This window comes from Lysobacter antibioticus (assembly GCF_001442535.1).
In the GTDB taxonomy this organism is placed as follows: Bacteria; Pseudomonadota; Gammaproteobacteria; order Xanthomonadales; family Xanthomonadaceae; genus Lysobacter; species Lysobacter antibioticus.
In genome coordinates this window covers 2467199-2563491 of the sequence record NZ_CP013141.1, presented here as the reverse complement: position 1 = coordinate 2563491, position 96293 = coordinate 2467199, and the positions used below count along the sequence as shown (strand labels likewise).

The following is a 96293-nucleotide window of genomic DNA, read 5'->3' as shown; positions in this document are numbered from 1 at the left end:
GTCGACTCCTGCGACGCCGCCGCCCTCGCCGCTGGCCGCGGCGCGCAGCCTGGCGGTCGCCAAGAGCGTCGATCCGCCGACGCCGGCCCCGCCGCCGACCGACGCGCTCAATCAGCAGATCGTCCAGGCAGTGCAGTTCACCAACGCCGAGACTGCGTCGTATGCGCCGTCGCAGATCGCGACCGGGCCGGACATGATGATCAGCCAGGCCGCCGGCCTGGTGGCGCAATCGGCCGCGGCCTACTTCGACGGTGCCAGCAAGATCGCGCTGGCCAGCCAGGGCATCCTGATGCGGCAGATGACCCAGGACCTGGTCGACAACCACCCCGAGAAGGCCGCCGCCGATGCGCTGGGTATTCTCGCCACCGACATCCTCATGGGCGCGGCCGCCGCCGTTGCCGCCGCCGCCGGCGCGATGGAAGCCGAGTCGGCGAGCTTCGCCATCGACCGCATCGACTCGAGCATCGCCAAGTACTCCTCGCTGCTGCAGAACCGCAAAGGCAGTTGATCGCCGCGTCGTCCTGCGCGGGCGTGAACGCACGCCCGCGCCGGTCCGCCGTCGCCGCACCGCACCCACAGGACCCGGGTCATGGCTTATTTCGCCTTGCCGTCGCTGACATTGCCGAGCTATCGCTTCGACTACCACAGCCGTTTCGCCGGCATCCTGCCGGTCGAAGATGCGGCGTCGGTGGCCGGCGACGCGCTGCAATTGCCGGTCGCGTACAAGGTGCAGGGCCGCGACGGCACGGTCGAGGTGCAGACCACGGTCGCCATCGCCAAGGGCCAGCAACTGTCGTTGGCCGCGGTGTTCGGCGGTGGCGAAGCCGACGACGCCCAGGCCGGTCGCGGCGCGGTGTCCTTGTTTCTCAAGGCGTTGTTGTGGATGGAGGAGGGCAATCCGCTCGCCAGTCTGGCCGCCAGCGGCCATCGCGCGCGCTACGAGCGCGGCGAATGCATCGCCGAGAACCTCTACATCGCTTGCCTCTGCCTGACCCGTTGGTTGGGCCTGAACCTGCGCCGCGGCGTCGCCGCCACCGATCCGGTGCTGTACAAGACCGTGCGCGGCGCGCTCGAAGCCCTGGTCAAGGGCGCGAAGCCGAACACCTCGACGACGCTCGACCAGCTGATGCCGGCCTTGCGTTACTTCAACCGCAAGATCTACAGCGCCGGCAGATACACGCCGTTCGACGATGCCTGCCGCGCACGCTCGTTCGCGATCAAACAGCTGCGCGCCGAACCCGATGGCGAAACACGCTATCTGCAGTGGATGGCGATGAGCCTGCGCTATCTCGAACAGCAGGGCGTCGCCCATGTGCAGACGGCCATCGGCGAGGACGAGATCCATGCGGCCAATGCGGTCGTGGCGAGCTACAACCAGGCCCGCCAGACCCAGTACAAGCTGCTGGCGCGGACCGCGGCGGTCTACGCCGGCGCGCAGGCGCTCGAACGCGATCTGAGCGCCAGGATCCTGCCCTTGTTCGAAGACCCGAGCCTCGGCGAGGTGATCGGCATCGACCTACCCGGCAGCGAGAACCGGGGCGGCCACTACGCCGAGTTGTTCGCGTTTCTGACCGCGCAGCTACAGATTCAGCCGAGCCCGGAACTGACCCGTTTCTTCGGTGCCGGCGCGGGTGCGCGGGCCTTGCAACTGACCAACCACATCCAGTGCGGCGAAGTCGCGGGCGTGTCTTCGGACAATCGCTCGGCGATCGGCTATGCCATGGCCTACTCGTTGCGGTTGCCGGCGACGGCTTTCTATCGCGCGTATTCGGATTATGTCTTCGCCTGCCTGGCAGCGGCCAAAGGGCGTCAGGCCGAGGATGCGCGCGACAGCGCAGGTACGCCGCCGCATCGGGCCCACGACGTCTCGGGATTGTTCGACGAGATGTTCCGCAACGACAGCCTGACCTGCGACGGCCTGATCTTGCGCCGCTACGACGTCGCCAGCGCGCGCACGCGCGAGCGGGTCGACTTCGTCGGCAAACGCAACATGATGGCCTTGTGTGAATCGCTGGATCTGCCCTCGTCGGAGCAGGGCCCGAGCTATTACGAGCTGCTGACCGCGAACGCCGGCCTGTTGGGTTTCCGCCTCGGCCATGCCTGCCACTACCGCAGCTTCGTCGCCGCCAAGTACCCGTTCATCGCCTTCGACACTCACCTGGGCGGCCATGCGATCGCCGGCGCGCCGGGATGGTTCGCTTCGACCGGGGGCGGCCTCGACGGCTATGTCGACACCGACCTGCTGCGTGTCGCGAGCGACAGGCTGATGTTCACCGGCCTGCAGGCCCTGAGCGCCGCGCAGATCGCCCAACTCATGAGCCTGGTGCGAGATGCCGCGACGCTGGCCGATCTGTTCGTCGCCGGCAAGCCGGTGATCCAGGAGCAATTGGCCGCGGCGATAGCGCTGATCGCCAGCGTCGCCAATCTCGACCGCGCCTATGCCGCATTCCAGGCCTTGGTCGAGGCCCTGGCCGGCGACAGCAGCGTGCGCAGCGTCTGGTTCGCGGCGTTGAGCCGGGTCCTGAACCTGTTCATCAACTGGCGCTCCTACCTGCTCGGCTCGGATACGCAAGGCCTCGAACACAGCGATATCCAGGACGAATTCCTGCGCACGATCGTGCTGCTGGCCTACGACCTGATGCCTTTCGAGGCCTCCGCGTCGAGCCAGGGCAACGTCGGCGCGCAGTTGCAACAACTGGTCGCCAGCGTGTCGGCCGCCTACTGGCAGGTCACGGTCGGCCCGCTCGCGGGCTTTGCCGGCACGCGTCAGATCACCGCGTCGATCGCCGGATACAAGGCGCCGGCGTCCGTCGTCACCGTCACGCGCAAGCCCAGCCCGGCCTGATCGGCGACCGCATTGCGTATCGCATCCCTTGTAAGACCGGAGTTCGCAATGGACGAGAATCTGCATTACCTGCTTCACGAGGAACTGGAAGGTCTGTTCGATCTGCCGGCGGTCAAGGCCGCGCAAGCGGCATCGCAACAGGCGGTGGAAGTGGCCGTATCGGCGGCGCACGCCGCATCGAGCGAGGCGATGGCGCACGCGCTCGCACCGGCATCGGCGCCGCCGGTGGCGCCGGCGACCGCGCCGGTAGCGGATCCGGAGCCGCCGGCCGGGCCGGCCGCGGACGGCGACGAGCTGATCGAGCGCTTCCTGCGCCCCGACGTGCTCGAAGCGCTGACGAAACTGGCCGGGGTGTCGCCCGAGCAGGTTCTGACGGCCTTGGCCAAGCTGGTCGGCGTGCAGCCCCAGCAGGTGCTGAGCGCGCTGGTGAAGCAGTTGGGAGCGCAGCGATGACCGCCGTTTCCCCCGATGCGACCTTCGCCAGCGCAGCGGCCGTCAACGGCGCCGCGCTCAATGGCGCGGCGATGAGCCGAACCGCCGCCGATCCGATCCGCACCGAACTGGATCATCACGTCGGTCTGCTGGCCTTCCACGTGCTCGGCCGCGAACTCAGCGAAGGCGAACGCGTGCAGGTGAGCGCGGCGCTGGATGCGATCGACGCCGATTCCAAGGCGCGCGCAGCGGCGCCGGCCGGCGCGCCGACGGTCGGGCAGCTCGGCCGTTCGCAGGCCGGCAACCTGATTGAATCCGGCCGCCAGCGCATCGAGGACGTGATCGAACAAAGCCTGCGCCGCACCCAGGCGACAGTGCGCAAGGATGCGCGCGCCGAGCGCGAAGCCGAAGCGGCGGTGCTCGGCGCGGTCGAACGCGCCACTTCGCTCGACGATCTGCGGCCGCCCAAACCGCCGCCGGGCAGCGCAGGCGGCGCCGCCGGCGAGCGGCCGATGATCGCGCAGATCGCCGATCAACTCGCGCACCTGGTCCAGATCGAAGTCGAGGCCTGCTTCGACAAACAGTTCGGACCGCTCGCCAAACAATTGCAAAGCGTGATCGACGCCGCGAAGGACAACGGCCTGATCCCGAAGAGCCAGGATTCCGCGCCATCGGACGAGTCGCGTGCCGATGCGGAAAACAGCGGGAATCCCGCTGCAAAACCCGATCGGGACAACAACTAAAACACGCCGCCAAGGCGCCAGCATCGGCTTCACAACGCGATAGATGACTCGTTCTTCCAACACGTACGGCATCGGCCGTACTTCATCCCTCCAAGGAGTTCAACATGGCTTTCCCTACCGCCGTCAACGATCAAATCACCGATGCCGTCACCCAGTCCAACGTCAAGGTCATCGGCGAGGCGCCTGCCTTCGCGATGGGCTCGATCTACCAGTCGATGGCCCACTCGACCGGCATCCTGTTCGAGAACGCCGTGTCCGCGCAGCAGCAGCAGAACACGCTGGCGCAGGCGGCGGCCAATCAGGGCGTGATGCAGATCTACAGCCTCGACACCACCGCCGCCGCCGGCGCGACCGAAAAGATCGCCCAGACCGGCGTGTCGGACAACCTGACCAGCCTGCTGACCGTGCTGCGCGCGTTCAAGCCGTAATCGGTTCGATTCGCATACCACGCAGCCGTTCGGGCCTGACCGCGACGGTCAGGCCGCAGATGCCGGTCCGCGCTCGCGCTGAGCCGGGCCGGCATCCGGGCTCATTCGCTTTCCAGTAATCGCCAACCGAGGATTTCTTCATGGCCTTTCCCACCGCAGTCAACAACCAGATCACCGACGCCGTCACCCAGTCCAACGTCAAGGTCATCGGCGAAGCGCCGGCCTTCGCCATGGGCTCGATCTTCCAGGCCGCTGCGCACTCCACCGGCATCCTGTTCGAGAACGCGGTTTCCTCGCAGCAGCAGCAGAATTCGCTGTCGCTGGCCGCCGCCAACCAGGGCGTGATGCAGATCTACAGCGTCGACACCACCGCCGCCGCAGGCGCCACCGAGAAAGTCGCCCAGACCGGCGTGGCGGATAACCTGACCAGCCTGTTGACCGTGCTCACCTCGTTCAAGCCGTCGCCGTACGCGTAATCCGCAAGGGACACGATGCCGGGCCGCTGCTGGCGCCGGCATCGTACCGGCTCCTGCGTGCCGGGTTCGCGCTGGCGGCGCCGCAACGGCGCCGCACCTCGACACAGCTCGATCGACGGATCTCGCCGCTCGCCGCAGGCTCCGAACGCAGACGATCCACAGGGGGCGTTATGCAACGTGCCATCGGCCGCATGCGCGGCCATCATGATCGCGGCCTCGTCGCCGCCCGGACTTACGCAACCGCCAGCTCGGGCACGCGGCCGCCCGTATGTGCGTGACACTCGAAGACAACATCGCCGTGCGCCGGCGCCGCTGGGGCCTGGATCGCTGCAATCTCCTGCGCGGTTTGCCGGCGACGCTGCTGGAACACATCGCCCGTCATTCCACCGAACTCAATCTCGAAGAAGGCGATGCGCTGTTCTTCAAGAACGACTCCAGCGACTTCCTCGCCTTCGTCATCCACGGACGGATCTACAAGCTGCTGTACGGTCCCGATGGCCAGGAGCTCATCGTCGACACCATCGAAAGCGGCGAAACGGTGGACGAAACGCCGTTGCTCGACAACCACTCGCATACCTTCACTGCGGTGGCCTACAGCCCGACCCGCGTGCTGTTGCTGTCGCGCCGCCACTTCCCGAGCCTGACCGCTGACCCGGCAGTCATCGAACGTGCCCATGCCTCGTTGTGCATGCGCTTGCGGCAAGCGGTGGAAAGCCTGGAGACGATGTGCCTGCATCGCCTCGAGTCGCGTCTGGCGAGGTACCTGCTGTCGCTGATGCGATCGCAGACGCGTCCGCGCGAGGACAGTTTCGAGGTCGCCCTGCCGCCGACCCAGAGCATCCTGGCGGCGATGGTCAATGCCAGCCGGCCGAAGTTGAACGCGCAGTTGCAGACCTGGCACCGCAGCGGCCTGGTCAGCCGCAAGCGCAACATTCTGCGCATCAACGATATCGACCAGTTCCGCTGCAAGGCCTATCTCGGACGCGATGCCGAGAAGCCGCACGCACGGGCCCGTTCGACCGCGGCCCGCCACAGCGCCTGAGGCGGACGCCTTCGCGCCCGCTTTAATCCGCAGCTACTTCAACATCGGCCCGAGCCGAGCCCACACGTGATCGCGCAGCTTCGGCTGCGCGCTCGCGATCGGGTGCAGGTTGTCGGCCTGGAACGCGGCGCGGTCGAGGGCGATCGGTTCGAGCAGGAACGGCAGCAGGACGGTGCCGTGCTGGTTCGCCAGTTCGCGGAAGTTGCGCTCGAAGCCCAGTGTGTACTCCTTGCCGAGGTTCGGCGGCATGCGCATGCCGATCAGCAGCACCTGCGCCTTGGCCGCCTTGGCCGCGGCGATCATGCGTTCGAGGTTGGCCCGGCTCTGCGCCAGTTGCAGTCCGCGCAGGCCGTCGTTGGCGCCGAGTTCGATCACCACGACGGCCGGACGGTTGCGCTGCAGTTCGCCGGCGATGCGCGAGGCGCCGCCGGCGGTGGTTTCGCCGCTGATGCTGGCGTTGACCACCTTCCAGCCGGGCTTGGTCTTGGCGATGCGCTCGGCGGTGAGCGCGACCCAGCCTTGCGAGGCGGCCAAGCCGTAGCCGGCCGAGAGCGAGTCGCCCATGAACAGTACGGTGCGCGCGGTTTTGGCGGTCGGTGCGGCGGCTGCGGGTTTGGCCGCGGCCCGCGGGGCGGTCGCCGGTTGCGCCTGCAGCGGCGCCCATGCGGTCGCCAGCACGGCCACGGCCAGCAGCGCGGCGCGGGCGCCACGACCAACGGCCCATTGAACGCGGCCCGACGATGCCGCATATCGTTCCTTCCGGGCTGCGAAATCGCCGGCGGGGCCGCGGGCGCGGCCCGGGGCGGTGCGCGCGACGGTGGCGCTCGCGTCGTCGCGGCCCCGGAAATCGAGGCTCTCGCGGTTGCAGTTCTTAAAACTCATTTAATAACGTCTCCCGAAGATACGGCGAGGCAAGCAGACAGGACGATCATGGCAGCTTCCAACCTGGCCGATTCGATCATGGCCGATTCCATCGTGACGGGTCGCGACGAGACGCACGCTGAAGCGGTGGCGCGCGCGCCGGTGCCGACCCTCGAGGTCGACCGGCTGAGCAAGCGGGTGGCGCTGCCGTCGGGCGAACTCACGATCCTCGATGGGGTCGGATTCTCGATCGCCAAGGGCGACACCGTGGCGATCGTCGGTGCCTCCGGTTCGGGCAAGAGCACCCTGCTGTCGTTGATGGCGGGCCTGGACTCGCCGAGCAGCGGCACGGTCACGCTCGACGGCGAGCCGATTTCCTCGCTCGACGAGGACGGCCGCGCGCGCGTGCGCAGCGAGAAAGTCGGCTTCGTGTTCCAGAGCTTCCAGCTGTTGCCATCGCTGACCGCGCTGGAAAACGTGATGCTGCCGCTGGAACTGCGCGGCGACCGCGATGCCTTCGCGCCGGCGCAGGCGATCCTGGCCAAGGTCGGCCTGGGCCAGCGTCTGGATCACTACCCGCGCCAGTTGTCCGGCGGCGAGCAGCAGCGCGTCGCGCTCGCGCGTGCCTTCGTGACCCGGCCGTCGTTGTTGTTCGCCGATGAACCCACCGGCAATCTCGACACCCACACCGGCCAGGCGATCATCGAGTTGCTGTTCGAACTCAACGCCGATGCCGGCACCACCCTGGTGCTGGTGACCCACGACGAACACCTGGCCGAGCGCTGCCATCGCCGCATCCGCCTCGACAGCGGCCGCCTGGTGCAGGAGTGAGCGGCATGCCCCGCACCGTGTCCCTGGCGTGGCGGCAGCTGCGCCGCGACCTCAAGGCCGGCGACGTGCGCATCCTGCTCGCGGCGCTGGTATTGGCCGTGCTGGCGGTGACCGCGGTCGGCTTCGTCACCGATCGCGCCGAACGCGCACTGACCATCGAGGCCAATCGCCTGCTCGGCGGCGATGCGGTGATCCGCGCCGATCATCCGATCGAAGGCGCTTTGCGCCGAGCGGCATCGGTGCCGGCGCTGCGCCGCGCCGAAGCCACCGAACTGCAGACCATGATCCGGGTCGGCGAACGCCTGCAACTCGGCGATCTGCGCGCGCTCGGCGAAGGCTTTCCTTTGCGCGGCAGTTTCCGCATCGTCGATCGCGCCGCCGGCGCCGAACGCGATGCGCAGGGCGTGCCGGCGAAGGGCACGGTGTGGATGAGCCGCGCCGGCGCCGACACGCTCGGCGCGCAGATCGGCCAGAGCATCGCGATCGGCGATTCCAGCCTGCGCCTGGCGGCATTGGTCGTGCAGGAGCCCGATGCCTCGCTCGACTATTTCAATATCGCGCCGAAGGTGTTCCTCAACGCCGGCGATCTGCCCGCGACCGGGCTGGTCCAGCCCGGCAGCCGCATCCGCTACCGCCTCGTCGTCGCCGGCGCGCCCGGCGCGGTCGAGCGTTTCGTCGCCGCGGCCAAGCCCGCGCTGCAACGCGGCCAACGCCTGGAAACCATCTCCGACGCACGTCCGGAAGTGCGTTCCGCCCTCGACCGCGCCGGCCGTTTCCTCGGCTTGGCCGCGCTGGTCTCGGTGGTGCTGGCGGCCGTCGCGGTGGCGATGGCCGCGCGCCGCCACAGTGAGCGCCATCTGTCCGGCACCGCGGTGATGCGTTGCCTTGGCGCCAGCCAACGCACCCTGGTCGGCATCCACGTCGGCGAGATGGTGCTGCTGGGCTTGATCGCGAGCGCGATCGGCGTCGCGCTCGCCTTCGGCCTGCAATGGCTGATCGGCGGCTGGCTGGAACAGGCCTTGAAGATGTCGATTCCGGGCGCGGGCTGGTTGCCTGCAGCGCAGGGTTTCGGCGTCGGCATGGTGGTGTTGCTCGCTTTCGGCGCGCCGCCGGTGCTCGCGCTGCGGCGCGTGCCGGCCCTGCGCGTGCTGCGCCGCGATCTCGACCCGACCGAACCCAGCGCCTGGGTGGTCGCGATCGTCGGCCTGCTCGGCCTGGGCGCCTTGCTGTGGTGGAAGGCCGGTTCGGTCGCGCTCGGCGCGGCCATGCTCGGCGGCATCGCCGCCACCCTGGCGGTGCTCGCGCTGCTCGCATGGGGCCTGATCGTGGTGGTACGCCGCCTGCGTTCGCGCCTGCGCGGCAGCCTGCGCTACGGCCTGGCCAACGTCAGCCGCCGCGCCGGCACCAGCATCGCCCAGGTTTCGGCGCTCGGCCTGGGCCTGATGGCCTTGTTGCTGCTGACCTTCGTGCGCACCGATCTGCTCGATCGCTGGCAGCTGTCGCTGTCGGCCGATGCGCCGAACCGGTTCATCATCAACGTGCAGCAAGACCAGATCGCCGATGTGCGTCGTTTCATCGGCGAGCAAGGCCTGCCCGCGCCGACCCTGTTCCCGATGATCCGTGGGCGCCTGGTCGCGCATAACGGCAAGGCCGTCACCGGCGCCGACTATGCCGAGCGCGGCGAACGCGCCAAGCAATTGGCCGAGCGCGAATTCAATCTGTCGGTTGCCGACAGCCTGCGCTCGGACAACAAGATCGTCGACGGCAAATTCTGGGCCGCGCGCAAGCTCGCCCGGCCCGAGGTTTCGGTCGAGGAGGGCTTCGCCGAGGAACTGGGCTGGAAACTCGGCGACAAGGTCGGTTTCGACATCGCCGGGCAGAACTTCCAGGCCACCGTCACCAGCCTGCGCAAGGTCGACTGGGAGAGCTTCCGCCCGAACTTCTTCGTGATCGCCTCGCCCGGTTCGCTCGACGGCTATGCGGCGAGCTACATCACTGCGATGAACGTGCCGGCCGAGCGCACGCGTTTCACTTCGCAGTTGGTCGAACGCTTCCCGAACCTGTCGGTGATCGATATCGACCAAGTGCTCAAGCAGGTGCGCAGCACCGCCGACCAGGTCTCGACCGTGGTCGAGGTGGTGTTCTACTTCTCCCTGGTCGCCGGCGTGCTGGTGTTGATGGCGGCGGTCAGCGCGAGCCAGGACGAACGCCTGCTCGAAGGCGGGGTGATGCGCGTACTCGGCGGCAGCCGGCGCCAGTTGCGCCTGGCGCAGGCTTCGGAGTTCGCCGCGATCGGTCTGCTTTCCGGTTTGACCGCGGCGATTGCCGCCTCGGTGCTGGCCGGCGTGGTCGCCGTGCAGGTATTCGATCTGCCCTGGGAGTTCGACGCGAAGATGGCCGCGTTCGGCGCCGCCGCCGGCGTGCTGGCGGCCTTGGCGGCCGGCATGTTCGCCACCCGCCGGGTGCTCGATGCGCCGCCCTCGGTGACCTTGCGCGAATTGCAGGGCTGAGCGGCGGCTAGCCGCCGCTCAAAGAAGCTCGTCTTCGGCGAACCCCTCTCCCGCATGCGGGAGAGGGGATGGGGCGAGGGCGCGCGCAGCCGGCCGGGCTCATCGATCTTCGGTCACTCGCTGGTCTGCGGCTCCGCCTGAAACCGGCGCGCATAGCCGCGTTCCTGCGCGACCCGTTCGACCTCGCCGTCGGCAAGGTCCGGCGCCGCATACACCGCATAGACCGTATCGCTTTGCCGCAAGCCGACGTGGTGCAGGCGGTAACGCGAGTGGCCGCTGCCGGTATCGGGCGGGTAATGGCGCGGCGGCGTGCCGTCGTCGAGATCGAGTTCGCTGTTGTCGACGGTGCCGCCGATGAAAAGGGCTCGCATCGTGGGTCGCTCCTGAGGCTGGACGATGTTCCATCCTCGCGGTCGCGGCGTTGCGTGGCGATGAAGCCGCTGTTGCGCGGTCGCAACAACGCCGCAGCGCGAACGCGCCGGCGCGACGATCACTCGCCCGGCGAGAGATGGCCGGAAAACACCCGGTGCCGCGGGTGCAGGCGCAACCACAAGGTCTGCACCAGCAACAATACGGCGATCGCCGCCGCGCCCCAGGCGGCGATTTGCGCGCCCTGCAAGACCGACTCGGATTGTTCGACGTAGACGCCGGCCAGGCCCCATAGCGCGGCGATCGTATAGCCGCTGTTGCCGCGCATGCGCGCGTTCAACAGCAACAGCAGCGCGGCGGCCGCGGCCAGCAGCACCAGGCTCCAGGTCAGCATGTCGTCGGTCGGCAGCAGGCGATAGGCGACGATCACCTGGGCGGTGTTCAGGAACGCAGCCAGGCTCAGCCAGCCGGCATGCAGGGAGATCGGAAACTTGGCCCAGGCGATCTGCCCGGGCAGGGGATGGCTGTCGCGCGACAGCAGCACCGCGCAGCGAGCCAGGCAGGCCAGCGCCAGCCAGATCACCGTCAGGGCCAGCCAGAACCATTGCTGGGAGAAGATCGGCATCCACAGCGCGGTCAGGGTGAAGCCTGCGGCCGCGGCCGGGCGCAGCCGGCGCAGGCTGTCGGCGCCGCGATAGCGCCCGCGCAGCTGCCAGAAGGCGAAGATCAGGTCGCCGAGGAAAATCGGGCCCCAGATGGCGAAGGCGTAGCCGGCCGCGACCAGCAGGGTGGGGTAGCGGTTGGAGATCGTGCCGTTGTCGGGGCCGAATGCGCCCTGCTGGGAGAACCAGGCCACCACGGGCATCAACAGGGCCGCAATCAGGACGGGCAGGCGCATGAGGCATGCATTCGGTTGGATGCGATGCCGACACCCTAGCGCGGTCGCGCGTAAAATCCGTGCGATGACCGCCATTCAGACTTCCCCGTATGCGCGTTGACCGCTCCGACGACGCGCTCGACACCCTCTTCCAGCCGCTCGCCGACGGCGCGCTGCGCTGGCCCGACCAGGGCGGCGCGCTGTTCCTGCATGCGCGCGACGGCGTCGGCCTGCGTCAGCAGCCGCGCCCCGGCCTGGTCTGCGAGCAGGGCTTCAAGCCCGAGGTCGACGCCCTGCACCGCGCCGGCCTGGACACGGTCGAGCTGGACACGCTCGACCCGGCCCGGCGCTTTCCGCTGGTGCTGGTGCTGCCGCCACGCCAGCGCGACGAGGCGCGCGCACTGTTCGCCCAGGCGATCGCGCGCACCGCGCCCGGCGGGCGCGTGCTCGCCTGCATGCGCAACGACGAAGGCGCGCGTTCCGGCGAGACCGACCTGGGGCGCATCGCCGGCCCGGTCGGCAGCCTGTCCAAGCGCAAATGCCGCGCGTTCTGGACCGCGCCGCTCGACGGCGCGGCCGATCCGGCCCAGGCCGCGGCCTGGGCCGCGTTCGATGCGCCGCGCGAAATCCTCGGCGGCCGCTTCGTCAGCCGGCCCGGGGTGTTCGCCTGGGACCGCATCGACGCCGCATCGGCCCTGCTCGCCGCGCATCTGCCGAGCGACCTGCGCGGGCGCGCGGCCGATCTCGGCGCCGGCTACGGCTATCTCTCGGCGGAATTGCTGGCGCGCTGCCCCGGCATCGTCGCCGTCGACCTTTACGAAGCGCAGGCGCGCGCGCTGGAGCTGGCGCGGACCAATCTGTCGCGCGTGGCGACGACGGCCGAGCTCGAGTTCCGCTGGCACGACGTCACCGCCGGTCTGGACCGCGGCTACGACGTCATCGTCAGCAACCCGCCGTTCCACGGCCAGGGCCGCGACGAACGCCCCGACCTGGGCCGGCGCTTCATCGCCGTCGCCGCCGAAGCGCTGAATCCCGGCGGCCGCCTGTGGCTGGTGGCGAACCGCCACCTGCCGTACGAATCGGTGCTCGACGAACGCTTCGGCCAAGTCCGCATCGTCGCCCAGCGCGGCGGCTTCAAGGTCGTCGAAGCGATCAAACACTCGAAGGCTCCGGGCAAGGCGCGCGCATGAAACTGGTCAAGCTGATCGCCAACCTGGGCTACGGCAGCCGCAAGGACGTCACCGCGATGTTCCGCTCCGGCCGCATCACCGATGCGCAGGGCGAGGTGTTGTACGCCGACGACAAGGTCGCGCACGAGGCGATCCGCCTCGACGGCGAACCGCTGGACCCGCCGGCCGGCCTGACTTTGCTGCTGCACAAGCCGGTCGGTTACACCTGCTCGACCAAAGACCCGGGGCGCATCGTCTACGACTTGCTGCCGCCGCGTTTTCGCGCGCGTTCGCCGTTGCTGTCCTCGGTCGGCCGGCTCGACCGCGACACCAGCGGCTTGCTGCTATTCACCGACGACGGCGGCCTGCTGCACCGGATCGTCTCGCCGAAGGCGCAACTGGCCAAGGTCTACGAGGCCGCGCTCGCGTCCGATCTGCGCGGCGACGAGGCCGCGGTGTTCGCCAGCGGCGAGCTGATGCTGGAGTCGGAACAGACAGCGTTGGCCCCGGCCGTGCTCGAGGCGGTGGCGCCGCGCCAGGCCCGGCTGACCCTGACCGAAGGCCGCTATCACCAGGTGCGGCGCATGTTCGCCGCGGTCGGCAATCACGTCGAAGCCCTGCATCGCAGCCGCATCGGCGGCTTGTCGCTCGGCGACCTGCCGAGCGGGCAATGGCGCATGCTCGACGCCGCCGATATCGAGACCTTGTTCCGTGGCTGAGTCCGGCTTGCCGCCGATCGATTTCGTCCCCGACGCGGTGTTGTTCGACATGGACGGCCTGATGCTGGACAGCGAGCGCGCGATGCTCGAGACCTGGCGCGCCGCGGCAGTGGAAGCGTCGATCGAGGCCGACGATGCCCTGTGGCTGAGCATGGTCGGCATGCACGATCGCGCCAGCCATGCGCTGCTGGCCGAGCGCCTCGGCGCCGATGCCGCGCTGCGTCTGCGCGATGCCGGCGACCGTCTCTACGATGCGCGCGTCGTCGCCGGTCTGCCGCTCAAGCACGGTTTGGTCGAATTGCTGGACCTGCTCGATGCGCACGCCATCCCGAAGGCCATCGCCACCTCGACCCGCCGCGAACGCGCGGTGGCGAAGCTGACCTCGAGCGGCTTGATCGGGCGTTTCGCGGTGATCGTGACCGGCAGCGACGTAGCGCATCCGAAGCCGGCACCGGACATCTATCTATTGGCCGCGCAGCGGCTCGGCGTGGATCCGCGCCGTTGCCTGGTGCTGGAAGATTCCGAGCCCGGGGTGCGCGCCGCGCTCGCCGCCGGCGCGACGCCGATCCAGGTGCCCGACCTGGTCCCGCCGCGCGCGGAATTGCGTGGGCTGGGGCACCGCATCGCCGATTCACTGGTGCAGGCGCGCGCCCTGCTGAATACGGCGCTGGACGCGCGGGCGGCGATTGCCGGCTAAGCCTGGGCGGATCGGGCGGGGTAATCACCTCGCCATCCAGCGAGCGTTGGCGAATCAACCCGCCATCAGCTTGCGCCAGCCCTCCAGGCCGAGCTTTTCCAGGGTCGCCAGATTACGCTCGACGATCACGTCCGGATCGGGAAAGGCCGCGACCGCGCGTTCGACGCTGGCTTCGCGCAGCAGGTGCAGGGTCGGGTAGGGCGAGCGGTTGGTGCAGTTGCCGACGTCGTCGTAGGCGGTGTCGGCGAACTGATAGTCCGGATGGAAGCTGGCGACCTGGATCTCGCCTTCCAGGTCGAGCGCCGCGACCGCACCGTCGGCGAGTTCCAGGAAATCGTTGAAGTCCAGGAACTCGTTCAAGACGTGCGGATGGATCAGCACGGTGGTGTCGATCCGCTCCGGGTCGCTCTGCTCCAGCAGCACCAGCTCCGAGGCCAGTTCTTCCAGTAGCGCTTCGGTGGTCGTGGCCTCGCTGAGGACGAAACGCACCTGGCCTTTCGCCAGTACCGCCTTGGCGAAGGGGCACAGGTTCAGGCCGATCACGGCGCGCTCCAGCCAGCGCCGGGTCGCCGCGATCGGGTCGTCGCCGGACGGGGCCATCGCGCTCATCTCAATCGCGGAAGTTGTCGAACTGCAGCGGGCGCTCGAACTCGCCGCCCTTCAGCAAGGCCATCACCGCCTGCAGGTCGTCGCGCTTCTTGCCGGTGACGCGCAGCTTGTCGCCGTTGATCTGGGTCTCGACCTTGAGCTTGGCGTCCTTGATGGTCGCGGCGATCTTCTTCGCCAGCTTCTGCTCGATGCCCTGCTGGACGGTGATCTTCTGGCGCGCACGGGCCAGGTTGGTCTCGACGTCGCCGAATTCCAGGCAACGGGCGTCGATGTTGCGGGCGACCAGGCGCGCACGCAGGATCTGGGTCATCTGCTCGAGCTGGAACTCGCTCGGCGCCGACTGGGTGATGCTCTTGTCGTCGAGGACGAACTCGGCATCGACGCCCTTGAAATCGAAACGGGTGCCGAGTTCGCGGTTGGCCTGGTCGACCGCGTTGGTGAGTTCGTGGGTGTCGACTTCGGAAACGACATCGAAAGAAGGCATGGCACACTCGCTGGGGGGAGAACCGGCAAAGGGTAACGCAAGCGCGGGGGCGATATGCACTGTTGCGGCGAGCCGGCGCCCCGCTCGCCGGGGCGCCGATACACTGCGTCCACACGTCTCCAGGATCCGACCTCATGCACAAAACCGCCGCCTACGCCGCCGTCGACGCGCGCACGCCGCTGGCCCCGTTCTCGATCGAGCGCCGCGAGCCGGGCCCGAACGAGGTCCTGATCGACATCCTGTATTGCGGCGTCTGCCATTCCGACATCCATCAGGCCCGCGACGAGTGGGGCGGATCGGCCTTCCCGATGGTGCCGGGCCACGAGATCGTCGGCCGGGTGGCCCGGCTCGGCGCCAACGTCAAGAGCTTCCAGGTCGGCGACGCGGTCGGCGTCGGCTGTTTCGTCGACTCCTGCCGCGAATGTCCGCAGTGCCGGGCCGGCGAGGAGCAGTACTGCGACCAGGGCATGACCGGCACCTACAACTCGCGCGAGCGCGGCACCGGCGCGCCGACCTACGGCGGCTATTCGACCCGCATCACCGTCGACCAGGATTACGTGCTGCGCATTCCCGCGTCGATTCCGCTCGACCGCGCCGCGCCGCTGCTGTGCGCCGGCATCACCACTTATTCGCCGTTGAAGCATTACGGGGTCAAGGCCGGCGACGAAGTCGCGGTGGTCGGCCTCGGCGGCCTGGGCCACATGGCGGTCAAGATCGCGGTGGCGATGGGCGCGCGGGTGACCGTGCTGAGCACCTCCGAGTCCAAGCGCGAGGCGGCGCTGGCCCTGGGTGCGCACGCCTTCGCCGCCACCCGCGACAAGGGCACCTTCAAGAGCCTGTCGCGTTCGTTCGATTTCATCATCGATTCGGTGTCCGGCGATCACGACTACAACGCCTATCTGGGCCTGTTGAAGTTCGACGGCACCATGGTCCTGCTGGGCATTCCGGAAACCCCCTCGACGGTGGCCGCGGGCGCGCTGATCATGCAGCGGCGCAAGCTCGGCGGCTCGCTGATCGGCGGCATCCGCGAAACCCAGGAAATGCTGGATTTCTGCGCCGAACACGGGGTGGCCTCGGACATCGAGCTGATCGACATCGCCCAGATCAACGAGGCCTACGAGCGGATGATCAAGGGCGATGTGCGCTACCGCTTCGTCATCGACATCGCCAGCCTGGGCAAGGCGGCCTGAGGCGAGTCCGGGGCTTCGGCGCCGAACCGCGGCCGTGGCCCTGCTTCATCGTCCCGGCCGCAGCCGTTGTCCTCGGCTCCGTCAGCCCCGCGAAGGCGGGGGTCCAGGGCTCGTCCGAGCAGAGCGCTGAAGTCTCTGCGGCCCGGCCAGGGCGCAGAGCGCCCCGGCGTTCACGGACGTGCGAGCCGGTGGCTCGCAAGCACGTCCGCTCACCCCCGCCTTCGGGGATGACGAGCAAAGGCAAGGGCCCAAAGCGGCAAGCGCCAAGGCCTTCGCTAAACACGAAACGCAAGGCCCCATGGACCGCCCCGACCGCCGCTGACAGTCCCGTGCGGGCGCCTTCGCGCGACGTCGGCAGGGGCTACCGGTAAGCTGCGGCCATGCCCTTGTTGCTGCTCATTCCGCTGGCCTTGCTCGTCCTTTTGATGCTGTGGGCGGTGCTGTTGCCGCTCGGGTTGATCCAGCGCTATCGCTACGGCAAGGCCCGGCGCCGGGCCCTGCCGTGGGCGGTGCGCCTGGCAGCGGCCCTGTCGCTGCTGTCGCTGCTGATCTTCTTCGTCAGCGCCTGGCTGGTCGGCTACTGGATCGTCGATGCGCCGTTGTATGCCGCGCTCGGTTGGGGCGCCGGGCTGCTGCTCGGCGTCCTCGGCGTCTGCCTGACCCGCTTCGAGTACGAGGCCCAGGGCCTGTACTACACGCCGAACCGCTGGCTGATCCTGGGTCTGACCCTGGTGGTCGCGGCGCGGATCGTGTTCGGCCTGTGGCAGGCCGCGCACGGCTGGAGCGACCACGCCAGTTGGTTGCCGCGGCAAGGCAGCCTGCTCGCGGTCGGCGGCCTGCTGCTCGGCTACTACCAGGCTTATAGCCTGGGGCTCGGGCGCCGGCTGCGCCGACGCGGCTGATCCTGCTTTGTCGACGTTGGCTCTGTCGATGCCGGCTCCGTCGATGCCGGCCCGGTCGGCATCGTCCCGGTCTCCATCGCGTCCGCCTTCGGCCGGATGACGCGCGCAGGCGCGCCGGGCAAGATAGACGGTCCCGCTTCGATCGGCCGACATGTCCTTCTCGTCACGCCACCGCTTCATGCCCTACGCCCGGCGCGCCGCTTGCGTCGGCCCGCACTCGTCATGACCGCGGCGCATCCGCATCGCCGTCGCGCGATGGCGACCATGTTGGTCGCGGTGGTGATGTTCTCGATCATGGACGCGCTGTTGAAGCTGCTGTCGGCGCATTACCCACCCTTCCAGGTCGCCGCGCTGCGCGGTGCCTCCTCGCTGCCGTTCGTGCTGACCTGGGCGCTGGCCAGCGGCGGGCTGAAGCCCTTGCTGCGCGTGCGTTGGTCGCTGCACCTGCTGCGCGGCGTGCTCGGCATCGGCATGATGGCGACCTTCGTCTACGGCGTGCATCGGCTGCCGCTGTCGACGACGTATTCGATCTTCTTCATCGCGCCCTTGCTGATCACCGCGCTGTCCGGGCCGATTCTCGGCGAACGGGTCGGGCCGCGGCGCTGGGTCGCGATCGGCATCGGCCTCATCGGGGTGCTGGTGCTGTTGCGCCCGAGCGGCGAGGGCATGCTGAGCCTGGCCGCGCTGGCGGTGTTGGCCGCGGCGCTCGGTTATGCGGTCAGCGCGATCACCGTGCGCCTGCTGTCGCGCACCGACAGCACCCAGGCGATGATGGTCTGGCTGATGGTGATGTTGACCCTCGGCGCCGGCGCGCTGGCCTTGCCGACATGGGCGCCGATCCGCGGCGAAGACCTGTGGCTGATCGTCGGCCTCGGCGTCGCCGGTTCGATCGGGCAATACGCGGTCACCGAAGCCTTCCGCCTCGGCGAGGCCTCGCTGATCGCGCCGCTGGAGTACACGGCCTTGATCTGGGGCGTATTGCTCGACCTCAGCTTGTGGGGCGTCTTGCCCGATTCGACGACCTGGGTCGGCGCGGCCATCATCGTCGCCAGCGGGCTGTATTTGCTGCGCCGCGAACGCGTCCACGTCGAGGCCGAGCATCCCTGAGCGCGGTGCAGTACTGGTCGAGGCTCACCGAAACTCCTGCTGTCTCACCCAAGGCAGCGCTTTCGCCGCAGCGCGCCATGACGATTTCTTCGCCACGGCGTAGTGTCGAGGGGTAGTCAGGGGGAGAGCCACGATGACCTCGCTCGTCCACGCGCCGGGAGCGCCGTGTTGGTTCGAGTTGGCGACCGACGACCAGGTCGCGGCCGAGGCGTTCTATTGTGCTTTGTTCGGTTGGACCACCGAACGCACCCCGATGCCGGACAGCAGTCCGTACACGATCTTCAAGCTCGAGGGCCACGACGTCGCCGGCGCCTACAGCCTGGTGCCCGGCGCCTGGCCGGGGCCGGACGGCAGCAGCGTGCCGCATTGGGGCGTGTATTTCCGCGCTGCCGACTGCGACGCCGTCGCCAAGCGCGCCGTCGCGCTGGGCGGGCGTTTGATCGCCGCGCCGTTCGAGCTCATGGAGCACGTGCGCATGGCGGTGTGCAGCGATCCCGAAGGCGTCGCCTTCCTGCTGGCCCAGCAGCGCGCCCATCCCGGCGTCGACCGCCTCGGCGTCGACAATGCCGTGTGCTGGGCCGAACTGGCGACGCGCGACCTCGACCGCGCGGAAGCCTATTACCGGCGCTTGTTCGGTTGGCGGATGCAGGCGCAGCCGGCCGCGGCGAGCGGCTACCGGGTGTTCTCCGACGATCGGCGCAGGCTCGGCGGCCTGATGCAGATGGGGCCGGAATGGGGCGACATGGCGCCGCATTGGTCGATCTATCTGCAGGTGCACGATGTCGATGCCTGCGCCGCGCGCGCGGTGGCGCTCGGCGGCCGCGTCCTGCTGGCGCCGTTCGACGCCGGCGCCGACCGCATCGCGCGCCTGAGCGATCCCCGCGGGGCCGCGTTCTATCTGATCCGCGTGGCCGATCCGCGCGCGTTCGCCTGAGCGTTGGCGACGACAAGGCACTGCGCGACGGCGATCGAAACGACAACGGGCTCCCGAAGGAGCCCGTTGGGTGTTGCGTAACGAGGCGATCAGGCGATCAGAAGCGCGCGCCGACGCCGATACCGAGGGTCACCGGGTTCAGCTCGGCTTCGCCGACGTTGAGGCCGTTGAGCTTCACGTCCGACTTGCCCTGCATGTAGCGCACGTCGGCGCGGGCGAACCAGGTCGGGTTGATGTTGAGGTCGACGCCGGCGGTCGCCATCGCGCCCTTGGCGGTCTCCACGCCCAGACGCTGGCCGGCGATCGGGGTCTCGTTGCTGTAGTTGGCCTCGTAGTAGCCCAGGCCCAGGAACGGACGCACGACGCTGTCGGCGGTGCGGAAGTGGTACTGGCCGCTCAGCGCGATCGGCTGCGAATCGACGCTGCCGATCTTGCCGCCGCCGGCGTTGACGCGGTGACCGAACTTGTCGGCTGCGCCCCACGCCTCGATGGCGATGTTGTCGTTGATGTAGTAGCTGGCGCTGAGCGTGGCCGCGCCTTCACCGTCGAGATCGGTGCGTACGCCGCCGATCAGCGGGTTCTTGGTCGGCTGGCTGAGCGCGTAACCGCCGACGACGGCGAAGCGCTTGCCGCTCGCGGTGTCGGTGGTGGTGGAATCCTGAGCGAAGGCGGCCGGGGCAAAGGCCATGGCGCCCATCAGGGCAAGGGTCAAATGACGAAAGCGCATCATGGAGATATCTCCTGTTGTTGTGTTGTGTCGATGCCTTGGGGGAGGCGGGGCACAAGGTAGCCATGCACGCATGAACCGAACTTGCCGCGCGAACGGGAGTGAAGGAACTTTCACGCGCGCATCGTGTTAGAGGCATGTTTTCAAGGGAAAAATGAACAAAATGAACCGAGCGCGACTTGCATGAACCTGTGTTCATCTCATCATGCAGGCGCGCGAAATTCATCGGCTGCGATCGTTGTGCATGCGAAGGAAATTCATCGCCGATCGCACGCACCGCAAGGGTTTCGGGTGCGGGACCTGTTCGATGAACGATGGCGAGCGATGAGGTTTGCGGGTGCTCGCGTCGCGGTCGAACGCTCCGATTACGCAAAGCCGTTGCTTCGCCGGACGGGATCAGTCTTGCTGGATAGGCGATGAGCGAACCGCTGCGTTCCATGATCGCAACGGAATTAACACCGGCGTTCGCGCGATTGCGCGGGCCGGGCGGTACCGGTCGACGACTGCGCTGCTCACGCAAACCGGCCCAGGAGTCCGGCCGCCGATTCGAGTGCCGATGCAACCGCCACAGCCGGCAAGGCCAACGGCCATGACGAAGGTCACGCCGCCCATCGGCACGGGCCGGCGCGGCGGCGCTGCGGCATCCTGAACGCACTTCACCGTCGAGGATCCGACGATGCGCCCGTCCCACACGTTCCGACTGACCGCCCTGGCCGCACTGACGCTGGTCTGCGGCTCGAGCTTCGCCTCCAACATCCATGTCGACGCCAGCTGCGAAATCGACAGCGGTTATTTCCTGAGCCTCAACGAGCGTAGCCTGATCCTGACCCGCGAGAAGGGCGAACCGAAGGCCATCGTGATGCGCCAGGGGCGCTTGTTCGTCGACGACCGCTGGGTCGCGCTCGACGCTGCCGATGCGCGCCGCCTGGCCGAGTTCGAGCGTGGCACCCGCGCGGCCATGCCCGAGGCGCAGCTGATCGGCCGGGAGGCGGCGGGCATCGCCTTCACCGCGCTCGGCGAGGTCGCCGCGGCGCTCGGCAACCATCCCGAGCGCACCCGCGCCCATGTCGAGAAGGCGCGTCAGCAGCTCGACGCCCGCCTGAGCCGAGTGATCACCCCGACCCACTTCAGCGGCAAGGCGCTCGGCGACGGCATCGGCGATGCGCTCGGCGACACCTTGCCGACGGTGATCGGCGAGGTCGTCGGCGGCGCGGTCACCGCCGCCTTCAGCGGCGATGTCGGCCGCCTGCAGAAGCTCGACGACCTGGATGCCAAGATCGAAGCCGCGGTGCAGCCGCGCGCCGATGCGCTCGGACGCCGCGCTGAAGGCCTGTGCCGGCAGATGCGCGCGCTCGACGTACTGGAGAACGCACTGGAGTATCGCTACCAGGGCCAACCGCTTGACCTGCTGCAGGTCGAGTCGACGCCGGGCAAGTCGGGCCAATCCGCCAAGCCGTGACCGGCGCACGGCAGTACTGGGGCGTACGCTGGCGCCGCCGGTGTGCGTTCCGGTGCCGCTTAGGCCTTTAGTGGGTATTGGCCGGCAACGCGGTTGGCGTGACCGCCTGCAACCGCCACAATAGGGTTTTCGCGCATTGCGGAGCCCCACGAAATGGCTGAGCTGAAGGAAGCACGCGTCCCCGACATCGGCGACTACGACGGCGTACCCGTCATCGAACTGCTGGTCGCGGTCGGCGACACGGTCACCCAGGACCAGGGACTGGTGACGCTGGAATCGGACAAGGCCACGATGGAAGTGCCGGCGCCGTTCGCCGGCGTGGTGCGCGAGCTCAAGGTCAAGATCGGCGACCAACTGGCCGAAGGCAGCGTCGTCGCGCTGATAGAGCCAACCGAAGAGGCAGCGAAAACAGCGCCGACGCAGTCCCAAGAACCCGCCAAACCCACCGCGCCCGCAGCTCCCGCCGCGGCCGCAGCTCCGCCCAAGGCCGAAGCCCCCGCAGCCAAGCCCGAAGCCCCGGCCGCACCCACCGCCACCGCCACCGCGATGCCCGGCGCCACCGCCGGCACCGACCCCGAAGCGATGCCGCCGCGCACTCCGCCGGTGGCGTTCACCGCCGACGAACTCATGCCCGACAAGGTGCCGTATGCGAGCCCGGCGGTGCGTCTGTTCGCACGCGAGCTCGGCGTCGACCTGGGCCGGGTCAGCGGCAGCGCACGCGCTGGCCGCATCAGCAAGGAAGACGTGCAGTCCTTCGTCAAGGGCGTCATGCAGGGCGGCGGCGCGGTCGCCGCGACCGGCGGCGCGCCGGCCTCGAACGGCGGCGGCCTCAACCTGCTGCCGTGGCCGAAGGTCGATTTCAGCAAGTTCGGCGAGACCGAGACGGTCGCGCTGTCGCGCATCAAGAAGCTCTCCGGCGCCAACCTTGCGCGCAACTGGGCGATGATCCCGCACGTCACCCAGCACGACGATGCCGACATCACCGAGCTCGAAGCGCTGCGCGTCGCGCTCAACAAGGAAAACGAGAAGTCGGGCATGAAGCTGACCATGCTCGCCTTCCTGATGAAGGCCAGCGTCGCCGCGCTGAAGAAATACCCCGACTTCAACGCCTCGCTCGATGCCTCCGGCGAAAACCTGACCCTCAAGAAGTATTTCCACATCGGTTTCGCCGCCGACACGCCGAACGGCCTGGTGGTTCCGGTGGTGCGCGACTGCGACAAGAAGGGGGTGCTGCAGATCGCCAAGGAAACCGGCGAACTCGCCGCCAAGGCGCGCGACGGCAAGCTCGGCCCGGCCGACATGAGCGGGGGCTGCTTCTCGATCAGCTCGCTCGGCGGCATCGGCGGCACCTCGTTCACCCCGATCGTCAACGCACCGGAAGTCGCCATCCTCGGCGTGTCCAAGTCGGCGACCAAGCCGGTGTGGGACGGCAAGCAGTTCGTGCCGCGCCTGATCCTGCCGCTGTCGCTGTCCTACGACCACCGCGTCATCGACGGCGCCGCCGCGGCGCGCTTCACCGCCTACCTGGCGCAGTTGCTGGCCGATCTGCGCCGCGTGCTGTTGTAAGCGCGGCACGCGTCGGCGATGGCTCCCCGCTTCGGTTCCGTAGTGCGCATCGCGCCGCTGCCGTCATCGGCGGCGACGCGGAGCAGGCTACCGTGGCAGGCCGCCATGCCGATTTCGCCCGATGCCGGCGATGCCGCCGCGATGCGCTCCGGTCCACGACCGGGGCGCCTCGTTGCGAACGCGCCCAGCTCGCAAGCTCCACGCCCCGACGCCCGCTGTTCTCCATAGGATTGCCCGCCGTAATGAGCCGCATACCGAACGTCTCCGCTCCACGCCGTCTTGGCCGCATCGGCCTGATCGCCTTGCTGCTGGCCGCTCCGTTGGCTCACGCCGCCGATGGCTGCCAGGTGTCCCTGGGCCGCGGTTGGCCGCCGGCCACCGAAAACCACGGTTCGGCGGTCGAGCAACTGCTCGCGGCCAAGGCCGAGCCGGGCCTGCGCCTGACCTACCTGCCGGCGCGCGGCGTCGAGAGCGGCCTGATGCTGATTCCGGGCGAGAGCGATTGGACCCTGCGCCACGCCACCGCCAGCGAGCGTGTCGCGGCCTGGAGCTCCTCGCGCCGCAGCTCGGCGCTGGAACTGCGGGTGGACCAGGAAGTCGAGAACGAAGAGGCGCCGATGCCGGCCGTCCTGGCCCAGCGCCTGGTCGCGAGCTGGAAGCGCGCGCTGTCCACGCTGGCGCCGGAAGGCAAGGCCGCCGAGTTCCACGAGCAGGACCAGTTGATCTTCGTCGTCGACGGCCTGCGCATCAGCGGCGTGCGCCCCGATTGCGGGCCGGGCGAATCGATCATGGAACAGGTCGGCCTGATGACCGAAGCGGCGAACGAGAGCGAGTCCAAGCGCGAACGCCGCTGGCGCGCGCTGGAAGAATCGCTGGACGAACTCGACAAGCGGCTGGCCGAAGCCGCATCGACGCCGGCGAGCTGATCCGGCGTACGCGCCGCCCCATGCCAGGCCGTCGCGCTGCGATGGCCGCCCCCACGACGGACGCTTTGAATGCGCCGTCGGCCCGAGATAGAACAAAGGACGCAGCGTCATGGCCAACAACATCGAAGTGAAGGTTCCCGACATCGGCGGCTACGACGACGTGCCGGTGATCGAATTGCTGGTCGCCGTCGGCGATACGGTGAAGAAAGACCAGGGCCTGGTCACGCTGGAATCGGACAAGGCGACGATGGAAGTGCCTTCGTCGGCCGACGGTGTGGTCAAGTCGATCAGCGTCAAGATCGGCGACAAGGTTTCGGAGGGCGCGGTGATCGCGATCCTCGAAGCGGAAGGCGCAGGCGAGGCGCCGAAGCCGGCTGCGGAAAAGAGCGCGCCGGCGCCGGCCGAAGCGTCGAAGCCCACCGCCGCTGCGGTGGCTCCGCCGGCAGCGGCCAGCAGCGCACCCGCACCGAGCGCCGCCGCGGCAAGCGGCCGCAAGGCCGATGTCGAATGCCGCATGCTCGTGCTCGGCTCCGGCCCCGGCGGCTACACCGCCGCGTTCCGCGCCGCCGACCTCGGCCTCGACACCGTGCTGGTCGAGCGTTATGCGAGCCTCGGCGGCGTTTGTCTCAATGTCGGCTGTATTCCGTCCAAGGCGTTGCTGCATGCGGCCGCGGTCATCGACGAGGCCGAGCACGCCAGCGACTACGGCGTCAGCTTCGGCAAGCCGAGCATCGACCTGGATGCGTTGCGCAAATACAAGGAAAAAGTGGTCGGCCAGCTGACCAAGGGCCTGGCCGGCATGGCCAAGCAGCGCAAAGTGCGCGTGGTCTCCGGTACCGGCAGCTTCGTCTCGCCCAACGAACTGGAAGTGGCGGGCGAGGGCGGCACCCAATTGATCCGCTTCGAGCAGTGCATCATCGCCGCCGGTTCGCAGGCGGTGAAGCTCGGCAATTTCCCGTGGGACGACAAGCGCGTGATGGACTCCACCGACGCGCTGGAACTGGCCGAGATTCCGCGGAAACTGCTGGTCGTCGGCGGCGGCATCATCGGCCTGGAAATGGCCACGGTGTACCGCGCCTTGGGCAGCGAAGTCACCGTGGTCGAGTTCATGGACCAGTTGATGCCGGGCGCCGATCCCGATCTGGTCAAGCCGCTCGCCGACCGCCTGAAGAAGCAGGGCGTGGCGGTGTATCTGAAGACCAAGGCCGCGGCCACCGAGGCGTTGAAGGAAGGCATCAAGGTCTCCTTCGAAAGCGCTGAGGCCGGCAAGGCCGCCGCGCTCGAGGCGACCGTCTACGACCGCGTGTTGGTCGCGGTGGGCCGCGCGCCTAACGGCGGCAAGATCGGTGCCGACAAAGCCGGCGTCAGCGTCACCGAACGCGGCTTCATCCCGGCCGACCGGCAGATGCGCACCAACGTGCCGCACATCTTCGCCATCGGCGATCTGGTCGGTAACCCGATGCTCGCCCACAAGGCCACCCACGAAGGCAAGCTCGCCGCCGAAGTGGCCGCCGGCGAGAAGAAAGAGTGGGTGGCGCGGGTGATTCCGTCGGTGGCCTATACCGATCCGGAAATCGCCTGGGTCGGCGTCACCGAGAGCGAAGCCAAGGCCAAGGGTCTCAAGGTCGGCATCGGCAAGTTCCCGTGGGCCGCCAGCGGCCGCGCGATCGGCATCGGCCGCACCGAGGGCTTCACCAAGCTGATCTTCGACGAAGCCACCCACCGCATCGTCGGCGGCGGCATCGTCGGTGTGCACGCCGGCGACCTGATCGCCGAGATCGGCCTGGCGATCGAGATGGGCTGTGAAGTCGCCGACATCGGCCACACCATCCACCCGCACCCGACCCTGAGCGAATCGGTCGGCATGGCCGCCGAGGTGTTTGACGGCACCATCACCGATCTGTATATCCCGAAGAAGAAGGGCTGATCCGCTCTCGACGGCCGGCGTCCGCGGGGCGCTGGCCGGCTTCCGATCTGCGTTGCGGACTGGCGATCGCAGGGTAGGAGCGGCGCAAGCCGCGACCGCGAACCGGCGGCGACCGGCGCAACGATCATGGGGGTGCGTTGTCGCGGCTTGCGCCGCTCCTGCCCATGTCGCATCACAGCGTTCCAGATCGCTGCGTGCGGCGCGAATGCACCGCACGCACCGGGTCTAACGCTTCCTCAGAACGACAGCGTCACGCCCGCCATCGGTCCCTTGAAGCGCTGGTCCAGGCCGAGCACGCCATCGTTGCCTGCGCGTCGGGCGTCGATCTTGAACCAGTCGTAGCCGACAAAGGCACCGATCGCCGGGGTGAATCGGTACTCGACCAGGGCGTTGGCGCGGCTGACGTCGCCTTCGTAATCGCCGAAATCGCCCCAGTCGGCGTCGAGGTACTGGCCTTGGAGGACGAAACGCCACTTATCGTTCGGCGACAGGGTCAGGCGCGTGCCGACCACCGGCGCATAGCCGTCTTCGCTGGAACTGGTGCGGTAGTTGTCGGCGCCGGCCTCGGCGCGCAGCTTGCCTTCGAGCTTGGCGTATTCCACGCCGATCTGCAGGCCCCAGCTCACCGTCTCGGTCTCGACCACGGCGTAGTCGTACATCACGCTGGCCAGTTCGAACTTGGCCTTGGCCTCGGCGAAACTGCCAGCCGGGATGGTCGTGTCGTCGTAGGAAATCGCTTCGCTGAGGGTGGCGCGCTTGCTCTTGTCGTAGCCGAAATAATTGAACAGCAGGCGGTTGCGTTCGCTGAAGCGGAACACGCCCTCGATGCGCGGCACGGTTTCGCGGCTGCCGAAATCGAAGTCCTGGCTGAATCGGTAGGGTTCGCCGCGGTAGGTGGTGCCGGCACTGAGTTCGCCGCTGCCTTCGACCGACATGGCGCCCAAGCGTACGGTGAAGCGATCGTCTTCGGCATGCGCGGATCGCGCGAACAGAGCGCTCGTCGCGGCCAACGCGAGCGTCAGTGGCAAAAGTTTCGGGTTCACAGGATCACTCCGTTGCGGGGGAAGCGCAGTACGGTTTGATGTACTGGCGCGTACATGAATGCCGCGCAATAAGTGGAGTGACGGTGAAAAAAAGCCGGGTCGACCGTTGCGGCAAAGTCGCAATGCCGCAAACGGTGATCGCTGCCGCAAAAAAGGCGAAGCCCCGGCGGGTCATGCCGGGGCTTCGGGGGAGCCCGCCGCTGCTTTGCCATTGACGAGGAGAGAGAGGCGGCGGGCGTTCACAGATACTGACCGGTGCTTGCGCGAAAGGTTCCGAACTTCGTCAAAGATTTCGATCAAGTCGCCAGTGCGCCCGGCGAGGCCGCGGCGCGGCGGCGTTCGATCCGCTTCCAGATCTTCTCGTGAAAGTGGAAGGCCACCGTATTGCAGGCCGGTTCGACCAGGGCCAGCGCGCCGCCGACCCAGACGCTGCCGGTCATCAGGTAGCCGACGAGGAACGCGACCGAGAAATGCACGCAGGCAAAGCTGAGGGTCTTGCTCATGGGGATGGTCTAAATGAGAATTGTTCTCAACAATACGCCTTTGCCTTCGGAAATCAAATCGACCTTTATGCTCGATACGATAGATCCCAGCTATCGATGCGGCCGCCCGCGGCGCGCGCTTTACCTGCCGGGTAATTCAACGGCTGCGCAGTGCGGGCCATAGTCGCGGCCATGAAGCCCCACCTCGCCGCGATAGAGACCGTGTACTGCCGGGCGCCATGCACGGGCATGACCGACGCCGGTTGCCGCAACTGCGCCCGCGTTCTATACTTTTGCGGCTCTACCGGGCGCTTTGCGCCAACCCCATACCGACGAGTCCCGCGTGCACGATCCTTTGTCCGCAGGTCGCCGGTTGGCGTCGCGCGCGATTGCCTGGCAATTCGGCGCGATGGCGCTGGCTGCGCTGGCCTTCTACCCCTTCGGTGCGTCCCACGCATTGGCGGCGGCGGTCGGCGGCGGCGCGACGGTCGCTGGCAGCCTCGTGGCCGCCAGGATGGCATTGGGGGGAGGCGTGCAGCCGGCCGGGATGGTAGTGGGTCGGTTGTTGGCCGGAGTCATATTCAAATGGGTGGTGGTACTGGCGGTGCTCGGGCTCGGAATGGCCTGGTGGCGTCTACCTCCGCTTCCAATGCTGGTGGGGCTGTTGGCGGCGACGCTGGCGTTCGTACTGGCCAATCTTTTGAAACGATAAGGTGTCTTTCGTGAGTGAACAGACCGGTTCGGGCGGCCTGAACGAATACATCAAGCACCATTTGACCCACAACACCAGTGAGGTCTTTGGCAGTGAAGCGTTGTCGAAGTTCAATTTCGACTCGTGGATCGTCGCTTTGGTGCTCGGCCTGCTCTTCATCCTGTGGTTCGGTCTGGCGGCACGCAAGGCCACCGCGGGCGTCCCGAGCAAGGGCCAGGCCTTCGTCGAGATCATTCTCGAGTTCATCGACGGCCAGGTGAAGGACACCTTCCACGGCGACCGCCGTTCGGTGACCCCGCTGGCGCTGACCATCTTCATGTGGGTCGTGTTCATGAACACGATGGACCTGCTGCCGCTCGATCTGTTCGGCTGGCTGGTCCACGTCACCGCCGGTCCGGAAGCGGCGCACCACACGTATTTCCGCGCCGTCCCGACCGCCGACCTCAATACGACCTTCGCGATCTCGGCCTCGGTGTTCTTCATCCTGATCGGCCACGCGGTTTCGGCCAAGGGCGTCGGCGGCTTCGGCAAGGAGCTGGTCACCGCGCCGTTCCACGCGCACGGCCCGATGAAGCTCGTGCTGGTGCCGGTCAACCTGGTCATGAACATCATCGAGTGGCTGGTCAAGCCGGTTTCGCTCGCGATGCGACTGTTCGGCAACATGTACGGCGGCGAGCTGGTGTTCATGCTCATCGCCGGTCTGATGGGAAGCATCTACACGTTCGTGCCTGGCGTCATCGCCAACGCGGCCTGGGCGATCTTCCACATCCTGATCATCCTGTTGCAGGCCTTCATCTTCATGATCCTCACGGTCGTCTACATCGCAGGCGCCCGCGAAAGTCATTGATCCATCGCTCGACGCGCACCACCCCTCATTCGTTTTCCCTTCACCGTTTAGCACTACCTCTACCAGGAGAAGCACCATGGAGTTCATCGCCAACGTTCAGGGTCTGACCGCCATCGCGATCGGCATCATCATCGGCCTCGGCGCGCTCGGCGCTTGCCTGGGCATCGCGATCATGGGTTCGAAGTTCCTCGAATCCGCCGCGCGTCAGCCGGAGCTGGTCCCGATGCTGCAGGGCCGCATGTTCCTGCTCGCCGGCCTGATCGACGCCGCGTTCATCATCGGTCTCGCCGTCGCTCTGTTCTTCGCGTTCGCCAACCCGCTGATCGAAGCCGTCAAGCTCGCTGGCGCCGCTGGCTGATCAGGCAGAACCGTGCCCCGACCGGGGCACGATTCGGCAACCCGGGCCGGCGCTAGCCGGCCCAACGTAAGCAACGTCGAGGACCCGTCATGAATCCCAACATGACTTTCTTCGGTCAGATGCTCTCCTTCGCGATCCTCGTATGGTTCACGATGAAGTTCATTTGGCCGCCGCTGAACGCAGCGATCGAAGAGCGCCAGAAGAAAATCGCCGAAGGTCTTGCGGCTGCCGAACGCAGCCAGAAAGACCTTGCGCAGGCGCAGGAAAGCGTCGACGCGGCGCTGCGTGAAGCCCGTACCAAGGCCAACGAGATCATCGATCAGGCGCATCAGCGCGCCAATCAGATCATCGACCAGGCCAAGACCGACGCCGTCGTCGAAGGCACGCGCCTGAAAGCGCTGGCCGACGCCGAAATCGCCGCGGCCACCGATCGCGCTCGCGAGGATCTGCGTAAGCAGGTGTCCACGCTGGCCGTGACCGGCGCCGAAAAGCTGCTCAAGCGCGAAATCGACGCAAACGCCCACAAGGCGCTGCTCGACGAGCTGGCCGCAGAAATCTGATCGGATAGCCCAACGCGATGAGCCAGAACCTTACCCTCGCACGTCCGTACGCCCGCGCCGCTTTCGCGGCCGCGAACGACGCCGGCCGCTCCGCCGAATGGTCCCAGGCGCTCGCCTTCGCGGCGCGCGTCGCCGGCGATCCGCAGGTGCAGGGGCTGCTCGGTCATCCGCAGCTGACCCTGGCCGACGCCGTCGGCCTGGTCGCGATCGACGGCGCGGACGAAGCCTTCCAGCGCTTTCTCGCGCTGCTGGCCGACAACCGCCGTCTGGCGCTGCTGCCGGAGATCTCCGGTCAGTTCGAGGAACTGCGCGCCGAAGCCGATCGCGTGGTCAAGGCCAAGGTCACCTCCGCCAGCGATCTGCCCGCGGCCGAACTCGAATCGATCACGGCCGCGCTGGTGAAGCGCTTCGGCCGCAAGGTCGAAGTCGAGACGGCCGTCGACGCGTCGCTGATCGGCGGCGCGGTGATCGATGCCGGCGACGTGGTGATCGATGGCTCGCTCAAGGGCAAGCTCGCGCGCCTGCAGACGGCGCTGGCCGGTTAACGCCGGGATTAGAGAACAGGGAACAGGGAATCGTTCGAAGCTCGCTCTTCCGACTCCCGATTCCCGACTCCCGATTCCCGAATAAAGAAAGCACCCGCGCGTCGCCCCATCGCGATGCAGGACCAAGGAAACGACAATGGCAAGCACCCAGCTCAACCCGTCCGAAATCAGCGAACTGATCAAGACCCGCATCGAGAAGGTCAAGCTGGCCGCCGAAGCGCGCAATGAAGGCACGGTCACCTCGGTGTCCGACGGCATCGTGCGCATCCACGGCCTGGCCGACGTGATGCAGGGCGAAATGATCGAACTGCCGAACAACACCTTCGCCCTGGCGTTGAACCTGGAGCGCGACTCGGTCGGCGCCGTGGTGCTGGGCGATTACGAACACCTGCGCGAAGGCGACATCGCCAAGACCACCGCACGCATCCTGGAAGTGCCGGTCGGCCGCGAACTGCTCGGCCGCGTCGTCAACGCGCTCGGCGAGCCGATCGACGGCAAGGGCCCGATCGCCGCGACCATGACCGCTCCGGTGGAGCGCGTGGCCCCGGGCGTGATCTGGCGCAAGTCGGTCGACCAGCCGGTGCAGACCGGTTACAAGACCGTCGACGCGATGATCCCGATCGGCCGCGGCCAGCGCGAGCTGATCATCGGCGACCGCCAGACCGGCAAGACCGCCCTGGCGATCGACGCGATCATCAACCAGAAGGGCACCGGCATTAAGTGCGTGTACGTCGCGATCGGCCAGAAGGCTAGCTCGGTCGCCAACGTCGTGCGCAAGCTCGAAGAGAACGGCGCGCTCGCCCACACCATCGTGGTCGCCGCGACCGCGTCCGAATCGGCCGCGATGCAGTACATCAGCGCCTACTCGGGCTGCACCATGGGCGAGTACTTCCTCGACCGCGGCGAAGACGCGCTGATCGTGTACGACGATCTGTCCAAGCAGGCCGTGGCCTACCGCCAGATCTCGCTGCTGCTCAAGCGCCCGCCGGGCCGCGAAGCCTACCCGGGCGACGTGTTCTACCTGCACAGCCGCCTGCTCGAGCGCGCCGCGCGCGTGTCGACCGACTACGTCGAGAAGTTCACCAACGGCGAAGTGAAGGGCAAGACCGGTTCGCTGACCGCGCTGCCGATCATCGAAACCCAGGCCGGCGACGTCTCGGCGTTCGTGCCGACCAACGTGATCTCGATCACCGACGGCCAGATCTTCCTGGAAACCGACCTGTTCAACGCCGGCATCCGCCCGGCCGTGAACGCCGGTATCTCGGTGTCGCGCGTCGGCGGCGCGGCCCAGACCAAGATCGTCAAGAAGCTGTCCGGCGGCATCCGTATCGCCCTGGCCCAGTACCGCGAGCTGGCTGCGTTCGCGCAGTTCGCTTCCGACCTCGACGAAGCCACCCGCAAGCAGCTCGAGCGCGGTCAGCGCGTGACCGAGCTGATGAAGCAGAAGCAGTACGCGCCGATGTCGATCGCCCTGCAGTCGCTGTCGATCTACGCGGTCGACAAGGGCCACATGGACGACGTGCCGGTGGCCAAGATCGGTGCGTTCGAAGAGGCGCTGCACGCGCACTTCACCAACACCGCCGGCGAGCTGGTCAAGAAGATCAACGACAGCGGCGACTGGAACGACGAGATCGAAGGCGCCTTCAAGAAGGGCATCGAAGAGTTCAAGCGGACCGGGACCTGGTGAGTAAGGCCGGGATTCGCGATTAGGGATTCGGGATTCGGCGCAGCCGATCCCGATCCCAGTTTCAGCGAATCCCGAATCCCGAATACCCAATCCCACGAGCGGAGCGAGCAATGGCCGGCGGCAGAGAAATCAAAACCAAGATCAAGAGCGTGCAGAACACCCGCAAGGTGACGCGCGCGCTCGAAATGGTCTCGGCTTCCAAGATCCGCAAGGCGCAGGATCGGATGAAGACCTCGCGCCCGTACGCGCGCGTGATCAAGCAGGTGATCGGTCACCTGGCCCAGGCCAATACCGATTACAAGCATCCGTACATGGTCGAGCGCAAAGATCCCAAGCGCGTCGGCTATGTGATCGTGTCGTCCGACCGCGGCCTGGCCGGCGGCCTCAACAACAACCTGTTCCGCAAGCTGCTCGGCGAAATCCGCAAGTGGCAGGAGCAGGGCGTCGAGGTCGACGTGGTCACCATCGGCCAGAAGGCGTCGGTATTCTTCCGCCGCATCAAGGTCAACATGCTCGCTTCGGTCACCCATCTGGGCGACAAGCCGCACCTGGAGCAGTTGGTCGGCGTGATCAAGGTCATGTTGGACGCCTACAGCGCCGGCAACATCGATCGCGTGTTCCTGAGCTACAACGATTTCGTCAACACGATGACCCAGCGCGCGGCGTTCGATCAGCTGCTGCCGCTGCCGGCGCCGGAGACGCAGGTCGCCAAGCACGACTGGGACTACATCTACGAACCCGATGCGCAGACCGTGCTCGATCACGTGCTGACGCGCTACATCGAGTCGCTGGTGTACCAGGCGGTGTTGGAGAACGTGGCTTCCGAGCATGCCGCGCGCATGGTCGCGATGAAGTCGGCGAGCGACAACGCCAGCAAGCTGATCGGCACCCTGAACCTGGTCTACAACAAGGCCCGCCAGGCAGCGATCACCCAGGAAATCTCCGAAATCGTCGGCGGCGCCGCGGCGGTCTAAACCATCCGGTGGGCGCGGCCAGGCCAGCGACCACGAGCAGCATTTGAAAGTTACTGAGGAATCAAAGATGAGCAGCAGCCAGGGCAAGATCGTTCAGATCATCGGTGCGGTCGTCGACGTCGAGTTCGCACGCGAATCGGTGCCGCGCGTGTACGACGCGCTGAAGGTCGAGAACACCGCCATCACGCTCGAAGTGCAGCAGCAGCTCGGCGACGGCATCGTGCGCGCGATCGCGCTCGGTTCCACCGACGGCCTCAAGCGCAACCTGATCGCCATCAACACCGGCAAGGGCGTTTCGGTGCCGGTCGGCGTGGGCACCCTGGGCCGCATCATGAATGTGCTCGGCGAGCCGATCGACGAAGCCGGTCCGGTCGAAGCCACCGAGCATTGGGAAATCCACCGCGCGGCTCCCGATTACGCCGACCAGTCCTCGGGCAACGAGCTGCTGGAAACCGGCATCAAGGTCATCGACCTGATGTGCCCGTTCGCCAAGGGCGGCAAGGTCGGCCTGTTCGGCGGCGCCGGCGTGGGCAAGACGGTCAACATGCTCGAGCTGATCAACAACATCGCCACCGAGCACTCGGGTCTGTCGGTGTTCGCAGGCGTCGGCGAGCGTACCCGCGAAGGCAACGACTTCTACCACGAGATGGCCGAAGCCGGCGTCATCCAGCTCGAGAGCCTGAAGGACTCGAAGGTCGCGATGGTGTACGGCCAGATGAACGAGCCGCCGGGCAACCGTCTGCGCGTCGCCCTGACCGGCCTGACCATGGCCGAATACTTCCGCGACGAGAAGGACGAGAACGGCAAGGGCCGCGACGTCCTGTTCTTCGTCGACAACATCTACCGCTACACGCTGGCCGGTACCGAAGTGTCGGCGCTGCTCGGCCGTATGCCGTCGGCGGTGGGTTACCAGCCGACCCTGGCCGAGGAAATGGGCGTCCTGCAGGAGCGCATCACCTCGACCAAGACCGGTTCGATCACCTCGATCCAGGCCGTGTACGTGCCCGCGGACGACCTGACCGACCCGTCGCCGGCCACCACCTTCGCCCACCTCGACGCCACCGTCGTGTTGAGCCGTAACATCGCATCGCTGGGTATCTACCCGGCGGTCGACCCGCTCGACTCGACCTCGCGTCAGCTCGACCCGAACGTGATCGGCGCCGAGCACTACGACACCGCGCGTCGCGTCCAGGCCACCTTGCAGAAGTACAAGGAGCTCAAGGACATCATCGCGATCCTCGGCATGGACGAGCTGTCGGAAGAAGACAAGCAGGCCGTGTCGCGCGCGCGCAAGATCGAGCGTTTCTTCTCGCAGCCCTTCCACGTCGCCGAAGTGTTCACCGGCGCGCCGGGCAAGTACGTGTCGCTGAAGGACACGATCCGCGGCTTCAAGGGCATCGTCGAAGGCGAGTACGACCACCTGCCGGAGCAGGCGTTCTACATGGTCGGCGGCATCGAGGAAGCGGTCGAGAAGGCCAAGAAGATGGGCGTGGGCTGAGACGCCTGACGGCGTCTCGGGAATTGGGAGTCGGGATTCGGGATTCGTAAGAGCGGAACGTCGGCCGTTGCTTCGGCTTTAGACGATTCCCCATTTCCCATTCCCGATCCCCGTCGAACGAGCAAAGCGAGAAAGATATGGCCACTACGTTCCGTTGCGACATCGTCAGCGCCGAGGAAGAAATCTTCCACGGCGAGGCGACGCTGCTCGTCGCCACCGGCGAGATCGGCGAACTCGGCATCGCACCGCGCCACGCGCCGCTGATCACGCGCCTGAAGCCCGGCAAGGTCGTGGTGACCCTGCCGAGCGGCGAACAGCTGGATTTCGTCGTCTCCGGCGGCATCCTGGAAGTGCAGCCGCAGGTCGTGACCGTGCTGGCCGACACCGCGATCCGCGCCCAGGACATCGACGAGGCTGCCGTCCGCGCCGCCAAGGAAGAAGCCGAGCGCATGCTCGCCAACCGCGGCCCGCAGATGGATGTCGCCGAAGCGCAGTCCAAGCTCGCCGAGGCGATGGCGCAGCTGCAGGCGCTGGAGCGTCTGCGCAAGAACATCAAGCACTGAGTCTTGCTTCGCAACGCCGCAGCAGGTCATCGCTGCAACGAAAACGCCGGCCTTGCGCCGGCGTTTTTCGTTTCGGGATCGAGTGGCGGCCATGTGCACGGGTGCTTTCATGCCGTCGCCCCCGCGAAGGCGGGGGTGAGGGCAGGAGAGAGGCGGGTGCGCCCCGGTTATCGCGGCGCCGTTGCGAACTCAGCGCCGGCCTCTCAGCGTCGGCCTCTCAGCGTCGATACACCCAATGGCGCGAAGCGAGGAAGCCGATGCCTCCCAGGATCACTTCGATCACCGGTTTGGCGAGCCAGGTCCATTTGAGGCCAGCGTAGGCATCGACGGTACTGATCGCCCAGGTGCTGGCGATGGTGGTGGCGATCCACATCGCCACGAAACGCCCGAACTGGCGTCGACCGACCCGGGTGTCTTCGCTGGCGAAGGTAAAACGCCCGTTGAGCCAGAAGCCGAGCAAGGCGCCGCTGATGCGGCCGGCCAGGTTCGCGGCCTCCACCGGCATGCCCATATGGCTCAGCCCGACCATGACGCCCCAGTCGATGAAGTACTGAAATACCCCGAACATGAGGTAATTGCGGCTCTGGCGGGTGAGACTCATGCGCCAGCCTCGGCGGTGAGGGCCGGGTGGGGGCTTGCAGGGGCGGGCGGGGCGGCGGTCATGCGCGCATTCTAGCCAAGCGACCCTGTACCATCGCGCCCATCACCAGCCGGCACGACGGGAGCGGCGGTTTGCGCAGCGCAGTACTCATCCCCTGCTACAACGAAGCCCGGACGGTGGCCAAGGTGGTCGCCGACTTCCGCCGCGTCCTGCCCGACGCCGAGGTCTGGGTGTTCGACAACGCCAGCACCGACGACACCGCGGCGATCGCGCGCGCCGCCGGCGCCCGGGTGCACCGCGTGCCGGCCAAGGGCAAGGGCAACGTGGTGCGTGCGATGTTCCGCGAGGTCGAGGCCGACGTCTATGTGATGGTCGACGGCGACGACACCTACCCGGCCGATCACGCCGCGATGCTGATCGAGGACATCGTCGAGGGACGCGCCGACATGGTGGTCGGCACGCGGCTGGAAAGCCACGACAGCGGTTCGTTCCGGCGCTTTCATGGCTTCGGCAATCGCCTGGTGCGCTGGAGCATCGGCCGCCTATTCGGGCAGCCGGTGCGCGATGTGCTGTCGGGCTACCGCGCCTTCTCGCGCCGCTTCGTCAAATCGATGCCGGTGCTGTCGAGCGGTTTCGAAATCGAGACCGAGATGACCGTGTTCGCGATGGCCCACGCCTTCGTACTCAGCGAACGCACCGTGCCCTACGGCGTGCGCCCGGAAGGCAGCGAGTCCAAGCTCAACACCTTCCGCGACGGTTTCCGCGTGCTGCGCACGATCGGTTTTTTGTTCAAGGATCTGCGGCCGCTGCTGTTCTTCGGCGTCGCCGCCTTGATCGCGGGTTTGGCGAGCCTGGGCTTCGGCGCCTTCGTCGTCCACGAATACACCCTCAGCGGCGAAGTCACCCATCCCTCGACCGCGGTGCTCGCCGCGGCCCTGGCCCTGACCGCCTTCATCCTGCTCGCGACCGGGCTGATCCTCGACACCGTCAACCGGCGCTCGAACGAGATCCTGCGCCTGATCACCGACCAGGTGGTGCGCTACAGATCGGAGTGAACGGCGTCCGCGCGAGCGGGCACAGTTCGATCTCGGCCAGACTGTCGGCAACGCGCCGGCAGGCGCCGTCGACGCGCAAGCCGTACAGGGTCATGCGTTCTGCGGCGACCGTGTCGACTTCGACCGGGCGCAACAGCCACAGCGGCCCGTCATGGCCGGCGATCCGGCTTTCCACGCGCGCCTGCAGTCGCGTGCACTGCTGCGGGTCCATGAAGTTGTTGCGTATCGCCAGCGCCGGCACGCCGCGCGGCAGGAACGCCACCGCATGCCCGATCGGCGTCTCGGTGCTGGTCACGACCAGGCTGTCGGCGGGCAACGCGGGAAACTCGACCGAGATCATCGGGCTGCGGAACGGGTCGCGTCCCCAACCCGGATGCTTGGTCGGTGCGATGACCAGCAGTGCGCCGACCACCAACGCGGTGCGCGACCCACGCCGCGCGAATGCGACCGAGATCACGCCGACGATCAGCACCGAGAACAACAGTTCGAGCGGATACAGATAGCGGTAGATGCTGTAGACGCCGAGCCAGAACGTATAGCTGACCACGACGAAGGCCAGCAGCGGCCAGTACGACGCGGCGGCTTCGCGTTGCTGGGAAGCATCGGCAGCGACAGGCAATGCGCTCGCCGCTTCGGCACCGCGCTTGCCACGCAGCCACAGCCAAACCGCGAATGCGCCGAAACCGAGCAGCAGGCGCGCATCGGCGAGCGATGCCTCGGAGAAATCGTTGTTCTTGCGCAGCAGACGCAGGGGCACGTTCAGCGCGTCCAGCGCGGTCTTCGGCAGGAAGCGCAGGTCGCGGCGCTCGCTGAACAGCGCATCGGGCGAGTGGAACCAGTGATTGAAGTAGGGGAACAGCGGATTGCCGTGATGCTCCCACAGGTACCAGCCCCACGGCCCCCAGCTCAGCGCCGCGCCGAGCGCGCCGCCGATCGCCAGCGCGACCAGCCGTGCCGGCAGTTGCTTCAGCGGCCCCGCGCACAGCGCCATGGCGATGAAGCCCAGGCAGTACATCACGGCGGTGAGCTTGAGGCCGGCGGCGATGCCGGCCAGCAGGCCGACCGGCAGCCAGGTCGCCCAGGCGCCGCGGCGCCGGAACGAATCGACCGCCCACCACAAGCCAGCCAGCACGAAGGCGCCGACGATGTGATCGTTGAACGTCGCCGCGGTGCCGGGATACACCGCCGCACCGGTGATCGCGACCAGGCCCGCCATCCAGGTGCGCAAGCGGCTGCGCTGCGCCGGCATCAGCGCGTCGAGCAAGCGCAGGCCGAACAGCAAGGCGATGAAGCTCGGCAGGGCCAGCCACACCATGACCAGCCAGCCGCTGGCGCCGCCCCGCACCAACAGGGCGAAGGGCAGGTCGGCGATCGGGTTGTGCCAGGTCTGCATCTGCGCCGCGGCGATGTCGTAGCCCAGGCGTCCGTCGAGCCAGGCCAGCGGCGTGTACAAATGATAGTTACGCAGGTCCCAGTTTGCGTCCTGGCGTTGGACCAGCGCCGCGAGCAAGGTGAAGAACAGGGCGACCAGGGCGGTCGGCCGCCAGGAAACGCGCTCAGCGGGCATGCAGAATCCTCGTCAAGGCAGTTGCTAAGATTCGGCCCGGACGCGGAGTGCGCGTCGAGGAACCCGAAATCCATGGCTCACGATTCGATGAATCAATTGCATATCGTCATCCTCGCCGCGGGCGAGGGCAAGCGGATGAAGTCCGCCACCGCCAAGGTGCTGCAGAAGATCGCCGGCCGGCCGATGCTGGCGCACGTGATCGAGACCGCGCGGGCGCTGCGCCCGGCCGGCATCCATGTGGTCTACGGCCATGGCGGCGAACAGGTGCGTGCGGCCTTCGAGGGCCAGGACGACCTGCATTGGGCCGAGCAGCAGCAGCGCCTCGGCACCGGTCATGCGGTGCAGCAGGCGATGCCCGGCGTGCCGCAGGATGCGCGAGTGCTGGTGCTGTACGGCGACGTCGCCCTGATCACCCCCGAGACCCTGCAGCGTCTGCTCGCCGCACCGGGCCGCATTTCGGTGCTGGTCGCCGATCTGGACGACCCGACCGGTTACGGCCGCATCGTCCGCGATCCCGAAGGCCGCGTCGGCCGCATCGTCGAGCACAAGGACGCCGACGAGGAACAGCGCGAGATCCGCACCGTCAACACCGGCATCCTGGTCGCCGATGGCGAGCCGCTGCGTCGCTGGCTCGATCGCCTCGGCAACGACAACGCGCAGGGCGAGTACTACCTGACCGACGTGTTCGCCGCGGCCGCTTCCGAATACAGCCCGGCCGAGATGGTCCACGTCGCCGACCCGATCGAAGTCGAAGGCGCCAACGATGCCTGGCAGCTCGCGCAACTCGAGCGCGCCTACCAATGGCGCGCGGCGCGCGCGGTCTGCCTGCAGGGCGCGCGCCTGGCCGATCCCTCGCGCTTCGATCTGCGCGGCGAAGTCCGGGTCGGCCAGGACGTCGAGATCGATGTCGACGTGGTCCTGGAAGGCAAGGTCGAACTCGGCGACGGCGTGCGCATCGGGCCGTTCTGCCGGCTCAAGGACGTCAAGCTCGGCGCCGGCACCCTGGTGCGCGCGCATTGCGACCTCGACGGCGTGGTGGTGGAGGGCGCGGCGCAGATCGGTCCCTATGCGCGTCTGCGTCCGGGCACCGTGCTCGCCGATGGCGCCCACGTCGGCAACTTCGTCGAAACCAAGAACGCCACGCTCGGCGTCGGCAGCAAGGCCAATCACCTGACCTATCTCGGCGACGCCCTGATCGGCGCGGGCGTCAACGTCGGCGCGGGCACCATCACCTGCAACTACGACGGCGTCAACAAGTCGACCACCACCATCGAGGACGGCGCCTTCATCGGCTCCAATACTTCGCTGGTGGCGCCGGTCACCGTCGGCAAGGACGCGACGATCGCCGCCGGCTCGGTGATCACGCGCCTGGCGCCGCCGGGAGAACTGACCGTCGCGCGCGCGCGCCAGTCGACGGTGGAAGGCTGGAAGCGGCCGGTCAAGAAGCAGTAAGCGGTCGCAGACGCATCGCGGCGCGCCTTGTGGCGCGCCGCGATGCCGCCCGCTGCAAGAAAGCGGGCGCAGAGACTTCACAGAGCTGCCTGGATTAAGCCCCAGAGTCTTCAGCGTCATCGTCTCACGCCGCTGCGACTTCGATCAGGGAACGTACTCCACCGACTCGGTAGAGCCGATCTGCGCCTTGGCGATCTCGGTGTAGTACTGCTCGGCTGCGGCCCTGTCGAGGAAGGCGTTCGGCGCCCAGATCATCACGCCCTGGTAGCCGCCGCTGGCGACGCTTTGAGCGATGGAGCCCGCTTGCGAAGCCGAGCTGAACTCGGGCGAGATGCCGAGGAACAGGCTGGACTTGCTCATGCCGTAGCCGACGTACGGCGTCAGATAGCTGACGCTGCCGCCGTAGGTCATCTCATAGCCTTCGGTCAGCTGGTTGGCGGCGTTGTTGGGCGAGCGGAAATACTGCGAGTCGGACCACAACGCCTTGCTCAGGGTCTTGCCGGAAAAGTAGGGGTTGCTGCGGATCGCCTTGAGCACCGAATAGAACGAACTCGCGCTGCCCGAGCAACTGGAGTACTCGTCGTCGACGTTGATGCCGTCGAGGCCGTACTTGACCACGTCGGTCACCATCGCGTTGCCGAGCCGGGTCGCGGTCTTGGAGGTCATGTTGCACGACCAACCCGCGTTCTGATGATTGCCCAGATAGGAAATCTGGACCTTGATGCCGCCGTTCTGCAACTGCCTGACCGCGTCGATGTTGTCCTTCAGGATCGCGCTCATCTCCGTGTTGTAGTACAGCACCGGCGTGTTGGGCGTGCTGCCGTTGATGTTGGCGGCGAACAACACCAGGTCGGAGAAAAACGGCTGGCCGGTGCTCTTGACCCGATAGTGGCCGATGTCCTTCACGTCCTGCGGCGAAGGATTGTTCAAGAACACGACGTTGCGCGCGCAAGCTCCGAAGCTTGCAAGAAATGCGATTAGACCAGCAGCCAGAAGCGTAGATTTGCGAAGCATTGGCGAATCTCCTGTTCGGTTGTTTGGAATTTTCTGCGTTTTTTGCGGGCGCACACGTCCTCCAGCGTTCGGGTTTCAGGGGCGTCCTGACTAGAAACGAACGCGAGGGCCGCTCCCCTACATCGATCTTGTGCATCGCGTCGAACGCGAGCGGCGAGCGAGGCGATCTCGCGCACTTCGATCGTCATGCGAGGCCAGCGCAGTCGCTGCGGTTGGCGAGGGTCGAATGGGCGTCCGGCGGTTGCCGGCTATGTTGATGCGCTTGTGGTCGATGTGTTGCGACGGCATCGTCGATGTTGCGATGACCGCCATCACGCATCTTCGGCGCAAGCGGAAACCGCAGGGTTCGATGTGTTCGGCGACACCGCTTCGATGCCGCAGGCGCGCCGTGAAATCGACAAGAGCCAAGAGGCTGCTGCGCCGATCGTGGCTACGATCCGTCGTCGAGCCGGTTGCGGCGGCCGGAGTGCGCACAGGCATCGGCCGTTATCGCGCTTACCCGTGCCTTACGAATCGGGCAGCACCATCGACACGCACAGGCCGCCGCCTTCGCGATTGAGCAGGGCGATGCGGCCGCCGTGGGCCTCGGCGATCTCGCGCGCGAGCGCCAGGCCCAGGCCGGTGCCGTTGCGCTTGGTCGAATAGAACGGCAGCAGGGCATTGGACAGTACGGCGTCGTTCATGCCGCTGCCGCGGTCGAGCACGTCGATGCGCCAGGCGTCCTGCACACGGCGCAGTTGCAGGCGTACTTCCTCGGGCTTGGAGCCGGACTCGTGGGCGTTCTTGAGCAGATTGATCAGGCTCTGTTCGAGCTGCGCGGCGTCGACCCGCGCGATCGCTTCGCCCTGCACGCCGTCGTAGGCGAAATCGACCTGGCTGCGCAGTTGTTCGACGAAGCGCGACCATTCGATCGGCTGCAGGCGCGGCGAGGGCAGCTTGGCGAAGCGCGCATAGTCGCGGATGAAGCCTTCGAGGTGGCGTGCGCGTTCTTCGATCGTGGTCAGCGCGGTCGGCAGGCGCTCGTACTGGCCGCGGCGCAGCAGCTCGGCGCCGGAGTGGGCGAGCGAGGCGATCGGCGCCAGCGAGTTGTTGAGCTCGTGGCTGATCACCCGGATCACTTTTTTCCAGGTCTGCACCTCCTGGCGCCGCAGCTCGGCGGTGAGCTGGCGCAGCAGCACCAGCTCGTGGGCGCGGCCGTTGAGGCGGAAGATGCGCCGCGAGAGGTGATAGATCTCTTCGTTCTCGATGTCGCCGACCGAGAACATGCCGTCGCCGCCGCGCTCGAAGGCTTCCTGCATCGGCGTAGGCGCGCGCGACAGCAGGTCGGCGAAACTCTGGCCCTCCAGGCGCCGGCCTTCGCCGAGCATCTTGCGCGCGGCGAGATTGCCGTGAACGATGCGCCGGGTCGGGTCGACCAGCATCATCGCCACCGGGGTGTTCTGGATCATGGTGTCGAGCAGCAACTCGCGTTGCACCAGGCTCAGGCGTTGTTCGCGCAAGGCGTCGCCGAGGCGGTTGTGGCTGGCCACCAGCTCGCCGAGATCGCCCTTGCCGGTCCAGTTGAAGCTGATCGAATAGTCGCCGTCGCGATAGCTGGCGACCGAGCCGGCGAGGGCGCGGAACAACGAGTTCATCGGCGCGAACGCGCGCTGCACGTGGTAGATCAGCAACGGCGCGAGCGCGGCCACCACGATCGCCAGCGCGATCCAGCGATTGGCGATGTAATCCGACAGCCATAGAGTCAGCGCGGCGCCGGCTGCGAGATAGGCCAGCGCGATGGCGCCGAAGACCAGACTCAGGGGAAGGCGGCGCATGATCGGGTCCTCAGTCGCGCTTGATGCCGAGCCGTTCGAGGCGGCGGTACAAGGCCTGCCGCGACAGGCCGAGTTCGCTGGCGGCTTGTGCGAGCACGCCGCCGGCGCGTTCGAGCGCGGCCTCGATGGCGATGCGGTCGGGCTCTTCGCCGCCGTTGCCCGCACTCGACGGCGGCGCGACCGGCAGGCCGAGGTCGGCCGCGCCGATGCTGTCGCTGCGCGCGAGCAAGGCGGCGCGCTGCAAGGTGTTGCGCAGTTCGCGCACGTTGCCGGGCCAGGCATGCGCGTACAACGCGCTCTCGGCCTCTTCGCTGAGGCGCTTGCCTTGGGCGAGCGCGTTGTCGCGCAGGAAATGCCGCGCCAGCGGCAACACGTCGTCGCGGCGTTCGGCCAGCGGCGGAATATCGATCTGGATGGTGTTGAGACGGTAGTACAGGTCTTCGCGGAAGCGGCCGTCGCGGATCATCGTCGGCAGGTCGGCGTTGGTGGCGCTGATCACCCGCACCTTGACCTGGCGCTCGCGGTTCGAGCCGAGCCGTTCGAAGCGCCCGGTCTCGAGCACGCGCAACAACTTCATCTGACCCGCCGGCGGCAGGTTGCCGATTTCGTCGAGGAACAAGGTGCCGCCGTCGGCGGCCTCGAACTTGCCTTCGCGCATCTTGTTGGCGCCGGTGTAGGCGCCGGCGTCGGCGCCGAACAGTTCGGCTTCGATCAGTTCGGTCGGCAGCGCGCCGCAGTTCAAGGTCACGAAGGGGCCGGCCTTGACCGAGGAATTGGCCTGGATGATCTCGGCGATCTTTTCCTTGCCGGCGCCGTTGGGGCCGGTGATCAGCACGGGCACGTCGGCGCGCGCGACCTGGCCGGCGAGCTCGATCACCCGCGCCAGTTGTTCGGAACCGAACACCAGGCCGCGCAGGTCGTAGCGCGCTTCGAGATCGCGCTGCAGCTTGCGTCGCTGTTCGTGCAGGCGCGACACCTCGCGGGTGCTGGCGCCGAGTTCGAGCAGGTTCTCGACGCTGGCGAGCAGTTTCTGGTCGTCCCAGGGCTTGGCCAGGTAATCGGCGGCGCCGGCCTTGGCCAGGTCGACGGCGATGTCCAGGTGCGTCCACGCGGTCAGCAGGATGATCGGCAGATCCGGATGGCGCGCGCGGATCGCGCGGAACAGCGCGACGCCTTCCTCGCCCGAGGTGGTGTCGGCAGTGAAGTTCATGTCCTGCAGGACCAGGCCGATGTTCTCGCGGGTCAGCAGTTCCAGGCCCTCGTCCGGCGACTGTGCGGTGACCACGCGGATCTCGCGCAGGCCGAACAGCAGGTCGAGCGCGGTGCCGACCGCCGGGTTGTCGTCGATGACCAGGACCGTGCGCATCAGGAATCCGTGTGGTTCGGGAGCGGGCGCCGGATTGCGGCGACTCGTTGTCGAGGCAGTATACGGCGCGGGCTCGGCGGTGCAGGTCAGGCCGGCGAGGAACGGCCGGTGGCATCGATGCTCGGCGTGCGCCGATCGCGACAGGCCTTGGGAACGCGAAGTCCGCGAGCCGCGGATCGCCCGGGCTCCTCTCGCGTGGCCGCGAGAGGAGCGGGGCCGGCCGTCGTCCGGCTTGGACGAGGTTCGTTTGGAGAGGCTTACTTCGCGATGCTTATTTCGCGACCTTGGCCGGCGCGGCGTCGGCCGGCACCGAAGCGATCCAGCGATCGATCCGCGTTTCCAGCTCGCGCAGCGGCAAGGCGCCGCCGCCGAGGATCTGGTCGTGGAAGGCGCGGATGTCGAAGCGCGCGCCGAGCTGCGATTCGGCGCGGGCGCGCAGTTCGCGGATCTTCAACTGCCCGACCTTGTAGGCCAGGGCCTGGCCCGGCCAGGCGATGTAGCGATCGGCTTCGGCCTGGATGATCGGCTCTTCCATGTCGGAGTGGTCGCGCATCCACTGCACCATCTGCTCGCGGCTCCAGCGCTGGTGATGCACGCCGGAGTCGAGGACGAGACGGTTGGCGCGGATCAGTTCCTGCGAGAGGCGGCCGAAATCGCTGTAGGGGTCCTGGTAGAGGCCGACTTCCTTGCCGAGATCCTCCGAGTACAGGCCCCAGCCTTCGATGTAGGCGAGCTGGCCGGTCAGGGTGCGGAACTTCGGCAACGCCGGCAGGCCGCGCGCGACCGACAACTGCAGGTGATGGCCGGGCACGCCCTCGTGATAGGCGATGGCCTCGACCGTGGTCAGCAGGCGCTTTTCGGGTTCGCCGGTATTGACCGTGATCAGGCCCGGGCGCTTGCCGTCCGGCGTGCCGGGCATGTACTGCGCCGACGAGGCTTCTTTCTCGCGCCAGGCCTCCACCGCCTGCACCTGCACCGCGGTGGTCGGCAGGGTGCCGAACAGGTCGGGCAAGCGTTTTTCCATCGTCGCGATGTATTGGCGATACAACTCGAGAATCTGCTCGCGCGACTTCGCGTGGCGGGCAGGGTCGGCCGCTATCGCCTTGCGTGCGGTCTTCAGATCGGCATAGCCCAAGCGCTGGGCGATCTCGGTCTGCGCGCGTTCGATGCGTTCGACCTCGCTCAGGCCGAGGCGATGGATCTGCTCGGGCGTCATCGACGAGGAGGTGAACTGTTCGATCGCATAGCGGTACAGGGCATCGCCGTTCGGCACCGACCAGACGCCGTACTGCTCGCGGCCTTGCGGCGCGTATTCCTTGGCGACGAACTCGGCCAGGCGGCGATAGGCCGGCCGTATCTGCTGGTCGACGACTTCGAGGATCTGCTTGCGCAGGCGCTCGCGTTCGGCCGCCGGCACGCTGTCGGGGAACTTCTTCAGCGACGCGGCGAACACGCTGTCCTCGCCGGCGACGTCGGCGATGCCGTTGCATTGCGCAGCGACCTTGTCGAGCAGGTAGCGCGGCTGCATCAGGCCGTTCTTGGCCCCCTCGCGGGCGACCTCGGTGACCTGGTCGAGGATGCGCGGAATCCCGCGCAGGCGGACGAGGTAGTCGTCGTACTGCTGGGTGTCGTTGAACGGGAATGCCTTGACCATGATGGTCAGGAACAGATGGGTGCCGTTGAACTGGTCCAGCGGCATCTGGTTGGTCTTGAGCTCGTAGCCCTGGATGTCGTTCTCGAGCCAGCGCACCAGCAGACGGTGATTGAGCAGATCGCTGTCGGCGAAGCCGGTGCTGTCGACGGCCTGCAGGCGCGCGAGCAAGCGGCGGGTCGCTTCGTTGTGGCGCTTGGCGCCGGCCAGGGAGAAATCGCTCCAGGCGGCGTTGTAGCGGTAGTCGCCGAAGAAACTGGCCTGCTCCGGCAACTCGCGCATCAAGCCTTCCCACTGCTCGTCGACCAGGGCGTTGAACTGGCGGGTGCGGGCGGCGACATCGCCGGCCGGCGCGGCGGCCGCGGCCCGGACGTTCGAGGTCGGAGCGGTCGCGGTGTTGTCGGCGGCGTAAGCGGCGGGCAGGCAGATCGCGCCGGCGAGCGCGGCCGACAACGCGGCGATGCGCAGTGCGGAGCGCGAGGGGCGATGCGGGTACGCAAGAGTCATGGTGGGCTCCGTGGTGGCGAATGGCGTTGGGGCGGGAAGCGAAGTCCCGGTTCCGTCCGGTGTCCGGACGGGGTTGATATCCACAGATACGGCGAAGGGCGGATCGGTGGCACAGCCGAGCGATTTTATTTTCCCGGCGACGCCAGCGATCAAGCCGATCGCGTCGCCAGCGCAGGCGGCACCATCGCCGCGCGCCGGGCCGGGCCGTACACCGCGAGTTGTCCGAGCAGCCACAGGCACAGCGCGCCGAGCGGCAGATAGAACCCGGGCAGGCGCGGCAGTTCGTAATAACGCATCAGGGCCAGGTTGATCGCGAACGCCAGCGCCATGCCCAGGCCGATGCCGATGCTGGTCAGCAGGAAGTTCTCGGTCTGGAAATAGCGCAGGATCTGGCCGCGGGTGGCGCCGAGCGCGCGGCGCACGCCGATCTGCTTGGTCCGTTGCTGCACCCAGAAGCTGGCCAGGCCGACGATGCCGAGCGCGGTCACGATCAGCAGGGCGATGCAGACCGAAGCCAGCAGCCAGACCATGGAGCGGTCGGTCTGATGGAACTTGTCGCTCATGTTCTCGAGGGTGTCGTTGTCGACGTCGAGGATGCGCACCGGGCCGTTCTTGCTCAACGCTTCGGCGGCGCTCTTGAGCACTTCCTGGCGCCGTGCGGGATCGGTACGAATCAGATAGATGCCGCTGTTGTAGTCCACCTGGATCGGGAAGATCACCGAGTAGTCGGCGCTGGCCGCGCCGAAATGCTCGGTCGGGCGCAGCAGGTGTTCGACCACGCCGACCACGTGGGTCGGCGAGTCGCCCCAACCGTAGAACACCTTGCCGATCGGGTCCTGGCCCGGGAACAGCGCGTCGGCCAGCGAGCGGGTGACGATCGCCGAAGCGATCGGATAGTCCGAACCCGGTTCGCGGATCTTGCGGTAGCTGAGCACTTCGTCGGCGTTGAAATCGCGGCCGGCGACCAGCTTGAGCCCCATGGTCTTGAGGAACTGCTCGTCGCCGAGATAGGTCGTGGCGTTGGCCGTCGGCACCGGTTGGCCGCGCGTGAGCTCCAGCCCCGTGTTCCACGACGAACTGCCGTAGCGCACCTGGTTGGTCACGGTCGCCGCCTTGACCCCGGGCATCGAGCGCAGCACGGCCAGGTCCGACTCGGTCAACGAATCGGCGCCGTTTTTCTCGTTGATGCCGCTGATCGAGAACCGGATCAGCTCGTTCTCGACCATGCCGCTGGGGCGCTGCATGCGGGCGATGCGGTTTTCGATCAGGAACACCGCGTTGCAGATGATCGCGCAGGTCAAGGCGACTTCGAACACGATCAGCGCGGCGGCGGTCTTGTGCCGGCGCAGGGTGGACAGGATGGGGCGGATATCCATGGCGTGCCTCGACGGAAAATGGATCACTGACTCTTGAGCTGGATGGCCGGCGTCACCTGGCAGGCGCGCCAGGCCGGCAACAAGCCGGCGAGCACGCTGGCGGCGACGGCCAGAAGGAAGGTGACGAGCAACATGGTCGGGTCGAGGCGGGCGAGGGCGGCATAGCTGACCGGTTGCTGGCGCACCGCCCACAGGCCCAACTGCGCCAGCAGCAGGCCGAGCAGGCCGCCGGCCAGGCCGACGGTGCCGGCTTCGACCAGGCACTGGGCGAAGATCGCCGTGCGGGTCGCGCCGAGCGCGCGACGCACGCCGATCTCGCTGGAGCGGCGCAGGAACTTGGCCAGCAGCAGGCCGACCGTGTTGAGCAGGCAGACCAGCAGGAAGCCGAAGGCGAGCCAGGTCTGCAGGCGCACGTCGGCGGGGACGACGCGTTTGAAGTCCAGCCATTGCATCAGGTCGTCGAGCTTCGGCGCGGTCGGCCGCTCGAAGCGCCCGGCGCTGCGCTGTTGGGCGACGTAATTCTGCAGGTACTGGCGATAGGCCGAAACTTTTTCCGGCGTGCCCAGCTCGACCCAGTACTGCACCCAGGCGCACTTGGCGTTGATGCTGCGGTTGCCTTCTTCGTCGACGTTGTTGTCGCCCCAGCAATCGATGTTGCCTTGCGAGCTCATGCGCAGGTCGCGGCTGGTCGAGAACGGCAGGAACAGCGCCTCGGGTTCGCCGAAGCCGCCCGGGCCGGACAACTCGTAGAAGGTCGGTTGCGGATGCCAGTCGCGGATCACGCCGACGATGCGGAACTCGCTCTTGTCGATCCACAGCGACTTGCCGACGCTGTCGCCGCCGCCGAACAGTTTCTCGTTGAGGGTGCTGCTGATCACGGCAACTCGAGCGCGGCGCGCATCGTCTTCGCCCGGCCACGGGCCGCCGTACTGGAACGGCACGCCGAACATGGCGAAGAAGTCGGTCGAGGTGAAGCGCGAGATCTGGCGGAACGGCGGCAGGCCGTCGCGGCGCGGTTCGATGGCGACGTCGCCGCCGCTCATCAGCGCCTGGCGGTCGCCGCGCTTCTCGCGCAGCAGCGTCTCGGCATCGAAGCGGCTCATGTCCTCGTGCGGCTCGTCGCCGGGCGTATAGCCGGCCATCGGCCGCGGATCCATGCGCGGATGGAACAAGTGCTCGCTCCTGCCCGGCAGCGGATCGCCGGACAGCACGTAGAACACGGTCAGGGTGGTCATCGCCGCGCCGATGCCGAGCGCGATGGCGACCACCATCAGCGCGGTCAGCACCTTGTTGCGCTTGAAGCTGCGCAGGGCGAGCTGGACGTAATAGCCGAACTGGCTGTTTCCGGTCATGGCGACGGTCTCAGGCGAGGGTGGCGTCGGCATCGACGGAGGCCGTCGGCATCGGGGCGCGGATCAGGCTCGGCTCGGCCTTCAGGTCGGTGGCCATGCCGTCGACGATGTGGACGTTGCGCTGCGCGCGCGCGGCGAGTTCGGGGTCGTGGGTGACCATGATGATGGTCGTGCCCTGAGCGTTGATCTCTTCCAGCAACTCCATCACCCCGCGTGCCATCTGCGAGTCGAGGTTGCCGGTGGGTTCGTCGGCGAGCAGCAGGCGCGGCGTGCCGGCGAGCGCGCGGGCGATCGCCGCGCGCTGTTGCTGGCCGCCGGACAGCTCGGCCGGATAGTGCTTCATGCGCGAGCCCAGGCCGACCTGGGTCAGGGCCTGTTCGATGCGCTGGCGCCGCTCGGCGGCCGGCATCCGCCGATAGCGCAGCGGCACGTCGCAGTTGTCGAACAGGTTGAGGTCGGGAATCAGGTTGAAGCTTTGGAAGATGAAGCCGATCTTCTGGTTGCGCAGGCGCGAACGCGCATCGTCGGACAGGCCGCGCACGTCTTCGCCGTCGAGCCGGTACTCGCCGCCGCTGAAGGTCTCCAGCAGGCCGGCGATGTTGAGGAAGGTGGTCTTGCCCGAGCCCGAGGGGCCGGTCACCGCGACGAATTCGCCGTCGCGTACGTGCAGGTCCAGCGAACGCAGGGCGTGGGTTTCGACGAGTTCGGTGCGGTAGACCTTGGTGACCTGGCGCATGTCGAGCATGACGTGTTTCCTTTGGCGGTGGGCTTCAGCGGATCGCGAACATCGGCAGCGCGCACGCGGCCAGGTAACGATGGATGCGGATCGGGCGGCGCGATGCGGCTTGGTTGGCGCAGCGCGCGTCGCCGGCATCGCGGGCCTGATCGAAATCGATCAGCTGGTGCAGGCGCAGCGGCACGGCGTCGGTCAGCTCTTGCGAGCTCCACTGCGGGGCGAACGGGAAGTCGGTGGCGTGGTGTTGGGTTTGCATGATCATTCTCCACTGATGCGGACGGTTTCGGCGTTTTCGAACTGGTCGCTGCCGGAGACGACGACACGCTCGCCCGGTTGCAGACCTTCGAGAATTTCCACGGCGTTGAGGCTGCTCACGCCGGTACGGATGGGGCGGCGGGTGGCGACGCCGTTGGCGACGACATAGGCGGCGTTGCCGCCGGCTTGCTCCAGGAACGGGCCGCGCTCGACCATCAGCGCGTTGCGGCGGGTGTCCAGGACGATGCGCGCGCTCAGGCGCTGGCTCTGGCGCAAGCCCGGCGGCTGCTTGCCGGTGAAACGCAGGCGGCTGACGACTTCGCCGTTGACGACTTCGGGCGAAACCGCGGAGATCTGCGCCGCGAACGGTTGGCCGTTGCCGCTGGTGACCTGTGCCGGAATGCCGATCGCCAGGTCGCGGGCGAAACTTTCCGGCACCTTGATCTCGACTTCGAACACGCTCAGGTCGACCACGCTCAGCACCGGGTCGTTGATCGCGACGTTGGCGCGCTGGGCGACCTGGACCTGGCCGACCTGGCCGTCGAACGGCGCGCGCAGGGTCAGCGCTTCGACCTGGCGCTGCGCCTCGACCGCGATCGCGCGCTGGCGATCGGCGAGCAGGCGCTTGTTGCGGGTGTCCAACGCCGCGCTGCGGCCCTGGCGGCCGAGATCGCCCTGGGCATGGCTCAGGCCGATGTCGGACTTTTTCAGATCGTCCTGGGCCTTGGCGACGTCGACCTTGGCCACCGCGCCGCCTTCGAAGGCGCGCTGGTAGCGTTCCAGGTCGCGCAGCGCGGCGACGCGGGCGATCTGCGCCTGGTCGAGTTCCTTGCGCGCGGTCGAACGCGCCAGTTCGGCGTCGAGTTCGGCGCGGCTGGCCTCGGCTTCCAGGCTGGCCAGGGTGGCCTGTTCCTGGGCGAGCTTGCTGCGCAGCTCCGGGCTGTCGATCTCGGCCAGCACCTGGCCTTTGCGGACCACGTCGCCGGCGACCACCTTGAGGTCGACCGAACCGCCGGCGATCGCATACAGGATCGGGCTGTTGGCGGCGATCACCCGTCCGTCGGCGGCGATGTCGCGGACCAGTTCGCCGCGCTTGACCTCGGCGATGCGCAAACGCTCGGCGTCGACCGAACGGCCACCCGCGCTCCAGCCCGACAGCAGCCACGCGCCCGCGCCCAGGGCGAGCACACCGACGCCGGCGCCGAGCGCCCAGCGGCGACGGTGCCGACCCTGCACGGTGGCGGTGGCGACTCGGTGGTCCTGCGCAGAAGTGTCGCGGATGCTCATTTCGGTGGGACTCGGGCTTGGCGGTTTATCCATAACCCAAGCACAACGCGTGCCAATCGCAAGCTGTTGATTTTTAAGGGCGGACGCCACTGTCCGGGTGTCCGCTCGGACGGACAGTGTGTCCGCCGGACGTGTCCGTCATGGGGCGCGGATAGAATGCGGACATCCCCCAAGGAGTTGCCCCAGCATGTGCGGAATCGTAGGTGCGATCGCGGATCGTGACGTGGTACCGGTTTTGATCGATGGCTTGAAGCGACTGGAATACCGTGGCTATGACTCGGCCGGCATCGCCGTGTTCGACGGCGCCGACCTGCGCCGCGTGCGCCGGACCGGCCGCGTCGGCGAAATGGAAGCGGCCGCCCAGGCCGAAGGCTTCAACGCCTCGGTGGGCATCGGTCACACCCGTTGGGCGACCCACGGCGGCGTCACCGAAGCCAATGCGCATCCGCACATCAGCTTCGGCGAACTGGCCGTGGTCCATAACGGCATCATCGAAAACCACGACGAGCAGCGCGAGCGTTTGCGCGCGGCCGGCTACAGCTTCGAGTCGCAGACCGACACCGAAGTCATCGCCCATCTGATCCACTTCCACCAGTCGCAAGGGGGCGACTTGTTGGCGGCGGTGCAGAATGCGGTGCGCGAGCTGGTAGGCGCCTATGCCATCGCCGTGGTCAGCAAGCGCGAACCCGATCGCATGATCGCCGCGCGCATGGGCTGCCCGCTGCTGATCGGCCTGGGCGAAGGCGAGAACTTCGTCGCCAGCGACGTTTCGGCGATCCTGCAGGCTACGCGCCGGGTGATCTTCCTGGAAGAAGGCGACACCGCCGACATCACCCGCGCCCAGGTGCGGGTGTTCGAGGGCAACGGCGCCGCGATCGAGCGCGAGGTGCACGTTTCCGACGTGTCGCTGGCCTCGCTGGAACTCGGCCCGTACCGCCACTTCATGCAGAAGGAAATCCACGAACAGCCGCGCGCCATCGCCGACACCATCGAAGCGGTGATGGACGACGGCAAGTTCTCGCCGGAGTTGTTCGGCGCCCAGGCCGAATCGGTGTTCGCCGGCGTCGAGGGCGTGCAGATCCTCGCCTGCGGCACCAGCTATTACGCCGGCATGACCGCGCGCTACTGGATCGAAGCCATCGCCGGCCTGCCGTGCCAGGTCGAGATCGCCAGCGAATACCGCTACCGCGCCGCGGTCGCCAATCCCAAGCAACTCATCGTGACGATTTCGCAGTCCGGCGAAACCCTCGACACGATGGAGGCGCTGAAGTACGCCAAGTCGCTCGGCCACGACAAGACCCTGTCGATCTGCAACGTGCCGGAAAGCGCGATCCCGCGCGCGAGCCAACTGGTGTACTACACGCGCGCCGGCGCCGAGATCGGCGTGGCCTCGACCAAGGCCTTCACCACTCAGTTGGTGGCGCTGTTCATCCTCACCGCGACCCTGGCCAAGCAGCACGGCAAGCTCTCGGCCGAGCAGGAAGCCGAGTTCATCGATGCCCTGCGCCATCTGCCGGGCAGCATCCAGCACGCGCTCAACCTGGAACCGCAGATCACCGCCTGGGCCGACCGCTTCGCGCCGAAGCAGCACGCGCTGTTCCTCGGCCGCGGCGTGCATTACCCGATCGCCCTGGAAGGCGCGCTCAAGCTCAAGGAAATTTCCTACATCCACGCCGAGGCCTATCCGGCCGGCGAGCTCAAGCACGGCCCGCTGGCGCTGGTCGATGCCGACATGCCGGTGGTGGTGATCGCGCCGAAGGACAGCCTGTTGGAGAAGGTGAAGTCCAACATCCAGGAAGTGCGCGCGCGCGGCGGCGAGATGTTCGTGTTCGCCGACCTCGACAGCCACTTCGGCGAATCCGAGGCGGTGCACGTGATCCGCACCCCGCGCCACGTCGGCGTGCTGTCGCCGGTGGTGCACGCGATCCCGGTGCAGTTGCTCGCCTACCACGCCGCCCTCGCGCGCGGCACCGACGTCGACAAGCCGCGCAACCTGGCCAAGGCGGTCACCGTCGAATAAGCGCGCAGCGTCGTCGCGCAGCGCCCGGGGCCGCCTGGGCGCTGCGTCTCGTCGCGGGCCGGGCGCGTGCTGCGGTTGGGGGTGACGCGAGTTGGCGGAGGAGGCTTTCCCCGGCTGCAGGAAGCTGTTGAAGTAGCGAGGCACCGCGCGGCACGAGCCGTGCCGGGCGCCGGCGCAGGGCAGCGGTCGCCGGGCGATGCGAACTCAACCGGGCATTGCCCGTGCCTCATCGGAGTCGACACCAAGATGACCGATACCCCGATCCAGAGCGAACAGACGGCGGTTACCGCAGCGGCGTCCGCGGCCTACCGGAACGACCGCGCCCATGTCGTGCATTCGTGGTCGGCGCAAGCCTCCCTGGACCCGGTGGTGGTCGCCGGCGGCAGTGGTTCGCGCTTCTGGGACGAGAGCGGCCGGACCTGGCTGGATTTCTCCAGCCAGTTGGTCAACGTCAATCTCGGCCATCAGCACCCCAAGCTGGTCGCCGCGATCCAGGCGCAGGCCGAGCGCCTGTGCACGCTCGCCCCCTATCATGCGAACGAAGCCACGGCCGAAGCGGCGCGGTTGATCGCGCAAGCGGCGCCCGGCGATCTCGACAAGGTGTTCTTCACCAGCGGTGGCGCCGAAGCGGTGGAGAACGCGGTGCGCGTCGCCCGGCATCACACCGGCCGCGTCAAGGTCCTGTCGGCGTATCGTAGCTATCACGGCGCGACCGCCGGGGCGATATCGCTGACCGGCGATCCGCGCCGATGGGGCGCCGAACCCGGCATGCCCGGGACGGTCAAGTTCTGGGGGCCGTACGCGTATCGCTCGGCCTTCCATTCCGACTCCGAGGCGCAGGAATGCGAACGGGCGCTGGCGCACCTGGCCGATGTACTCATGGTCGAGGGTCCGCATACCGTGGCGGCCATCGTGTTGGAGTCGGTGGTCGGCGGCAACGGCGTCCTGGTTCCGCCGGACGGTTACCTGCGCGGCGTGCGCGAGCTGTGCGACCGGCACGGCATCGTCATGGTGGCCGACGAAGTCATGGTGGGATTCGGGCGCTGCGGCGAGTGGTTCGCGATCGATCGCTGGGGCGTGGTCCCGGACCTGATCACGTTCGCCAAGGGCGTCAACTGCGGTTATGTCCCCCTCGGCGGAGTGATCATCAGCGAGCGCATCGCCCAGACCTTCGCTCACCGCGTCTTCCCGGGAGGCCTGACCTATTCGGGCCATCCCTTGGCCTGCGCGGCCGCCGTCGCCTGCCTGAACGTGTATCGGGAAGAAGGCCTCATCGAGCGCGTTCGCCGCCTCGGCGAGGAGCTGGTGCGGCCCGCGTTGGAACAACTCAAGAGCCGGCATCCGTCGATCGGCGAGGTGCGGGGTCTCGGCATGTTCTGGGCCTTAGAACTGGTACGCGATTCGGCCAGCCGCGAACCGCTGGTTCCGTACAACGCGACCGGCGCCGACAACCGGCCCATGGCCGAGTTCGCGGCGGCGTGCAAGGACAGGGGGTTGTGGCCGTTTGTCCATTTCAACCGGGTCCACATCGCTCCGCCGCTCAACATCAGCCAAGCCGATCTGCGGACTGGGTTGGACATCATCGACGAGGCCTTGAACGTCGCCGACCGTTATCTGGTCCAGTAGCCGGGCGTCCGTCGAACGCCAATCGAGCGCCAGCCGAGTCACTGCGCGCTTCGTGCAGCGCCCGAACCAAAAGCATCCTGCCGCAGTGGAAGGAAACCCGGGGATACCGGGCTTCCTTCCAGGCCGCATCAGGCGGTGGCCGCTTTTTCCACCAGCGCATCCAGGCCGAAGATGTCGCGGGTGCTGTTGGAGAAGATCACCGAGAACACCTCGTCATGGTTGCGGAAGGCCTTGAACTCGAGCGAGTTGCCGCTCGGGTCGCTCAGGAACATGGTCGCGTGCTCGCCGGGCAGGTCGCGCATGCGTACGTGCGGCGGATCGATGAAGGCATGCCCCCGCGACTTGATGCGGTCGGCCAACGAACTCCAGTCCTTCCAGTCGAGGTTCACGCCGAAGTGCGGTACCCGCACGGTCTCGCCGTAGAACGCAGACCCGAACGAGGCGTCGGCGCCCTCGCTGCCGCCGGGTGTCTGGTGAATGACCAGATGATGCCCGTAGAAGTCGAGGTCGATCAGGTTCCTGGTCGACCGGCCCTGTTTCGCGCCGAGCACATCGCAATAGAACTGGCGGGCTTGTTCCAGGTCGTGCACGCCGATGGCCAGATGGAACTGACGGATGGCCCCGCCGCCGTGGTCGCCGGCCGGCTTCAAGACGATTTCGCCGACCGCGGCGCGTTCGGCGGCGTCATCGCCGCCGGGCCTCGTCGCTGCGTCCTGGATGTTCTGCCAGAACGAGGTCCAGGCGGTCATGCTGTCGCAGAAACCGTCCTGCAGCGCCTCGACGCTGCCGCTGTCCATGGACGCGATCTCCTCGCTGATGAGCTTGCGCAGGCTCTCGCGATGGGCGATGTCGTGTTCGCCGACGTGCAGCTCCCAGAACTTCCAGGCGATCGTGTCCTTGCGCTGTTGGATGTAGGGATTGCGCAGCAAATGCTGGTATAGGCGGGCGAGATAGATCTGGCATACGCACTCGCCGCCCATGCCGCGCAAGCCGATGCCGTAGGCCGTGCTGTAGGCGGGGTCCATCAGGTTGGAACGGGCCTTGTCCAACAATGCGATGTTGCCGGCCAGCGCCATGCTGTCCAGCGGCGGGTGGGCGATCCCGAGGCTGCTCAGGAAGTCGTCGTACAACTCTGGATGCGCTTGGGTGTGGTCGCCTTCGCCCAACTCGTCGAGGAGAATGTCGGCAAGGAAACTGCGCATCCGCCCGGGCCGCAGTCTGGCGATCAACAGCGCGATATCGGTGATGTAATAGACGGTGAAGTAACGGTACTGCGCCAGCAACGAGAACAGGCGCTCCGGGCTGGCGGTTTCGACGAAGGAGAACATGTCCTTAGCTTGTTCGACGGTCGTATTCTGCAGATCGTCGGCGAGTTTCCAGAACTGGTCGATGTCGACGACTTTGTTGGAGCACGGCTGCGGTGGCGAAACAGTCTTCATCTTGTGGTCCGTCCTGTGATGACGAGAATGGATGACTTGGATGCCCAGGCCGCGGTCGATCCCCGTGTTCGCCGTGGCCCGCTCGATCGAGTGCCTGCGGCGTGGGGCCGCCGTGCACGTGCGTTGTTTCGATAGCCTTCGCCTGCGACACAAGGCCACTCGTGATCGCGATACAGGTCACACGATGGGCCGGAACTGATGCGCGGCCAGTCACGTTATCAAGGCATCGCAGCACGTTTTGCGACGCCGGGAGCGTTCGACGAGAACGCAGAAAATCGGTCGAACGGCTGCGGTGACGGAAGTCTCCGGCACCGGACGCGTCGTCTATCGAAGCCTCAGCCTGTCGCAGCCGCCGCGACTGGCGCCGCCGCCCGCTGTCGGATGAGCTGAACAGGGCGATGGGTTTCGACGCGGCGTTCGACCCGGTCGAAGCCGCGCCGGTCGCAACGCAGCCGCGATCGCTGCGCCACGCACAGGCTTCGGATGAGCGCGCGCAGCGCGATGCGGGACCTGCGTCTGCAACGCTGCAGCGCAGCGGCGTTCGCTGGGTTTGTGATGCGGTGGCGAATGCCGCTGTGACCTGCGCAACTGCATCGTTCGCGCGGATGGGGTTAGCTGGACGCGTCCGTCGAATGTACTCATCCGACGACATTCGCGACGGACCGCGACCGCGCCAGAGCGCGCGGCTGGATGTTTCAAACCAAAGGAGATGGGTATGTCGATCGTTCGAGACTGGCTGGACCGGACCGGTGCCAGCGTTGTTGTTTCGACCTTGCTCTGCGGCGTCGCGTTCGCTGCCGGAGCATCGGAGATGAAGGTCAATCCGGCGATGCTGAGCGCCGCTCAGCGCGATCTGGGGCTGTCCGCGACGCAGGCCACCCGCTGGCTGCAACTTCAAGGCGATGCGCCGGCGAAGGCGGCGCTTGCGCAGCAGCGCCTGGGCGCGCGTTACGCAGGCAGTTGGATCGAGCGAGGGGCGGACGATGAGGTGCGCTTGATCGTCGCCTCGTCCGATCCGCGCGCCCAGCTCGCGCTTGAGGGCGTGCAACTGCGCAAGGTGCGTTACAGCCTGGTCGAGCTGGAAGCGGCGAAAGCGCGGCTGGATCGCAGTGCGCGGGCGCGGGTGTCCGGCATCAGCCGGCCGCTCGACGGCGTGCATGCCTGGCATGTCGATCCGGCCAGTAACTCGGTGCTGATCAGCGTGGCGCCGGAGCGGATGGAGCGTGCGATCGATTTCGCCGCAGCCAGCGGCGCCGCCAGCGGTCTGCTGCGTTTCACGGCCATGGAAGGCGCGCCGCAAGCGACTGCGGCGGTCTACACCGGCCGCGCCTACCAGAAGAACGGCGCGCCTTCCTGTTCGGTCGGTTTTTCGGTGCGACAAGGCGCGACCAAGGGCTTCGTCACCGCTGGCCATTGCGGCACGGTCGGCGAATCGATCTGGCTCGATGGCGCGCCTGCCGGTTACATCGCGGCGTCGGAGTATCCGGTGGCCGACCGGGCCTGGGTGGCCCTTGGCGCTCAGCACGACGTGTTGCCGTGGGTAAGCAACTACGCTGGCGCGTATTTCTACGTGCGCGGCAGTAACGAGGCCCACTACAGCGCGATCGTCTGCCGCTCGGGTTGGAAGACCGGTTATCAGTGCGGCTACGTCATCGCCAAGAACGTCAGCGTGAACGTCGCGGGCGGCGGCATGGTCTATGGCCTGACCCAGACCAATGCCTGCGCCGGTTTCGGCGACTCCGGCGGCGGTTGGATCGATGTGTACGAACACGCGCAGGGCGTGACCTCCGCAGCCAACATCCTTCCCGGCGCGGAGCACAATTGCGGCCAGTTCATGGCGGCGACCTGGTTCCAGCCGGTGAATCCGATTCTCGAGCAGTACGGGCTCAGCCTGGTCACGCTGTAAGCGGTATTCGTAGTCCGCCGCCGCATGACGCGCGCGGCGGCATCGTCGCAAGTCGTCGCAAGTCGCGACAGAAAACGGGAACGCCTGGCGTTCCCGTTTTTTTGCGCCTGCATCCGTATCGCTGCGCCGATCGCCCATCGGCTTCGCGTCGCCAGGTGCGTCGCAGGTGCTGAATGCGCGGCGCGCCGAATCCGTTTCATCCATGCAACGTCCTGCGCCGCGCGGGCGCCGCGTTGTATTGCAGGTGATGGGCGCCATGGGCGCACTCGAACGATACCCAGGACCCGACGAGGCCGGACCGCCTCGCCGGACAGCGTTCCGACGCTGACTTCAAGGAGAACCGCATGCCCCCGGGCCGTCTGCTCAATCTCAACCAGATCGTCGCCGGCGTGCGTCCGGCCGTCGCGGTCGCCCCCGCCAAGCCCATCAAGATCGCCATGCCCGTCGCGGCGCCGGTGGCCGCGCCCGTCGCCGCGCCCGCGGTGGTCGCGCCCGCAGCGGTTGCGGAGGTCGTCGCGCGTCCCGCGGTGATGCCGGCGATGCGGATCAACCCGGCGATGCTGCGCGCGCAGCCGGCGATCATCGCCCAGCTCGAAGGCCGGACGGTGCGACCGCGCTTGAACGATTTGCGTCCGGGCCTGTTTCCGATCAAGGCCGATGCCGGTTTCGTGCGTTCGCAGTCGCCGCATCCGATCAGCCCGAGCGCAACGCCCGACGACCGCTGCCTGTTCGAGGACCCGCATAACCCGCAGCAGCGCTATTGGCTGCCGCGCTACCGCGTGCGCAACGAAGGCGGCCGCTACGAGATCAAGGTGGCGCAGGCCCAGGACGGCCTGTGGGCGGTCAGCGTGGCGATGGAAACCTATCCGGCCGCCGAGATCGGCGATGCCGCGCGCAGTGCGCAGATGCTGCCGGTCGCGCGCAGCGCGGTGATCAGCTACCGCGCCGCCGGCACCGCGATCGAGCAACGCCTCCCGGTCGGCGAGCTGGTCGAGGACCCGCGCGGCGGCTGTGTGGCGATGCTGCGCCTGAGCCTGGCCGAACGCGATGCGTTGTTGCGCGCCTTCATGTCGAGCGAGTCGCAGGCGCGCCTGCTGGTCTCGCGCGGCTACACCGTGGCGGTGCCGTTGCCGGCCAGCCCGGCGCCGGATGCGCCCAAGCGCCAGTTGATGATGATCAAGGGCCAGATGCTGCTGTCGCGGGCGCCGCAGGCGAGCGTGTCGGCGGCGGCCTTGTCGCGTGCTTCGACGGCGAGTCTGCGGGTAGCGCCGAGCGCGACGCCGGCGACGACGGTCAAGCCGGCCATGATGCGGCCGGCGATGATGGCGCGCGGCGCGGCGATGCCGGGCATGCGCATGCACATCAAGCGCCGCGGTTTCGACGGCGAGCCGATCATCGTCCAGCCCGAGCCGGAGCCGCTACCGCAACCCGAGCCGCAACCCGAGCCGGCGCCGGAGCCGCGCTACGAGGTTTCCAACCAGTCGCAGGACTGGGCGATCCCGTTGTTCTTCGAGCCGCTGCTGCATCCCTATCTGTATCCGTCCGGCGCCCAGCCCGGCCCGGCGGCGCCGCGTTGGGTGGTGCATTCCCTGCGCTATCCGGCCGGCGGCGGCCGCAGCCATGCCTATTTCCAGGACATGAGCGACCCGGCGCGCATCTATTACCTGCCCGACGCCTTCAAGCTCGCCCGCCGCAGCGAAGCGCCGCATGCGCCGTCGCTGGCGTTCCGCATCGACCAGGGCGCGGACGCCGACGACGCCAAGGTCGACCTGACCTGCGAAGTACGCCCGGTGACCGACGGCGAGCGCCTGCTCGCCGCGCGCCGCGAACTGGCGAGCAAGGTACCGGCCAGCGCCGACAACCCGCAGCGCGAGTTCGACCTGCGCCTGCTGCGCGCCAGCTCGACCCTGCAGTTGGCGCTGATGCGCGACGGCGCGATCCGCTTCGAGACGGTGCCGGCGGCGATCGACTGGGACAACGGCTTCACCGTCAACGAGCGTTTCGAGTTCGACGACTTCCAGGAAGTGTTCGCGGTGCTGATGTCGCTGTCGAACTCCAACCTGTTGCAAGGCAGCGTGGTGGTGTCGACCGGCATCAACGAGAACGTGATGGTGCCGGTCAAGCTCAACTTCGCCGACATGGAAGGCGAGCTGTTCCAGTCGATCGAAACCCCCGACCCGAACACCGGCGCGGTGGCGGTGCGCTTGCTCAACGCCACCGAGAGCAAGCTGCGCATCGCCCGCCTGCCGACCTGGATCACGCGCGGCGAAGGCCTGGTCGAAGGCCGCATCGAAGGCCTGGACTTGAGCCAGCCGGTCGAGATCGCGCCCGAGCAGGGCGTCGATTTCGTGGTCCAGCCGACCGCCGCCCTCAGCGGCACCGCGCCGGCCGATGCGATCTTCAACACCGCCTCGGTGCGCAGCATTCCCGACGGCGAGGCGATCATGAAATACACCCTGGACGAGACCATCGACCAGGAAACGGTGCGTCCGGTGCGATTGATGACCACGCCCGAGGTCTTGCTCAACGCCGGCCAGCCCGCGGGCGAGATCGCCAGCATCATCGTCGAGTTCCGCGGCAACAAGCGCGCCGTGCTCGACGCCGCCAACCTCGCCGTCGACGTCGACGTGCCGGTGCCGTTGATGGACATCCTGTTGCGCCGCGACAGCGAAGGTTTCTATGAATACCGGCAGACGGTGATGTACAAGTCGGGCCAGAGCCTGCCGAGCACGCCCTGGTGCCGCACCGACGAACCCGCCGTGCTGATCGCGGGGGCCTGAGCGATGTCGTTCTCTGGCCGCCCCGATTGGCGCATGCCGATGCAAGTCGGCGAACGCATCGCATTCGCCGCCTACGAGCGTCCCGGCGCATTCCAATTGCCGCCGGTGCTGCTCTCGGCGCACGGCGCCGGTGCGGTGCCGCCGACCACGCCAGGCATCGGCGGCGAGCCACCGATGCGACTCGACATCTTCCAGCAGGATCGCGGCAATGCCGGGCTGGAGCGCTTTTCGATCCTGTCGATCGCCTTCGCCGCCGAGTTCGGCCTCGACGAGGCGCGTCGCGCCGCCTTCGATGCCGGGCAGAACGCCGTCTTGTCGGCGCTGCCGAACGAAGGCGGCTGGTTGCGCCTGAGTGCGGTGGAGGCGTTGGATCTGCCGTCGTCGCTCGGCGAGCTGTTGCCGCTCGACAGCGCGAGCTTGGGCTCGACGGGGTTGGCGGTGCGACTGGACAGCGCCGCCACCGATCTGTTCGTCGCCGCCCTGCAGCGCGGCCTGCTCGCGGTCAACGGCCAGGCCTGGCTGCGCGTGCGCGGCGTCGCCGATCGCCTGCCGTTGACGATGAACTTCGATCCGGCCGCGTTGTTGGCGGCGGTCAGGACCCTCGGCGGCGGTACGACTACATTGGACCTGGCGCTGCTGCGGCAGCGCTTGATCGAGGCGCCGCAGAGCATGGGCCTCGGGCTGGCGGCGAATTCCGGCGATCTGCTCAAGGAGCCGCTCGCCGATGCGCTGATCGATCGCCTCGTCGTGCGCTACGCCAACCTGCTGCCGTCGCCGGCCGACGCCGCCACCGGTGTGCGCGTCGCCTTCGACGCGGCGGCGATGGCGACCGGCTCGGTGCATTGGAACCTGTCCGAGCCGGTGCTGGCGCCGCGCTTGTTCGCGGTCGAAGCCGACCCGCTCGGCCCGCTGCGCACTCTGCCGGCGGCGAGCCTGCACGACGCGGTGGTGCGCCGTCACGACGTGCGCAGCCTGAGCAGCGGCTGGCGCGCGATCACGGTGCGGCCGAACCTGCCGGAGCGGCGCATCGGCATCGTCCAGGCGCAGGTCGACGTGCAGGTGCCGGCCAAGCCGCCGGCGCGCATGTTCACGATCAAGGCCTCGGCGCGACTGGCCGCCGCGGATCGTCCGACCACCCTGGACCTGCGTCTGTCGCCGAAGGAAGAGCTCAACTACGCCTGGCAGGCCACGGCGCTGCTGCTGTCGGACGGTCGCGCCGAAACCATCAAGGGCCCGCTGCGCACTTCGAGCCGCGAGCATCTGTTGGTCGCGCCGGACGACTTCGGCCTGCGTTTCGTGCCGGTCGAGGCCGAGCCCGTGTTCGTCGAACAGGCCGACATCGAAGTCGAGTGCAAAGGCCTGCGCAAAGGCAAGCCGTGGTCGGCGCGCGCGAACCTGGACCGCGGCTCGGCGAGCTTCGCCTTCGCCATTCCGGCCGACGTCGAGCAGGCGACCATCCGCGCCAGCGCGCGTGCGCGCAGCGACGGCACCCGGCGGGCGATGGCGCCGGTCGACGCCGAGGCCTTGCGTCTGGACGCTTTCAGCTTCGAAGGCAGCGGTTCGCGCGAGCTGGCCCTGCATTGCGAATTCGACGACGACGCGCCGCAGCGGGTGATCGAGATCGCCCCGGAAGACGCCACCGACGAGCCCGCGCGACGCAGGCAAGTGAGATTCACCCGCAGCGCGCCACAGGCGCAATGGACCTGGCTGTCGCTGTCGCCGTTCCGCTCCGGCTATCGCTGGCGCTGGTCGGCGCAGTCGCCCTGGTCCGAGGTGCTGCAACCCGACACGCCGCTGCAGTTGCACAGCAGCGACGCCCCAAGGACGACGATCGGAGAACGCACATGAGTGCCGGCGATACCAAGAACGGTTACGAAGACATCCTCGGCGTGTGGGTGGCGCCGGCCGACGAAGCGGCGACCTGGCATTACCGGGCCCGCTCGCCCGGATTGGCCAGCGGTGCCGACGGTCGCCCGCAATTCGCCCTGGTAAGCGTGGGCAGCGTGGTCATGTTGGCTTTGACCAGCGCCTGGGGCGTGTCGGCGGCGACCCTGGATGCGATCCGCATCGAACTGGCCGCGCGCGCGCAACTGCCGTTGGAGCGGGTGACGCTGCGACAAGCGCCGGTGACGGTCGACGGGGCCAGCCTGATGCTCGGCGACGGCAAAGGGGCGTACGTGTCTTTGGCCGACAGCAAGTCGTCGGGCGTGCCGCCGTACCACGCCGCGTTCAACGTCATGCTCGATGGCGAGCAGGCGGCGAAGGTGCGCAAGGCACTGCTAGGCGAGCACGGTTGGATGGCGGTGCGTTACGCCGTTACCGATGCTGCGCCGATGCGGCGCAGCGCTTCGACCTACCAGACCGAATCGGTCCGGGTCGATGTGTCGTTGCGCTCGAACGACGACGAGGAGGCGATGAGCGCCGGTCGCTACCGGCAAAGCCAGGTCGAGACCGACGACGCGGGCACCGCGGTAGAAACGCAGCAGTACACGGCCGACGCCGCCGATTGGGGTCTGCCGCGCAGCTAGGGTTGCGGGTCGGTCGCCGTATTACGCGGCGGCCGGCCCGGTTTGGATCGTCTTGCGGCCGCGAGCGCGCTGAAGAAACGCCGTTCGCGGCCGCCATTCGGATCCGTCGATGACGCGCATTTGCGTCGGCGGCCGTGCCGCACGGGAAACGACGAGAGCCGCGCGCGATATCGAATCGCGTCGATGCACTTCGCCTTCGATACACCGATTCGCGTCCGCTGGCGCGCATCGATGGGGGTGCGTGCGCGCTCGAAAAGCCGCTGAAAACGGCTGAAAAGAAAGTGTGACCGTTGTCCGGTGCGAAGCGTCGTCGGCGTTTGAATCATTCGTACCGAACTACGTTGCGTCGCGAAGCGCGGTCGTTACATCGCACGGGAATGGCACGCAGGACAGTCACGGAACAGGCAGGCGCGCAACAGGAACGCGCGCATTTCAGACATCGGATAAGGAGCAGGTCCATGCTTAAGATCGACAACGTAGATACGATTCTCGGACATGTGGTCTATGGCGACGACGCCAACGACTTCACTTACTACATCATGCCGGAGGCGCCGAATTTCGCGAAGATGGCCAGCGGTGGGCTGGCGCTGCGCTTCGTCGAGTACGGCCAGATCCGCGAGGACGGCGGCAAGAAATTCGGCGGCTTCATCGCCTTCGACACCGAGTTGTCGGTGCCCGCCGATGTCCAGACCAAGATCGTCGGCGAACTGCAGAAGAAGATCGCCGAGAAGTACAAGGGCAAGACGCCGCCGAAGGTGGCAATCGCGCCGGTGACCTGGACCGACGGCACCGTCGAACTGCTGCTGACCGAAGGCGGCGCCTTGGTCGAGAAGATCCGCGGCGCCGGCAAGCCCTCGATCTACGGCAGAAACGTCGCCTCGTTCATGATCGAGCTGTCCGAGCTGGGTACGGCGATCTTCAAGGAAACCCTGAGCACCGGTTCGGCTTCGGCGGTGCAGGTCGTCTACAAGATGAAGTGCTACATGCGCCTGCCGGAAATGAAGGCCTGGGGCACCTGGAACGCCTCGGAGTTCTACCGCTTCGTGCAGGAGGTCAAGACCGAGGACAGGTTCTGGGGCCCCGACAGCTACAGCGAATCGGTCAATTCGACTCGCTGGAAGAACGACATCACCAAGAGCCACTTCGAGTTCGTGCAGGCGCCGAACCTGAGCCCGGAGGACAACGCCAAACTCGACGCCGACATCCGCGCGATCATCAACAAGCAGCTGGAAGCCGCGGTTCAGCGCAACCTGCTCAAGGAAATCGCCGAGGTCGACCCGAACGTCAAGGAACTGCAGGAAGGCCAGGACATCGAGAACATCCGCCGCAGCATCAGCAAGACCCAGATCGCCAACGTGCGGGTGGAGTGGAGCGAAGCCAAGGCGGTCATCGTCGACCGCAACCCGCAGGGCATGCTGCCGACCATCACCTCGCTGATGGACAGTAAGAACAAGCCGCTGAAGTGGGAGGACTACTACTCCAAGATCAACCTGGACGAGTTCCTCAAGACGGTGCAGGTGGTGATGCGGGTCAACGCCGACTTCGCCAATCTGCCGATCCACAGCGTCGAGGTGAAGATCAGCTATCCGCACGGAGCGAACAAGAAAGTCCAGGAGTTCACCTTCACCAAGCCCGACGACGTGGCCAAGTTCGAGGCCTTCGTTCATCAGGGCATCCGCAAGTTCAAGTACTCCTATACGGTCAATTACAAGAACAGCACCTTCAAGCATCAGTCGCCGGAAATCGAGACCGACGATACCAACCTGACGATCAGCGTCGACGACCTGGGCGTGCTCGCGCTCGACATCGGTCCCGGCGATATCGATTTCGCGCAGGTGCCGCGCACCCAGGTCACGGTGCGTTACAAGGGCGGCAAGCAGCCGGTCGAAGCCAAGTTCAACATGACCAAGGACACGCCGACCTTTCAGCTGCGCAAGATCATCGGTGCGCCCCGCACCGAGGACATCGACCTGGAGTTCCTCTACACGCTCGCCGACGGCCGCCAGGTCAAGAAGACGGCGAAGCAGCAGGCCAAGGAGTTGTTCGTCGACGATCCCTTCTCGGCGTCGAAGACCATCAGCTTCCGCGCTGCCGGCGACCTGACCGCCGAGATCGCCTCGATCACCGTCGACGCCAGCTACGCCGACAAGGCCAACAAGTACAACCAGAAGACCGTGGTCACGCTGTCCGGCGAAATGACCTCGTTCGACTGGACCTTCCCGGTCGTCGACGAGGAGTTGGGCGAGGTCAAGTACTCGGTCACCACCTTGTTCGCCGACGGCACCAGCAAGGAAGAAGCCGAGAAGGTCGCGGCGCGCTCGACCATCCTGGTCGGCAAGAAGCTCGATGCGCTGGAAGTGGCGGTGGTGCCGGACTTGCTCAACTGGGACGAGCTCAAGATGGTCAGCGTGGCCCTGTCGCACGGGCCCAAGCGCATCGACCTGCGCTTCAAGCCGGGCGACGAGGAGAAGAGTTGGAAGTTGCCGCTCAACGACGGCGACGCGCCGGAGTACAAGGCCACCGTCACCTACTTCCTCAGCGACGGCAAACGCAAGGTGGTGGGCCCGGAGACCAAGACCGACCTGACGGTCTTCCTCGAGCTTCCGGCCGCCTGATCGCGCGAGGCCCGGCCGCTCGCCGGCCGGGCCTTTGCGACAGGTCGATGCGCTATCCGCACGTTCCATCACGCCTGACTCGGAAGGAGTCCGATCATGCTTCTCCTCGACAGCCGCACTCGTGAGATCAACGGCATCTCGGTCTTCCCCGATCATGCCGATCCCGAGCAGTGGTACTACATGCCGACCACGCCGCACCTGAGCACGGTGCGCGACAACACCCTCGGCATGGACGTGCCGCAGTTCCTCCTGATCGGTTTCCGCGGCGACGCGGGCACCGGCGGGTTCCTCAATTTCGACTGCAACATCGGCGCCAGCCAAAAGCAGATCGACGATCTCGCCCGCGAGATCGCCAACAGCGAAAACCTGCGCAACAAGCCGCGCATCGCGCCGGTGCCGCTGGAAGACGGCACGGTGAAGCTGCTGATGCTCGGCAAGGCCAGCGGCGACGTCGCGCCCACGCCCGGCGCCGGGCCGCAGTTCGTGCTCAAGATCGACCAGTCGGCCAAGCCGGCGCTGTACGGCGCCAACCAGGCCGCGTTCTCGGTGCGCCTGGACCAGGACGGCTACACGGTCATGGAGCAGTGCCTGGAAGGCGAGATCCTGCCGGTGGCGGTGATCTATTCGCTGGATTTCCTCGGCCTGCGCCCGGCCTACAACATCAGCCTGAAGGTCGACTGGGAGCGGGTCCAGAAGCACATGGACGAAAGCTTCTCCGGCGGAAACATGTTCTTCTCCACCGAGATCGGCAAGGCGGTCGACGAGTTGGTCGATAACCGCGCGATCGTGCTGGAGGCCGACACCTTCGTCGCCGAGGGCGACGACACCCGCGGCATCATCGACCGCCGCGACGCCGCCCTGGCGCAGGTGCGCAACATGATCACCGACGCCTTCTTCCAGGTCAGCCTGCCGCCGTGGACGCCGGAGAAGAAATCCGACTTCGAGCGCGGCCTGGATGCAATCGGCAAGTTCGCCGCGCAGTCTTCCGCGCAGGCGGCGGGCGGGCCGATCGGCGCGTTGATGCCCAGCTTCAGCTACAAGCGCATGGACTACAAACGCGTCGACAAGAAGAAGCTCAACGTCAACTTCTCCGAGCGCGTGGCGATCAAGCGTTCGATCTATCCGCAAGGCCATCTGGCGGCCCTGTTCAAGACCATCCGCGAAGGCAGCGTGCCGCGCGAGCGCCTGGTCAAGCAGATCAGCCTGGACAACGACTTCTTCAAGAAGCGCCGGGTCAAGGTGATCTCGCGCGCCGACCTGGCCGCCGACGACATCGGCAGCATCAACGTGCGGGTGCGCTACGGCGACAAGCCGATGAACGCCTTGCTCGGCGCGAACGCCGGCGAGGCCAGCTTCGAGTGGCTGAGCCAACTCGAACGCGGGTCGATGAAGCGCGATGTGCAGGTCGAGTACGAAGTCAGCTTCAAGGGCGTGGACGCGGCCGAGCGGCCGACCAAGCTCAAGTCCAAGCCGCAGATCTACGACGTCGAGAACATCGAGATCATTCCGCGCGACCTGTACACGATCAACACCGTGCCGGTGCTGGCCGAGAACTTCCCGTGGGAACGCTACAGCTCGGTCGACGTGTTCCTGCGCTACCGCGACCCGGCCAACAAGATCAACCAGAACGACATGGTGCGCCTGACCAAGGACGTGCCGGGCGGCAGCTGGAAGATGTTCATGCTCGACCCGGCCAAGGTCAACTACGAGGTGCGCACCGTGTTCCATGCCATCGCCGGCGGCGACGTGGTGCGCGACTGGACCACCCTGGACGAGCCGCAGGTGACGGTGCGCAACCCGTTCCCGACCCGGCGCGTGGTGCAGGTGGTGCCGAACTTCAATTGGAGCGAGGTGCAGGAGGCCTTCGTCGACCTGCGTTACGTCGATCGCGCCAACGACCTGCTGGAGGAAAAGCAGATGTCGTTCCAGGAAGGATCCGCCGCGCAGACCTTCGCCGTGGACCTGCGCAATCCCGAGGTCAAGGGCGTGTTCTACAGCGTCAGCATCCTCTACAAGGACGGCCGCGACATCGAGGAGATCCCCGAGTCGGTCACCAACGGCAACCGGGTGATGCTGAAGTCGGGCATGAAGGGCCGTCGCATCGTCACGGTCAAGCCGCCGCTCGATTTCGCCAAGCGCAAGATGCGCCGCACCAAGGTGTCGTTGCGCTTCGAGGACTTCGCCGGCGGCCTGTCGTTCGCCGAGGACTTCGAGTTCGACAGCGCTCAGGCGACCGGCGAGTTCGAGTACGACTACCTCGACCCGACCCGCATGCGCTACGAGTACAAGGCCAGTTATCTGCTCGAGAACGGCACCAACAAGAGCACGAACTGGACCGCGACCGACGCGACCGACCTGGTGTTGAAGATGCCTTGAGGTTCGCCGGTGGCTGTCCGTCCCCGCGGAGGCGGGGGTCCGGTGGGATGGAGTCGTAAGGTTCGATCTTTGCGCGTGTCCGCTTAGCGGCGGCGCGCATGAGCTCGGCGATGGCTCCGCGGTCCCGGGCTGCGGCGCGCAGCGAACGCGCCAGGTCGCCGCACCGCCTCGGGTTTCCGCCCGCGGTGGTGCGGTCCCCACGTACAAGGATCGTTCCGCCGCGCGCATGCCGCCGCGAGGAACTCTCGAATTCTGGAGTTCGTCATGCTCAGCCTAGAAAAGCCGATCACCGTCGACGGCATCACCGTGTTTCGCGACCACGCCGACAAGAACCAGTTCTGGGTCTTGCCCGGTCCGCCGCAGTTGGCCGTGCGCGCGGCCGACAAGCGCAAGGAATTCAGTTTCCTCAAGTACCGCGTCGCCGACGCCACCGCGGCCGACAAGGGCGGCGGTTTCGTGATGTTCGTGACCACCTTGCAGCTGTCGCCGCAGATGGAATCGAAGATCATGGGCCGGCTCAATTCCGAGCCCGGCGTGTCGCCGCCGGTGCGCCTGACCACCGCGACCTTCGAGGAAGGCTCGGTGCAGTGCATCGCCTTGAACGTGCAGGGCAGCGGCGGCACCTCGGCGCAACCCGCGGCCCCGGGCACCTTCAACGCGGTCGAGCACATCCTCGGCGCATCGGTGCCGTCGATGGACGCGGCCAACCGCGCCGCCTTCAGCCTCAGCCTGTCGGCCGAGGGCGCGACGATACTGGAGCAGGCGCTTAGCGACGGCATGACCCCGATCGGGGTGATCTACGATCTCAAATACCTGGCGATGCGACCGGCCTTGCGGGTCACCATCACCGCCGATTTCGAGCGCATCTTCAATCACTTCAGCGCCAGCCTCGAAGGCCAGTACGCCTGGTTCAAGGCCGGCATCGACGCGGCCTTCGAGTCGCTGGTGCAGAACGGCGTCATCGACATCCAGGTCGAAGCTTTCACCGATGCCGAAGATCGCCGCGACCAGGAGAAATGGGCGCTGGATTTCTTCAAGGACGATCTGCTGAGCAAGTGGTTCGAGCCGACTCTGACGCCAGGGCAACTGGCGACCGATGCGGCACGTGCCGGCACCGGCGGTACACCCGGTACGGGAGGCGGCACCGGCGGCACGCCCGGCACGGGCGGCGGCACCGGCGGTACGCCCGGTACGGGCGGCGGCACCGGCGGCACGCCTGGTACGGGCGGTGGCACCGGCGGTACGCCCGGTACGGGCGGTGGCACCGGCGGCACGCCCGGTGGCACCGGAGGAACCTCGCCCGGTGGCGGCTTCAACGGCACCAGCGGCGGAGGCGCGGGCGGTACGACCACCGGAACCGGCGGCACCACCGGCGGCACCACGCCGCCCACGCCGCAGATCCAGCGTGCGGCGCTCGCGGTCGAATTGCAGGAACCCACGCCGTTGCCGGCGGGGCAGTCGGTCACCCACACGCCGGCCGCGAGCGGCCTGGCCGAGACCATCACCGTGACCGGTGCCGGCGCGGTGGTGAAGGTCGAGAGCCAAGTGGTGACGCCGGATGCGCAGGGGCGCATCACCGTCACCGTCAATCCCGACTCGAACAAACTCATCGAAGTCGAATGGCCGGCGGCGACGCAGGAGCAGACCTTCGCCCTGTTCTTCCAATTCGACCGACCGTCGCCGACAGGTTGGCAGGTGACGCCGCCTTCGCCGGAGTACCGGGCTTATGTCGATAACCAGGTGGAACCCAGACCCGGACCCGTACCCAATCGCTTCGCCGACGACCGTTACTGGAATGCCTCGGGGACCATGCGCATGGAAGGCGACGGCGACTGGAGCGGGCCGGAGCAGGGTGGCGCGCGCCTGGAAGCCTGGATTCGCCGCCTGCCGCCGCCGCGCAACGTGCGCCTGGAGGCTTACGCCAGCCACGAGCACGTCAGCAGCGCGAACGAGACTCAGCGCGCGGCGCGCAACAAAGCGCTGTCGCAGCGCCGCCTCGATGTCGCTGCGGCGGTGGTACGCCGCGCCGGCGGCAACTTCACCATCACCCCGGCCAATGCGCACGGCGATGTACCGGCGAGCAGCCGTCCCGGCTCGCATACGCCGATGGGCGGCGATCCCGACAACCGGGTGGTGCATGTGATCGGCAACGTCGCGGGGACCACGCCGAGCCGCTGGCGGGGACGTCTGGCCCGCCCGGCTTCGATCACGCCACAACCCCAGCCGCAGCCGCAACCCCAGCCGCAACCGCAACCGCAACCACAGCCGCAGCCGCAGCCGCAGCCGCAGCCGCAGCCGACACCGACGCTGCCGACGCCGCCGACCGCGATGAGCCTGTCGCTCAAGCTCAAGTTCGTGCGCCAGGAAGAGCGCAAGAAACTGACCCTGCGCTACAACCGCGCCGAGGCCACGCGCCGTACTTATGCGCCGCAGGGCTTCTTCGGCCTGATGCTCGGGGACCTCAGCGACAAGTCGAAGTACTTCAAGGAAATCGACCTAGACGATCCGTTCTTCCGCCAGTTCGCGGTCGAAGCCAGCATGCCGATCGCGTTCGAGCCGATCAATTTGTTGTCGGCGCAGGTGGCGCTGGATTACGGCGACAAGAGCAAGCCGCGCGATCACAAGCATGCCGACTTCGTGTTCGGGCCGGGCGAAACCGGGGTCAAGCGCTTCGAGGTGTTCATGAACGCCACCCGCGACATCGACTACGACGCCTCGTATCAGTATCACTTCGACCCGCAGTCCGACTGGGCCGCCGACCGCACCTCGTACACGATTCCGGCCGCCTCGACCGAGGACCGCACGATGTTCGTGAACCCCTACGAGCACGTCGAGTTCCGCCACATCGAAGCGATCCCGGGCGACATCGACTGGGACGTGGTCGACTCGATCGACGTCAAGCTGCAGGCGCACGGCTACTCGCAGCCCGAGCCGAAGACCACCTTGAAGCTGACCAAGGAGTCCGGTCCCAAGACCTGGCGCCTGCGCGGCGCCAAGCCCGGCCCGGCCAACCGCGGCGTGACCTATCAGCTGGTGCAGCGGCGCAAGGGCGTGGCCAATCCGGATCCGGCGACGCCGCCGGTCGAGCTCGACGTGCCGCAGTTGATCGTCCACGACAGCTTCGAGGATGCGTTGCAGCTCGAGTTCATCCCGGTGTTCGACCCGGCCATGGTCAAGCGCGTCTACATCGACGTGAAGTACGAGGACGGCGCCTACAAGCGCAACGAGCGCATCGAGATGGCCGGCAGCCAGACCGATCCGGTCAAGTTGCGCATCGCCCTGAAGAACAAGGACCTGCGCAACTACCGCCGGCGCTTCACCTTCGTCGGCATGCAGGGACAGTTCGACCAGCGCGCCTGGGTCGCCGAGACCGAAGAGCTGGTGGCGGTGCAGTGACATGCGCAGCGATACCGTCATCGACATGCGCCGCGATCCCGAAGCGGCCTGGCTTGCGCCGATGCAACAAAGCCTCGGCGCCGACATCGCCGGCCCCGTCGCCGCCACCTTGCGGCGACTCGGGACGGTGCTGCCGGCGCAGGCCGCCGCCGCCGCGGACCTGCTCGGCGACGTGCTCGCGCCGCTTGGGCGTTCGGTCTGGCCGGAAGTGGCCGGCAGTTTCAGCCGCCTGACCAACACCGGCATGCCGGTCGAATTCTCCTGGAGTTCGCGCGAAGCGGCGGTGCGCTGGACCGCCGAGGTCGCCGCGCCGGAGCTGGCCGATCGCGAGCGGCTGATGCTGGCCGCGCAGGCTTTGGATTGGCAGGGCGACCTGACCCCGTGGCTGGAACTGCAACGCGACGACCCGCTGGTGTTCGGTGCATGGGCCTCGGGGCGTCATGGCGAAGAGCGCGCGACCAAGCTCTATGTCGATCTGTATGCAGGGCGGCTGCCGACGGTCTGGCGGGATCGCTATTTCCTGCTGCGTTCGAACCTGTTGACCTGGCGACTGAGCGGTGTGAATCCCGACGGCAGCACCGAGTTCTATGCACTGGGTCACGAGCTGGATCGGCCGGCGCTCGCGGCGATGGCGCGCGCGGTGCTCGGCGATGCGCAGCCGTTGATGGACATGCTCGAGGCGCTGTTGGAAGGCGGCGCCCTGCCGCGTCATGTCGGGATCAGCCTTGCCTTGTCGGCGGACGGCCAGCCGCGGGCGCTGAGTTGTTTCGTCGTGGCCAAGAGCCTGTTCCACCACGATGCCGAGGCGTCGGCCAAGCTGCGCAGCCTCGCCGACGGCGTGCCGGCGCAGCTTTACGAAGCGCTGGCCTCGGGGCCGGACGACGGGCGCTGGCGCCACGGCATGATCGGCGTGGTCGCCGACATCGCCGGCCGCAGCTGGGTGCAATGCGGGCTGCGGCCGACCTGAGCCTGCGTTCGTGGGGCGTGCGTGTTTCTGCGCCAAAAACAGAAAGCCCGGCAATGCCGGGCTTTCTGTTTATGCATCAACGATGCGCTAGTCGGTCGACCGGTGTGGTCGGTCGACGAATGCGATCAGTTGACCGGTGCGTAGCGCAGAGTCAGGAACCATTCGCGGCCGGGCTGGTTGAAGTACGAAGAGGTTTCGTACTCGCGGTCGAACACGTTGGCCACGCGCGCCTGCAGGCTCAGGGCCGGCGTGATCGCGTACTCGGCGCGCAGGTCGAGGGTGCCGTAGCCGCCGAGACGGGTGCTGTTGGCGACGTCGTCGTAGCGCGAACCCGAACCGACCGCGGTCGCACCGAAGCGGAACTTGCCGAAGCTGCGGTCCAGATCGATGCGCGCGCTGTGCTTGGCGCGGCGCGGCAGGTCGTTGCCCTGATAGAAGCCGACGCGGTTCTCGGTGTCGAGGACGCTGGCGCTCGCCGCCAGAGTCCATTGCGCGAACGTGGTGTCGATGCCGATCTCGGCGCCGCGCATGCGCGCACGGTCGATGTTGTTGGGCAGGTTGATCGACGAGTCGTAGGTGATCAGGTCGTCGGCGCGGGTGTCGAAGCCGTCGATGCGGGCGTTGAAACGCTCGCCGCGATAGGCCAGGCCGAGCTCCCAGGTCTTGGACTCTTCCGGGCGCAGGGTCGCGTTGCCGAAGAACGGGTAGTACAGCTCGTTGAAGGTCGGCGCCTTGAACGCGGTGCCGTAGCCGACGGTGACGCGCCAGCGCTCGGCGAAGTTCAGGCCCCAGGCCGCGCCGCCGGTGGTGTGGCCGCCGAACTGTTCGTTGTCGTCGCGGCGCAGGCTGGCCTCGAACGACTGCGCGCCGAAGCGGCCCTGGTACTGGACGAAGCCGGCCTTGTTGTCGCGCTCGCTTTCGTCGTACACGGTGTCGCTGTCGACGCGGTCGCGCAACCAATCGAAGCCCGCGCTCAGCACGTGGCCTTCGGCCAGGGTGAAGTCGCCCTGCAAGGTCGCGCTGTCGCGATCGGTCTTGAAGAACCCCATCGGCACTTCGCCGAGGAAATTATCCGAGCTGTCGACGTTGCGGCCGGCCAGCAACTGCAGGTGGATGGTTTCCGACGGGCGCCATTGCAGCTTGCCGCCGATCACCTGTTGCACGGTCTCGGAGCGGTTGACGAAGCTGCCGTCGTAATCGTTCTCGCCTTCCGCGCGCAGCGCCTGGCCTTCGATGCTCCACTGCTCGTTGAACTCGAGGCCGCCGCGCAGCGACAGGGCGTGGTTTTCGTAACCGTCGCGGTCGGGCTCGTCGGTGAAGCAGCCGGCGAACACCGGGAAGCCGGCGCCGCGGCAGGCGTTGATGCCCTCGGTCTTGCGGAAGCTGTAGTCGGCGCCGAACCAGCCGCGCTCGCTGCGACCGCCGAAGCCGGTGCCGAATTCGAGGCTGTCGTTGCTGCCGCCGCCGACGTGCACGCGCGGCGCGAAGCCCTGCTTCTCGCGGCGGGTGAACACCTGGATCACGCCGCCGATGGCGTCGGCGCCGTACAGGCTCGAACGCGGGCCGCGCACGATCTCGATGCGGTCGATCAGTGCCAGCGGCAGGTCCTGCAGCGCGGCCAGACCCGAGGTCGGCGAGCCGACGCGGATGCCGTCGACCAGCACCAGCACGTGGTCGGACTCGCTGCCGCGCAGGAACAGGGTGGTGAGCTTGCCGGCGCCGCCCTGGTTGGAAATGGTGATGCCGGCGCGGCCGCGCAGCAGGTCGTTGAGGTCGCGCGCCTGGCTGCGCTGGATGGTCTCGCGGTCCAGCACGTCGACCGGGGTCAGCGTGTCGTTGACGCTGACCGCGGTGCGGTTGGCGGTGACCACCACCTCGTCGAGGTCGGTGGCGTCGCCGGCCGGAGCGGCGATGGCGGCGGCGGGCAGCGCCAGCGCGCAGGCGATGGCGAAGGACAAGTTCAGTGCGCGCGTGGCGTGCGTGTTGCGGACGGACATGGGGACAGCTCCAGCGCGCGCACCCGGAGGCGCGCGACGACGACGGCGGAAGACGGTTGCGAGGAGGCAGCGGGCCGTGCAGACAGCCGGATAGCAGCCGCCGCGACGCCCTCCGCATCGCAACCTGTGGCGCTTCAAGGCCGGTCTCCGGACTCGCAAGCGCAGCGCCGACGCGGGGTCGGGCTGCCGATCGCGGCGCCTTCCCGTGTCGAGCACAGTGGCGGTTGCCGCGATCTGTCTTGCTTACCGTTGCGGGGGCAGTGCCGGACTGGCGCCGATCCTCCCGCAAGAGAGGGCGCGTCACCGGCTTCCCGTTTCAACCCGGCGATGGAGAAAGCCGCCGGGTCACCTTGAAGCGGTGCGCAGTCTACGCGAAGCCGGCGCCCGGGGCCAAAGCCGTGGGTGGGCGGAGGGGGCCGGCCGGAGGGGGCGCAGCGGCGTCGACGGGCTCAGTCGCGCCCGTCGTCCTCGTCGCGGCCGCCGGGGCGGTCGTCGTCCTCGTCCAGGCCGTTGCCGTCCAGGCCGCCGCCCTCGAACGCATCGTGGCGTTCTTCGGCGTGCACGGTGGTGTGCACCGGCGCGGCGGCCGGCTTGTTGCGCGGCGGCGGTAGCAGGGCGGTCGCGGCTTCGGCGGCCTGGATCAGTTGCTGCCGGCGTTCGTCGCTGATTTCCTGCCAATGGCAGTCCAGCAGCGCGCCTTCGATCGCGTAGAGCAGGTTGAGGGTCGGCTTGAAGCCGGCGCGCTTGACGCGCATGAAGGCCTCGACCGTGCCGATCGCGGAGATGTCCTCGTGCGTGCGCAGGCCGACCTGGCGCAGCCAGGCCGCGCTCTTGGGGCCGATGTTGCGCATCTTCGGCGCGGTCATGCCAGCGCCTCCACGTACACGCGCGCCAGCGCTTCCAGGCCGGCCTGGTCGTCGGCATCGAAGCGGTCCGGGACCGGGCTGTCGAGGTCGAACACGCCGATCAGGGCGTCGCCGTGGACCAGCGGCACCACCACTTCCGAACGCGAGGCGGCATCGCAGGCGATGTGGCCGGGGAAGGCGTGCACGTCGGCGACGCGTTGGGTCTGGCGGGTCGAGGCGGCCGCACCGCACACGCCCTTATCGAGCGGAATGCGCACGCAGGCCGGCAAGCCCTGGAACGGGCCGACCACGAGTTCTTCGCCGTCGTAGAAATAGAAGCCGACCCAGTTGAGTTCCGGCAGGGCATGGCTGACCAATGCCGACAGGTTGGCGGCGTTGGCGATACGGTCGCGTTCGCCGTCGAGCAAACCGCGCGCCTGGGCGAGCAGCTGCGCGTATTGCTCGGGCTTGTCGCCCGATAGTGCGGAGGTTTTAAACATCATCGGAGTGTAACAGCGGCATCCGCCGCCACTACCATGGTGGACTCCACGCCCCAGGGAAAAGCGCGAGATGAGTCACACCCAGCCCCCGGTGGAGGCCGGCTCCCGACCAACGGCCGCGTCCGCGGTGTTTCCGCGCGGCGTGTTCGTCACCGGCACCGACACCGGCATCGGCAAGTCGGTGGCCAGCGCGAGCTTGTTGCACGCCTTGCGCGCGCGCGGCATGCGCGCGGTCGGCATGAAGCCGGTAGCGAGCGGTTGCGAACGCACGTCCGAGGGTTGGCGCAACGAGGACGCCTTGCTGTTGCAAGCGGCCAGTGCGCCGAGACCGCGCTACGACGACGTCAATCCCTACGCCTTGCCGCAGCCGTTGGCGCCGGAACTCGCCGCTGCCGAGGCCGGGGTCGAGATCGCGCTGGCGACGATCCTCGCCGCGCATGCGCGCTTGGCGGCGCAGTCGGACACGGTGGTGGTCGAAGGCGTCGGCGGTTGGGCCGCGCCGATCAGCGCCACGCTCGACCAGATCGACCTGGTGCGCGCGCTGGACTTGCCGGTGGTGCTGGTGGTCGGCCTGCGCCTGGGTGCGATCAATCATGCGCGCCTGAGCGCGCGCGCGATCCAGGCCGACGGCGCCCGCCTGGTCGGCTGGATCGGCAACGACATCGACCCGCAGATGGCGCGCGCCGACGACAACTTCGAGATCCTGCGCCGGCGTTTGCCGGTGCCGTGCTGGGGGCGTCTGCCGTATGCCGCTTCGCCCGACCCGCAGGCCTTGGCCGGGCGCTTGCAGCCGCTGTTCTAGCGCGGCGAATGCTCTGCGGCTCGCTGGCGATCGATAGCGATGGCGAAGGCCGAATCGCGGGCAACAAAAAACCCGGCAGCCGAAGCTGCCGGGTTTTTCGTATCCGCCGTGACGGCCGGAGAGAGAGACGGTGCGCTTACTTGGTCGCGGCGGCAGTCGGAGCCGTCGCCTTCGCCGCGGCCTTGGCGGCCTTCTCGACGTTGGCCTGGGTGGCCTTGGCAGCGGTTTCGATCTGCGACTTGGCCAGCTCGGCGATGGCTTCGTTGGTCTTCACGGTGCGGCCGAAAGCTTCCTGACCGGTGCTGACAGCGCGCTCGACGTTTTCGCGAGCGATCTGCGCGCCCTTCGGCCACAGGGTCTTGAAGGCTTCCAGATCGCGGGCTTCGGCGGCTTCACCGAAGAAAGCGAAAGTGGCGTTGACGCGGTCTTCGATGGCGGCGACCTGCAGGCCGAACACGGCCTCGGCGTTGTCGAGGGCCAGACGGTTGACCTGAGCGGCCGTGTCCGCGAACTGGCGCGTAGCGGCGGCGAACTGTTCGTTGAATTGCTGGTACATGGCTGAGCTCCTGAAAGGTCCAGACGGAGAACGACTGGATTGTGCGGTGCAGCATAGGCGGGGTTTTGTTGCGATGCAACATCGGGCCGACGAGCGGTCGAAAGCCGTTCAGAAAGCCTGCCTGTTCAGGTGCTTAGCGACCAAGCAGCCGTTCAGGCAAAGCCTAGTCCGGGGCCATGACCACGGCGTTGCCGGCGTCTGACAAGGCGCCGGCTGCGATGGATCGAGTAGGGAAGGGCGAGCGCCCCGGGCTCAGCCGCGGTAGCGGCAGCCGGCGGTGCAGGTCTCGTGGACCACGATTTCGCTCAACAGCGGCAGCACCGGCTTGAGCTGGTCCCAGATCCACACCGCGAGGCGTTCGCTGGTCGGATTCTCGAGGCCGGGGATGTCGTTGAGGTAGTGATGATCGAGGCGATCGTAGGTCGGCTGGAACGCCTTCTTGACGTCGGCATAGTCCATCACCCAGCCGGTGTGCTCGCCCAGCTCGCCGGTCAGGTGCACCTCGATGCGGAACGAATGCCCGTGCAAACGCGCGCATTTGTGGCCTTCCGGCACGTTCGGCAGCCGGTGGGCGGCTTCGAGAGTGAAGACCTTGAAGATGTTCACAGCAGTCATAGTGCGGTACCGGGTCGGGCGGTGGCGCGTCGCGCGATGGCGCGGCGTGGCGCGTGATCTGGAGCGAGGTGATCTGTAACGATCGGGAATCCTGGGCCGGCGCATCCTGGCGGCGGATACGAAAAAGCCCGCTGCGCTGGCGGGCCCTGGGTCTTGCTGCGCGGCGATTCTATGGTGGCTATGGGTGGACTCGAACCACCGACCCCAGCATTATGAGTGCTGTGCTCTAACCGGCTGAGCTACATAGCCACGGGGAACCGCGAATTCTTCATGCCGGACGGGCTCTTGTCAATCGTCTGAGCGCATCGCGACCGACTTGTTTGCCCGACTTGTCGTCCCGGCCACCCCGTGGCAGAGTCGGACACAGTGAATTTGGAGTCCGCATCGTGATCGATCCGGACGGCTACAGGCCCAATGTCGGCATCGTGTTGATGCACCCGGACGGCCGCTTGTTCTGGGCTCGCCGCGTGCATCGCGATGGCTGGCAATTCCCGCAGGGCGGGATGAACACCGACGAGACGCCGCTCGAGGCGATGTATCGCGAGTTGCGCGAGGAAACCGGTCTGCTCCCGCAGCATGTCGAAGTGCTCGGCGCGACCCCGGGCTGGCTGCGCTATCGCCTGCCGCGTCGGGCCGTCCGCCGCAACGACCGCCTGGTCTGCATCGGCCAGAAACAGGTCTGGTTCCTGCTGCGTCTGACCGGCGAGGAGTCGGACCTGCGCCTGGACTTGACCGACAAGCCTGAGTTCGATCATTGGCGCTGGGTCGATTTCTGGTACCCGGTCGAGCATGTGGTGATGTTCAAGCGCGGCGTCTATGCCAGCGCCCTGCGCCATCTGGCCCCGTTCGCCCGCCTGGTCGCCGGCCAACAGGCGGTGCCGGCGCCCGGCCCGGATGCCCGCCTGCACGAAGCCTATCTGTCGGGCTGCAACCACCCGCGGTCGCGGACCTGCGGGCCCGGCAACCCGGTCCGTGGCAGCGGCTCGGAATCGGGCGGCTGAGCCTCCCGGAAGCGCTGCGGCCGGCCCGGTCAGGCCTACCCGCCGAGCCCGTCCGGCCGGGGCATACGGCGCCACGGCACCTGTTGCTTGCTGTTAATTGACAATCATTCGCATCCATGGCGGAATGGCCGTGCAGCCATCCGGCTGCATGACCGACAGCCCACGCCCGTGTACGTCTGCATCTGCAACGGAGTCACCGACCGCGACATTCGCCAGGCCGCCGAAGCCGGTTGCCGCAGCGTGCCCGAGCTGACCATGCGCACCGGCGCCGGCGCCAATTGCGGCAGCTGCCTGGAGCTGGCCACCTCGTTGCTCGAACAGGCCCGCAACGTGCGCGACCTGCCGCTGGACGTGCTGCAACAAGCCGCCTGAGCCGCGTTGCCTGCGGGCCGTCCGCCCCGGTCCAATCTGGTCCTCGTTCGTCCGTACCATCCCGCCGATCCGCTTTCGCCGCCTCCCCCCTGGCGCCGGTCGAGACGTGTGCGTTCCCGTCGTGTCGGCGCCGGCTCGGCACAGCGCCCGCGACCGTCCGTCGGCGCCCCTCAACGACAGTGATTCTCGACTCCCGTTGCGCACGATTCGCGTTCCGTCATGGCGTTCGCGAAAGGGCTAAAGTGCCGCCCATTGCAACGTCGGAGCACGGCCATGAAAGGCGATCCCAAGGTCATCGAATATCTCAACAAGGCGCTCTACAACGAGCTGACCGCGATCAACCAGTACTTCCTGCACGCCAAGATGCTGAAGAACTGGGGTCTGAAGGAACTCGCCGAGCACGAGTACCACGAGTCGATCGACGAGATGAAGCACGCCGACAAGTTGTCGGACCGCATTCTCTTCCTCGACGGCCTGCCGAACTTCCAGGCTCTGGGCAAGCTGCGCATCGGCGAGAACCCGCGCGAACTGCTGGCCTGCGATCTGGCTCTCGAGCTCGAAGCGATCCCGCTGCTGCGCGAGGCGATCAAGTACTGCGAGACGGTCAGCGACTACGTCAGCCGCAAGCTGTTCGCCGACATCCTCGACTCCGAGGAAGAACACGTCGATTGGATCGAGACTCAGCTCGCCCTGATCGAGCGTCTCGGCGAGCAGAACTATCTGCTGACCAAGATCGAGGAAGGCTGAGGGCTTGGTTCAGTAACGAGTGGAGAGGAGTGAGGAACGAGTAGAAGAAGCGCTCCTCGGCCCGTGCCGTCAGCGCAGGTATCCAGCCAGCCGCGCGCAACGCGCGCCGCCAGCCAGACAACGAAGCCGCCGGCTCGCGCCGGCGGCTTTTTTATTTAGGCGATCGTGCAGCGGCCGCATCGGCGCACTTTGCCTGCGCCGCCACTCACTCCTCACTCCTCTCAACTCACTCCCAGTTCCTTGGGCTTACGGCGCCGAAAAATCTTGCGCCAGATCCACCACAGCGCCGTCGCGATCAGTACGCTGATCAGCACGACGATGCCGAGGGTCACCCAGGGGTAGGCGAAGACCAAGGCGAGGCCGCCGAGCACGGCGGCGTCCTCGGTGACCGAGGCGGTCCAGTTGCTGATCGGCTCGGGCGAGGTGTTGAGCAGGGCGCGCGAGCCGGACTTCAGCAGGTGGCTGGTCAGGGCCACGCCGGCACCCGCGGCGAGCGCGCCCGCGCCGAGCTGGCCGTCGGGCGACATGGTGGCGGCGGCCAGGAAGGCGCCGACCGGCACCCGCAGCAAGGTATGCAGCAGGTCCCAGCCCGAGTCGACGCCGGGGATCTTGTCGGCGAAGAACTCGCCGGCGGCGAGCAGGCCGCAGACCCCGAGCACCCACGGCGACTGGGTCGCCTGCAGGGCCTGCGGCAGGTCGAGCCAGCCGAGCCAGCCGGCCAGGCCGACGCCGAACACGGTCAGATAGACCCGGACCCCCGACAGCCAGGCGAGAACTACGCCAACTGCGAACAGGTGCGCATCGGACATCGTGGCATTCCCGTTAAGATTTAAGGTTGAGTATAGGTAAAGCCGGCGGTGTGAGCCGTCGTCGTCGAGCATGGCCAAAGTACCGCCGCCCCGTTTCGTCATCGTCCAGCAGCAGCCCGACAAGCGTCCTTATATCTGGAGCGCCGTGGGCGTGGCGTGGTCGCTGTCGCTGGTGGCGGCCTGGTTCTGGTCGCAGTCGCTGGCCGCGCCGCGGCTGCCTAAGCTGGTCGCCGAACTGGAAACCACCCAGCGCGAGCTGCGCGACCGCCAGAACCAGCTCGACCGGCTGGCCCAGCGCGAAGCCACCCTGCAGCGCTCCGACCAGATCAGCCGCGCCGCCAACAAGCAGGTGCAGGGCTCGCTGGCCCAGCGCGACGCCGAGATCTCCGACCTGCGCGCCGACATCGCCTTCTACGAGCGCCTGGTCGGCGCGACCGCACCGGCCAAGGGCCTCAACGTGCATTCGGTCGAGTTCCAGCCCGAGACCGGCGGCACTTGGCGTTACCAGATCGTGCTGACCCAGAATCTCAACCGGGGCGCGGTCAGCAACGGCGGCCTGCAGTTCCAGGTCGAGGGGGTGCGAGGGGGCAAGCTCGCATCGATCGGTTGGGACGAGTTGCACCAGAAGCCCAAGGCACCGATCCAGGACTATTCATTCCGTTACTTCCAGCAACTCGGTGGCAGCGTCATGTTGCCGGCCGGATTCACCCCGCAACGCGTGCGCGTCTCGCTGCGTGGGGAGAATGCGGCGATCGAGCAGCATTTCGCCTGGAAGAGCGGCGTTACCGTAACCGGGGAAACTTAAGCGATGTTCAAGACCAACAAACCGACCCAGATCCGCGAAGGCCAGGTCGACACCATGATCGGGCCGCAGGTGGTGATCCGGGGCGACCTGCACTTCAGCGGCGGGCTGTATATCGAAGGCCGGGTGATCGGCAAGCTGGTGGCCCAGGACGGCCAGCCGGCCAGCCTGACCCTGGCCGAGAACGGCAGCATCGAGGGCGAGGTGCGGGCGCCGATCGTCGTGCTCAACGGCGAGCTCAACGGCGACGTGTATGCCAGCGAGCGGGTGGAACTCGCCGCCAAGGCGCGGGTCCAAGGCAACGTTCACTACAAGGTCGTCGAGATGACGGCCGGTTCGATGCTCACCGGCCGTTTGATTCATGTCGATGCCCACGCCGCGGCGTTGCCCGCGCCTGAAGCCCTGATTACCGCGGATGCCCTGATGGATTGAGGGGCGCCGCCCCAACCCCCAAGACGGAACGGATGAGCGACGAACCCTCCAAGCCCGTTCCGTCTCCCGCCGGCGCCGCCCCTGCTTCGGCCCCGGCTCCGGCCGGACCCGCCGCAACGGCGCCCACCGGTTCCGCCTCGCCCAGCGCCGCGACGCCCGTCCCCGGGCATCGCGGCCGGCTGTTGGCCGGGCTGGCCCTGGCCGTGGCCCTGGCCTTCGGCGGCTGGGGCCTGTGGGGCGCGATCACCCGTTCCGACGACGCCCCGCCGCCGCCCACGGCGGGGGCCGCGACGATGACGCCGCGGCAGATGCAGGCCGAACTCGAAGGCCTGCGCCAGCGCGTCGCCACGCTCAGCCGCTCCGACGGCATCAGCCGCCAGGCCAATCGCGACCTGCAGAGCGCCCTGGCCGAGCGCGACGAGGAAATCGCCGGCCTGCGCGCCGACGTCGCCTTCTACGAACGTCTGGTCGGCGCCACCGGGCAGCGCCGCGGCCTGACCGTGCATGCGCTGAAGATGCAGCCGCAGCAAGGCGCGCCGTCGGCCTGGCACTTCACCACCACCCTGACCCAGAACCTCAATCGCGGCGCAGTCAGCGCCGGCCGCGTCACCCTCGCGCTCGAGGGCACCCGCGCCGGCAAGCTCGAAAAACTGCTCTGGGCCGACCTGCGCCAACAGCCCGAGGCGCCCGGCACGCCGTATTCGTTCAAATACTTCGAGCAGGTCGAGGGCGACGTGTTCCTGCCGCCCGGCCTGACCCCGGTGCGGGTGACGGTGCGCCTGACCCCGCAGAAGGGCGCGGTGATCGAGCAATCCTTCAGTTGGGCCGACGCCACCCGCGACACCGCCGGCAACGGTGCAGGCGGCTGATCCGCAGTGTTCGCCCAGTGCGCTTGAATGCGCGCCGCGCGGCCCTCATCCTTTCACCATGGAAACCACCCTTCTTTCCGCCGCGCCGGGCTATCAATCGCTGGAGCGGCCTCTGCAGTTCTCGTCTTCGGCTGCGAACAAGGTTCGCGAACTGATCGCCGAGGAAGGCAACGACGCCCTCAAGCTGCGCGTTTACATCCAGGGCGGCGGCTGCTCGGGCTTCCAGTACGGCTTCGAGTTCGACGAGCAGCAGGGCGAGGACGACCTCGCCGTGCAAACCGACGGCGTGACCTTGCTGGTCGATCCGCTGAGCCTGCAATACCTGATGGGCGCGGAAGTCGACTACACCGAGAGCCTGCACGGTTCGCAGTTCGTGATCCGCAATCCGAACGCCAAGACCACCTGCGGCTGCGGGTCGTCGTTCGGCGTTTGAGCGGCGCCGCGACGCACGGGGCCGCGTTTCGTGCGGCCTGGCCTTTGCACCGCCTTTCCTGAAACAGCTTTCTGGGGCGCTGGATGAGACCGTTCGCATTCGTGGAAGCCGATTCGGCCTGGCGCGCGTCGCTGGACCGCGCCGACCATCTGCGCGACCAGGCCGATGCCTTGACCGCCCTGTGGCCGCAGGCGCGGGTGATCGTGCTCGACGCCTCCGGCAACGCTCTCGCCAACGCCGACGGCAGTTTGTGCGCTCCCTTGGGCCCGGAACTCACCGACGGCCCCGGCGGCGTCGGCGCTTCGATCTTCCTGGGGGTGGCCCCGGACGGGCAGGGCTGGTTCGCGCTCGATGCCGAACTGGCCGCGTTCGAGGCGCCGCGCCGGGTCGACCTGCGCAGCGCCGCCGCGCATTGGCCGATGCTCGAAGCCAGCGTGTTCGCCCAGGCCCGGGCCCTGCAGCACTGGCGCAGCCGCAATCGCCATTGCGGCGTATGCGGCGGCGAGATCGCCTTCTCGCGCGCCGGCTGGCTCGGCCGTTGCGGCCAATGCGGCAGCGAACACTACCCACGCACCGACCCGGCGGTGATCGTCGCGGTCAGCGACGGCTCGCGTTTGTTGCTCGGCCGGCAGACCGGTTGGCCGGCACGGCGTTATTCGGTGATCGCCGGCTTCGTCGAACCCGGCGAGTCGCTGGAGCAGACCGTCGCCCGCGAAGTGCTGGAAGAAACCGGCGTGCGCGTGCGCAGTTGCCGTTACCTGGGTTCGCAGCCGTGGCCGTTCCCGGGTGCGCTGATGCTCGGCTTCGCCGCACTGGCCGAGCCCGACGAGCCGCAAGTCGGCGACGAGCTCGAAGAGGCGCGCTGGTTCACCCTCGACGAGATTCGTGCCGCGTCGGCGCGCGGCGAACGCTCTGCCGCGCCCGCGCCCGGCGAGCGCGATGCCGCGTCCGCGCCGAGCGAGCGCGATGCCGCGTCCGCGCCGAGCGAGCGCGATGCCGCGCTCGAGGACGACGGCCCGCTGTTGTCGCCGAGCATCTCGATCTCGCGCTGGCTGATCGACCAATGGCGCCTGGCCGCCGAGGCGGACGCCGGGCGTTGATCCCGGCAAGGGATGCATTCCCGAGAGGCGTGGCCCGCGCGCTCGCGACATGCGCGGCGGTACGGAGCCGATGCATCGCCGTTACGGTCGCCCACAGTCGCGGTGTCGCGCGGTCGCGCTAGAATCCCGGACAGATCGGACCGGGATTTTTTCGCCATGCCAGGAACGTTGTCGCAATGTCAGTCACGCTGATCGCCGCCGTCGTCGCACTCGTGCTCGGCCATCTTGCTCAGTCGCTGGCCGCGTCGGTGCGTCACTACGGCTGGTACAGCGACTGGCTGCGCTGGATCGACAGCCGCTTTCCGGAAGACAGTTTCTGGCGCGGACGCTGGGGCCTGGTCCTGGCCGTGGTGCCGCCGCTGCTCGCGGTGACCCTGTTCCAACTGGCCCTCGACGAACCTTTGATCGGGCTCGGCGGGCTGCTGTTCGGCGTCATCGTGCTGTTTTATGCCTGGGGCCCGCGCGACCTCGACCAGGACGTCGAAGCCCTGGCCTCGGCGCGCGACCTCAACAGCCGGCGCGAAGCCGCGGCGCGGTTCTGGCCCGAAGGCGGCACGCCCTCGCTCGATGGCGGCTCCCTGGTCGAAGCGGTGTTCCGCAACGCCCTGCGGCGCTGGTTCGGGGTGTTGTTCTGGTTCCTCCTGCTCGGCCCGGTCGGCGCGCTCGGTTACCGCCTGGTGGCCTTGGCCGCCGAAGGCGAGGCCTCGCGCCATCTGCCCGGCGAGACCCTGGCCGGCGCGCGCACTGCGTTGGCGCTGTTGGATTGGCCGGTGGCCCAATTGTTGACCCTGGCGCTGGCCCTGGTCGGCAATTTCGACACCGTGCTCGGCGCCTGGCGCGAATCGGGCGGGGCGCGTTTCAGCCTCGACAACCGCTTCCTCGGCGCCGTCGCCCGCGCCAGCGTGAAATGCGAGCTGGCCGAAGAGGCCGCGGACTATGTCGATGAATCCGGCGTGGCGAGCACCGCCGTCGCCCTGGCCGCGTCCGAGGCGCCCGAGCTGCGCGACGCGATGAGCCTGGTCTGGCGCAGCCTGTTGGTCTGGCTGGCGGTCCTGGCGCTGTTCGTGATCGCCGGTTTCGTCGCCTGAGGCGAGCGCCGCCGGTTTGCCGATTGAGACCGTTTAGCCGAAACCGACGCCCCCGCATGGATGGGGGTAGGGAGGCGCCGCTCGGCCTGCGTTTGTACGGTCAGGTTTCCAGGAATCCTGCGAGCCGCGCGAGTAGTGCGTTCCCCCCGGCCGGGCCGGCGGATCGAACGCCGGTCCTGCCTTAGCGGCGGACCGACCCGCGCGCTGCGGGCGCCTTGGCGACCGGCCGCGCTGCCGAGCGCGGCTGCGGCAAACAGCACGGTTCCGGCGACAGAGCGATGCAGCACCCGTTACGCGATACAGGAGTCCGGCGGTCACGATCTGAACCCCTGTAAGGCGTGCGGTCCCGCATCGCGCCTGCGCGCCCTCACGTTTGCGGAGGACTCGATCTGGTGAATCGCTTCACGTCCATCATCCACGCCGGTTTCGCGCCTGGCATCGCCGCGCACGACGGCCAGGGCTTCGTTCACCCAGCCGACGCGCCTGGGCTAGTATCGAAGCAATTTCCTGGAGCGTGGACGAAGGTGGACGTGGGTCAGGATTCTCCAGCGGCGAACCATCCCGCTCCGACGCGCCAGGACGACGATCATTTCATCGTCTTCCTGCGAGAGCATCGCGAGCCGCTGATCGCGTTTCTGCGCAAATCCGCGGCGACGCACGAGGATGCGCAAGACATCGCCCAGGAAACGATGATGCGCATGCTGCGCTATCGCGACCAGCCGGCCGAAGCGCTGAAGATCCTGATGTACCGCATCGCGATCAACGCGCTCAACGACCGCGGACGCCGCCAGAAAACCCGGCATGCGCCCGAGCACGTCAGCCTCGACGAGGACTATCACGCGCTGCCTTCGCAGGAACCCACGCACGATCAGCGCGTGGCGACCGAGCAGGAACTGGCGCTGGTGCGTGCAGCGATCATGCAATTACCGATGCGTAGTCGACAGATCTATCTACTCAATCGCATCAACGGCATGAGTTACACACAGATCGCGCGCCATTGCGGTATTTCTGTAAAGGCAGTGGAGAAGAATATCGGCCGGGCGCTCGCGCTTTTGCGCGCACGCATGAAGGACAGCGGCTTCGAGACCTTACAAGCACCATGAAGACATCAACTTCCACATCGATGGATCCGAACACGGCGCTTTCCGGCGAAGGCCGCGCCGAAGCGTGGGTCGCGCGGCTCGCGTCGCCCGAGTGCACGGCGCAGGAACGCGCCGAGTTCGATCGCTGGCTCGACGAGTCGCCGCAACACGTCGACGAATACGTGCGGGCCGAGCGCACTCATCAGCTGGCCGCGGCCTTGGCCAACGACGAAATGCTGCAGGCGGCCGCGCGCATCGCCTGGCGTGCCACCGGTCGCGAAGCGGCGCGTTCGCGCTGGTGGGCGCCGACCGCGTTGGCCGCGTCCTTGCTGGTCGCTACCGTGGTCGGCGTGACCTGGCTGCGCACCGCGCCGGCGCCGGTCGCCGACGAACGCCATGCCACCGCGATCGGCGAGCAGCGTTCGCTGCGCCTGGCCGATGGCACCCGGGTATTGCTCGACACCGATTCGGCGATCGTCGCGCGCTTCAGCGAGCGCGGCCGCGAGGTCGTGCTCGACCGCGGCCGGGTCCGGTTCGAGGTCGCCGCCGATCCGGCGCGTCCCTTCCTGGTCAAGGCCGGCCGCGGCGAGATCCGCGACATCGGCACCACCTTCCAGGTCGAGAAGACCGACGCGGTGGTCAGCGTCGGCCTGATCGAGGGCTCGGTGATCGTCTCCGGCGGCGTCGCCCAGGCCTCGAGCACCCTGCAACCCGGCCAGCAACTCAGCTACGACGACAGCGGCCGTCTCGGCGCCGCAGAACCCCTGGACATCAAGGCCGCACAGGCCTGGCCGGCCGGCAACCTGGTATTCAAGAACCGCCGCCTGGACGCCCTGCTGCTGGAAATGAACCGCTATTCGGCCACCAAGCTGCGCCTGGCCGAGCCCGGCCTGGGCGCGATCCCGGTCAGCGGCGTGTTCCACATCGGCGACCAGGCCTCGCTGCTGGAGGTCCTGGAACGCGGTTGGTCGCTGAAGGGCGAGCCGAACGACGACGGCGACATCGTCCTGCGCCGCAAATCCGGCTGACCCGGCCTGCGTGGGCCGCGTCGATGCTATGGTTGGACAGCGCCGTCAACAGGGGGGCGCCGAGTTCCGCTCTGGTCTGATCGATGCGGTTGGTGGATGGTCAAGATTTCCTATGCGTTCATCGTTTCCGTCGCGCTGACATTCGCGCCTGAAGTCGGGGCCCATCAGGCTCCCAAAGGCGATTTCACTGCAGATGGCTACCGCATCCAGGCCGGCGCTCTGGATGACGCACTCAATGCCTTCGCGGCCCAAAGCCGCGTACAGATTCTCTATTCCCCGTCGTTGGTCGCGAACCGTCGCAGCAGCGGCCTGAACGCCCATGTCTCGGCGCGCGACGCATTGGCCCGTTTGCTGCAGGGCACCGGCCTCACGGCGGTGGCCGTAAACGCCAATACCTACTTGCTGCAGGTCGTGCCGCGCCCGCGACCGGTCGCGGCGCCTCGTGCGACCGTGCGACGGGACACCTCCGGTCCGGGGTCACCGACCCAGCTCGACACCGTGCACGTCACCGGCACGCGCATCCCGCGTTCGGCCTTCCAAACCTCGACCCCGCTGACCATCATCACCCGCGAGCAAATCCGCTCGAGCGGGCACCAGACCCTGTTCGACCTGCTGCGGCTGATGCCGGGCATGACCGGCCACCATCCGCGCGACGTCGCCACCGCCGGCGGCGCCTCGCAGGTGCCCTCGGCCGCGGCGGCCTCGTCGAGCCTGTACTCGCTGGGCCCGCGCGCGACGCTGTTCCTGGTGGACGGCCGGCGCATCGCGAACTACGGCCTGGTCTCCACCGACATGGGCGCGCTCAGCGATCTCAACGGCATCCCGTTGAGCATGATCGACCGCATCGAGATCCTGCACGGCGGCGCCTCGGCCATCTACGGCGCCGACGCCATGGCCGGCGTGGTCAACATCATCCTCAAGAAGGATTACAGCGGCGGCGAAGTCACCGCCAATTTCGGCGCGTCCGAGCGCGGCGACGCCGAGCAGCAGCGCTTGTCGGTCAATCTCGGCTTGCAGACCCGCGGCGGCGGCAACGTCTTCCTCAGCGCCGATCACTTCACCCGCAACCCCCTGGTCGGCAGCCAGCGCGACTGGAGTACGGTCAATCAGGAAGACACCGGGCTGCAGGATGCGCGCATTCCGTTCGGCTATTACTTCGGCAATTACTACATTCCCATCAAGGGTTGCGAAGACCTCGACGCCGGCAGCGAAGGCCAGGCCTGCAGCCTCGACCGCGCCCGCTACGTCAGCCTGCAGCCGGGCATCACCAGCAACGCCTTCTACGGCCACTACCGCCAGCCCGTCGGCAGCCACAGCGAAATCTACGCCGACGTGCGCGCGACCCGGGTGGCCCTGGAGATGCAGAACGCGCCGTTCTTCGGCCTGGTGAACCTGCCCGACGACAGCCCCGACGCGTTCGCGCCGATGCCGATTCTGCCCTTGGCCTACGCCTTTTCCGAGGTCGGGCCGGTGCGCAACCGCACCACCACCACCACCCGCGATTCGACCCTCGGGTTCCGCGGCTATCGCGGACGCTGGGAGTGGGACCTCAGCCTGGCCCAGCGCCGCAACAAGGTGCTCAACCGCATCGACGGCCTGATCGACGAGCCCAAGCTCGAAGAAGCGGTCGAGGCGGAAAAATTCAGCTTCACCAAGAAAGGCAATACCGAAGAGGTGCTCGAGGAGATCGCGCCGCAGAACACCCTCGGCGGCGAAGTCATTCTCGACAGCGTGGTCGCCAATTTCGACGGCCCGGTGTTCGCGATGCCCGGCGGCGATGCGACCGTCGCGGTCGGCGCCGAGGCGCGGCGCGAACGTCTGCGCAGCCGTCCCGGCGGGGCGTTCATGCGCGGCGAGGTGGCCCTGGCGCAAAAGATGGAAGCGCGCAATTCGCACCGCTACGACTCGGCGCTGTACACCGAGATGAATCTGCCGCTGCACGAGAGCCTGTCGATCGATGCCGCCTGGCGCGTCGACCACAACGGCGGCCATGGCAGCCGGGTCTCGCCGAAGGCGGGGTTCAAATGGTCGCCGCTGCAAAGCCTGACCTTGCGCGGCTCGGTCGGCGAAGGCTATCGCGCACCGACCCTGTTCGAGATGCGCCGGCCGATGACCTTCGGCGACACCGCGATCGTGCCGTGGAACCCGGTCACCGACCCCTGCCTGATCCAGCTCAGCGAAACCAGTTGCCAGGTCGACAAGCACGCCACCGTCAATTCCAAGCTCAAGCCGGAAACCTCGCACAGCCGCACGCTCGGCATGATCTGGTCGCCGACCGACGCTTTCAGCCTGAGCGTCAACCACTACCGCATCCGCCGCAACAACGAGATCCTGGTGATCAACTCGCTGCAGCGGCCGGAGTTGTACCCCGAAGCCCTGGTGCGCGATTCCGACGGTTACCTGATCGGCGTCAACATGTACCTCGACAACGTCGGCAGCACCGACGTACGCGGTTGGGAGTTCGATGCCGACTACCGTTTCGAGACCGCGCGCCTGGGCAAGTTCGCCCTGCGCCTCAACGGCCACTACCTCGATCACTTGATCCGCCGCTCGCACCCGAAGGTCGACGCGCTCGACTACGCCGGCTACACCACGCCGAACCGCAGCGCGCTCGGCAGCGTGCAGTGGAGCTACCGCAACTGGATCACGACCCTCAACCTGCGCTACATGGGGCCGGCCAAGGTCGATTTCGGCGACCCCACCAAGAGCTGTTACAAGACCTGGCAGGTCAGCGGCAAATGCCGCACGCCGAGCGCGACGGTGACCGACCTGAACATCGCCTACGGCGGCTTCGAGCACTGGCTGCTAAGCCTCAACGTCAGCAATCTGAGCGACCACACGCCGGTCAATTACGACGAAAGCCCGGGCGGCTACAGCATCGTCGACGACGATCCGGTCGGGCGCTATTACTTGGTCAGCGCGACGTATCGTTTTTGAGCCGCGAGGCGGCGCGCGATCAGCCCGGCGCGAGCCAGGCGAACGGCCACCACGGCAGGTTGCGCAGCAACCAGAAGCCCAGTAGCAGGCCGATCCAGAATTTCGCGCTGATCAGGGTGGCGACGACCGCCTTCGGCAACGGCAGCCGATAACCGAAGCCCTGCAGCGCCAGCAAGGGCACCGCGATGATCAACAAGGGCAACAACGGGTTCATCGCCATCATCTGGGCGAGATCGCCGTGCACCAGCGCGTGCAAGGCGCGGGTCATGCCGCAGCCCGGGCAGTACAAACCGGTGAACTGGTAGAACAAACAACCCGGCAGCGGGCTGCCGGCGGCGCTGGGATCGAAGCGCCGCAACACCCACACGCCGGCGGCCGCCGCGGCCGTGGAGGCTGCGGCGGTCGCGGCGAGCGCGAGGTGGCGCGATCCGGGTTTCATGGTGTCGCTGCGACGATGCTTGAGGCGATCAGCGCGTCTGCATGCGCTGGAATTCCTGCAGCGCATCGCCGTACAGGAAGGAGGCGCCGTTGATGAAGAACGACACGATCATCCAGATCAGGCCGAGCACGGCCAGGCCGGTGCAGACCCAGGTCCAGATCTTCGCGTTCTCCGAAGCGCGGCGCGCGCCGGCTTCGTCGCCGGAAGCGAACTTGCTGTTGACTTGGCTGCCGTAGACGATCGCCACGATGCCGGGGATCGAGCCGACCATGCAGCACAGGCAGAACGTCAACACGGTGACCGTGATCGACCAGGCGAGGTAATTCGGGTACGGCGAAACCGGTGCTCCGGCGGACGGCTGATTCATGAGATCCCCTTTCTCGAACGATGGATGCCGCAGCGCGGCGGTCGGGGCATCCTATCAGCGCGCCTTGTGGCCCGGCACTCCCGGCCGGGCGTTCGCGGCCCGATTTCGGCCGATAGGCAGCCCGACTGCCGTCGCTCAGGCGCGCTCGCCGCGCAGCGCGCGCACCTGGGCTTCCAGCGATTCGGCGCTGACCGTTTCTGCCTGCACCGGCGCGTCGGCGACCACTTCGACATGGGCGCGGAAACGCCGCGGCACCCGCATCCGCGCCAGGCGTCCGCCTTCGGCGCGCGCGTTGCGTCGGCTCCACATGCTCGACCACATGCCGCGCAGCGCCATCGGGATCACCGGCACCGGCCGTTTGTCGAGGATGTGTTCGACGCCGGACTTGAATTTGGCGATCTCGCCGTCCTTGGTCAGGGCGCCCTCGGGGAAGATGCCGACCAACTGGCCGTCGTCGAGCGCGGCCTCGATTTCCTCGAACGCGCGCCGCATCACCTCCGGGTTCTCCTTCGCGCCGGCGATCGGGATCGCCTTGGCGGTGCGGAAGATCCAGCTCATCACCGGGATGTTGAAGATCTTGTAGTACATGACGAAGCGCACCGGCCGCGGGATGCTCGCACTGAGGATCAGCGCGTCCATGTAGCTGACGTGGTTGCACACCACCAGCGCCGCGCCTTCGTCGGGGATGCGTTCGGTGCCCGACACCCGCAGCCGGTACAGCGTGCGTACCAGCACCCAGCTCAGGAAGCGCATCAGGAACTCGGGCACGATCGTGAAGATGTAGATCGCGACCACCGCGTTGGCGATCGCCAGGGCCAGGAAGATCTGCGGGATGGTCCAGTGGAAGAACTTCTGCACGACCACGCCGAGTACCGCGGCCAGGACGATGAAAGCCGCGTTCTGGATGTTCATGCCGGCGATCACGCGCGACAGCTCGTTCTTCGGCGTGCGGTTCTGGATCAGGGCAAACAGCGGCACGACGAAGAAACCGGCGAACACGCCGATGCCGACCAGATCCATCATGATCCGCCACGCGCCGGGCTGGCTCACGAAACCGGCGACTTCCAGGCCGCTGACCGTGGCCGCGCCGCTGCGGGCGAAGAACAGGTCGACCATGAAGGCGCTCATGCCGAACGCGCCGAGCGGCACCAGGCCGATTTCGACGGTGCGCGCCGACAGCCGCTCGCACAGCATCGAGCCCACGCCGGTGCCGACCGAGAACAGGGCCAGGGCGAAGATGTACAGCGTTTCGGCGCCGCCGAGGTTGTCGACGGCGTAGGTCGGCAGCTGCGAGGTGAGCACCGTGCCGACGAACCAGAACCACGACACGCCGAGTACCGAATTGCGCACCGCCGGCTGGCGCCGGGTCATGCGCAGCACCTTGACCGACTCGGGGATCGGGTTCCAGTTGATCTTGAGCCCGGGTTCGCCGGCGTCGGCGCGCGGGATCAGGCGGCTGACGATGTTGCCGGTGATCGCCAGGGCGACGATGGCGCTGGCCGCGACCACCGGGCCGTGGCTCCCGGCGAGCTTGAAGATCAGGCCGCCGAAGATCATGCCGACCAGGATCGAGATCGAAGTGCCCATCTCGACCAGGCCGTTGCCGCCGGTGAGTTCCTCGGGCTTGAGCACCGAGGGCAGGATCGAATACTTGACCGGGCCGAACAGCGTCGATTGCAGACCGGTGCCGAACAGCGCGATCAGCAGCACCGGCAGGTTCTGGGTCAGGAAGCCGACCGCGGCCAGCGACATGATCGCGATTTCCATGGCGGTGGTGATGCGGATCAGCTTGTGCTTTTCGAGCCGCTCGGCGATCTGCCCCGCGGTCGCCGAGAACAGGAAGTAGGGCAGGATGAACAGCGCAGGCGCGAGATTGGTGTACAGCGTGCGCTGCTCGGGACTGACGCCGAGATAGAACAGCAGGCCGATGATGGCTTGCCGGTAGACGTTGTCGTTGAAGGCGCCCAGGGCCTGGGTCAGGAAGAACGGCAGGAAACGCCGTTGGGTGAGCAACGCGAACTGGTTGTGCGCCATGCCGTCCTGCTTGTCCGATCAAACCCGCACGTCGATGTGCGGCTCGCGCGAAGGATTCGCCGGGCGAGCCTAACAAACCCGTCCCTGCGCCGTGTAGCGGGAATGGGCGGAGTAGCGGAAAAGTAGACCCCGAAGCTACGAGGTCAAACCCAAGCGCCAAGCCGCAACGCCTTTACCACGGCGGTCCCGCCACGCTGCGATGGCTGCCCGCCTCGACCCGCCTTTGCAGTTCCCCCTTTGAAAAGGGGGTAGGGAGGATTGGCTCTCGCCTCCAAAGAACCGCGCAAGGTGCCCTCCCCGCGCCGCGTTCGAAGCCGCGCCCCGCGGCCTTTGTGTATCCCAATGTATCCGCGCCCGTCCCCGCCCGGCTCGCATACAAAACCCCGTGGCCGCAGACACGCGCCGGATACCCCGCCACGGTCGAATGCCCTGGTCCGCCCACCGCGCCAGGAGCCCGCCATGATCGCCGCACCGACCGACCGCCCACACGACCCGCAACGCCGCAGCCTGCTCGGCGGCGCCGCCCTGGCCCTGCTCGCCGCTCCACTCGGCGCCGTCGGATCCGCCTTCGCCGCGCCCGCCGGCGCCGTTGGTCCACGTCGTGCTGCCACTGCGGCCGCCTGGGGCCCGCTCAAGCAGATCGACGCCGGCGTGCTGCGCGTCAGCTACGCCGAACTCGGCCCGCGCCACGGCCGGCCGGTGCTGCTGTTGCACGGCTGGCCCTACGACATCCACACCTATGCCGAGGTCGCACCGCGGCTGGCCGCGCAGGGCTATCGAGTCATCGTTCCCTATCTGCGCGGTTACGGCGCCACGAGCTTCCTGTCCGTCGACACCCCGCGCAACGGCCAGCAGGCCGCGCTCGCCGCCGACGCCATCGCTTTGCTCGACGCGCTCGGCATTGAATCGGCTATCGTCGGCGGCTGCGACTGGGGCGCGCGCACCGCCGCGATCCTGGCCGCGCTGTGGCCGCAACGCTGCCAGGGCCTGGTCTCGGTCAGCGGCTACCTGATCGGCAGCCAGCAGGCCAACCAGGCGCCCTTGCCGCCGAAGGCCGAGCTGCAGTGGTGGTACCAGTTCTACTTCGCCACCGAACGCGGCGAGCGCGGCTATGCGCAGCACCGGCGCGAATTCTCGCGTCTGATCTGGGGGCTGGCCTCGCCGCAATGGCGCTTCGACGACGCGACCTTCGAGCGCAGCGCCGCCGCGTTCGACAACCCAGACCATGTCGCGGTGGTGATCCACAACTACCGTTGGCGCCTCGGCCTGGCCCAGGGCGAGGCGCAATTCGACGAGCTCGAAGCGCGGCTGGCCCAGGCGCCGGCCATCGCCGTGCCCACCATCACCCTGGAGGGCGACGCCAACGGCGCGCCCCACCCGCCGGCCGCGGCCTATGCCCGCAAGTTCACCGGCCCATACGCGCACCGCGAACTGCAAGGCGGCATCGGCCACAACCTGCCGCAGGAAGCGCCGGAGGCGTTCGCGCAGGCCATCGTCGACGTCGGCGCGCTGTGACCCAGCTGCTGGCATCGCCTCGTACGCCATCACTGTTTTTGCCGTTCCCCCTTTGAAAAGGGGGCAGGGGGATTTGCTTTTGCTCTGGCGCAAGGCGATAGCAAAAACTTGAATCCCCCGCGTCTGCTGTGCAGACGCCGCTTACTTTCCCGACTGGGGCAACAGCGACCGCTGCCGTTTAGGACTAACCTCGCTCAACGCCCCGCCGCATCCTGCCAGTCCGCCGCGTGTTCGGTCTTTTCCCGCGCTGCCCGCGCCCACGCCGGTTCCTGCCGCCAACGCCGCGTGGTGCGCTGGAAAAACTGGCTGTTGGGCACCTGCAGCACCGAGTCCTCGCCGTCGCCGTGGACTTCCTGCAGGGTCGTGTAGATGAAGTTGATGTCGACCACCCGCCCGCGCAGCCCCGGCTTGTCGCCGTTCTCCAGCACCTCGATGTGGTCGTACAAGCGGAACGGCCGCGTGGTCAGGATCAGGAACGCGCAGAAGATGTTCGACAACACGCTCCAGGCGGCGAAGAATGCCACCGCGCCGACCGCGACGAAACCGGTCAGCGTCGTCCACACCACCGAGCCGGAAATGCCGAGCCGATTGAGGAACAGCAGCAGCGCGCTGATGTAGATCAAGGTGCTGAGCACCCGCCGCAGCCCCAGCCCGAACGCAGGCGCGATGTCGTAGCGAACGCAGACCCGCCGCACCAACTGACGCAGCAGCGTGGTCAGGAGCCAGGCCCCGACCAGGATCGCCAGGGCCTCGCCCAGCTTCATGGCGGCATAAGCGCCTTGCGCGATCGTCGGCGACATGGGTGCGGTGTCCTCGGCTTGAAAAATTGACCGGCAGTGTAAGAGGGCGTTGGTTAGCGCGTCGTGCCCGATGGCACTCGCCGCATGCCGATGTTTCGGCATCGGTCGCCTGGTCGCGATAGCTGAGCGCGGACGGCTCTCTAAGAGACGTGGCCCGGCACCCGGACTCCGAGGTAATGAAGCAGGTCGTCCGCGGCGTTGTCGGCTTGGCCGCGGACATGCGCGTTGTCGTCGCGCAAGGCCGCGGCGATCGCGGGAACGGCGGCCACCAGGTCGAGGCGGCGGCAAGTACGGGCAAGATGACCAAGCCCGAGGACGGCATTGCCTCTGACGTTGAA

86 protein-coding genes, 1 tRNA gene and 1 riboswitch (1 of these 88 cut by a window edge) are annotated in these 96293 nt (G+C 67.5%); of the genes, 54 read left to right on the top strand and 33 right to left on the bottom strand.

Going from position 1 to position 96293, the window contains the following annotated elements; translation table 11 throughout:
- The first annotated feature begins 589 nt into the window (after positions 1-589).
- The 6 genes from GLA29479_RS10415 (at position 590) to GLA29479_RS10390 (ending at position 5966) form a co-directional block, all read left to right on the top strand.
- On the top strand, positions 590-2845 hold the full coding sequence (locus GLA29479_RS10415) for a hypothetical protein (RefSeq protein WP_057971523.1): 2256 nt from the start codon (positions 590-592) through the stop codon (positions 2843-2845).
- A 48-nt stretch (positions 2846-2893) separates the two neighbouring features.
- Positions 2894-3298: a hypothetical protein gene (locus tag GLA29479_RS10410; RefSeq protein ID WP_057971522.1), complete on the top strand. Its 405-nt coding sequence runs from the start codon at positions 2894-2896 to the stop codon at positions 3296-3298.
- On the top strand, positions 3295-4020 hold the full coding sequence (locus GLA29479_RS10405) for a hypothetical protein (RefSeq protein WP_057971521.1): 726 nt from the start codon (positions 3295-3297) through the stop codon (positions 4018-4020). The genes GLA29479_RS10410 and GLA29479_RS10405 overlap by 4 nt, the downstream gene beginning before the upstream one ends.
- Before the next feature lie 104 nt (positions 4021-4124).
- On the top strand, positions 4125-4448 hold the full coding sequence (locus GLA29479_RS10400; RefSeq protein ID WP_031371092.1) for a RebB family R body protein: 324 nt from the start codon (positions 4125-4127) through the stop codon (positions 4446-4448).
- 140 nt (positions 4449-4588) lie between these two features.
- Positions 4589-4924, top strand: a complete 336-nt coding sequence (locus GLA29479_RS10395; RefSeq protein ID WP_031371093.1) for a RebB family R body protein — start codon at positions 4589-4591, stop codon at positions 4922-4924.
- 268 nt (positions 4925-5192) lie between these two features.
- Positions 5193-5966: a Crp/Fnr family transcriptional regulator gene (locus GLA29479_RS10390; protein WP_081930655.1), complete on the top strand. Its 774-nt coding sequence runs from the start codon at positions 5193-5195 to the stop codon at positions 5964-5966.
- Positions 5967-5999: 33 nt separating this feature from the next.
- Here the strand turns inward: GLA29479_RS10390 and GLA29479_RS25745 are convergent, their stop codons facing one another.
- A complete protein-coding gene (locus GLA29479_RS25745; RefSeq protein ID WP_082638508.1) occupies positions 6000-6848 on the bottom strand; it encodes an arylesterase in 849 nt (282 codons plus the stop codon).
- A gap of 78 nt (positions 6849-6926) precedes the next feature.
- Between GLA29479_RS25745 and GLA29479_RS10380 the strand changes: the two genes are divergently transcribed.
- Together GLA29479_RS10380 and GLA29479_RS10375 are read left to right on the top strand one after the other, a co-directional pair.
- A complete protein-coding gene (locus tag GLA29479_RS10380) occupies positions 6927-7658 on the top strand; it encodes an ABC transporter ATP-binding protein (protein ID WP_082639000.1) in 732 nt (243 codons plus the stop codon).
- A 5-nt stretch (positions 7659-7663) separates the two neighbouring features.
- Positions 7664-10168 (top strand): ABC transporter permease, encoded by a 2505-nt coding sequence (locus tag GLA29479_RS10375; protein WP_057973151.1) that lies wholly within the window; start codon positions 7664-7666, stop codon positions 10166-10168.
- Between the two features lie 113 nt (positions 10169-10281).
- Here the strand turns inward: GLA29479_RS10375 and GLA29479_RS10370 are convergent, their stop codons facing one another.
- Together GLA29479_RS10370 and GLA29479_RS10365 are read right to left on the bottom strand one after the other, a co-directional pair.
- Positions 10282-10539, bottom strand: a complete 258-nt coding sequence (locus GLA29479_RS10370; protein WP_057971520.1) for a hypothetical protein — start codon at positions 10537-10539, stop codon at positions 10282-10284.
- A 119-nt stretch (positions 10540-10658) separates the two neighbouring features.
- Positions 10659-11435 (bottom strand): hypothetical protein, encoded by a 777-nt coding sequence (locus tag GLA29479_RS10365; protein ID WP_057971519.1) that lies wholly within the window; start codon positions 11433-11435, stop codon positions 10659-10661.
- Between the two features lie 89 nt (positions 11436-11524).
- Between GLA29479_RS10365 and GLA29479_RS10360 the strand changes: the two genes are divergently transcribed.
- Genes GLA29479_RS10360 through GLA29479_RS10350 form a run of 3 tightly spaced genes read left to right on the top strand, consistent with a single transcriptional unit; the run spans position 11525 to position 13999 of the window.
- On the top strand, positions 11525-12604 hold the full coding sequence (locus tag GLA29479_RS10360) for a class I SAM-dependent methyltransferase (protein ID WP_057919224.1): 1080 nt from the start codon (positions 11525-11527) through the stop codon (positions 12602-12604).
- Positions 12601-13302, top strand: coding sequence for a pseudouridine synthase (locus GLA29479_RS10355; protein WP_057971518.1), 702 nt, complete (start codon positions 12601-12603; stop codon positions 13300-13302). The genes GLA29479_RS10360 and GLA29479_RS10355 overlap by 4 nt, the downstream gene beginning before the upstream one ends.
- Positions 13295-13999, top strand: coding sequence for an HAD family hydrolase (locus GLA29479_RS10350; RefSeq protein ID WP_282955882.1), 705 nt, complete (start codon positions 13295-13297; stop codon positions 13997-13999). The genes GLA29479_RS10355 and GLA29479_RS10350 overlap by 8 nt, the downstream gene beginning before the upstream one ends.
- A 54-nt stretch (positions 14000-14053) precedes the next feature.
- On the opposite strand, the gene GLA29479_RS10345 is transcribed toward GLA29479_RS10350, so the two are convergent.
- Both GLA29479_RS10345 and GLA29479_RS10340 read right to left on the bottom strand, forming a co-directional pair.
- Complete coding sequence (locus GLA29479_RS10345) at positions 14054-14608, bottom strand: DUF1415 domain-containing protein (protein WP_057971517.1); 555 nt, start codon at positions 14606-14608, stop codon at positions 14054-14056.
- A gap of 1 nt (position 14609) precedes the next feature.
- Positions 14610-15092: a YajQ family cyclic di-GMP-binding protein gene (locus GLA29479_RS10340; protein WP_057971516.1), complete on the bottom strand. Its 483-nt coding sequence runs from the start codon at positions 15090-15092 to the stop codon at positions 14610-14612.
- Between the two features lie 134 nt (positions 15093-15226).
- Between GLA29479_RS10340 and GLA29479_RS10335 the strand changes: the two genes are divergently transcribed.
- The 4 genes from GLA29479_RS10335 (at position 15227) to GLA29479_RS10320 (ending at position 19225) form a co-directional block, all read left to right on the top strand.
- On the top strand, positions 15227-16282 hold the full coding sequence (locus GLA29479_RS10335) for an NAD(P)-dependent alcohol dehydrogenase (RefSeq protein ID WP_057971515.1): 1056 nt from the start codon (positions 15227-15229) through the stop codon (positions 16280-16282).
- Between the two features lie 380 nt (positions 16283-16662).
- Complete coding sequence (locus tag GLA29479_RS10330; RefSeq protein WP_057919218.1) at positions 16663-17184, top strand: hypothetical protein; 522 nt, start codon at positions 16663-16665, stop codon at positions 17182-17184.
- 222 nt (positions 17185-17406) lie between these two features.
- The gene (locus GLA29479_RS10325) at positions 17407-18291 is read left to right on the top strand and encodes a DMT family transporter (protein WP_237051835.1); all 885 of its coding nucleotides are present in this window, start codon (positions 17407-17409) and stop codon (positions 18289-18291) included.
- A gap of 133 nt (positions 18292-18424) precedes the next feature.
- Complete coding sequence (locus GLA29479_RS10320) at positions 18425-19225, top strand: VOC family protein (RefSeq protein ID WP_057919217.1); 801 nt, start codon at positions 18425-18427, stop codon at positions 19223-19225.
- A gap of 97 nt (positions 19226-19322) precedes the next feature.
- On the opposite strand, the gene GLA29479_RS10315 is transcribed toward GLA29479_RS10320, so the two are convergent.
- Positions 19323-19955, bottom strand: coding sequence for an OmpW/AlkL family protein (locus GLA29479_RS10315; RefSeq protein ID WP_057919216.1), 633 nt, complete (start codon positions 19953-19955; stop codon positions 19323-19325).
- 673 nt (positions 19956-20628) lie between these two features.
- Between GLA29479_RS10315 and GLA29479_RS10310 the strand changes: the two genes are divergently transcribed.
- From GLA29479_RS10310 to lpdA, 4 genes are all read left to right on the top strand, one after another.
- A complete protein-coding gene (locus GLA29479_RS10310; protein WP_057971513.1) occupies positions 20629-21411 on the top strand; it encodes a DUF2884 family protein in 783 nt (260 codons plus the stop codon).
- Positions 21412-21564: 153 nt separating this feature from the next.
- Complete coding sequence (locus GLA29479_RS10305) at positions 21565-22977, top strand: dihydrolipoyllysine-residue acetyltransferase (RefSeq protein ID WP_082638506.1); 1413 nt, start codon at positions 21565-21567, stop codon at positions 22975-22977.
- A gap of 242 nt (positions 22978-23219) precedes the next feature.
- Positions 23220-23903: a hypothetical protein gene (locus GLA29479_RS10300; protein ID WP_144436446.1), complete on the top strand. Its 684-nt coding sequence runs from the start codon at positions 23220-23222 to the stop codon at positions 23901-23903.
- A 109-nt stretch (positions 23904-24012) separates the two neighbouring features.
- Entirely contained in the window at positions 24013-25830 is a 1818-nt protein-coding gene (lpdA, locus tag GLA29479_RS10295) for a dihydrolipoyl dehydrogenase (protein WP_057971512.1), read from the top strand.
- A gap of 236 nt (positions 25831-26066) precedes the next feature.
- Here lpdA and GLA29479_RS10290 read toward each other — a convergent pair whose 3' ends face one another.
- Positions 26067-26873 carry a hypothetical protein gene (locus GLA29479_RS10290; protein WP_057919214.1) on the bottom strand — a complete coding sequence of 269 codons (807 nt, stop codon included), beginning with the start codon at positions 26871-26873 and terminating at the stop codon, positions 26067-26069.
- 296 nt (positions 26874-27169) lie between these two features.
- Positions 27170-27376, bottom strand: coding sequence for a DUF2061 domain-containing protein (locus tag GLA29479_RS10285; protein ID WP_031371115.1), 207 nt, complete (start codon positions 27374-27376; stop codon positions 27170-27172).
- Between the two features lie 322 nt (positions 27377-27698).
- Here GLA29479_RS10285 and GLA29479_RS10280 point away from each other — a divergent pair, with 322 nt between their 5' ends.
- The 9 genes from GLA29479_RS10280 (at position 27699) to GLA29479_RS10240 (ending at position 35099) form a co-directional block, all read left to right on the top strand.
- The gene (locus tag GLA29479_RS10280) at positions 27699-28067 is read left to right on the top strand and encodes a hypothetical protein (protein ID WP_031371116.1); all 369 of its coding nucleotides are present in this window, start codon (positions 27699-27701) and stop codon (positions 28065-28067) included.
- Positions 28068-28077: 10 nt separating this feature from the next.
- Positions 28078-28914 carry a F0F1 ATP synthase subunit A gene (gene atpB / locus GLA29479_RS10275; protein ID WP_057920209.1) on the top strand — a complete coding sequence of 279 codons (837 nt, stop codon included), beginning with the start codon at positions 28078-28080 and terminating at the stop codon, positions 28912-28914.
- Positions 28915-28990: 76 nt separating this feature from the next.
- Positions 28991-29272 (top strand): F0F1 ATP synthase subunit C, encoded by a 282-nt coding sequence (gene atpE / locus GLA29479_RS10270; RefSeq protein WP_031371118.1) that lies wholly within the window; start codon positions 28991-28993, stop codon positions 29270-29272.
- An 89-nt stretch (positions 29273-29361) separates the two neighbouring features.
- A complete protein-coding gene (locus GLA29479_RS10265) occupies positions 29362-29832 on the top strand; it encodes a F0F1 ATP synthase subunit B (RefSeq protein WP_057919212.1) in 471 nt (156 codons plus the stop codon).
- 17 nt (positions 29833-29849) lie between these two features.
- Positions 29850-30377 (top strand): F0F1 ATP synthase subunit delta, encoded by a 528-nt coding sequence (locus GLA29479_RS10260; RefSeq protein ID WP_031371120.1) that lies wholly within the window; start codon positions 29850-29852, stop codon positions 30375-30377.
- 136 nt (positions 30378-30513) lie between these two features.
- Complete coding sequence (gene atpA, locus GLA29479_RS10255; RefSeq protein ID WP_057919211.1) at positions 30514-32064, top strand: F0F1 ATP synthase subunit alpha; 1551 nt, start codon at positions 30514-30516, stop codon at positions 32062-32064.
- A 110-nt stretch (positions 32065-32174) separates the two neighbouring features.
- Positions 32175-33038 (top strand): F0F1 ATP synthase subunit gamma, encoded by an 864-nt coding sequence (gene atpG / locus GLA29479_RS10250; RefSeq protein WP_031371122.1) that lies wholly within the window; start codon positions 32175-32177, stop codon positions 33036-33038.
- A 67-nt stretch (positions 33039-33105) separates the two neighbouring features.
- The gene (gene atpD, locus GLA29479_RS10245; RefSeq protein ID WP_031371123.1) at positions 33106-34536 is read left to right on the top strand and encodes a F0F1 ATP synthase subunit beta; all 1431 of its coding nucleotides are present in this window, start codon (positions 33106-33108) and stop codon (positions 34534-34536) included.
- Positions 34537-34673: 137 nt separating this feature from the next.
- Positions 34674-35099, top strand: coding sequence for a F0F1 ATP synthase subunit epsilon (locus GLA29479_RS10240; RefSeq protein ID WP_057919210.1), 426 nt, complete (start codon positions 34674-34676; stop codon positions 35097-35099).
- A gap of 217 nt (positions 35100-35316) precedes the next feature.
- Here the strand turns inward: GLA29479_RS10240 and GLA29479_RS10235 are convergent, their stop codons facing one another.
- Complete coding sequence (locus tag GLA29479_RS10235; protein WP_057919209.1) at positions 35317-35700, bottom strand: GtrA family protein; 384 nt, start codon at positions 35698-35700, stop codon at positions 35317-35319.
- A gap of 131 nt (positions 35701-35831) precedes the next feature.
- On the opposite strand from GLA29479_RS10235, the gene GLA29479_RS10230 reads away from it, so the two are divergent.
- Positions 35832-36755 carry a glycosyltransferase gene (locus GLA29479_RS10230; protein ID WP_057971511.1) on the top strand — a complete coding sequence of 308 codons (924 nt, stop codon included), beginning with the start codon at positions 35832-35834 and terminating at the stop codon, positions 36753-36755.
- On the opposite strand, the gene GLA29479_RS10225 is transcribed toward GLA29479_RS10230, so the two are convergent.
- Complete coding sequence (locus GLA29479_RS10225; protein ID WP_057971510.1) at positions 36721-38322, bottom strand: glycosyltransferase 87 family protein; 1602 nt, start codon at positions 38320-38322, stop codon at positions 36721-36723. The two genes, GLA29479_RS10230 and GLA29479_RS10225, sit on opposite strands and share 35 nt — an antisense overlap.
- A 72-nt stretch (positions 38323-38394) precedes the next feature.
- On the opposite strand from GLA29479_RS10225, the gene glmU reads away from it, so the two are divergent.
- Entirely contained in the window at positions 38395-39774 is a 1380-nt protein-coding gene (gene glmU / locus GLA29479_RS10220) for a bifunctional UDP-N-acetylglucosamine diphosphorylase/glucosamine-1-phosphate N-acetyltransferase GlmU (protein ID WP_425478850.1), read from the top strand.
- A gap of 144 nt (positions 39775-39918) precedes the next feature.
- Here glmU and GLA29479_RS10215 read toward each other — a convergent pair whose 3' ends face one another.
- From GLA29479_RS10215 to GLA29479_RS10175, 9 genes are all read right to left on the bottom strand, one after another.
- Positions 39919-40704, bottom strand: coding sequence for a glycoside hydrolase family 18 protein (locus GLA29479_RS10215; RefSeq protein ID WP_144436445.1), 786 nt, complete (start codon positions 40702-40704; stop codon positions 39919-39921).
- A 590-nt stretch (positions 40705-41294) separates the two neighbouring features.
- Entirely contained in the window at positions 41295-42602 is a 1308-nt protein-coding gene (locus GLA29479_RS10210) for a sensor histidine kinase (RefSeq protein WP_057971509.1), read from the bottom strand.
- A 10-nt stretch (positions 42603-42612) separates the two neighbouring features.
- Positions 42613-43968: a sigma-54-dependent transcriptional regulator gene (locus GLA29479_RS10205; protein ID WP_057919204.1), complete on the bottom strand. Its 1356-nt coding sequence runs from the start codon at positions 43966-43968 to the stop codon at positions 42613-42615.
- Positions 43969-44239: 271 nt separating this feature from the next.
- On the bottom strand, positions 44240-46126 hold the full coding sequence (locus tag GLA29479_RS10200; RefSeq protein ID WP_082638503.1) for a DUF885 domain-containing protein: 1887 nt from the start codon (positions 46124-46126) through the stop codon (positions 44240-44242).
- Between the two features lie 149 nt (positions 46127-46275).
- Complete coding sequence (locus tag GLA29479_RS10195; RefSeq protein WP_057971508.1) at positions 46276-47502, bottom strand: ABC transporter permease; 1227 nt, start codon at positions 47500-47502, stop codon at positions 46276-46278.
- Between the two features lie 23 nt (positions 47503-47525).
- Positions 47526-48854: an ABC transporter permease gene (locus GLA29479_RS10190; RefSeq protein WP_057971507.1), complete on the bottom strand. Its 1329-nt coding sequence runs from the start codon at positions 48852-48854 to the stop codon at positions 47526-47528.
- 10 nt (positions 48855-48864) lie between these two features.
- Positions 48865-49599 (bottom strand): ABC transporter ATP-binding protein, encoded by a 735-nt coding sequence (locus GLA29479_RS10185; protein ID WP_031371135.1) that lies wholly within the window; start codon positions 49597-49599, stop codon positions 48865-48867.
- A 25-nt stretch (positions 49600-49624) separates the two neighbouring features.
- Positions 49625-49846 (bottom strand): hypothetical protein, encoded by a 222-nt coding sequence (locus GLA29479_RS10180; RefSeq protein ID WP_144436444.1) that lies wholly within the window; start codon positions 49844-49846, stop codon positions 49625-49627.
- Between the two features lie 2 nt (positions 49847-49848).
- On the bottom strand, positions 49849-51132 hold the full coding sequence (locus GLA29479_RS10175; protein ID WP_057971506.1) for an efflux RND transporter periplasmic adaptor subunit: 1284 nt from the start codon (positions 51130-51132) through the stop codon (positions 49849-49851).
- A gap of 187 nt (positions 51133-51319) precedes the next feature.
- Between GLA29479_RS10175 and glmS the strand changes: the two genes are divergently transcribed.
- Positions 51320-53152 (top strand): glutamine--fructose-6-phosphate transaminase (isomerizing), encoded by a 1833-nt coding sequence (gene glmS, locus GLA29479_RS10170; RefSeq protein WP_057919198.1) that lies wholly within the window; start codon positions 51320-51322, stop codon positions 53150-53152.
- 246 nt (positions 53153-53398) lie between these two features.
- Entirely contained in the window at positions 53399-54778 is a 1380-nt protein-coding gene (locus GLA29479_RS10165) for an aspartate aminotransferase family protein (protein WP_057971505.1), read from the top strand.
- Positions 54779-54906: 128 nt separating this feature from the next.
- Here GLA29479_RS10165 and GLA29479_RS10160 read toward each other — a convergent pair whose 3' ends face one another.
- Complete coding sequence (locus tag GLA29479_RS10160; protein WP_057971504.1) at positions 54907-56217, bottom strand: iron-containing redox enzyme family protein; 1311 nt, start codon at positions 56215-56217, stop codon at positions 54907-54909.
- Between the two features lie 715 nt (positions 56218-56932).
- Between GLA29479_RS10160 and GLA29479_RS10155 the strand changes: the two genes are divergently transcribed.
- The 4 genes from GLA29479_RS10155 to GLA29479_RS10140 all read left to right on the top strand — a co-directional run bounded on the left by GLA29479_RS10155 (position 56933) and on the right by GLA29479_RS10140 (position 63431).
- Positions 56933-58123: a S1 family peptidase gene (locus GLA29479_RS10155; RefSeq protein ID WP_169795640.1), complete on the top strand. Its 1191-nt coding sequence runs from the start codon at positions 56933-56935 to the stop codon at positions 58121-58123.
- A gap of 344 nt (positions 58124-58467) precedes the next feature.
- The gene (locus GLA29479_RS10150) at positions 58468-60903 is read left to right on the top strand and encodes a hypothetical protein (protein WP_057971503.1); all 2436 of its coding nucleotides are present in this window, start codon (positions 58468-58470) and stop codon (positions 60901-60903) included.
- A 33-nt stretch (positions 60904-60936) separates the two neighbouring features.
- The gene (locus tag GLA29479_RS10145; RefSeq protein ID WP_144436442.1) at positions 60937-62751 is read left to right on the top strand and encodes a hypothetical protein; all 1815 of its coding nucleotides are present in this window, start codon (positions 60937-60939) and stop codon (positions 62749-62751) included.
- Complete coding sequence (locus GLA29479_RS10140; protein ID WP_057971501.1) at positions 62748-63431, top strand: hypothetical protein; 684 nt, start codon at positions 62748-62750, stop codon at positions 63429-63431. Before GLA29479_RS10145 ends, GLA29479_RS10140 begins: the two co-directional genes overlap by 4 nt.
- On the opposite strand, the gene GLA29479_RS24455 is transcribed toward GLA29479_RS10140, so the two are convergent.
- A complete protein-coding gene (locus tag GLA29479_RS24455; RefSeq protein ID WP_144436441.1) occupies positions 63428-63757 on the bottom strand; it encodes a hypothetical protein in 330 nt (109 codons plus the stop codon). The two genes, GLA29479_RS10140 and GLA29479_RS24455, sit on opposite strands and share 4 nt — an antisense overlap.
- Positions 63758-63889: 132 nt before the next feature.
- Here GLA29479_RS24455 and GLA29479_RS10135 point away from each other — a divergent pair, with 132 nt between their 5' ends.
- From GLA29479_RS10135 to GLA29479_RS10120, 4 genes are all read left to right on the top strand, one after another.
- Positions 63890-66046 (top strand): hypothetical protein, encoded by a 2157-nt coding sequence (locus GLA29479_RS10135; RefSeq protein ID WP_057971500.1) that lies wholly within the window; start codon positions 63890-63892, stop codon positions 66044-66046.
- Positions 66047-66142: 96 nt separating this feature from the next.
- Positions 66143-68422, top strand: coding sequence for a hypothetical protein (locus tag GLA29479_RS10130; RefSeq protein ID WP_057971499.1), 2280 nt, complete (start codon positions 66143-66145; stop codon positions 68420-68422).
- Positions 68423-68686: 264 nt separating this feature from the next.
- On the top strand, positions 68687-71818 hold the full coding sequence (locus GLA29479_RS24450; protein ID WP_057971498.1) for a hypothetical protein: 3132 nt from the start codon (positions 68687-68689) through the stop codon (positions 71816-71818).
- 1 nt (position 71819) lies between these two features.
- On the top strand, positions 71820-72785 hold the full coding sequence (locus GLA29479_RS10120) for a hypothetical protein (protein WP_057971497.1): 966 nt from the start codon (positions 71820-71822) through the stop codon (positions 72783-72785).
- A 125-nt stretch (positions 72786-72910) separates the two neighbouring features.
- Here the strand turns inward: GLA29479_RS10120 and btuB are convergent, their stop codons facing one another.
- From btuB to GLA29479_RS10105, 3 genes are all read right to left on the bottom strand, one after another.
- Positions 72911-74782 (bottom strand): TonB-dependent vitamin B12 receptor, encoded by a 1872-nt coding sequence (btuB, locus tag GLA29479_RS10115; RefSeq protein ID WP_057971496.1) that lies wholly within the window; start codon positions 74780-74782, stop codon positions 72911-72913.
- 121 nt (positions 74783-74903) lie between these two features.
- Positions 74904-75150, bottom strand: a riboswitch (cobalamin riboswitch).
- Between the two features lie 81 nt (positions 75151-75231).
- Positions 75232-75648 (bottom strand): TfoX/Sxy family protein, encoded by a 417-nt coding sequence (locus GLA29479_RS10110; RefSeq protein WP_057971495.1) that lies wholly within the window; start codon positions 75646-75648, stop codon positions 75232-75234.
- Complete coding sequence (locus GLA29479_RS10105) at positions 75645-76127, bottom strand: GAF domain-containing protein (protein ID WP_057973148.1); 483 nt, start codon at positions 76125-76127, stop codon at positions 75645-75647. The genes GLA29479_RS10110 and GLA29479_RS10105 overlap by 4 nt, the downstream gene beginning before the upstream one ends.
- Before the next feature lie 70 nt (positions 76128-76197).
- On the opposite strand from GLA29479_RS10105, the gene bioD reads away from it, so the two are divergent.
- Entirely contained in the window at positions 76198-76929 is a 732-nt protein-coding gene (gene bioD / locus GLA29479_RS10100) for a dethiobiotin synthase (protein ID WP_082638491.1), read from the top strand.
- 136 nt (positions 76930-77065) lie between these two features.
- Here bioD and GLA29479_RS10095 read toward each other — a convergent pair whose 3' ends face one another.
- The 3 genes from GLA29479_RS10095 to GLA29479_RS10085 all read right to left on the bottom strand — a co-directional run bounded on the left by GLA29479_RS10095 (position 77066) and on the right by GLA29479_RS10085 (position 78349).
- Positions 77066-77485: a phasin family protein gene (locus tag GLA29479_RS10095; protein WP_057919184.1), complete on the bottom strand. Its 420-nt coding sequence runs from the start codon at positions 77483-77485 to the stop codon at positions 77066-77068.
- A gap of 252 nt (positions 77486-77737) precedes the next feature.
- A complete protein-coding gene (gene queD, locus GLA29479_RS10090) occupies positions 77738-78091 on the bottom strand; it encodes a 6-carboxytetrahydropterin synthase QueD (RefSeq protein ID WP_031371154.1) in 354 nt (117 codons plus the stop codon).
- A 181-nt stretch (positions 78092-78272) separates the two neighbouring features.
- Positions 78273-78349: transfer RNA gene (locus GLA29479_RS10085), tRNA-Met, on the bottom strand.
- 137 nt (positions 78350-78486) lie between these two features.
- Here GLA29479_RS10085 and GLA29479_RS10080 point away from each other — a divergent pair.
- The 3 genes from GLA29479_RS10080 (at position 78487) to bfr (ending at position 80220) form a co-directional block, all read left to right on the top strand.
- A complete protein-coding gene (locus GLA29479_RS10080; RefSeq protein ID WP_057919183.1) occupies positions 78487-79101 on the top strand; it encodes an RNA pyrophosphohydrolase in 615 nt (204 codons plus the stop codon).
- A 168-nt stretch (positions 79102-79269) separates the two neighbouring features.
- The gene (locus GLA29479_RS10075) at positions 79270-79473 is read left to right on the top strand and encodes a (2Fe-2S)-binding protein (protein WP_057971494.1); all 204 of its coding nucleotides are present in this window, start codon (positions 79270-79272) and stop codon (positions 79471-79473) included.
- Positions 79474-79746: 273 nt separating this feature from the next.
- Entirely contained in the window at positions 79747-80220 is a 474-nt protein-coding gene (gene bfr, locus GLA29479_RS10070; RefSeq protein WP_031371157.1) for a bacterioferritin, read from the top strand.
- 221 nt (positions 80221-80441) lie between these two features.
- On the opposite strand, the gene GLA29479_RS10065 is transcribed toward bfr, so the two are convergent.
- Positions 80442-81029 carry a DUF4126 domain-containing protein gene (locus GLA29479_RS10065; protein ID WP_057919181.1) on the bottom strand — a complete coding sequence of 196 codons (588 nt, stop codon included), beginning with the start codon at positions 81027-81029 and terminating at the stop codon, positions 80442-80444.
- A gap of 70 nt (positions 81030-81099) precedes the next feature.
- Between GLA29479_RS10065 and GLA29479_RS10060 the strand changes: the two genes are divergently transcribed.
- The 9 genes from GLA29479_RS10060 to GLA29479_RS10020 all read left to right on the top strand — a co-directional run bounded on the left by GLA29479_RS10060 (position 81100) and on the right by GLA29479_RS10020 (position 90800).
- On the top strand, positions 81100-81834 hold the full coding sequence (locus GLA29479_RS10060) for a DUF6776 family protein (protein ID WP_057919180.1): 735 nt from the start codon (positions 81100-81102) through the stop codon (positions 81832-81834).
- Positions 81835-81837: 3 nt separating this feature from the next.
- Positions 81838-82263: a bactofilin family protein gene (locus tag GLA29479_RS10055; RefSeq protein WP_057971493.1), complete on the top strand. Its 426-nt coding sequence runs from the start codon at positions 81838-81840 to the stop codon at positions 82261-82263.
- A 32-nt stretch (positions 82264-82295) separates the two neighbouring features.
- A complete protein-coding gene (locus GLA29479_RS10050; RefSeq protein ID WP_248842828.1) occupies positions 82296-83132 on the top strand; it encodes a DUF6776 family protein in 837 nt (278 codons plus the stop codon).
- A gap of 58 nt (positions 83133-83190) precedes the next feature.
- Entirely contained in the window at positions 83191-83565 is a 375-nt protein-coding gene (gene erpA, locus GLA29479_RS10045) for an iron-sulfur cluster insertion protein ErpA (protein ID WP_031371162.1), read from the top strand.
- 83 nt (positions 83566-83648) lie between these two features.
- Complete coding sequence (gene nudC / locus GLA29479_RS10040; protein ID WP_057971491.1) at positions 83649-84665, top strand: NAD(+) diphosphatase; 1017 nt, start codon at positions 83649-83651, stop codon at positions 84663-84665.
- Positions 84666-84841: 176 nt separating this feature from the next.
- Positions 84842-85753 carry a cobalamin biosynthesis protein gene (locus GLA29479_RS10035; protein ID WP_057971490.1) on the top strand — a complete coding sequence of 304 codons (912 nt, stop codon included), beginning with the start codon at positions 84842-84844 and terminating at the stop codon, positions 85751-85753.
- A 392-nt stretch (positions 85754-86145) separates the two neighbouring features.
- Positions 86146-86856 carry an RNA polymerase sigma factor gene (locus tag GLA29479_RS10030; protein WP_345775653.1) on the top strand — a complete coding sequence of 237 codons (711 nt, stop codon included), beginning with the start codon at positions 86146-86148 and terminating at the stop codon, positions 86854-86856.
- Between the two features lie 20 nt (positions 86857-86876).
- Positions 86877-87863, top strand: a complete 987-nt coding sequence (locus GLA29479_RS10025; RefSeq protein ID WP_057971489.1) for a FecR family protein — start codon at positions 86877-86879, stop codon at positions 87861-87863.
- 96 nt (positions 87864-87959) lie between these two features.
- Complete coding sequence (locus GLA29479_RS10020) at positions 87960-90800, top strand: TonB-dependent receptor (RefSeq protein WP_057971488.1); 2841 nt, start codon at positions 87960-87962, stop codon at positions 90798-90800.
- Positions 90801-90819: 19 nt separating this feature from the next.
- On the opposite strand, the gene GLA29479_RS10015 is transcribed toward GLA29479_RS10020, so the two are convergent.
- From GLA29479_RS10015 to GLA29479_RS10005, 3 genes are all read right to left on the bottom strand, one after another.
- Positions 90820-91239 (bottom strand): DUF2752 domain-containing protein, encoded by a 420-nt coding sequence (locus GLA29479_RS10015; RefSeq protein ID WP_057919173.1) that lies wholly within the window; start codon positions 91237-91239, stop codon positions 90820-90822.
- Between the two features lie 28 nt (positions 91240-91267).
- Entirely contained in the window at positions 91268-91606 is a 339-nt protein-coding gene (locus tag GLA29479_RS10010; protein WP_057971487.1) for a CD225/dispanin family protein, read from the bottom strand.
- Positions 91607-91741: 135 nt separating this feature from the next.
- Entirely contained in the window at positions 91742-93640 is a 1899-nt protein-coding gene (locus GLA29479_RS10005; RefSeq protein ID WP_057971486.1) for an MFS transporter, read from the bottom strand.
- Between the two features lie 459 nt (positions 93641-94099).
- On the opposite strand from GLA29479_RS10005, the gene GLA29479_RS10000 reads away from it, so the two are divergent.
- On the top strand, positions 94100-95155 hold the full coding sequence (locus GLA29479_RS10000) for an alpha/beta fold hydrolase (protein WP_057919171.1): 1056 nt from the start codon (positions 94100-94102) through the stop codon (positions 95153-95155).
- 194 nt (positions 95156-95349) lie between these two features.
- Here GLA29479_RS10000 and GLA29479_RS09995 read toward each other — a convergent pair whose 3' ends face one another.
- Together GLA29479_RS09995 and GLA29479_RS09990 are read right to left on the bottom strand one after the other, a co-directional pair.
- A complete protein-coding gene (locus GLA29479_RS09995) occupies positions 95350-95955 on the bottom strand; it encodes a mechanosensitive ion channel family protein (protein WP_082638487.1) in 606 nt (201 codons plus the stop codon).
- Between the two features lie 140 nt (positions 95956-96095).
- Positions 96096-96293, bottom strand: partial view of a hypothetical protein gene (locus GLA29479_RS09990; RefSeq protein ID WP_144436440.1) — the 3' portion only. Its footprint extends 162 nt past the window's final position; only the last 198 of its 360 coding nucleotides appear in the window; its start codon lies off the right edge, out of view; its stop codon occupies positions 96096-96098.

What these genes read in the sequence shown, in the direction of transcription:
- GLA29479_RS10415 (WP_057971523.1), top strand. Translation starts at nt 590, where the DNA reads ATGGCTTATTTCGCCTTGCCGTCGCTGACATTGCCGAGCTATCGCTTC.
- GLA29479_RS10410 (WP_057971522.1), top strand. Translation starts at nt 2,894, where the DNA reads ATGGACGAGAATCTGCATTACCTGCTTCACGAGGAACTGGAAGGTCTG.
- GLA29479_RS10405 (WP_057971521.1), top strand. Translation starts at nt 3,295, where the DNA reads ATGACCGCCGTTTCCCCCGATGCGACCTTCGCCAGCGCAGCGGCCGTC.
- GLA29479_RS10400 (WP_031371092.1), top strand. Translation starts at nt 4,125, where the DNA reads ATGGCTTTCCCTACCGCCGTCAACGATCAAATCACCGATGCCGTCACC.
- GLA29479_RS10395 (WP_031371093.1), top strand. Translation starts at nt 4,589, where the DNA reads ATGGCCTTTCCCACCGCAGTCAACAACCAGATCACCGACGCCGTCACC.
- GLA29479_RS10390 (WP_081930655.1), top strand. Translation starts at nt 5,193, where the DNA reads ATGTGCGTGACACTCGAAGACAACATCGCCGTGCGCCGGCGCCGCTGG.
- GLA29479_RS25745 (WP_082638508.1), bottom strand. Translation starts at nt 6,848, where the DNA reads ATGAGTTTTAAGAACTGCAACCGCGAGAGCCTCGATTTCCGGGGCCGC.
- GLA29479_RS10380 (WP_082639000.1), top strand. Translation starts at nt 6,927, where the DNA reads ATGGCCGATTCCATCGTGACGGGTCGCGACGAGACGCACGCTGAAGCG.
- GLA29479_RS10375 (WP_057973151.1), top strand. Translation starts at nt 7,664, where the DNA reads ATGCCCCGCACCGTGTCCCTGGCGTGGCGGCAGCTGCGCCGCGACCTC.
- GLA29479_RS10370 (WP_057971520.1), bottom strand. Translation starts at nt 10,539, where the DNA reads ATGCGAGCCCTTTTCATCGGCGGCACCGTCGACAACAGCGAACTCGAT.
- GLA29479_RS10365 (WP_057971519.1), bottom strand. Translation starts at nt 11,435, where the DNA reads ATGCGCCTGCCCGTCCTGATTGCGGCCCTGTTGATGCCCGTGGTGGCC.
- GLA29479_RS10360 (WP_057919224.1), top strand. Translation starts at nt 11,525, where the DNA reads ATGCGCGTTGACCGCTCCGACGACGCGCTCGACACCCTCTTCCAGCCG.
- GLA29479_RS10355 (WP_057971518.1), top strand. Translation starts at nt 12,601, where the DNA reads ATGAAACTGGTCAAGCTGATCGCCAACCTGGGCTACGGCAGCCGCAAG.
- GLA29479_RS10345 (WP_057971517.1), bottom strand. Translation starts at nt 14,608, where the DNA reads ATGAGCGCGATGGCCCCGTCCGGCGACGACCCGATCGCGGCGACCCGG.
- GLA29479_RS10340 (WP_057971516.1), bottom strand. Translation starts at nt 15,092, where the DNA reads ATGCCTTCTTTCGATGTCGTTTCCGAAGTCGACACCCACGAACTCACC.
- GLA29479_RS10335 (WP_057971515.1), top strand. Translation starts at nt 15,227, where the DNA reads ATGCACAAAACCGCCGCCTACGCCGCCGTCGACGCGCGCACGCCGCTG.
- GLA29479_RS10330 (WP_057919218.1), top strand. Translation starts at nt 16,663, where the DNA reads ATGCCCTTGTTGCTGCTCATTCCGCTGGCCTTGCTCGTCCTTTTGATG.
- GLA29479_RS10325 (WP_237051835.1), top strand. Translation starts at nt 17,407, where the DNA reads ATGACCGCGGCGCATCCGCATCGCCGTCGCGCGATGGCGACCATGTTG.
- GLA29479_RS10320 (WP_057919217.1), top strand. Translation starts at nt 18,425, where the DNA reads ATGACCTCGCTCGTCCACGCGCCGGGAGCGCCGTGTTGGTTCGAGTTG.
- GLA29479_RS10315 (WP_057919216.1), bottom strand. Translation starts at nt 19,955, where the DNA reads ATGATGCGCTTTCGTCATTTGACCCTTGCCCTGATGGGCGCCATGGCC.
- GLA29479_RS10310 (WP_057971513.1), top strand. Translation starts at nt 20,629, where the DNA reads ATGCGCCCGTCCCACACGTTCCGACTGACCGCCCTGGCCGCACTGACG.
- GLA29479_RS10305 (WP_082638506.1), top strand. Translation starts at nt 21,565, where the DNA reads ATGGCTGAGCTGAAGGAAGCACGCGTCCCCGACATCGGCGACTACGAC.
- GLA29479_RS10300 (WP_144436446.1), top strand. Translation starts at nt 23,220, where the DNA reads ATGAGCCGCATACCGAACGTCTCCGCTCCACGCCGTCTTGGCCGCATC.
- lpdA (WP_057971512.1), top strand. Translation starts at nt 24,013, where the DNA reads ATGGCCAACAACATCGAAGTGAAGGTTCCCGACATCGGCGGCTACGAC.
- GLA29479_RS10285 (WP_031371115.1), bottom strand. Translation starts at nt 27,376, where the DNA reads ATGAGCAAGACCCTCAGCTTTGCCTGCGTGCATTTCTCGGTCGCGTTC.
- atpE (WP_031371118.1), top strand. Translation starts at nt 28,991, where the DNA reads ATGGAGTTCATCGCCAACGTTCAGGGTCTGACCGCCATCGCGATCGGC.
- GLA29479_RS10265 (WP_057919212.1), top strand. Translation starts at nt 29,362, where the DNA reads ATGAATCCCAACATGACTTTCTTCGGTCAGATGCTCTCCTTCGCGATC.
- GLA29479_RS10260 (WP_031371120.1), top strand. Translation starts at nt 29,850, where the DNA reads ATGAGCCAGAACCTTACCCTCGCACGTCCGTACGCCCGCGCCGCTTTC.
- atpA (WP_057919211.1), top strand. Translation starts at nt 30,514, where the DNA reads ATGGCAAGCACCCAGCTCAACCCGTCCGAAATCAGCGAACTGATCAAG.
- atpG (WP_031371122.1), top strand. Translation starts at nt 32,175, where the DNA reads ATGGCCGGCGGCAGAGAAATCAAAACCAAGATCAAGAGCGTGCAGAAC.
- atpD (WP_031371123.1), top strand. Translation starts at nt 33,106, where the DNA reads ATGAGCAGCAGCCAGGGCAAGATCGTTCAGATCATCGGTGCGGTCGTC.
- GLA29479_RS10240 (WP_057919210.1), top strand. Translation starts at nt 34,674, where the DNA reads ATGGCCACTACGTTCCGTTGCGACATCGTCAGCGCCGAGGAAGAAATC.
- GLA29479_RS10235 (WP_057919209.1), bottom strand. Translation starts at nt 35,700, where the DNA reads ATGAGTCTCACCCGCCAGAGCCGCAATTACCTCATGTTCGGGGTATTT.
- GLA29479_RS10225 (WP_057971510.1), bottom strand. Translation starts at nt 38,322, where the DNA reads ATGCCCGCTGAGCGCGTTTCCTGGCGGCCGACCGCCCTGGTCGCCCTG.
- glmU (WP_425478850.1), top strand. Translation starts at nt 38,395, where the DNA reads ATGGCTCACGATTCGATGAATCAATTGCATATCGTCATCCTCGCCGCG.
- GLA29479_RS10210 (WP_057971509.1), bottom strand. Translation starts at nt 42,602, where the DNA reads ATGCGCCGCCTTCCCCTGAGTCTGGTCTTCGGCGCCATCGCGCTGGCC.
- GLA29479_RS10205 (WP_057919204.1), bottom strand. Translation starts at nt 43,968, where the DNA reads ATGCGCACGGTCCTGGTCATCGACGACAACCCGGCGGTCGGCACCGCG.
- GLA29479_RS10200 (WP_082638503.1), bottom strand. Translation starts at nt 46,126, where the DNA reads ATGACTCTTGCGTACCCGCATCGCCCCTCGCGCTCCGCACTGCGCATC.
- GLA29479_RS10195 (WP_057971508.1), bottom strand. Translation starts at nt 47,502, where the DNA reads ATGGATATCCGCCCCATCCTGTCCACCCTGCGCCGGCACAAGACCGCC.
- GLA29479_RS10190 (WP_057971507.1), bottom strand. Translation starts at nt 48,854, where the DNA reads ATGACCGGAAACAGCCAGTTCGGCTATTACGTCCAGCTCGCCCTGCGC.
- GLA29479_RS10185 (WP_031371135.1), bottom strand. Translation starts at nt 49,599, where the DNA reads ATGCTCGACATGCGCCAGGTCACCAAGGTCTACCGCACCGAACTCGTC.
- GLA29479_RS10180 (WP_144436444.1), bottom strand. Translation starts at nt 49,846, where the DNA reads ATGCAAACCCAACACCACGCCACCGACTTCCCGTTCGCCCCGCAGTGG.
- GLA29479_RS10175 (WP_057971506.1), bottom strand. Translation starts at nt 51,132, where the DNA reads ATGAGCATCCGCGACACTTCTGCGCAGGACCACCGAGTCGCCACCGCC.
- glmS (WP_057919198.1), top strand. Translation starts at nt 51,320, where the DNA reads ATGTGCGGAATCGTAGGTGCGATCGCGGATCGTGACGTGGTACCGGTT.
- GLA29479_RS10165 (WP_057971505.1), top strand. Translation starts at nt 53,399, where the DNA reads ATGACCGATACCCCGATCCAGAGCGAACAGACGGCGGTTACCGCAGCG.
- GLA29479_RS10160 (WP_057971504.1), bottom strand. Translation starts at nt 56,217, where the DNA reads ATGAAGACTGTTTCGCCACCGCAGCCGTGCTCCAACAAAGTCGTCGAC.
- GLA29479_RS10155 (WP_169795640.1), top strand. Translation starts at nt 56,933, where the DNA reads ATGTCGATCGTTCGAGACTGGCTGGACCGGACCGGTGCCAGCGTTGTT.
- GLA29479_RS10150 (WP_057971503.1), top strand. Translation starts at nt 58,468, where the DNA reads ATGCCCCCGGGCCGTCTGCTCAATCTCAACCAGATCGTCGCCGGCGTG.
- GLA29479_RS10145 (WP_144436442.1), top strand. Translation starts at nt 60,937, where the DNA reads ATGCCGATGCAAGTCGGCGAACGCATCGCATTCGCCGCCTACGAGCGT.
- GLA29479_RS10140 (WP_057971501.1), top strand. Translation starts at nt 62,748, where the DNA reads ATGAGTGCCGGCGATACCAAGAACGGTTACGAAGACATCCTCGGCGTG.
- GLA29479_RS24455 (WP_144436441.1), bottom strand. Translation starts at nt 63,757, where the DNA reads ATGATTCAAACGCCGACGACGCTTCGCACCGGACAACGGTCACACTTT.
- GLA29479_RS10135 (WP_057971500.1), top strand. Translation starts at nt 63,890, where the DNA reads ATGCTTAAGATCGACAACGTAGATACGATTCTCGGACATGTGGTCTAT.
- GLA29479_RS10130 (WP_057971499.1), top strand. Translation starts at nt 66,143, where the DNA reads ATGCTTCTCCTCGACAGCCGCACTCGTGAGATCAACGGCATCTCGGTC.
- GLA29479_RS24450 (WP_057971498.1), top strand. Translation starts at nt 68,687, where the DNA reads ATGCTCAGCCTAGAAAAGCCGATCACCGTCGACGGCATCACCGTGTTT.
- GLA29479_RS10120 (WP_057971497.1), top strand. Translation starts at nt 71,820, where the DNA reads ATGCGCAGCGATACCGTCATCGACATGCGCCGCGATCCCGAAGCGGCC.
- btuB (WP_057971496.1), bottom strand. Translation starts at nt 74,782, where the DNA reads ATGTCCGTCCGCAACACGCACGCCACGCGCGCACTGAACTTGTCCTTC.
- GLA29479_RS10110 (WP_057971495.1), bottom strand. Translation starts at nt 75,648, where the DNA reads ATGACCGCGCCGAAGATGCGCAACATCGGCCCCAAGAGCGCGGCCTGG.
- GLA29479_RS10105 (WP_057973148.1), bottom strand. Translation starts at nt 76,127, where the DNA reads ATGTTTAAAACCTCCGCACTATCGGGCGACAAGCCCGAGCAATACGCG.
- bioD (WP_082638491.1), top strand. Translation starts at nt 76,198, where the DNA reads ATGAGTCACACCCAGCCCCCGGTGGAGGCCGGCTCCCGACCAACGGCC.
- GLA29479_RS10095 (WP_057919184.1), bottom strand. Translation starts at nt 77,485, where the DNA reads ATGTACCAGCAATTCAACGAACAGTTCGCCGCCGCTACGCGCCAGTTC.
- bfr (WP_031371157.1), top strand. Translation starts at nt 79,747, where the DNA reads ATGAAAGGCGATCCCAAGGTCATCGAATATCTCAACAAGGCGCTCTAC.
- GLA29479_RS10065 (WP_057919181.1), bottom strand. Translation starts at nt 81,029, where the DNA reads ATGTCCGATGCGCACCTGTTCGCAGTTGGCGTAGTTCTCGCCTGGCTG.
- GLA29479_RS10060 (WP_057919180.1), top strand. Translation starts at nt 81,100, where the DNA reads ATGGCCAAAGTACCGCCGCCCCGTTTCGTCATCGTCCAGCAGCAGCCC.
- GLA29479_RS10055 (WP_057971493.1), top strand. Translation starts at nt 81,838, where the DNA reads ATGTTCAAGACCAACAAACCGACCCAGATCCGCGAAGGCCAGGTCGAC.
- GLA29479_RS10050 (WP_248842828.1), top strand. Translation starts at nt 82,296, where the DNA reads ATGAGCGACGAACCCTCCAAGCCCGTTCCGTCTCCCGCCGGCGCCGCC.
- erpA (WP_031371162.1), top strand. Translation starts at nt 83,191, where the DNA reads ATGGAAACCACCCTTCTTTCCGCCGCGCCGGGCTATCAATCGCTGGAG.
- nudC (WP_057971491.1), top strand. Translation starts at nt 83,649, where the DNA reads ATGAGACCGTTCGCATTCGTGGAAGCCGATTCGGCCTGGCGCGCGTCG.
- GLA29479_RS10035 (WP_057971490.1), top strand. Translation starts at nt 84,842, where the DNA reads ATGTCAGTCACGCTGATCGCCGCCGTCGTCGCACTCGTGCTCGGCCAT.
- GLA29479_RS10025 (WP_057971489.1), top strand. Translation starts at nt 86,877, where the DNA reads ATGGATCCGAACACGGCGCTTTCCGGCGAAGGCCGCGCCGAAGCGTGG.
- GLA29479_RS10020 (WP_057971488.1), top strand. Translation starts at nt 87,960, where the DNA reads ATGGTCAAGATTTCCTATGCGTTCATCGTTTCCGTCGCGCTGACATTC.
- GLA29479_RS10015 (WP_057919173.1), bottom strand. Translation starts at nt 91,239, where the DNA reads ATGAAACCCGGATCGCGCCACCTCGCGCTCGCCGCGACCGCCGCAGCC.
- GLA29479_RS10010 (WP_057971487.1), bottom strand. Translation starts at nt 91,606, where the DNA reads ATGAATCAGCCGTCCGCCGGAGCACCGGTTTCGCCGTACCCGAATTAC.
- GLA29479_RS10005 (WP_057971486.1), bottom strand. Translation starts at nt 93,640, where the DNA reads ATGGCGCACAACCAGTTCGCGTTGCTCACCCAACGGCGTTTCCTGCCG.
- GLA29479_RS10000 (WP_057919171.1), top strand. Translation starts at nt 94,100, where the DNA reads ATGATCGCCGCACCGACCGACCGCCCACACGACCCGCAACGCCGCAGC.
- GLA29479_RS09995 (WP_082638487.1), bottom strand. Translation starts at nt 95,955, where the DNA reads ATGTCGCCGACGATCGCGCAAGGCGCTTATGCCGCCATGAAGCTGGGC.